The sequence below is a fragment of the Dyella flagellata genome, from assembly GCF_030160275.1.
In the GTDB taxonomy this organism is placed as follows: domain Bacteria; phylum Pseudomonadota; class Gammaproteobacteria; order Xanthomonadales; family Rhodanobacteraceae; genus Dyella_B; species Dyella_B flagellata.
The window spans coordinates 1-89690 of record NZ_BSOA01000029.1; the positions used below are offsets into that span (position 1 = coordinate 1).

The 89690-nt window shown below is 59.8% G+C and carries 87 protein-coding genes and 1 riboswitch; of the genes, 48 read left to right on the forward strand and 39 right to left on the reverse strand.

The window, feature by feature from the left end:
* Positions 1 to 392 precede the first annotated feature (392 nt).
* Both QQJ96_RS13585 and QQJ96_RS13590 read right to left on the reverse strand, forming a co-directional pair.
* Positions 393 to 560, reverse strand: coding sequence for a hypothetical protein (locus tag QQJ96_RS13585; protein ID WP_284332549.1), 168 nt, complete (start codon positions 558 to 560; stop codon positions 393 to 395).
* Positions 561 to 663: 103 nt separating this feature from the next.
* Positions 664 to 858 carry a rubredoxin gene (locus QQJ96_RS13590; RefSeq protein ID WP_284332550.1) on the reverse strand — a complete coding sequence of 65 codons (195 nt, stop codon included), beginning with the start codon at positions 856 to 858 and terminating at the stop codon, positions 664 to 666.
* Between the two features lie 212 nt (positions 859 to 1070).
* On the opposite strand from QQJ96_RS13590, the gene hemL reads away from it, so the two are divergent.
* Positions 1071 to 2354: a glutamate-1-semialdehyde 2,1-aminomutase gene (gene hemL / locus QQJ96_RS13595; protein WP_284332551.1), complete on the forward strand. Its 1284-nt coding sequence runs from the start codon at positions 1071 to 1073 to the stop codon at positions 2352 to 2354.
* 69 nt (positions 2355 to 2423) lie between these two features.
* Here the strand turns inward: hemL and QQJ96_RS13600 are convergent, their stop codons facing one another.
* Together QQJ96_RS13600 and QQJ96_RS13605 are read right to left on the reverse strand one after the other, a co-directional pair.
* Positions 2424 to 2843 carry a VOC family protein gene (locus QQJ96_RS13600; protein WP_284332552.1) on the reverse strand — a complete coding sequence of 140 codons (420 nt, stop codon included), beginning with the start codon at positions 2841 to 2843 and terminating at the stop codon, positions 2424 to 2426.
* An 11-nt stretch (positions 2844 to 2854) separates the two neighbouring features.
* A complete protein-coding gene (locus QQJ96_RS13605; protein WP_404649089.1) occupies positions 2855 to 4087 on the reverse strand; it encodes an acetylornithine transaminase in 1233 nt (410 codons plus the stop codon).
* 348 nt (positions 4088 to 4435) lie between these two features.
* On the opposite strand from QQJ96_RS13605, the gene QQJ96_RS13610 reads away from it, so the two are divergent.
* From QQJ96_RS13610 to QQJ96_RS13635, 6 genes are all read left to right on the forward strand, one after another.
* Positions 4436 to 4972, forward strand: coding sequence for a hypothetical protein (locus QQJ96_RS13610; RefSeq protein ID WP_284332554.1), 537 nt, complete (start codon positions 4436 to 4438; stop codon positions 4970 to 4972).
* A gap of 9 nt (positions 4973 to 4981) precedes the next feature.
* Positions 4982 to 5635: a hypothetical protein gene (locus QQJ96_RS13615; protein ID WP_284332555.1), complete on the forward strand. Its 654-nt coding sequence runs from the start codon at positions 4982 to 4984 to the stop codon at positions 5633 to 5635.
* Between the two features lie 34 nt (positions 5636 to 5669).
* Positions 5670 to 6509 carry a serine-rich family protein gene (locus QQJ96_RS13620; RefSeq protein WP_284332556.1) on the forward strand — a complete coding sequence of 280 codons (840 nt, stop codon included), beginning with the start codon at positions 5670 to 5672 and terminating at the stop codon, positions 6507 to 6509.
* A 162-nt stretch (positions 6510 to 6671) separates the two neighbouring features.
* Positions 6672 to 7364 (forward strand): C39 family peptidase, encoded by a 693-nt coding sequence (locus tag QQJ96_RS13625; RefSeq protein WP_284332634.1) that lies wholly within the window; start codon positions 6672 to 6674, stop codon positions 7362 to 7364.
* Positions 7365 to 7374: 10 nt separating this feature from the next.
* Positions 7375 to 8232: a hypothetical protein gene (locus QQJ96_RS13630; protein ID WP_284332557.1), complete on the forward strand. Its 858-nt coding sequence runs from the start codon at positions 7375 to 7377 to the stop codon at positions 8230 to 8232.
* Between the two features lie 47 nt (positions 8233 to 8279).
* Positions 8280 to 9605, forward strand: coding sequence for a hypothetical protein (locus tag QQJ96_RS13635; protein WP_284332558.1), 1326 nt, complete (start codon positions 8280 to 8282; stop codon positions 9603 to 9605).
* 89 nt (positions 9606 to 9694) lie between these two features.
* Here QQJ96_RS13635 and QQJ96_RS13640 read toward each other — a convergent pair whose 3' ends face one another.
* The 3 genes from QQJ96_RS13640 to QQJ96_RS13650 form a co-directional block, all read right to left on the reverse strand.
* Positions 9695 to 11038, reverse strand: a complete 1344-nt coding sequence (locus QQJ96_RS13640) for a sigma-54 dependent transcriptional regulator (RefSeq protein WP_284332559.1) — start codon at positions 11036 to 11038, stop codon at positions 9695 to 9697.
* A 250-nt stretch (positions 11039 to 11288) separates the two neighbouring features.
* The gene (locus tag QQJ96_RS13645) at positions 11289 to 12107 is read right to left on the reverse strand and encodes an SDR family oxidoreductase (protein ID WP_284332560.1); all 819 of its coding nucleotides are present in this window, start codon (positions 12105 to 12107) and stop codon (positions 11289 to 11291) included.
* Positions 12108 to 12114: 7 nt separating this feature from the next.
* Positions 12115 to 12717: an LON peptidase substrate-binding domain-containing protein gene (locus QQJ96_RS13650; protein ID WP_284332561.1), complete on the reverse strand. Its 603-nt coding sequence runs from the start codon at positions 12715 to 12717 to the stop codon at positions 12115 to 12117.
* 78 nt (positions 12718 to 12795) lie between these two features.
* On the opposite strand from QQJ96_RS13650, the gene QQJ96_RS13655 reads away from it, so the two are divergent.
* Positions 12796 to 13725, forward strand: coding sequence for an ABC transporter ATP-binding protein (locus QQJ96_RS13655; RefSeq protein WP_284332562.1), 930 nt, complete (start codon positions 12796 to 12798; stop codon positions 13723 to 13725).
* The gene (locus QQJ96_RS13660; RefSeq protein ID WP_284332563.1) at positions 13722 to 15137 is read left to right on the forward strand and encodes a hypothetical protein; all 1416 of its coding nucleotides are present in this window, start codon (positions 13722 to 13724) and stop codon (positions 15135 to 15137) included. Before QQJ96_RS13655 ends, QQJ96_RS13660 begins: the two co-directional genes overlap by 4 nt.
* Before the next feature lie 206 nt (positions 15138 to 15343).
* On the opposite strand, the gene QQJ96_RS13665 is transcribed toward QQJ96_RS13660, so the two are convergent.
* From QQJ96_RS13665 to QQJ96_RS13700, 8 genes are all read right to left on the reverse strand, one after another.
* Complete coding sequence (locus QQJ96_RS13665) at positions 15344 to 15991, reverse strand: DUF6624 domain-containing protein (RefSeq protein ID WP_284332564.1); 648 nt, start codon at positions 15989 to 15991, stop codon at positions 15344 to 15346.
* Between the two features lie 4 nt (positions 15992 to 15995).
* Positions 15996 to 17093: an ATP-grasp domain-containing protein gene (locus QQJ96_RS13670; RefSeq protein ID WP_284332565.1), complete on the reverse strand. Its 1098-nt coding sequence runs from the start codon at positions 17091 to 17093 to the stop codon at positions 15996 to 15998.
* An 83-nt stretch (positions 17094 to 17176) separates the two neighbouring features.
* Positions 17177 to 17344, reverse strand: coding sequence for a hypothetical protein (locus QQJ96_RS13675; protein WP_284332566.1), 168 nt, complete (start codon positions 17342 to 17344; stop codon positions 17177 to 17179).
* Positions 17345 to 17415: 71 nt separating this feature from the next.
* Positions 17416 to 19506, reverse strand: a complete 2091-nt coding sequence (locus QQJ96_RS13680) for a peptidase domain-containing ABC transporter (RefSeq protein ID WP_284332567.1) — start codon at positions 19504 to 19506, stop codon at positions 17416 to 17418.
* Entirely contained in the window at positions 19503 to 20795 is a 1293-nt protein-coding gene (locus QQJ96_RS13685; protein ID WP_284332568.1) for an HlyD family secretion protein, read from the reverse strand. Before QQJ96_RS13685 ends, QQJ96_RS13680 begins: the two co-directional genes overlap by 4 nt.
* A gap of 16 nt (positions 20796 to 20811) precedes the next feature.
* Positions 20812 to 21324 carry a hypothetical protein gene (locus QQJ96_RS13690; RefSeq protein WP_284332569.1) on the reverse strand — a complete coding sequence of 171 codons (513 nt, stop codon included), beginning with the start codon at positions 21322 to 21324 and terminating at the stop codon, positions 20812 to 20814.
* Between the two features lie 295 nt (positions 21325 to 21619).
* Positions 21620 to 22975 carry a UDP-N-acetylmuramate:L-alanyl-gamma-D-glutamyl-meso-diaminopimelate ligase gene (gene mpl, locus QQJ96_RS13695; protein WP_284332570.1) on the reverse strand — a complete coding sequence of 452 codons (1356 nt, stop codon included), beginning with the start codon at positions 22973 to 22975 and terminating at the stop codon, positions 21620 to 21622.
* Between the two features lie 142 nt (positions 22976 to 23117).
* Entirely contained in the window at positions 23118 to 23702 is a 585-nt protein-coding gene (locus QQJ96_RS13700) for an adenylate kinase (protein ID WP_284332571.1), read from the reverse strand.
* A 196-nt stretch (positions 23703 to 23898) separates the two neighbouring features.
* Here QQJ96_RS13700 and QQJ96_RS13705 point away from each other — a divergent pair, with 196 nt between their 5' ends.
* From QQJ96_RS13705 to QQJ96_RS13715, 3 genes are all read left to right on the forward strand, one after another.
* Positions 23899 to 25170, forward strand: coding sequence for a 6-phosphofructokinase (locus QQJ96_RS13705; protein WP_284332572.1), 1272 nt, complete (start codon positions 23899 to 23901; stop codon positions 25168 to 25170).
* 209 nt (positions 25171 to 25379) lie between these two features.
* The gene (locus QQJ96_RS13710) at positions 25380 to 27404 is read left to right on the forward strand and encodes a sodium-translocating pyrophosphatase (RefSeq protein ID WP_284332573.1); all 2025 of its coding nucleotides are present in this window, start codon (positions 25380 to 25382) and stop codon (positions 27402 to 27404) included.
* An 83-nt stretch (positions 27405 to 27487) separates the two neighbouring features.
* A complete protein-coding gene (locus tag QQJ96_RS13715) occupies positions 27488 to 28117 on the forward strand; it encodes a YdeI/OmpD-associated family protein (protein ID WP_284332574.1) in 630 nt (209 codons plus the stop codon).
* 471 nt (positions 28118 to 28588) lie between these two features.
* On the opposite strand, the gene QQJ96_RS13720 is transcribed toward QQJ96_RS13715, so the two are convergent.
* The 6 genes from QQJ96_RS13720 to QQJ96_RS13745 all read right to left on the reverse strand — a co-directional run bounded on the left by QQJ96_RS13720 (position 28589) and on the right by QQJ96_RS13745 (position 31638).
* Positions 28589 to 28825, reverse strand: coding sequence for a hypothetical protein (locus QQJ96_RS13720; RefSeq protein ID WP_284332575.1), 237 nt, complete (start codon positions 28823 to 28825; stop codon positions 28589 to 28591).
* 98 nt (positions 28826 to 28923) lie between these two features.
* On the reverse strand, positions 28924 to 29280 hold the full coding sequence (locus QQJ96_RS13725; RefSeq protein ID WP_284332576.1) for a DUF6188 family protein: 357 nt from the start codon (positions 29278 to 29280) through the stop codon (positions 28924 to 28926).
* Positions 29281 to 29344: 64 nt separating this feature from the next.
* On the reverse strand, positions 29345 to 29623 hold the full coding sequence (locus QQJ96_RS13730) for a hypothetical protein (RefSeq protein ID WP_284332577.1): 279 nt from the start codon (positions 29621 to 29623) through the stop codon (positions 29345 to 29347).
* Complete coding sequence (locus tag QQJ96_RS13735) at positions 29620 to 30120, reverse strand: hypothetical protein (RefSeq protein WP_284332578.1); 501 nt, start codon at positions 30118 to 30120, stop codon at positions 29620 to 29622. Before QQJ96_RS13735 ends, QQJ96_RS13730 begins: the two co-directional genes overlap by 4 nt.
* 308 nt (positions 30121 to 30428) lie before the next feature.
* The gene (locus QQJ96_RS13740; RefSeq protein WP_284332579.1) at positions 30429 to 30629 is read right to left on the reverse strand and encodes a hypothetical protein; all 201 of its coding nucleotides are present in this window, start codon (positions 30627 to 30629) and stop codon (positions 30429 to 30431) included.
* Positions 30630 to 30858: 229 nt separating this feature from the next.
* Positions 30859 to 31638: an alpha/beta fold hydrolase gene (locus tag QQJ96_RS13745; protein WP_284332580.1), complete on the reverse strand. Its 780-nt coding sequence runs from the start codon at positions 31636 to 31638 to the stop codon at positions 30859 to 30861.
* Positions 31639 to 31788: 150 nt separating this feature from the next.
* Here QQJ96_RS13745 and QQJ96_RS13750 point away from each other — a divergent pair, with 150 nt between their 5' ends.
* Both QQJ96_RS13750 and QQJ96_RS13755 read left to right on the forward strand, forming a co-directional pair.
* The gene (locus QQJ96_RS13750) at positions 31789 to 32676 is read left to right on the forward strand and encodes a LysR family transcriptional regulator (protein ID WP_284332581.1); all 888 of its coding nucleotides are present in this window, start codon (positions 31789 to 31791) and stop codon (positions 32674 to 32676) included.
* Positions 32677 to 32808: 132 nt separating this feature from the next.
* Positions 32809 to 33438, forward strand: a complete 630-nt coding sequence (locus tag QQJ96_RS13755) for a TetR/AcrR family transcriptional regulator (RefSeq protein ID WP_284332582.1) — start codon at positions 32809 to 32811, stop codon at positions 33436 to 33438.
* A gap of 94 nt (positions 33439 to 33532) precedes the next feature.
* Here the strand turns inward: QQJ96_RS13755 and QQJ96_RS13760 are convergent, their stop codons facing one another.
* From QQJ96_RS13760 to QQJ96_RS13780, 5 genes are all read right to left on the reverse strand, one after another.
* The gene (locus QQJ96_RS13760) at positions 33533 to 34531 is read right to left on the reverse strand and encodes an RES family NAD+ phosphorylase (RefSeq protein ID WP_284332583.1); all 999 of its coding nucleotides are present in this window, start codon (positions 34529 to 34531) and stop codon (positions 33533 to 33535) included.
* Positions 34528 to 34929, reverse strand: a complete 402-nt coding sequence (locus QQJ96_RS13765; protein ID WP_284332584.1) for a hypothetical protein — start codon at positions 34927 to 34929, stop codon at positions 34528 to 34530. Before QQJ96_RS13765 ends, QQJ96_RS13760 begins: the two co-directional genes overlap by 4 nt.
* 811 nt (positions 34930 to 35740) lie before the next feature.
* On the reverse strand, positions 35741 to 36769 hold the full coding sequence (locus QQJ96_RS13770; RefSeq protein ID WP_284332585.1) for an alpha/beta hydrolase: 1029 nt from the start codon (positions 36767 to 36769) through the stop codon (positions 35741 to 35743).
* A 220-nt stretch (positions 36770 to 36989) separates the two neighbouring features.
* Positions 36990 to 37427, reverse strand: coding sequence for a GDSL-type esterase/lipase family protein (locus tag QQJ96_RS13775; protein ID WP_284332586.1), 438 nt, complete (start codon positions 37425 to 37427; stop codon positions 36990 to 36992).
* Complete coding sequence (locus QQJ96_RS13780) at positions 37394 to 37822, reverse strand: hypothetical protein (RefSeq protein WP_284332587.1); 429 nt, start codon at positions 37820 to 37822, stop codon at positions 37394 to 37396. Before QQJ96_RS13780 ends, QQJ96_RS13775 begins: the two co-directional genes overlap by 34 nt.
* Before the next feature lie 453 nt (positions 37823 to 38275).
* On the opposite strand from QQJ96_RS13780, the gene QQJ96_RS13785 reads away from it, so the two are divergent.
* Together QQJ96_RS13785 and QQJ96_RS13790 are read left to right on the forward strand one after the other, a co-directional pair.
* Positions 38276 to 39199 (forward strand): type IV toxin-antitoxin system AbiEi family antitoxin domain-containing protein, encoded by a 924-nt coding sequence (locus QQJ96_RS13785; RefSeq protein WP_284332588.1) that lies wholly within the window; start codon positions 38276 to 38278, stop codon positions 39197 to 39199.
* Positions 39192 to 40055, forward strand: coding sequence for a nucleotidyl transferase AbiEii/AbiGii toxin family protein (locus QQJ96_RS13790; protein ID WP_284332589.1), 864 nt, complete (start codon positions 39192 to 39194; stop codon positions 40053 to 40055). The genes QQJ96_RS13785 and QQJ96_RS13790 overlap by 8 nt, the downstream gene beginning before the upstream one ends.
* Before the next feature lie 169 nt (positions 40056 to 40224).
* Here the strand turns inward: QQJ96_RS13790 and QQJ96_RS13795 are convergent, their stop codons facing one another.
* Positions 40225 to 40695, reverse strand: coding sequence for an OsmC family protein (locus QQJ96_RS13795; RefSeq protein WP_284332590.1), 471 nt, complete (start codon positions 40693 to 40695; stop codon positions 40225 to 40227).
* 74 nt (positions 40696 to 40769) lie between these two features.
* On the opposite strand from QQJ96_RS13795, the gene QQJ96_RS13800 reads away from it, so the two are divergent.
* Positions 40770 to 41399, forward strand: coding sequence for a GntR family transcriptional regulator (locus QQJ96_RS13800; RefSeq protein ID WP_284332591.1), 630 nt, complete (start codon positions 40770 to 40772; stop codon positions 41397 to 41399).
* Between the two features lie 525 nt (positions 41400 to 41924).
* On the opposite strand, the gene QQJ96_RS13805 is transcribed toward QQJ96_RS13800, so the two are convergent.
* The 4 genes from QQJ96_RS13805 to QQJ96_RS13820 form a co-directional block, all read right to left on the reverse strand.
* Entirely contained in the window at positions 41925 to 42515 is a 591-nt protein-coding gene (locus QQJ96_RS13805; protein ID WP_284332592.1) for a hypothetical protein, read from the reverse strand.
* A gap of 435 nt (positions 42516 to 42950) precedes the next feature.
* Positions 42951 to 46607, reverse strand: a complete 3657-nt coding sequence (locus tag QQJ96_RS13810; RefSeq protein ID WP_284332593.1) for an SIR2 family NAD-dependent protein deacylase — start codon at positions 46605 to 46607, stop codon at positions 42951 to 42953.
* A gap of 206 nt (positions 46608 to 46813) precedes the next feature.
* On the reverse strand, positions 46814 to 47818 hold the full coding sequence (locus QQJ96_RS13815; RefSeq protein ID WP_284332594.1) for a DUF3800 domain-containing protein: 1005 nt from the start codon (positions 47816 to 47818) through the stop codon (positions 46814 to 46816).
* 202 nt (positions 47819 to 48020) lie between these two features.
* Positions 48021 to 48317, reverse strand: coding sequence for a helix-turn-helix domain-containing protein (locus QQJ96_RS13820; RefSeq protein ID WP_284332595.1), 297 nt, complete (start codon positions 48315 to 48317; stop codon positions 48021 to 48023).
* A gap of 247 nt (positions 48318 to 48564) precedes the next feature.
* Between QQJ96_RS13820 and QQJ96_RS13825 the strand changes: the two genes are divergently transcribed.
* The 13 genes from QQJ96_RS13825 (at position 48565) to QQJ96_RS13885 (ending at position 62418) form a co-directional block, all read left to right on the forward strand.
* Positions 48565 to 48939, forward strand: coding sequence for a hypothetical protein (locus QQJ96_RS13825; protein ID WP_284332596.1), 375 nt, complete (start codon positions 48565 to 48567; stop codon positions 48937 to 48939).
* A 50-nt stretch (positions 48940 to 48989) separates the two neighbouring features.
* Positions 48990 to 49805: an Hpt domain-containing protein gene (locus QQJ96_RS13830; RefSeq protein WP_284332597.1), complete on the forward strand. Its 816-nt coding sequence runs from the start codon at positions 48990 to 48992 to the stop codon at positions 49803 to 49805.
* A gap of 14 nt (positions 49806 to 49819) precedes the next feature.
* Complete coding sequence (locus tag QQJ96_RS13835; protein ID WP_284332598.1) at positions 49820 to 50500, forward strand: response regulator transcription factor; 681 nt, start codon at positions 49820 to 49822, stop codon at positions 50498 to 50500.
* 760 nt (positions 50501 to 51260) lie between these two features.
* Complete coding sequence (locus tag QQJ96_RS13840) at positions 51261 to 51692, forward strand: hypothetical protein (protein ID WP_284332599.1); 432 nt, start codon at positions 51261 to 51263, stop codon at positions 51690 to 51692.
* 190 nt (positions 51693 to 51882) lie between these two features.
* Positions 51883 to 52275 carry a LuxR C-terminal-related transcriptional regulator gene (locus QQJ96_RS13845; RefSeq protein WP_284332600.1) on the forward strand — a complete coding sequence of 131 codons (393 nt, stop codon included), beginning with the start codon at positions 51883 to 51885 and terminating at the stop codon, positions 52273 to 52275.
* Between the two features lie 326 nt (positions 52276 to 52601).
* The gene (locus QQJ96_RS13850; RefSeq protein ID WP_284332601.1) at positions 52602 to 52910 is read left to right on the forward strand and encodes a hypothetical protein; all 309 of its coding nucleotides are present in this window, start codon (positions 52602 to 52604) and stop codon (positions 52908 to 52910) included.
* 82 nt (positions 52911 to 52992) lie between these two features.
* Positions 52993 to 54258, forward strand: coding sequence for a hypothetical protein (locus QQJ96_RS13855; protein ID WP_284332602.1), 1266 nt, complete (start codon positions 52993 to 52995; stop codon positions 54256 to 54258).
* Positions 54255 to 55112: a hypothetical protein gene (locus tag QQJ96_RS13860; RefSeq protein WP_284332603.1), complete on the forward strand. Its 858-nt coding sequence runs from the start codon at positions 54255 to 54257 to the stop codon at positions 55110 to 55112. The genes QQJ96_RS13855 and QQJ96_RS13860 overlap by 4 nt, the downstream gene beginning before the upstream one ends.
* Complete coding sequence (locus QQJ96_RS13865; protein WP_284332604.1) at positions 55105 to 55932, forward strand: O-methyltransferase; 828 nt, start codon at positions 55105 to 55107, stop codon at positions 55930 to 55932. The genes QQJ96_RS13860 and QQJ96_RS13865 overlap by 8 nt, the downstream gene beginning before the upstream one ends.
* A gap of 24 nt (positions 55933 to 55956) precedes the next feature.
* Positions 55957 to 57261: an ABC transporter permease gene (locus QQJ96_RS13870; protein WP_284332605.1), complete on the forward strand. Its 1305-nt coding sequence runs from the start codon at positions 55957 to 55959 to the stop codon at positions 57259 to 57261.
* The gene (locus QQJ96_RS13875; protein ID WP_284332606.1) at positions 57258 to 58499 is read left to right on the forward strand and encodes an ABC transporter permease; all 1242 of its coding nucleotides are present in this window, start codon (positions 57258 to 57260) and stop codon (positions 58497 to 58499) included. Before QQJ96_RS13870 ends, QQJ96_RS13875 begins: the two co-directional genes overlap by 4 nt.
* A gap of 690 nt (positions 58500 to 59189) precedes the next feature.
* Positions 59190 to 60974 (forward strand): DUF1800 domain-containing protein, encoded by a 1785-nt coding sequence (locus QQJ96_RS13880; protein WP_284332607.1) that lies wholly within the window; start codon positions 59190 to 59192, stop codon positions 60972 to 60974.
* Between the two features lie 10 nt (positions 60975 to 60984).
* Positions 60985 to 62418, forward strand: coding sequence for a DUF1501 domain-containing protein (locus QQJ96_RS13885; RefSeq protein ID WP_284332608.1), 1434 nt, complete (start codon positions 60985 to 60987; stop codon positions 62416 to 62418).
* A 244-nt stretch (positions 62419 to 62662) separates the two neighbouring features.
* On the opposite strand, the gene QQJ96_RS13890 is transcribed toward QQJ96_RS13885, so the two are convergent.
* Positions 62663 to 63841: a hypothetical protein gene (locus QQJ96_RS13890; RefSeq protein WP_284332609.1), complete on the reverse strand. Its 1179-nt coding sequence runs from the start codon at positions 63839 to 63841 to the stop codon at positions 62663 to 62665.
* A gap of 128 nt (positions 63842 to 63969) precedes the next feature.
* Between QQJ96_RS13890 and pdxR (QQJ96_RS13895) the strand changes: the two genes are divergently transcribed.
* From pdxR (QQJ96_RS13895) to QQJ96_RS13905, 3 genes are all read left to right on the forward strand, one after another.
* The gene (gene pdxR / locus QQJ96_RS13895) at positions 63970 to 65502 is read left to right on the forward strand and encodes a MocR-like pyridoxine biosynthesis transcription factor PdxR (RefSeq protein ID WP_284332610.1); all 1533 of its coding nucleotides are present in this window, start codon (positions 63970 to 63972) and stop codon (positions 65500 to 65502) included.
* A 231-nt stretch (positions 65503 to 65733) separates the two neighbouring features.
* Positions 65734 to 67860: a prolyl oligopeptidase family serine peptidase gene (locus QQJ96_RS13900; RefSeq protein WP_284332611.1), complete on the forward strand. Its 2127-nt coding sequence runs from the start codon at positions 65734 to 65736 to the stop codon at positions 67858 to 67860.
* A gap of 96 nt (positions 67861 to 67956) precedes the next feature.
* Complete coding sequence (locus QQJ96_RS13905; RefSeq protein WP_284332612.1) at positions 67957 to 68817, forward strand: 2OG-Fe(II) oxygenase; 861 nt, start codon at positions 67957 to 67959, stop codon at positions 68815 to 68817.
* A gap of 52 nt (positions 68818 to 68869) precedes the next feature.
* Here QQJ96_RS13905 and QQJ96_RS13910 read toward each other — a convergent pair whose 3' ends face one another.
* On the reverse strand, positions 68870 to 69358 hold the full coding sequence (locus QQJ96_RS13910; protein ID WP_284332613.1) for a hypothetical protein: 489 nt from the start codon (positions 69356 to 69358) through the stop codon (positions 68870 to 68872).
* Between the two features lie 245 nt (positions 69359 to 69603).
* Here QQJ96_RS13910 and pdxR (QQJ96_RS13915) point away from each other — a divergent pair, with 245 nt between their 5' ends.
* The gene (pdxR, locus tag QQJ96_RS13915; protein ID WP_284332614.1) at positions 69604 to 71037 is read left to right on the forward strand and encodes a MocR-like pyridoxine biosynthesis transcription factor PdxR; all 1434 of its coding nucleotides are present in this window, start codon (positions 69604 to 69606) and stop codon (positions 71035 to 71037) included.
* Between the two features lie 244 nt (positions 71038 to 71281).
* Entirely contained in the window at positions 71282 to 71815 is a 534-nt protein-coding gene (gene ppa, locus QQJ96_RS13920) for an inorganic diphosphatase (protein ID WP_284332615.1), read from the forward strand.
* A gap of 70 nt (positions 71816 to 71885) precedes the next feature.
* Here ppa and QQJ96_RS13925 read toward each other — a convergent pair whose 3' ends face one another.
* The gene (locus tag QQJ96_RS13925; RefSeq protein ID WP_284332616.1) at positions 71886 to 72803 is read right to left on the reverse strand and encodes a LysR family transcriptional regulator; all 918 of its coding nucleotides are present in this window, start codon (positions 72801 to 72803) and stop codon (positions 71886 to 71888) included.
* Positions 72804 to 72927: 124 nt separating this feature from the next.
* On the opposite strand from QQJ96_RS13925, the gene QQJ96_RS13930 reads away from it, so the two are divergent.
* From QQJ96_RS13930 to QQJ96_RS13940, 3 genes are read left to right on the forward strand one after another with little or no spacing between them, the layout of a single operon-like run.
* Positions 72928 to 74115: an MFS transporter gene (locus tag QQJ96_RS13930; RefSeq protein ID WP_284332635.1), complete on the forward strand. Its 1188-nt coding sequence runs from the start codon at positions 72928 to 72930 to the stop codon at positions 74113 to 74115.
* A gap of 31 nt (positions 74116 to 74146) precedes the next feature.
* Positions 74147 to 75187, forward strand: a complete 1041-nt coding sequence (locus QQJ96_RS13935; protein WP_284332617.1) for an aldo/keto reductase — start codon at positions 74147 to 74149, stop codon at positions 75185 to 75187.
* Positions 75188 to 75210: 23 nt separating this feature from the next.
* Positions 75211 to 76227, forward strand: a complete 1017-nt coding sequence (locus tag QQJ96_RS13940; protein ID WP_284332618.1) for a zinc-binding alcohol dehydrogenase family protein — start codon at positions 75211 to 75213, stop codon at positions 76225 to 76227.
* Between the two features lie 102 nt (positions 76228 to 76329).
* Here QQJ96_RS13940 and QQJ96_RS13945 read toward each other — a convergent pair whose 3' ends face one another.
* Positions 76330 to 76902 carry a ferritin-like domain-containing protein gene (locus QQJ96_RS13945; protein WP_284332619.1) on the reverse strand — a complete coding sequence of 191 codons (573 nt, stop codon included), beginning with the start codon at positions 76900 to 76902 and terminating at the stop codon, positions 76330 to 76332.
* Between the two features lie 179 nt (positions 76903 to 77081).
* Positions 77082 to 77471 carry a DUF3224 domain-containing protein gene (locus QQJ96_RS13950; RefSeq protein WP_284332620.1) on the reverse strand — a complete coding sequence of 130 codons (390 nt, stop codon included), beginning with the start codon at positions 77469 to 77471 and terminating at the stop codon, positions 77082 to 77084.
* A 49-nt stretch (positions 77472 to 77520) separates the two neighbouring features.
* Here QQJ96_RS13950 and QQJ96_RS13955 point away from each other — a divergent pair, with 49 nt between their 5' ends.
* The 4 genes from QQJ96_RS13955 to QQJ96_RS13970 all read left to right on the forward strand — a co-directional run bounded on the left by QQJ96_RS13955 (position 77521) and on the right by QQJ96_RS13970 (position 79669).
* On the forward strand, positions 77521 to 78345 hold the full coding sequence (locus QQJ96_RS13955; protein WP_284332621.1) for a helix-turn-helix domain-containing protein: 825 nt from the start codon (positions 77521 to 77523) through the stop codon (positions 78343 to 78345).
* Between the two features lie 59 nt (positions 78346 to 78404).
* Positions 78405 to 78782: an ArsR/SmtB family transcription factor gene (locus QQJ96_RS13960; protein WP_284332622.1), complete on the forward strand. Its 378-nt coding sequence runs from the start codon at positions 78405 to 78407 to the stop codon at positions 78780 to 78782.
* A gap of 40 nt (positions 78783 to 78822) precedes the next feature.
* Positions 78823 to 79368 (forward strand): SRPBCC family protein, encoded by a 546-nt coding sequence (locus tag QQJ96_RS13965; RefSeq protein ID WP_284332623.1) that lies wholly within the window; start codon positions 78823 to 78825, stop codon positions 79366 to 79368.
* A gap of 88 nt (positions 79369 to 79456) precedes the next feature.
* A complete protein-coding gene (locus QQJ96_RS13970; RefSeq protein WP_284332624.1) occupies positions 79457 to 79669 on the forward strand; it encodes a hypothetical protein in 213 nt (70 codons plus the stop codon).
* A 55-nt stretch (positions 79670 to 79724) separates the two neighbouring features.
* Here the strand turns inward: QQJ96_RS13970 and thiC are convergent, their stop codons facing one another.
* The gene (thiC, locus tag QQJ96_RS13975) at positions 79725 to 81602 is read right to left on the reverse strand and encodes a phosphomethylpyrimidine synthase ThiC (RefSeq protein WP_284332625.1); all 1878 of its coding nucleotides are present in this window, start codon (positions 81600 to 81602) and stop codon (positions 79725 to 79727) included.
* 88 nt (positions 81603 to 81690) lie between these two features.
* Positions 81691 to 81786, reverse strand: a riboswitch (TPP riboswitch).
* Positions 81787 to 81828: 42 nt separating this feature from the next.
* Complete coding sequence (locus QQJ96_RS13980) at positions 81829 to 82482, reverse strand: TetR/AcrR family transcriptional regulator (protein ID WP_284332626.1); 654 nt, start codon at positions 82480 to 82482, stop codon at positions 81829 to 81831.
* Positions 82483 to 82545: 63 nt separating this feature from the next.
* Between QQJ96_RS13980 and QQJ96_RS13985 the strand changes: the two genes are divergently transcribed.
* From QQJ96_RS13985 to QQJ96_RS13995, 3 genes are all read left to right on the forward strand, one after another.
* Positions 82546 to 82899: a hypothetical protein gene (locus tag QQJ96_RS13985; RefSeq protein WP_284332627.1), complete on the forward strand. Its 354-nt coding sequence runs from the start codon at positions 82546 to 82548 to the stop codon at positions 82897 to 82899.
* Positions 82900 to 83063: 164 nt separating this feature from the next.
* Complete coding sequence (locus QQJ96_RS13990; RefSeq protein ID WP_284332628.1) at positions 83064 to 83723, forward strand: protein-L-isoaspartate O-methyltransferase family protein; 660 nt, start codon at positions 83064 to 83066, stop codon at positions 83721 to 83723.
* 31 nt (positions 83724 to 83754) lie between these two features.
* The gene (locus QQJ96_RS13995; RefSeq protein WP_284332629.1) at positions 83755 to 85110 is read left to right on the forward strand and encodes a TolC family outer membrane protein; all 1356 of its coding nucleotides are present in this window, start codon (positions 83755 to 83757) and stop codon (positions 85108 to 85110) included.
* A gap of 52 nt (positions 85111 to 85162) precedes the next feature.
* Here the strand turns inward: QQJ96_RS13995 and waaA are convergent, their stop codons facing one another.
* Positions 85163 to 86428: a lipid IV(A) 3-deoxy-D-manno-octulosonic acid transferase gene (gene waaA / locus QQJ96_RS14000; protein ID WP_284332630.1), complete on the reverse strand. Its 1266-nt coding sequence runs from the start codon at positions 86426 to 86428 to the stop codon at positions 85163 to 85165.
* Positions 86429 to 86526: 98 nt separating this feature from the next.
* Between waaA and lpxL the strand changes: the two genes are divergently transcribed.
* From lpxL to QQJ96_RS14015, 3 genes are all read left to right on the forward strand, one after another.
* Positions 86527 to 87462 (forward strand): LpxL/LpxP family Kdo(2)-lipid IV(A) lauroyl/palmitoleoyl acyltransferase, encoded by a 936-nt coding sequence (gene lpxL, locus QQJ96_RS14005; RefSeq protein WP_284332631.1) that lies wholly within the window; start codon positions 86527 to 86529, stop codon positions 87460 to 87462.
* 144 nt (positions 87463 to 87606) lie between these two features.
* Entirely contained in the window at positions 87607 to 88329 is a 723-nt protein-coding gene (locus QQJ96_RS14010; protein WP_284332632.1) for a polysaccharide deacetylase family protein, read from the forward strand.
* The gene (locus QQJ96_RS14015) at positions 88326 to 89402 is read left to right on the forward strand and encodes a glycosyltransferase family 4 protein (RefSeq protein WP_284332633.1); all 1077 of its coding nucleotides are present in this window, start codon (positions 88326 to 88328) and stop codon (positions 89400 to 89402) included. Before QQJ96_RS14010 ends, QQJ96_RS14015 begins: the two co-directional genes overlap by 4 nt.
* Positions 89403 to 89690: the final 288 nt, after the last annotated feature.

The following is an 89690-nucleotide window of genomic DNA, read 5'->3' on the forward strand; positions in this document are numbered from 1 at the left end:
GGACAGTCATCCATCTACCGCAAGGCGCCCACACAATTCACCTGCGCACACTGTCAAAGATCAATCACTTGCGAGCTTCTTTTGAAGTTCGCCCCGAAGCATTTCGTCCCGGGTGAGCCGCCCATTCTACATCTCTCCAAGCTTCCGTCAACACCCAAATTCAAAAATGTTTTCGGAGGTTTTCAGGGAACCTTCGCGACGGGCTGTGTCGTCGAAGGGGGTGAAATCATAGCGCCGCTTTACAGTTCTGTGAAGGGGGCGCCAGCGCGATCTGGGAAAAAATTTCGCGCGCTACAGGCGGCACCCGGTGAGAGCCGCCGGAGAGACGGCAAAACCGGGGGCTGATAGCCCCCGGCCTGCCTGGTTTCCACGATATATAGAGTCAGCGAAGGCTACTTCGCGGTGCCCGGCAAACAGGCGGGCGCCTTGCCAGCTGCATTCCCTTGAGCCGGCCCGGCCTCATGCACAGGCACCAGGCCGACGCGATAAGGTATCAATGCTTCAGGATGCATCTTTTCCAGCGCATCCCAGTCATCTTCGAAGGGAATGAATTGCTGCATGGCCGTGCCTCGGGGGTGGGGTTTTGCACGAGGACCATTGCAGCAGAAGGAAAAGCCAGGGCGCTGGCGAAATCGGGCGATTTGCGGGCAGCGCGCGGCCGATTCAGTCGATCTCGACCATTTCGAAATCGCTCTTGGTCGCGCCGCAATCCGGGCACGTCCAGGTGTCGGGCACGTCTTCCCAGCGCGTACCCGGGTCGATGCCCTCATCCGGCAGCCCCTCTGCCTCGTCATAGATGAAGCCGCAGACCACGCACATCCATTTGCGCAGGGTGGTTTCGGTGGACGTCTGGTTCATGGAGACTCGCTTAGATCAGAGTGAATAGCGCATTCTCGCAACTCCTCCGGCGATGCGAAAGCGGTCGTAGCGGCCTGCGCAAGGCCGTTTCGGACATAGCGTCACACCTGGCGCCCAAGGCTGGCGGCCAGCGGACATCGCCCGGAAAATGACGCACCCCGGCCGTGCTCCCGCAGTCACGGACCGCCCCTTACCCGAATCGAGCCCTTGCCATGACCAACCATGAATTGTTCCAGCGCGCCCTGAAGCTGCTGCCCGGCGGGGTGAATTCCCCGGTGCGTGCCTTCAAATCCGTCGGTGGAGAGCCGTTTTTCACCGCGCGCGCGGACGGCCCCTATCTGTGGGACGTGGAAGGCAAGCGCTATATCGACTATGTCGGCTCGTGGGGGCCGATGATCGTGGGGCACAACCATCCGAAAGTGCGTGAGGCGGTCGAGCGCGCAGTGCGCGATGGCCTCTCGTTCGGAACTCCCTGCCCGGCCGAAGTGGTGATGGCTGAGACCATTACGCGCCTGCTGCCTTCGGTAGAGATGGTGCGCATGGTCAATTCCGGCACGGAGGCGACGATGTCCGCCATCCGCCTGGCGCGCGGAGCCACCGGCCGCAGCAAGATCGTGAAGTTCGAGGGCTGTTACCACGGCCATGGCGACAGCTTTCTGGTGAAGGCCGGCTCGGGCGCGCTGACTTTCGGCGTACCCACGTCGCCAGGCGTCCCGGCGGCCAATGCCGACCTTACGCTGACGCTACCCTACAACGATCTGCCGGCTGCCCAGGCGCTGTTTGCCGAGCACGGCCGCGAAATCGCCGGCCTGATCATCGAGCCGGTGGCGGGCAACATGAACTGCATTCCTCCGCGGGACGGCTACCTGCAAGGACTGAGGGAACTGTGCACCCGCCACGGCGCGCTGCTCATTTTCGACGAAGTGATGACCGGCTTCCGCGTTGCCCTCGGCGGCGCACAAGCGCACTACGGCATCCAGCCCGACCTCAGCACATTCGGCAAGATCATCGGCGGCGGCATGCCGGTAGGCGCTTATGGCGGGCGCCGCGACCTCATGGAGCAGATCGCACCGGCCGGCCCGATCTACCAGGCCGGCACCTTGAGCGGCAATCCCGTGGCCATGGCCGCCGGCCTGGCCATGTTGGAACTGGTGCAGGAACCGGGCTTCTACGACACCCTGGCCGCGCGCACACGCACGCTGGTCGAGGGCATGCAGGCAGTGGCCGATGGCGAAGGCGTTCCATTCAGCACCAACCAGGTGGGCGGCATGTTCGGCCTGTTCTTCACGCACGAGAAGGTCAGCAGCTACGCACAGGCCACAGCCGCCGACACGGCGATGTTCAACCGCTTCTTCCAGGGCATGCTCGAACACGGCGTATTCCTTGCGCCCAGTGCCTTCGAGGCCGGTTTTCTTTCTTCCGCGCATAGCGAGGAAGACATCGCGGCCACACTCGATTGCGCACGCGTCGCCATGCGGCAGGCACGGTCGGGCTAAAACCTGGCATATCGGGATGCCATGCGGAAAGCTGGGATTGTCATCCCAGCCTACGCTTGCCCCTCGTCCTTACCAACTGCCTACGTTCGGCATCGACGACCAAGGCTCGCGCGGCGGCAGATGGCCGTCCTGTAGCAACTCGATCGAAACAAGATCCGGCGAACGCACGAACGCCATGTGGCCATCGCGCGGCGGCCGGCTGATGGTGTAGCCCATCGACTGCAGATGCTCGCAGGTCGCGTAAATATCTTTGACCTGGAACGCGAGGTGGCCGAAGTTGCGGGCTGAGCCGTAATCCTCTTCCGAGCCCCAGTTGTAGGTCAGCTCGACTTCTGCCTCGGGATTTTCCGGGACACCGAGGTATACCAGCGTGTATTTGCCTTGCGGCACCTCCATGCGGCGCACTTCCTTCAAACCCAGACCCTTGCAGTAGAAACGCAGTGAGGCATCCAGGTCGCGTACTCGAACCATGCTGTGCAGGTACTTCATGTTGATCCTTCCTAAGCTTGACTAGCCGCGGACCGCGCCACGAACGACTGCAAGGCGTGGCGCAAACGCGACAAACCATCGGACAAGTCTTCATCGCTGATGTTCAACGGCGGCACGAAGCGCAACACATCCGGACCCGCCTGCAGCACCAGCAAGCCATGCGCCGCCGCCACGTCGAGCACTTCGCCCGCCTTGCCACGATAGGCTTCTGCCAGCACCGCTCCCAGCATCAGGCCGCGCCCACGTACTTCGGAAAACACGCCAAGCTCGCTGCCCATCGACATCAGTGCCTCGCGCAACTTGCCGGACTGCTGTTGCACGTTTGCGAGCAGTTCCGGCGACGACAGCTTGCGCAACGCAACGCGCGCCACGGCGGCGGCCATGGGATTGCCGCCGAAGGTGGTGCCATGCGCGCCGTACTGCATCACTTGCGCCACCTTCGGGCCGGCGAGCATCGCGCCGATCGGGAAACCGCAGCCCAAGGCCTTGGCCAGCGTCACGATGTCCGGCGTCACGCCATCCTGCACGTGTGCAAACAGCGTTCCGGTGCGACCCATGCCGCATTGGATTTCATCCAGCACCAGCAGCGCGCCGTGCGCATCGCACAGCTCACGCAGGCGCTTGAGAAAACCGGGCGCCGCCGGCAGCACGCCACCTTCGCCTTGCACCGGCTCCAGCATGACGGCCGCAACGTCGCCTGCGGCAAAGGCTGCTTCCAACGCGGCGACGTCGTTGAAATCGAGGTAACGGAAACCACCGGGCAGCGGTTCATAGCCTTCCTGGTATTTCGGCTGCGCGGTAGCGGTGACTGTCGCCAGCGTGCGGCCGTGGAAAGAGCCGCGGAAGGTGATGATCACGCGCTGCTCCGAGCCCCTGCCCTGCATCGCCGCCCATTTGCGTACCAGCTTGATCGCCGCTTCGTTCGCCTCGGCCCCGGAGTTGCACAGAAACACGCGCTCGGCAAAACCGGATGCTTCGACCAATTCTTGCGCCAGATGCAGCGGTGGCTCGGTGTAGAACACATTGCTGCTATGCCAGAGCTTGTGCGCTTGCGCTGTCAGCGCGGCAATCAAATCCGGGTCCTGATGCCCCAGGGCATTGACCGCGATGCCCGCGCCGAAATCGACATAGTCGCGCTGCTCGGTATCCCACACGCGCGCACCCTTGCCTCGATCGAGCACCAGCTCTCGCGGCCTGTAGACGGGTAACCAATAGCGCTTGCCAAGATCGACGAGGGACGACACCGCTGACTCCTGTGTATCGAGGGAATACATGACCTTTGGCCAGGCCGCAGCCACGCCAGAGGATGGAAACGAAAGGGGAGAAAGCATCCTAGCAGCAAGCATTTCCCGCCGACATACGCTGGCGTTGTCAACCACGACGCGACCTGTATCAAAACTGTTACACCCTCTGAAAATCGCCATATAAAGCCATTCATCGCGATCCAGCTTGCCCTTCGACTGTAACAGCCGTGCACACCCCAGGCGTTGCCCGATCCGGCCCATTCACACGCTAACCCTTCATTTTCCGAGGTTTTTCGCCGCTGGCATGGGACTTGCCCTCTCCCTAGGGACACAGGAAGGGGAACGCCCATGGACTCACGCCAACATGCATATCGCCACACCGAGACCCGGGCAACGCTGGTGTGCGTGGGATTGCTTGGCATGCTCCCCGCACTGGGCTTCGCTGACGGCGCCCGGCTTGGACAGAAAGCCAAGCCCGGCGAAATCGTGGTGATCCGCAACGTGGCGGCGCGTCCTGCCGATCGTCCAGCCACCGCGCCTGGCATGGCACTGCTGGTCAGCGCCTCGCCCAATCCCCAACTGCTCGATGCCACGGCCGGAAGCAACGGTCCCGGCGAAATCACCGATTCGGAAATCGCCGACCTCAACGCCGGGCCGGCGGCGAGCGGCGTGTCCATCCGCAACGACGTACAGCACTCACTCCGCACGGCGCTCGGCACCAACACCAGCGGCAGCAGCTCCGGCGCTGTGAGTAGCAATGGCGTAAGCAATGCGCTGAGTGCTCCAACTGCCGGCGCCAGCGCCGTAGCAGACAGCACGCGCAACATCGGCGAGCAGGTCACCAGTGCCGTATCGCAGATTCCTTCGCTGAGCATGGGGCATTGAGGGAACGCCATGATGCGCACCTCCTACCTCATGGTGTACGCAATCGGCTTCGGCCTGATCGCAGCTGTCCAGGCTCCGGCTTTCGCGCAGACGAACGATGACGGCTACGTCGCGATCCTCAGCTACCTGGACTCCAACACCATCAGCGGAAACGTAGCTCGCGGTTCGCAAGGCATAAGCTCGGTAAACACCGCAGCGGGCGATGCCAATCAGCAGGCGAACCTGCACGCGTTCACGCTAGGTGGCCATGCCATGGCGCTGCTCCAAGCGCGGCAGGCCACGCACCGCAATGCGGCAGCTGATGCGCCGCTGGATGCCAGCGCCACCATCGGCGGACATGCCTATGCCAATGGGCAAGGCATCGCATCCATCAATCAGGTCAGTGGTAACGGCAACACCCAGTTGAACGGGGTGGCCGCACGGCTGGCCAATCAAGGCATACACGAGGCGACGGACGGCTCCCTGTCGGCCACCGTCTCGGCGTCGGCAGGAGGGCAAACATCGTCGAACCCACATGCACAGGCTGGCGGCACACGGAGCGTGGCAGTCGATCCGTCGGCAATGGAAGGGTTCAACGGCGTGCTGCAACTCAATCAGGTCGCGGGATCCGGGAATGCATCCGACAACTTGGTTCTGCTGTCCGCACCGGCTTCCCCGCATTGACAACTCGTCATACAGCCATTTCAGAGAGGACATCATGAAAGCAGATTTGAGAAGGACTTTGATCGCACTCACCATTGTGGGCGCCTTCGGCGCTTCGCAGGCCTACGCGCAGAGCACCAGCGGCACGCAGGTAACGGTGACCAAGAATGTTGCACTGAACTCGGACATCAGCCTCAGCGGCGACCCGGACGTAGACGGGCACATCAACCTCAGCGCTGCAGCCGTCGCCTTGTCGAACGGCACGCAGGCATCGTCGAACAACGCCGACGTCAATGGCAGCAACGTGTCCAATAGCGCCAACATCGCCGGCAACGTAGGCTCCGGCGCGTCAGGCAACGTGGGCGTAAACCAGGCGTCCGGTGATTTCAACGCACAGGGCAACCAGGCCGCGATCGCCGCTTCGTCCGACGCCGGCTTCACCTTCGACTGCGACCATTGCAAGGATCACTCCGGCAGCATGGCCGATGCGGAAACGATCGCCACCCAGTCGAGCATGTCCAACCTGACCTTGAACGCCGGCACGACCAACAAGGCCAACATCGGCGGCAACGCTTTCAGCAACGCGTCGGGCAATGTGGGTGTGAATCAGGCCGTCGGCAACGGCAACGAGCAACTCAACCAGCTCTCCGCCGCCACGGCTGCGAATGTCGCCTATGCGGTGGCAACCTCGTCGCTCGATCAGGAGTGGTCAGGCAATGGCGTCGGCAACGATTTCGGCGTGCTTGGTTGTGGTTATCCGCAGGCAACGTCCAACACGACCAATCTGGCTGGCAATGCCTTCTCCGGCGCCAGCGGCAATATCGGCCTGAACCAGGCAGCTGGGACAGGCAACATGCAGAGCAACAGCCTCGCCATGGGTGTCTCCAACCCGTAGTGGCGTGGTGGAAAGAACGCGCCGTCGCAAGACGGCAATGTGGGCGGTAACCCGGCGACATGCCGCCGGGCACCATGTGGAAGCCCCCGGCTCGTCCCCTGCGGGCCGGGGGTCTTCCCTTCCTAAGGATTGAGGGCTTGACACGTGCGTTCTGCATCTTCGATGTGGGTAGCCATACTTGCGTTCATCGCAGCCAGCCTTGGCGCGCGTGCGCATGCGGGCGAGGTGAGCTTCGCCGGCGTGCTGCCTAATGGTGCTCAATACACCACGCAGGTGAGCAGCATGCAGGAGCTGCGCTTCGCCAATATCGTGCGCCAGCACACCGATTACAGCTGTGGTGCTGCGGCGCTCGCGACGATCCTGCGCTACGGCTATCACCTGGACGTGGACGAAAATGTCGTCATCGACGGCATGCTGGGAATGGCCGACCAGGCGCAAGTCAAGCAACGCGGCTTCTCGATGCTCGACATCAAGCACTACGTAGAAGCGCTGGGCATGCACGGACGCGGCTATCGCGTCGATACCGCACGCCTGCGCACACTACGCGTTCCCGTCATCGTATTGATGGAGGTACGCGGCTATCGGCATTTCGTGGTGCTCAAGCAGGTGCATGAGGACCATGTCGAGCTTGCCGACCCCATACTCGGCAACCGCAGCATGCTGCTGGACGCCTTCATGAAGTCGTGGCCCTCGCACGTGCTGTTCGTGGTGATCGGCAGCGACTTCGACCGCCATACCGTATTGCTTCAACCCGTCAGCAAGCCCAGCGCGCGCAATCTATTCGCGCGCCAGGGCGGCGCCATCACCGATACCGAACTACTCGATTTCGGCTTTACGCATGCCGATCTATTTTAAGGCCCCAGCCATGGAAAAACGCTCGATCCTATTTGCCGCACTGCTACTGCCCATGGCCTGCCGCTGTGTTCCCGCGCTCGCCGGCGAAAGTGGCGAACATCCGGTTGCGCCAGGCATCCATGAGGTGGGTGACGATCAACTCGCCGGCATGCGCGGCCGCTACATCGTGGGCGACAACACCGTGCTGTGGTTCGGTGTGGAAATGGTATCCACCTGGCAAACCAACAACGGGCAGACACTGCAAAGCACGCTGACGCTGGGCCTGGATTTCAGCAAGAACCCGAACCAGCCGCAGGTGACCTTCGTGCCGACGGTCACCATCACGACCGTCAGCAACGCACCGCCCGTACCGGCTGCCTCAAGCGTAAGCCGCAGCGTGCAAAGTGCCGGAATCGCCAATGTCAGCGGCATGACGCAAAGCGTGCAGATCGCCGGTGACAACAATGCGGCGGTCAACGTCACCAGCCTGAATATCCAAAACGGCAGCAGTGCACCGCCTTCATCTCCAAGCGGCAGCGCCCCATCGAGCAATGCCACGGCCTTGACGTCAACGGGTACCACGCCTGTGGCTACGACAGACACCGGCACCAGGACGCCTGACGGTCGTGTCGCGAGCGCGAGTGACGCGTCCGCCTCTGCAACGCATACGCACGACAGCGCACAGGTGAACCTGTCCGTGGATGGACTCGGTTCGGCATCGCAATGGATCCGGCCCGGCAGCCTGGGCCAGACCATCGCGCTGACGGCCGACAACCAGGTCGTAACCAACCAGATGATCGTGAGCATGGTGACGCAATCGACCAACGCGACCACCTCACAGCTCGCGCACAACCTGGCGCAATCGCTCCATATGGACCGCAACCGCTGAGCGCGTCCTAGCCCAACGCACTCTGCCACCAACAGGGGAAAGCCGACATGCGCAAGACCATTATCGCCACTGCGGTGGCATGCAGCCTTGTTTGTCTTTTCATAAGCGCTGACGCATTGGGTCAGCAAACCACTTCCGGCGTCGCCCAAGCCAACGCTAACGCGCAGGACCAGGCGAACGTGCAGGAACTCGTCCGCCAATTGCAGATGCTGAAAGTGGACTACGCGCAGGAGGTGCGCAAGCTGCGTGCACTGGATATGCAAGTACAAGCACTGCAGGCGCGCCTGACCGGCAAGACCACGCCCAACCCGATTCCAGCGCAGGTCGCCAGCGCCGAAGCCAGTTCGGGCGCCGTGGAAAACACGCAAGCGGCTTCGACCACCCAAAGCGCACAGGCCAGCACATCCGCTCAGACACGCAGCGTGCAGGACGTGCTGGAGCAACAGCAAAATGCCGTATTCAATCGCAAATTCACCTTCGAAAATGACCTTGCGTACAACCATTACGATCGTGCCGAGCTGACCCTCAACGGCTTCCTCGCCTTGAACTCGATCTTCCTCGGCAATATCGCGATCGATCGCGTGAACTCCAATTCGCTCACTTACGACATGATTGGGCGCTATGCCATCACGCCGCGGTTGAGCGTAAATCTCGACGTCCCTTATGTCGGGCGCAACACCGACTACCAGCAGGGTGGCGCCGGCGGCTCCGCGGCCGCGATCGACGAACACAGCTCGACCGGCAAAGGCCTGGGCGACGTCAACTTGTCGGTCAACTACAAAATCCTGACCGAGACCCCCAGCCGGCCAGACACCGTGCTCACCCTGGGGGTGACGGCGCCAACCGGGCGCGCGCCCTATGGCATCAAATGGGTCAACGTGGCACCGAACTCGCAATACGAACAGTTTGCCGTGCCGACCCGGCAACCCACCGGCAACGGCCTATGGCAGGGCACGTTGGGCGCTTCCTTCGTCAAGACGATGGACCCGGCGATCGTCTTCGGCAACATCGGCTACATCCACTCCTTGTCGCGCAGCTTCAAGGACATCAATACCGACCCGCAAATCGTCACGCCAGGCAGCGTTCGCCTTGCCGATGTTTACTATTACGGCGCCGGCCTTGCCTTCGCGTTCAACGAACGCAGCAGCCTGAGCCTGTCCTTCAGCGATCGCCTCAACGGCAAGGACTCACTGCGCCAGAGTGGCGGCCCGTGGACCAAGATCATCGGCAGCCAGGCGAACGCGGCCAGTTTGAATTTCGGCTTCACCTACGCGTTGAACACGCATACCACGTTTGTGACAGTGCTCGGCATGGGCATGACGCCGGATGCGCCAAATTTCACCCTGACGTTCAAGGTGCCCTACATGTTCTGATGCCAACGCCTGCGTAGGCTGGGATGCCAATCCCCGCATCGTGATGCCTGCTCGCGTGGCGATGCTGGGATTGGCATCCCAGCCTACGATCAATGCGTATCTTCAAGCACCAGTTGGTGCTTCTTGCACAGCCGATAGATCGTCACCCGCGACACCTTCAAGCGCCGCGCGCATTCGCTGATATTGAAGCGCGACTCGCGCAGGCACGCCATGATCGCGTCACGCTCGGCCGACGTGCGCATCAAGCCCAGGCTGGAATGCCCTCCTTTCGGCGCGACGACATCTTCCAGGTCGAGATCGGCCACGCTGATCTGGGCGCCCTCCGCCACCACCGCCGCACGCTGCACGCGGTTAAGCAGTTCGCGCACGTTGCCCGGCCAGGAAAAATCGCGTAGCGCCTTGCGTGCCAACGCACTGAAGGTGCGCGCGTGACAAGCGTGTTGCTTGCGGAAGCTGTCCAGGAAAATCTGCGCCAGTTGCAGCACGTCATCGGCGCGCTCGCGCAGCGCCGGCATGCGCAGGCGCAACACGTTGAGCCGGTAGTACAGATCTTCGCGGAAACGGCCTTGCGCGACTGCTTTCTCAAGGTCCACGTGAGTGGCGGCGAGCACACGCACGTCGAGCTTGATCGACTGCGTGGAACCCACGCGCTCCAGGGTGCCTTCCTGCAGCAGGCGCAGCAGGCTGATTTGCGCATCGGGTGGCAGGTCGCCCACTTCATCCAGGAACACCGTGCCGCCAGCGGCCGCTTCAAAATGGCCGACGCGGCGGGCATTGGCACCGGTAAAGGCGCCACGCTCATGGCCAAACAGCTCCGACTGCACCAGGTTGGCCGGCAATGCACCGCAGTTGATCGCGGCAAATGGCCGATCGCGGCGTTGCGACAATTTGTGCAGGGCGCGCGCTGCCACTTCCTTGCCGGTGCCTGTTTCACCGGTAATCAGTACCGGCAAATCCACCGGCGCGTATTTGCGCAAGCTCGCCACCACCGCCATCATCGCCGGGCTGTTGCCGGTAATGCCCGGCACATCGGCATGCGCCGAGACCTGCGGCGGCGCATCACCCGCCAGCTTGCCCAGCGTCTCGATCAAGCGATGCATATCGACGGGGGCGGTGAAGAAATCGATGCTGGCGCGAAGCACGCGCTCCACCTCAGGCGACTGCACGGAAGTGTCGGCCGATAACAAAGCAATCCACGGAATGCGCGGATGATCGGCCATCAGCTTGGCCATGCTGCGCAAAGTCTCGGTACCGGCCTGGCGCAGATCCGCCATCGCCACCACTGTGTCCCCTCGCCGGATGCCTACCCCGCCTCCCTGGGCGCTGGCATCTCCTACACGTGTGTGCCAGCCAGCCTGTGCCAAACGTGCCCGTTCAATACTAGTCGGCTCCCCGAACCACACCAGACAGCGGATCGACATATCGTTATTCATAGCAACGCCTCCCTCCAAAACCGCTGACCACGGTGCCCGTTACATCCCTTAACAAGCCTTCGCCCCCGCGTCCGTAGCCAGCATGCGCCCCATAAACCTGGCGCTGTTCACGGAATATACACCCGAAAAACTCGGTTGATCACTGATTACGCAAACAAAATACGTGCCATCCCTCCCTCGGGATGGCATTAGGTGCCTATCCTACGCACCAGACAGCGGCGGTCTGATGACAGCCTGCTTTTTGAACGTACTAGTTCAGGAACAGATCGGGCAGTAACGGCGCGTCGACTTTATACGCGTAGTTGTCGAAATCACGTATCCCCGACTCTCTCAGCACATCCTCGTCGATCGCGAAGCGCCCTGTGCATTGGCGGGCGGGCTGGGTCAACAGTGCATGGGCCGCATCGGCGACGATCTCGGGGCGGCGGCAATTTTCGGGTTTCACGCCGTCGATCATGGCGATAGCTGCCGTGGCAATAACTGTACGCGGCCATAAAGCATTCACGGCGATGCCCAGGGGCGCCAATTCGGCGCTCATGCCCAGAACGCAAAGGCTCATCCCATACTTGGCGATGGTGTAGGCCGTATGCGGTGCGAACCATTTGGGATCGAGATTCGGCGGCGGCGCGAGCATCAGCACATGCGGATTGCTCGCCTTCTTCAAATGCGGCAGACAAGCTTGCGTCACCATGAAGGTACCGCGCGTGTTCACCTGATGCATGAGGTCAAAGCGCTTCATCGGCGTGGCTTCGGTACCGGCCAGCCAGATCGCGCTGGCATTGTTGACCACGATATCGATGCCGCCGAAGCGCTCCACTGTTTGCTCGACCGCCGTATGCACCTCGTCTTCCTCGCGGATGTCGACTTTCAACGCCAGCGCCTTGCCGCCGGCGGCTTCCACTTCGGCGGCCGCGGTATGAATGGTCCCGGGCAGCTTGGGATTGGGCACGCCGCTCTTGGCGGCGATCACGACGTTGGCGCCGTCACGCGCAGCGCGCAGCGCGATGGCAAGACCAATGCCGCGCGAAGCGCCAGTGATGAACAAGGTTTTTCCGGCCAGGTTGCTCATGGGATCCTCAAGCTTTCTGAAAGCGCGGCAGGATATCGCGCAACGCAGCCAAGCGCTGCAATGAATCGGTCATTTCCAATAGCTGCTGTTGTTCCTCGCGCGCCAGCGGCAACAATTCCGCCAAACGAAAGCCAAGCCAGCCGGCTTCGTCGTAAGCCGAGCGTGGCGCATTGCGCCAATGCGGCCCCATGGTTTCGATCAAGCGCTCAAGGATGGTTTGCAGCAGGGCGAATTCCACCGGCACCTGTTGCGGCTCGTCGTCCGGCCACAATTGCACGTCGCCGCGCAACAAGCCGTCCGAGCGGGCACGCGTTCGCAATACGCGAAAGCGGCTGCCTCCTTCGGCAGAAATACCGAGCAGCCCGTCCTCGCGATGGCTGAAATCCACGATACGCGCCAGCGTGCCGATCGCGGCCGGCTGGGCCGGTGCGCCCACCTCGGCACCTTCCAGGATCAGGCAGACGCCGAAAGCCGCGCCGGTACTCGTGCATTCGCGCACCAGGTCCAGGTAACGCGGCTCGAAGATGCGCAATTGCAGTTGCCCGCCCGGATACAGCACCGTACCGAGCGGAAACAGAGGGATGTCGATGGAGGAAAGCTGGGCAGGCATGCCGCGCATCTTAACCACTGGACGAGCTTTACAGAGCAAGGCACAGTGCGCCCATCGATACCAGGGAATCGTGCACGGATGTCCGCCACCCCGCTTGCCACCACCGCAGCTCATCCCATGTCGGCCTCGCAATCCCTGCCTGCGGTCTTGCAAGTCCGGGGCCTGGAGAAATCCTTCAAGCAGCGCCACGTGCTCAAGTCGCTGGACTGGAGCGTGCCGAGCGGGCGCGTGATCGGCCTGCTGGGTCGCAACGGAGCCGGCAAAACCACCCTGTTGCGCTGCTTGCTGGGCTTGTCGCCGATCGACGGCGGCAGCATCGAGCTGTTCGGCGAGCCAATGCTGGAGCCCGGCGGGGAACGCATGCACCGCATCGGCTTCGTGCCACAGACCTTCGACCTGTTTCCGTGGATGAGGGTGCGTGCCTATCTCGACTTCACCGCCGCCTTCTATGCGCGCTGGGACCACGAACGGGTACAACGCCTGCTGGCGAACTGGGAGCTGGACGTCAAGCAGAAAATCGGCGAACTCTCGCAAGGCCAACGCCAGAAACTGGCGATCGTGCGCGCGATCGCGCCCGATCCGGATCTGCTGGTGCTGGATGAACCCGTGGCCAGCCTCGATCCCCAGGCGCGCCGCGCCTTCATGAGCGAGCTGCTTACGCTGATGCGTGCGCCAGGCAAGACGGTGATCTTTTCCACCCATATCACCGCCGACCTGGAACGCGCCGATGCCGACATTGCCCTGCTGCGTGACGGCCGCATCCAGTTCACCCGGCCGCTGGCCGAATTGCGCGAGCGATTCAAACGCGTGGTACTGGCGCGCCCGGAAGGGTGGACGCAGGCGCCCATAGTGGCCGGCAGCCTGAAGTCGCACCTGCAGGACAGCCAGGCGATCCTGCTGGTTGAAGACCCCAGCCTGGACAGCCTGCATGCACTTGCCGCGCGCGAAAACGCCAGCTTGCACGTCGAGACGCCCACGCTGGAAGACCTGTTCGTGGAGCTGGCATGAACGCAGCGTGGCAGCTCTGGCTGCAACTGTTCCGGCGCACGCCGCTACTGGTCGTGCTGGCCAATCTGCTACGTGCCGCCGCGCTGTATTTCGCTGTTCGATGGCTGCTCGGCAGCGATGAATTCCTGGTCGTCGCCGCCTCCCTGTATGGCGTAGCGACCTGGATGTGGCACACCGGCCAGGGGTACAACTTGCGCGGCGTGTGCACGGCGGAAAGCTTTCTGCTGCCGAATTTTCGCCGACGCTTGCTGGAATACGCAGCGATCGATCTCGCCATGTGGGTGCTATTGCCGCTGGTCGTAGCCGCCGTGGGACGTGTACCGCACCTTCTGCTGGTTGGCGGCGGGTTGCTGCTGATCGCCGCGACCGGCCTGATGATGGGCAGCAACCCACGCAGCAGCGCGTTCATCTGGCCCATCTTCGTTGTCCTCGGCTGGATGCCTTCATTCATGGCCGACTTGCTCAAGGACGCCCTCCATTCGCCATTCACGCCGTGGCTGCTGCTGGCGATCGTGGCATTGCTGTTGAGATTCAGCGTTGCGCCGCTGTTGCGGATCGTAGATCGGGAAGCAGACGCATCGCCGCTGGAAAGCACCAGCCTGGGGCGCATGCAAACCCGTGGCGCACCCGGCGAGCCGCGGCGCATGGGCGCATTTGGCAAGCGCATCACCGCGCTGTATGAGCAGCTTGCGGAACGAGCGATGCGCCGCGCGCTTACCACCTACCGGCGCAACCCCAGCTTTCAGCAGCGCATGATCCTGGTGCGGCGATTGCTGCTGCCGAACGACAACCCGGAAGCAATCGGACTGCGCATTGTGCTGGTTTCGGCAATCGTCTGCTTCTACTTCGTCGCGATCATGCACCGCCAGCATTTCAACCCAGTGGTGATTGGCGCCTACGCCATCATGCTCAGCATCTCGCGCTTCCCACAATTGAACGTCGGCATGACGCGCATGCGGCCGAACATGGCCGACCTGTACCTCACGCTCGCACCGGAAACCCGCACCGAATACCAGCAGACCATCTCGGACGCGCTGCTCGTGCTGGTGCCGATCAGTCTGCTCACCGCCTTGGTGTACACCGCCCTCGGCGCCTGGCTGGTGCACGTTCCAGATCCCTTGCGCATGCTGTTCGTGGCGACGATCGTTTCGCTGGCGGCCAGCCTGGCCGCACTCGCGTTGCACCTTATCGGCCCGGAGGGCACCACCGGCCGCACCATCGTCAATCTGGTCGTGCTGTTCGGCACCATGGCCGTGTATTGGGGTGGCTATTGGCTGGTGGGCGCCCTGGGCTATGGATGGGGCGGCGGCCTGCTTGCACTGCTAGCGCTTGGCTTCGGTGCGGGCGTGTGGTTCGCAGCTCAGCGTGAATATGTCTCGCGCTCTCCGCGCTTCGATGCACCCATTACATGAAGCGCATCGAAGATGGCCTGCCAATGACATGATGCTCGACCATGTTCGTGGACGTGGCTGATTCAGCAAGCGCATTTTTACATTCGCCACGCTGGCCAATCTGCGAAAGCCGCGATCGGGTCAAGTTGAGTGCCGGCGGGTGTCACAATATGCCGTGCGCCATGAGTCTCGCACGAAACACTCGGCTTACCTGTGAGGTCATAACGTCAGCGCTCATTATAGGTAGCACGAAGCACACATTCGTAATCGACAATTGGCATCAGGCCCATACTCTTGCGTCGGGCCGCGAGCTCACTGGAATCCCGAATCGGGTCGGGCGCGAATTTGCCGCCCTCACGATGGAACTGCGTTCCATAAGTCTGCGGTTCGCCTCGATTGATCTGCACCCTGTCTATTAGCAGCGCTATCTCGTTCAACGGCAGTCCCCTAGAGTCAGAGAACAACGCAGTGAGCACCTTTTGCTGAAGCAATGGATCGTGATCGGCATGCTGCACCAACATCCAGAACGCCTCCATCCCCTTGTCGCCGATCATGTGGGGAGTTGGAATGCCGTGATCCTTCACGATTTGCCGCAACTTTGCGAGATTTCCAGCGTCAACCTTGTTGACCTCCTCAAGTGCAGCAGAGCCTTCACTCGCTAGCACTTTCGGCGAGATGTTTCGGACCGCCTGATCATCCTCAGCCATCTTCATTATCTCGCCCCGTAAGGTAGGCGCTGTGATGGTCGATGGATCCACTGTTGGCAGGTGGTCATGAATGCGATTGCGCTCCCAGGCCACCACACCAGGGCAGGCTTCTCGTACGCGATCGTGCTGAGCATTTGCGTCGTCGGCGATTGCGAAGCTCCCCAACATCAAGCTACCCAATGTAAGTAATGAAATGATCGTCGTCCTTGCGCGCATATACCTGCTCCCATTCATAGAAGTCGTCGGAACGCTCGAACGCACGCATCGTCAACTTGGACCGCCACGTGTCATTCAGCGCAAAGTCTCGCCGCCCCTGCGCCAGCAGACTGCAGAAGGCATGCAAAATGGGATACTCGGGAATCAGATCCTCAATGAAGAGGAACTGACCTCCTGGATTGACTTCCAAGAAATAGATCTCGTCGAGCTTTGATACTGCGAGGTCAATGCATCCATATTCAAGGTTCAGGCGGCGCATGAGGCGCAATGCGCTTTGCTCTACTTGTGGACCAAGCTTACATGGCGCAACTTTGCAATGGGCCTTGCCAAGTTCGGATCGCCAGTCCAGGAACGCATCACCATCATCCGAAAAAATTTTCGCCGGAAATAGCTTGTCTCCAACAACCGTCAATCTGACCTCGTACGATTTGTCGACACGCTCCTGATAAATGGCGGGCGCAATTTCAACCGATCGCGGATCGATGTCCATCAGTTCGCCAACCTCGCTGGTACCGACTACTCGCAACTGGCTATGGTCGCGCCTCATGAAATAGTGCGGAGCGAAATGCTTTACTATGCTGCGAGTTCCTGTGACAAATGATCGCACCGCATCAAATTGATTGGTGATGAGTGTTTTCGGAACGCGGAATCCTACGTCTCTTGCGACCTGAAGCTGATGGACCTTGCTCAGCGCTACTTTCGATGGCGATCCACATACAGTGAATTTGGATATCTTCTCCAAGAATGCGCAAAGCACGCGATCAGCCTCGTAAAGTTCCCGCTTGAGGAACTTATGCGCCTCCGGGGTCACATTCGCAAACTCCTTGTAAGGAATCTGTCGGCGAAACCACAGGGAGTGAAGCGTTTCGACCTGATGCCCATTAAGTGCCAGGCTCGAGCGACCCCCATCAATGGCTAAGTGCATGTGCCCGTCATCGATGGACAGGCCGTCCCAAAGCAAAGGACTACGGCCTAGTTGTTTTAGCGCCCACATGACGGCGATGGCATGGTAGTCGGTCTTCGTCCCTACGATCAGATCGGTCACGGGCGACATAGCATGCATCCTCGCTGCCAGAGACATGAAAGGCCATTCAAGAGGGCCCAAGACGATCGTGCCTTGGGCCCCTATTCAGTCACTTACCACTGGATGTCGTACTCGACATCAGCATCTGGCTTGCCGGCCGTGTAGGTGCCTTTGGCGTGAAAGGTCTGCGTACCGCCGCCTACTTGGTTCAGGTCTTTCATGCTTAATTCGCGCGCATGATTCAGGCCGATGGGAGAGATGACAGAATCGTTGACGTCCATAGTATTTCGCCTTTGCTTGAGTGCCCGGTAGTCCGACCAAGCGCGGTCCGCCCGCGTCATGCGGGAAGAACTTATTCCTTCTCAACCAGGCAGACCACGCGGTCGGCACTGGCAATCGTTTCGAGACGATGCGCCAGGATGATGCGAGTAATGCGTAGGGCCTTGATGTTAGCGTTGATGCGTGCCTCCTTGACTGCGTCCAGATGACTTGTCGCTTCGTCCAGCACCAAAATCTTGGGATCGCTGAATAGAGCCCTGGCTAGAAGAATCCTTTGCTTCTGACCACCAGAGAGCGCGGAGCCCATATCGCCGACAAACGTCTCGTACCCCATGGGCATGGCCATGATTTCGTCGTGTATCTCGGCTACCATCGCTGCTCGTATGATTTGATCGATGGTGGAGGATTGATTGAAATAGGCGATATTGTCGGCGACTGAGCCGGCAAAGAGTGTATCGTCCTGCATGACGGCCGCGACCATTTCTCTATAGCGACGGCACCCGTAAGTCATAAGGTCAACGCCGCCAATCACAACACCTCCCTCAGTCGGCGGTACGAGGCCAAGCAAAACCTTGGCGAGCGTACTTTTGCCACACCCACTGGGGCCCACGATGGCGACCGACTCCCCCTCGTCGATCGATAGCGACAGGCCACGAAAAACCCACTTTTCGCCCTGTGCATAGCGGAATCCGACCTGCTTAAGATCAATGCAAGGGGCTGGCGTATCGCCGCTGAACCCGGCCTCTCCCTCAGGCTCGGGATCAGCGAATGCGATGTCTGCGATGCGTTCGGCATGAACACGCAATAATTGAAAGTCCGCCAGCTTGTCGACGAGTCCGCCCACCTTGATAACGAATTGGTCGGCATACGCCATGATCGCAATGACCATGCCAGCGGACAGCTTTCCTTCAAGCGCAAAGCGGGCACCCAGGGCTAAAAGCAGGACGCGCGCGAGACTGAACAGCCATTGGTTCGAGGCCGACACAGTCAAAGCAATGCGTTGCGAACGCATCACCCGCGAGGAGGCTTCGACCGTCGCATTGGCCAAACGCGCACGTCTGACCCATTGCTTATTTGCCAACTTGATTGCCTGTATACCTCTCACAGATTCCATGAGTTCCGATTGTTGGCGGGCACCAAACACGAGGCTTTCTTCATTGGCGTTACGTAACGTCCGATAGGTGACAAAACGTATTGATGCATAAATGCACGCGGTGCCAACGACCATGCCGGCCAGAGGCAAGCTATATGCGCATAGGACAAAGATCGTCAAAAGACCGGTTATGCCATCCAGCACGACCTCGATGAAATTTCCCGTAAAAGTGTTCTGGATCGTCTGGACGGATGAAAATCGAGAGACAATGTCACCCATATGGCGCTTCTCAAAGAAGTCCAGGGGAAGATTGAGCAGGTGCGTGAATAGATTGGTTGTCCACTGCGCGTTGATGGTTGCTCCCAGCCAGCTGATCAACCACGCCCTAGCCACGGTGAGGGCAAACAGCACGGTTGCCAGCGTACAAAAGGCCATCGCCATGATCCATAAGAGGTTTGAGTCTCCTGCTGGCAAGACGTCATCCATGATCCACTTCAGCTGAAATGGGAGGATAAGTGCCAAAAGCTCAATGGAGAGAGCCAACCCGCTGATTTGAATGACTGCACGAGGGAGGCCGATAATCTTTCCTGCCAGATGGCGGAACGCCACCAAATCCCTTTCCTTCGCTGCCTTGAAATCGGGGCGAGGGCATAGCTCCAAGACAACGCCGGTGAAGCATTTGCTTGCCTCTTCCAGGGTGACCCAGTATCGACCGCGCGCCGGGTCGTAGATCTCCAACCCCTTGGAGGAGACACGATTTAGCACCACAAAATGATTGAGGTTCCAATGGAGGATGCACGGAAGTACTATCTCGTGAAGATGTTCCGGCTCGGTGCGCAAGCCACGCCCATCGAGTCCTAGCGATCTGGCGATCTCAATCGTTCTTGCCAGCGTGATGCCTTTAAGTGACGTGCCGTAGCGCCGCCTTAAGGACGCCAGATCAAAGTCACTTCCGTAATAGCCCGCCACCATCGCGAGGCACGCCAATCCGCATTCTGCGGCCTCCGTTTGCGTAAGAAGCGGTAAGCGGCGCCGAGCAGGAAACATTGAGATGGCAGCACCATTAGTCATGAGCCAAGCTCCCCCGAGGCGGCTTGGAGGTCGACATCGCGCCTGAAACCGCGCACAGGGTCAAACATCCACTCAATTAGGCGCCGGCGTTCCACGAATATGTCCGCGGTCACCGCGAGCCCTGACTTTAGGCGCTCGTCACCTCCTTCGGTTCGAAAGTTCTGGCTGGGGAGCAGGACCGTAACCTTCACGACTGCGTCTTTGAAATTGCCCCCCAGGAAGCGACTAGCCACCTGAGGGGGTATGGCATCCCGGGAAATCGCCTCAATTTCACCAAACTGTTGACCGTATTTTTCGTAGGGGTAAGCGGCATACCGAAGCACCACTCGGCCACCCTTGTGGATGGCTCCGATGTCTGTTGAAGGAATCCACAGTTCGGCTACGAGCCTTGTGTTTCCTGGAACGATCGTTGCGATGGGACGTTCCGTCGACACTTCTTGTCCCACATGCACAAGTAGGTTGGATAGCAAGCCGCCAGCGGGCGATCGCAGAATGGCGGCTCGCCGTACATCGTTGGTCGCGATGGACTGATTGACGTCTGCCAACGTTCTCTCGAGTTCGCTGATCTTGCCGTACTTATTGATCGGTAATTCGGCCAGTTGGCCGCGAATAAGTGCGACTTGCTGTTTGAGTTGGTAGTTTTCACCCGATAGCTCATGAAGCTGCGATTTGATTTGAAGGACGAAGTCTCGTTGCTGAAGTACCTGGAGCTTGCTAACTAATCCGATGACCTGAAGGCCTGACCATTGCTTGTAGAGGCTCTCGGCGCTGTCAGCCCTGCTCTTCTGGATCGCAATCTGCGCGTCCAACTCGCCGATCTGGCTCTCAAGTAAGGAAAGCCTGCCTTTCATATCGGCTGTTCGTAGCTCGAACAAATGATCTTGCTCCGCGATATCTCCTCGCAAGCGCTTGCGCTTGTAGTTAAGCTGCTCGGCGATCGAAGCCTGCGTATCTCCGCTAGACGCACTGGTCTCTTCGTTGGAAATCTCTAGAAGGGGTTGGCCCTTATTGACGGCCGCCGTTTCGCTCACGAAGATGCGAGTCACCACGCCCTGTGAAGGCGGTGTAATCGTCAGAAGGCCATTTTCCGGGACCAGAAAGCCATTGACCTGTACGTGACGGGTATATTTCCCCACCGCTAACAGAAGGAGCAGCAAAGCCGCCGAGCACACCCCAACGCAAAAAAATACCCAGCCCAAATGGGGGGCTCCTACGCGGATCGCGCCGTGCAGGCTGTTGTGGCGAGCGGCAAGGACCTCGCGCCTAAATAGCTCGGTCGACATCGACATCCCCGACCATCCTTGATCAAAGGATAAGCTTCTTGTGGAGGGTGCAAGATGCGTGCGCACCAGTACACTGATGCTTAATCGGATTCGCCATGATCATTCTGTCGGTATCATCGACCACTCGAGCCCCTTTCATGAGGGGTACCGTCCGCTGAATACCAAAGAGGCTCAATAGTTCATATATCTGAGAAGGGGTCAATTCCGCCTCGAGATCGGCATAGCTGAACGATGTTATTCCTTTCTCGTTGAATTGAAGACTCGATAGAAAACGATTCTTTGCCGCAGGGCTCAAGAGGTTAAGTAGCGAATCTGCAGCAGAAGTTCGTGCCATATAGGCGGTTAGGTCCTTAATGGACTTGATGGGTGCCAGCCTTGCTGCAATTTCATCTGCGTGCGTGACCTGATTTACCGCACGTGACTCCACTTCTGAAAGCGAAGGCTTGACTTCGCTTTGCGCATAAGTAGGAAAACTTGAACCCCATGCGACCAATGCAGCCACCTGCAGCGCATTTCTCATCCAGGATGCTTTCATGTCCGTCTCCCTATCGGTAGGAAAATGCATCTCAATCGAGATTGAGTTCAACCCGCACGAAGGATCACCGCGCGACCGGCGGAGACGATCACAAACTACCTTCACCGCCTTGCAGCACCATGCTCCAGTGCCTGGAAGAAGGAAATAGAACTACTCCGAAATTCGTGTCGGCGAAGTCTCGACCAATCAGGGAATAGCGGCTTGCGTTTATGTACGCAAAAAAGGCGGCGGCCTAGGCTGGGATGGCAATCCCAGCTTTCTTGCGGCTTCACAATGCTGGGATTGGCATCCCAGCCTACGAGTGCAGCGCCTCGACGAAACGGCGTGGTGCGTTTTCAAAGCCGCCGTTGGACATGAACACCACGTGGTCGCCTGCGCGGGTTTGTGATTTGAGCGCAGCAAGCAAGTCATCGACGCTGGGCGCCGTGCTGGCACGGCCATGCAAGGCATCCGTAACGCGCCTGGCATCCCATGGCAGTTCCGGGCGATGCAGGAACACTACGGCATCCGCATCGGCCAGTGAGGGCGCCAAGGCTTCGGCATGCGCACCCAACCGCATGGAATTGGAGCGCGGCTCCAGCGCAACGAGAATGCGCGCCTTGCCCACCTTCGCGCGCAAACCGGCAAGCGTGGTGGCGATGGCCGTCGGGTGATGGGCGAAATCGTCGTAGACTCGCACGCCATCGACTTCGCCGACCACTTCCATGCGCCGCTTTACGCTCTGGAAGCTAGCGAAGGCCGGCAGCAAGGCCCGTGGATCGGCGCCGGCTGCCGTGGCGGCTGCGAGTGCCGCCAGCGCGTTCATCACGCTGTGATCGCCAAGCAGCGGCCACTGCACTTCACCGATAAGCTCGCCCTTGTATCGCACCGAAAAGTGGGAGCCATCGGCCGCGACCAGCGTCGCCTGCCAATCGCCCTTGCCGATGCCGAAGGTTTCCACCGGCGTCCAGCAGCCCATCGCCAGCACTTCGTCCAGGTATTTGTCGTGCGCGTTGACGATCAACTTGCCGTTGCCCGGCACCGTGCGCACCAAGTGATGGAACTGGCGCTGGATTGCTGCGACGTCAGGGAAGATATCCGCGTGGTCGTATTCGAGGTTGTTGAGGATGGCGATGCGCGGGCGGTAGTGCACGAACTTGGAGCGCTTGTCGAAGAACGCGCTGTCGTACTCGTCCGCCTCGATGACGAATGGCTTGCCCTGCCCCAGCCGCGCGGAGATGCCGAAGTTGCCGGGCACGCCGCCGATCAGGAAACCGGGCGCCAGCCCCGCACTATCGAGTAGATGTGCGAGCAAGCTGGTGGTGGTGGTTTTGCCGTGCGTACCGGCCACTGCCAGCACTTCGCGGTCTACCAACAAACGCTCGCCCAGCCATTGCGGGCCGGACACGTAGCGCAGCCGTTGGTCCAGCATGTATTCCACCGCGGCATTGCCGCGCACCATGGCGTTGCCGACGATGACCAGGTCGGGCGCCGGTTGCAGGTATTCGGCCCGATAGCCCTGCATCAGGGCGATGCCGAGCGCTTCGAGCTGGGTGCTCATCGGCGGATAGACGTTGGCGTCGGAGCCTTCGACGGTTTCGCCGAGTTCGCGTGCCAAGGCGGCAACGCCGCCCATGAAGGTGCCGCAGATACCGAGGATGTGCAGACGCATGCGGTTCAAATGTCGTTTGGAGCGGTCGTAAGGCCCGGTCTTTCCTGGACGTCATTCCCGCGAAAGCGGGAATCCATCTTCATCCTCGCACCGGAGCCAACTGGATCCCCGCTTTCGCGGGAATGACGGCGGGTAGGCCGAATCAGCCGTTTGCCGCCGCGGCCTCGTTCGCCAGCGCACGCTTCACGCGCGCCGTCACTTCGTCCAGCTCGCCCACGCCGTCCACTACCTGCAGCTTGCCGCGGCGCGAGTAGAAATCGGCCACCGGCGCGGTCTGTTCGGCGTAGACCTTCAGGCGATCGCGCACCACCACCGGATCGTCGTCCTTGCGGTGTTCCGCGGCAAAGCGGATTTCGCAACGCTTGATGATCGCTTCGTTCGGTACTTCCAGCTTCACCACGGCATCGAGCGGCTGGCCGATCTTGGTGAGCAGGTGATCGAGCGCGTCGGCCTGCGCGAGGTTGCGCGGATAGCCGTCGAGGATGAAGCCTGGCTGGGTGTCGGACTCCGCCAGGCGCTCTTCCAGCATGCCCAGCAGGATGTCGTCGGAAACCAGCTGACCGGCATCCATCACGGCCTTGGCCTTCATACCCAGCGGGGTGCCCGCTTTCACTGCGGCGCGCAGCATGTCCCCGGTCGAGATGTGAGGCACGCCAAGGTCGGCCTTCAGCCGTGCTGCCTGGGTACCCTTGCCCGAGCCGGGCGCGCCAAGAAGGACAAGTCGCATAAATCTCCACAAGATCCCGCGTTCTGTCGCACACTGCGCCAGTTTCCCTGGGATTCTTTAGATGAATGCCGATCAAGGTAGCGTCTGCAGGGGGTGGCGTCAAACCGCGGCCGCCACGATTTCACGCCAAGTCGCTGATATATATGCGATCCGTGTTTGACGTCTCATTGTCATATGCCTTCGGAGAACTCCCCCCATGAAGTCGAAGAAAGCCCGTTCCGCCACCGGCCGCCTGCTGTACGCCCAATCCGGCGGTGTAACCGCCGTGATCAATGCCACCGCCGCCGGCGTCATCCAGACGGCGCGCTCCCACCGTGTGCCGGTGTACGCGGCGCATAACGGCATACTCGGCGCGCTGCGCGAGGAACTGATCGACACCACCAAGGAGACGGCGGCCGCCATCGCCGCGCTCAGGCACACCCCGGGCGGGGCGTTCGGCTCCTGCCGCTACAAGCTGAAGTCGCTGGACGCCAACCGCGCCGAGTACGAGCGCCTGATCGAGATTTTCCGCGCGCACGACATCCGCTGGTTTCTCTATAACGGCGGCAACGATTCGGCCGACACGGCCCTGAAAATCTCGCAGCTCGGCCAGGCCATGGACTATGACATCCGCTGCATCGGCGTCCCCAAGACGGTGGACAACGACCTGATGATCACCGACTGCTGCCCGGGTTTCGGCTCGGTGGCCAAGTACACCGCCGTCTCCACGCTGGAAGCGAGCCTGGACGTTGCCTCCATGGCCGACACCTCGACCAAGGTATTCATCGTGGAGGTGATGGGCCGCCACGCCGGCTGGATCGCCGCCGCCGCCGGCCTCGCCGGTGAAGGACCCGACGCGGCTCCGCACATCATCCTGTTCCCCGAGCGGGTATTCGACGAGGCCGCCTTCCTGGCCAAGGTAAAGGCCACGGTGGAGCGCGTGGGCTGGTGCACGGTGGTGACCTCCGAAGGCATACGTGGCGCTGACGGGCAGTTCCTCTCCGCTGGCTCAGTCGATGCGTTCGGCCACGCCCAACTGGGCGGCGCGGCGCCGGTGCTGGCCGCACTGGTGAAGGAGAAGCTCGGCTACAAATATCACTGGGCCCTGCCCGACTACCTGCAGCGTTCAGCGCGGCACCTGGCCTCCAAGACCGACGCCGACCAGGCGTATGCCGTGGGCAAGGCCGCGGTGGACTACGCGCTGGCTGGCATGAATGCCGTGATGCCGGTGATCGTGCGTACTTCCGACGCACCGTATCGCTGGAAGCTGGAAGCTGCGCCGCTGGACAAGATCGCCAACCATGAAAAGAAGATGCCGGACAAATTCATCACCCGCGATGGCTTTGGCATCACGGCTGCGGCACGGCGCTATCTGTCGCCGCTGATCCGCGGCGAAACGCCGCCGCCCTATGGGCGAGAGGGTCTGCCCAAGTACGTGCAGCTGAAGAATGTGGCCGTTGCGAAGAAGTTGCCGGCGTTCAACCACTAGCCAGCGTAGGCTGGGATGACAATCCCAGCACCAAAACTCGCACAGGAAGCTGGGATTGCGATCCCAGCCTCCACCGCTATGGCGGCATCTTGCGCAATGGAAAATCGCATTCGCTGCGGCAGCGCACAACAATTCATCACACAAGCTCTGCCTATACTCGACCTGAACCGCTCCACTGTGGACGGTCGGCACAAACGAGGGAGGCACCGATGCTGCAGCAGTATGGCTTGTGGATCGCGTTGGCTTGCGCGGTCGTGGCGATTTTGTACGGGGCATTATCCGTACGCTGGGTCCTGGCCAAATCGCCAGGCAACGCGCGTATGCAGGAAATTGCTTCGGCTATCCAGGAAGGCGCGCGCGCCTACCTCAACCGCCAGTACCGCACGATCGCGCTTGTAGGCGTGGTGCTGCTGGTCATCATCGGCTTCGCCCTGGACTGGGGTACGGCTATTGGCTTCCTGATCGGCGCGGTGCTCTCCGGCGCCACCGGCTATATCGGCATGAACGTGTCGGTACGCGCCAACGTACGTACCGCCGAAGCGGCACGAGGCGGGCTGGCTTCAGCCTTGAACGTGGCGTTCCGCGGCGGCGCGATCACCGGCATGCTGGTGGTAGGGCTGGCCCTGCTTGGCGTGGCCGGCTATTTCGCCGTGCTCAAGCATGTGGGCTACGACGATGACACCGCCCTGCATGCCATGGTCGGCCTGGCGTTCGGCTCGTCGCTGATCTCGATCTTCGCACGCCTGGGTGGCGGCATCTTCACCAAGGGTGCCGACGTGGGCGCGGACCTGGTCGGCAAAGTGGAAGCCGGCATTCCGGAAGACGATCCGCGCAACCCCGCCGTGATCGCCGACAACGTGGGCGACAATGTAGGCGATTGCGCCGGCATGGCCGCCGACCTGTTCGAAACCTACGCGGTAACGCTGATCGCCAGCATGCTGCTCGGTGGCGTAGTCGGTGAACAGGCCGGTGTGAACGCAGTGCTGTATCCGTTGCTGCTCGGCGGCGCGTCGATCATCGCTTCGGTGATCGGCACTTTCTTCGTGCGCGCACGCGGCCCAAAGATCATGAATGCGCTGTACATGGGCGTGGTGGTCTCCGCGGTGCTGGCGGCCATAGCGTTCTGGCCCATCACCAAGTCACTGATGGCTGATGCCACCTTGGGCGTCACGCGCCTATACGGCAGTGCGCTTATCGGGCTAGTGCTCACGGGCGTGATCGTGGTGATCACCGAGTACTACACCGCGACCGAGTACGCGCCGGTACGCCACGTGGCGAAGTCTTCCACCACCGGCCACGCCACCAACATCATTGCAGGCCTGGGCGTATCGATGAAATCGACCGCGCTGCCGGTGCTGGCGGTGTGCGCCGCGATCTGGGGCGCGTATGCGCTGGCGGGCTTGTACGGCATTGCCGTTGCCGCCACTGCCATGCTGTCGATGACCGGTATGGTTGTGGCACTGGACGCCTACGGCCCGATCACCGACAACGCCGGCGGCATTGCCGAAATGGCCGAGCTGCCACCGGACGTGCGTGGCGTGACCGATCCGCTCGACGCGGTAGGCAATACCACCAAGGCCGTCACCAAGGGCTACGCGATCGGCTCCGCCGGCCTGGCCGCGCTGGTGTTGTTCGCCGACTACACCCATCGCCTGTCGCTAAAGCATGCCGGCACGGTGTTTGCCTTCGACCTTTCCGATCACCGCGTGATCGTGGGCCTGCTGATCGGCGGCCTGATCCCGTACCTGTTCGGCGCGATGGCGATGGAAGCGGTAGGTCGTGCTGCCGGTGCGGTGGTGGAAGAAGTGCGCCGCCAGTTCCGCGAAATCACCGGCATCATGGAAGGCACCACCAAGCCCGATTACTCGCGCGCGGTGGACCTGCTGACCAAGTCGGCGATCAACGAAATGCTGATCCCCTCGCTGCTGCCGGTGCTGGTGCCGATCATCGTCGGCTTTGCGCTCGGCCCGGTCGCACTAGGCGGCATGCTGATCGGCACCATCGTCACCGGCCTGTTCGTGGCCATCTCGATGACCACCGGTGGTGGTGCGTGGGACAACGCCAAGAAATACATCGAGGATGGCAACCACGGCGGCAAAGGTTCGGATGCGCATAAAGCCGCGGTTACTGGCGATACGGTAGGCGATCCGTACAAGGACACCGCTGGTCCAGCGGTGAATCCGCTGATCAAGATCATCAACATCGTCGCGCTGTTGCTGATTCCGCTGCTGTAAGCAACCTCGGCTGCGAGATAGTCAACTCCCTCCCCTGCTTGCAGGGGAGGGTTGGGGTGGGGTTGTACGAGCTTGCTGCACCGTTGAAGTTCATCGCGAGGTTGCTGCGACCGATCGTGAACTCAGCCACTCGGGTCATTGCCATGACGGAACCGCATCTAAGCTTTGCTACCCAGAAAGATTGGGAAAACTGGTTGGCAAAAAACGAAGGCACTTCAACCGGAACATGGCTGCGCCTGGCGAAGAAGAGCGCCAAACAACCGACCCTGACTTACGCACAAGCGCTGGAAAGCGCTCTGTGCTACGGCTGGATTGATGGCCAGAAGCAGGCCGAGAGCGAGGAATACTGGTTACAGCGCTTCACCCGACGGTCCGCGAAAAGCATCTGGTCCAAGATCAACAAAGACAAGGCCGAAGCACTGATCGCCGCCGGCAGAATGCGTCCGCCGGGCATGCAGGAAATCGACAAGGCCAAGCAAGACGGTCGCTGGGAAATGGCTTATACCTCAGCCAGCAACTCGACAGTACCGGACGACCTGCAGGTCGCCCTGGACGCCAATCCCGTAGCCAGCAAGTTTTTTGCAACACTGAACAGCCGCAACCGCTACGCCATCCTGTTTCGCATCCAGAATGCTAAAAAGCCCGCAACAAGGGCACGAAAGATCGAGGAATTCGTCGACATGCTGAAGCGTGGCGAAACCTTTCATCCCTAGGGAGGCGACCGTCGTGCACCAAAGCTGACCGAAGGGAGATTCGCTGTGCAGCGAATATGGCATTTATGCCGAATGTTCGAGGCAATCGGGGATGGTAGACGATCCGAAGAGCAACCGCGGAGCGAAGCAGTATGTGGATCCCACTACTTTGTCTCATCATCGTCTTAGTGATGGCCGCAATCAATGTTGCCGCCCTGAGATCCGGCGAAGATCGAACTACGATGCTTCACAATTTGGCCAGTCTTTCCGGAGGCTTGGGCATCTTCTTTATGCTGTGCATTCCGATTTCACTGCTCTACGCCATCACCAACTACATGTTTGGACCGGCGCAAGACACCAGCATTTTTTTAAATGGGGCGTTGATAGGGTCTTGTACAAGCACGCTTACCTCATTGGTGCTTAGCATCAGCATCTGGTACCGCGATATCAGGCAAGACATGTGAGGAGCTGCAATTGGGGTCGCGAGAATGGTTATCCGCGAAGGTTGTTGGACACAGCAATGGCAGCCCACAGGGTTACAAGTACAGCCATCCCTGCCAGTTGGATTCGCCCTGGGGATTGCGCGCAATCCCTGCGGGTCGGATACCGACCTAACGTAACTGTGAGCATCACGGCGCGCCCCACATGGAAAAGCACGAAGTTCCAGATGATCGTTTCGAAAACGAATCTGATGATTGCTTTTACGGCGTCCAGGATGGTTTCGCGCATCCATTCCCTCTTATCGGCTCATTCCGGTGAAGTATCATCCCGATGTCTTTGCTGTGTCATGTCCGTTTTGTCGAAAGCGGACCTTTCCCCGCTATCAATTAGACAACTATCAGCACATCACCATTTCCAATGGTGAAGCACTCGTATTGATCGTTATCGCTAAAAATCTCCAGTGCGGCACCTGAGTTGAAGTCCAGCCTTAGTCCGCCTTCGGGAGTTGCATGGGCTTTCTTGATGCTGTCTCCAAGTAGTGGAAATAATGCAGCCGCGTCTTCCACCACCCCTTCAAACCGCACGCTTGGCTGTTTGGGCGTGCTGATCGCAAAACCCCCAAATATCTTGATCGATACGCGGCCCTCTCCGTTGATGGTAGATCCCCCTGCGCTTACGCAAATCTGCTCAACGCATATCCCGGCGAGAAACGATAAGTCTATGGCGTCATCAAGTCTGTGCATGTAACGGTTCCAAACTAGACGTCAGTGAACGGATGAGCGAAAAGCGGGACGGCGGTAGTTAATCTCACTTAACCACTTCCATCCCGTTTTCGACGGACTCGCCTTCACCCATAGCCTGGCCAACCAGGCTCAGGTTATCCGTCTCATCCGGCTGCTGAATCTGAAACGTAATCTGACCAATTCCACCCGTACCGACAAAGTCGCTAGTGGCATGGAAGTGTTGATCAGGGTTCGCCTTAATCATTTGAAGCAAAGCAATGAGTCGGTCAATGTCTGAGGCAGACAGGCTCACCTCGACCTCAATCCAACCATTGTTCCAATCTTCCAATGACGCGCGCATCATCGCTTCCTCGAAGCGACATCTTTCTGGACGAATTGGCGCTGTTTTAGGGCCCCGCTCGATTTGAGACCGATAGCGATACCAGCAGCGATTACCATTAATGACACTTCCCAAAGGTGATAAGGAACTTTGAGGTCATTGTAGAAGTAGTCAAAAGAGGGATTCTTGTCCGCTATATGGAGCATGTCTGCGGACAGATCGACATACGAATCACCTCCGTCCAAATACATGAGCGGGATAGCCAAGAACAAGAGAAATGCGCTCACCTTTGGATTTCCCTTGAAGAGGATAGCGGATACCCACAAGAGGGCACAGAGGACGATATACAGGGCCCTGTTAACAACGATGCAAGAGTCGAGCGACATGATGGGTGGGCCATTCCACATGAACATGTGCACCTGAACGAGCCCACCGCGCTCGAATCCGAACACCGTTGCAGCAGAGTAGATGCTCGCCAGCAGCGCTATGAGTAGAGACAAGAGAATTCGAAGTTTCGACATGACGGAGCTACCTACCTGATAGACGGGGATACAATTAAAGAGGTCAGAACACTTTTCCAGGTCTTCCGCGTGATCGAATCACTCCCTATTCCCGAAGCCAGGTTCGTGCCCGACTCAGTTCAGTAAGGTCTGCCTTGGGAAGCAGACATTCTTGCGTCAGACAACCTCAACCGATCATGGACCCCAAAATGCGCTCTGGCCACTCTGACCCCGGTTTCCGATGCCTACGCCGATGAGAATGATCGCCAGGATCATTCGATGTCCGCTTTGGGTCGAAAGCCGACATAGGCCTACTCACCCTTTTACGTCTACCGCAGCTGCCTAACTGCCAACGCAATGAGCCTCGCCCGGCAGGAAGCTGCAAGCCCCTCATGATTAAAATGGAGGTCGTAGTCGCGACCATTGGACTTATATCCAATGATCTCGCCATCCATGAAGTAATCATCGACGGTCAGCCCGGCGCCAAACAAGTAAGCATCGATCTCTTGCTCAGTTTGAGGGACATCCACTTCTTTCTCCCCCTTTACATGTCCGTTTTGGGTCGGAAGAAGACATTCTACCAGCGTCAGATAACCTCAATCGGTCATGGGCCCCAAAGTGCACTCGTCAAGCGTCAGCGATGACAAAGAGCCGCCTGAATCAGGCGGCTCCTTCTTTGCCTTGAATTTACACGCTGCCGTCGTAGGAGCATTCGCGATCAAGTCACCGCTTTCCGCCGACACCCAGCAACCGTGCGAATTACTTTGACGTGTCAGCTACGGCCGAAAGGATCACTTGGGCAACCTCAGCGGGGTGCGACAATTGCGGAGTGTGCCCGGAGGACAGCGTCACGACGTGAGCCGAAATCTTCTTGGCCATCGCCTCTTCGAGCGCAGGCTGAATCATGTGGTCCTGCGTGGTGACCACGTACCACGACGGCTTGGTTCTCCAAGGGGCGACGGTGACCTTTTCCTCGAACATCTTGCCTTGTGTGTGACCTTGCGTGGCTTCAATCAGCCGGGTTTCTTCCGCCGGCAGATCTTGGGCAAGATGGTTTGAAACACCTTCGAGGCTTAGCGTCAAGAACCCATCTTTGTCTGCAATGATGTGATCAAAACCGGAAGGAGTGGGATAGCCGTTGGTTAGATCCGCGACTGACTGGCCTTCGGACGGTGCGAATGCGGAGACATAGACCAGTGACTTGACGCGCTCGTGCTGGCCGGCTTCTGTGATGACCACACCGCCCCAAGAATGCCCCACAAGCACGACCGGGCCAGTCTGCATGTCGAGTACCCGTCGGGTGGCCGCCACGTCGTCGCCCAGCGAAGTCAACGGGTTCTGGACCGCGACGACCTTTAGCCCCTTTGCCTGAAGCAGAGGAATGACCTTGCTCCACGCCGAACCGTCGGCAAAGGCGCCATGCACGAGCACTACGGTAGGTTTGTGCTTGTCAGCCGTGCCAGTGGGAGTCTCGGCCGAAGCGAGTGCAGCGCTACCCAAACTGGCTGCTAGCACGATGTTCTTGGTGATGGACCCCATGTGATTTCTCCGGGTTTGATAGTTGATCGGTTCCGACAGGACATCTGCCGGTTAGGTGGCGCCCACTGTAAATAGAAAACAAAACGTGATAAATCGTCTTTCAAGTTCAATACTTGAAACGAAATATTTCAAATGGATCGACTGGGATGCATGCAGATTTTCGTAAGAGCCGTCGAACTCGGCTCGATCTCCGCTGCGGCCAACGAACTCAATTTGTCGTCGCAGCTGGCAGGCAAACACGTGCGGGCTCTAGAGCAAGGCTTGGGAATCAAGCTGCTCAACCGTACGACTCGTCGCCAGAGCTTGACGGACGTTGGTCGAGTCTTCTACGAGCGAGCAAAGAACGTTCTGGCTGAGATGGAAGCGGCAGAGGCGTTGATAGCCGAAACCCGAGCGATACCGCGAGGCCAACTTCGGATCAGTGCTCCCATCACCTTCGGAAGCCGCGCACTTGCACCTGAGATTGCGGATTACATGAAGCAATATCCGGAGGTGTCCGTGGATCTCTGTCTCACAAATCGAACCGTTGATCTTGTCGATGAGGGTTTCGATGTCGCGTTCCGAACCGGAGAGCTTCCAGACAGCGGGCTTCTGGCGAGACGCTTGGCGCCTCTTCGTTTGGTGCTATGCGCGTCTCCCAGCTATCTCAAGTCAGCGAAAAAGCTACGCGAACCCAAAGATCTGGCGGGTCATGAGTGCCTGGTGTTTTCGCATACGTCGCTTCGCACGAAATGGTCCTTTGACGGTCCACTAGGCCGAGTGTCGGTGCCAATCACGGGAAGGTTTTCTACCGATAGTGGTGAGGCGCTTCGCGCAGCCGCCTTAGCAGGCGCGGGCATACTTCTGCAGCCACATGCGCTCGTGAGTGAAGAAATTGAGAGTGGGCGCCTAGTGAGGCTATTGCAGAAGTACGAGCCTGCCGCACGGCCATTGCATTTGCTGTATGCCCCGGATAGAAGAATGACTCCAAAGTTGCGGACTTTTTTGGATTTTGCTGTTCAAAGGTTTGGCGAAGCGAAGCCGAGTAGCCATAGATAGACGCGGTAAAATTGCTGGGCGACAGCGGGTCTGACACGTCTGCCTTCGAAACCCGGCGCCGACATTTGACCTTCTCGATACGACATGCTCAGCTGGCACGGGGAATGACTTGGCGGCGGACGGCAGGGCTCCATGAAAATCGATGAAAGATCGCTCGCGCGCCGCGAGCCCAAGCAGGAACGCGCCAGGCACTCGGTGGAAGCGATTCTTGAGGCGGTTCCGCGGGTGGTGAGCCGGCATGGCGCCAAAGCCATCACCACCAACCGTATTGCCGAAGCCGCGGGCGTCAGCATCGGCTCGCTCTACCAATATTTCCCGGATAAGCAAGCCATCTTCGCAGCCTTGCATAACCGCCATGTTGACAACGTAAGGGGCGTGATGACGCGCGTCATGGCCGACTGCGCTACAGCGTCATTCCAGGACTTTACTCGCGAGCTGGTCGAAGGGCTTGCGGACGTTCATGCGAAAGATGCCGACTTGCATGAGATTGTCGCGGCGGCGGTGCCGGAAGGAACGCATGGCTTTAAAAGCGCACTGCAGACCACGTTAGGTAGGGTGATTTCGCTCTCCGGGCAGGAGCGCTATACCCCCGAGACGACGCAGCGAATGCTCTTCGTCCTGCCGCATTTGGTGGAAGCGCTGGTGCATGGAGCCGCTGACCGGAGGCAGTCAGCCATCTCTCGGCATGACGCGAAGGGCGAGGCCATCCGAACCGTCCTCGCCTATGTGAACTCGTGTGAGAGTAGCCGCCTCGGCTTCTAGCTACACCCGGCACGAAACGTCCTGAAAGAGAGGCTAGTGAGAAAAGGCTCGCTGACAATGAGCACGCCCTCGCAGCCTAATCACGCAATACCACCTATGACTCACCGTCGCTCTCGGCACGCGGACGCAGCCGCGGATGTAGCAACTCCCAACCGCAAAGTTGGTCGGCATTCTCCATGGAAATCGATCGGTGCTTGATCTCTTGTGGGGCCGAGTCATGCAGTTCAAGGTGCGTGAGTTCGCTCACAATCCGGTCGGGGAATAGCGCAATGCAGTAACCGCTTCCCTTGGTGGACGGATATCGAATGCCCTCAAAGCCTGCGTCACGCACCATGCTGGCGAATATTTGGCTTGTGGCCGGAAGACCGTACTGCGCTGGCGCAATGCGCCAGTTGTTAATGAGGACATCTTGGACCAAGCGGCCAGGTTCGCGGACCATGTAGGCGTGATTTGCCGGCAAGCCGAGGCGTTTCTGAATCTGGCTCACTTCAACGGGTAGTTTCATCTTGCGCAATACCGCGCAAAGCTTTTCGAGGTTCGCCGGCTCTCCAAGGTCGAAAATACGCGCAATATGGCCGTCGAGCTGCACGCTTGAAAAGCTACTTAGCGGCGCAAGTGCGAATTCTTCTGCGCGCAAACCATCGCTCGTCGCTCCCATGGCGATCTGAAATTTTTCGCGGAACGCCGTCTCGAAGTCCTCCGCGATGTACAACGCCGGCCACGGGTTCTGCATGGCCTTTTCGACATCCCGGCCAATGTTGAAACGACCACCGAAGTCCGTGAGCGAACCTGCAGCCGAGAGCGGGTTGAGGGAAAAGCGGTATGTGACGAGGCGTGTCCAGCCGCATATATCGACCGGCAACGCAGGCACGGATTCTAGTGCGGCGCGGATATCGTCCTTGAAGCGTTGACGCTGTGGTTCTATGCCGAAGTAGAGGACATCGTTGTACTCGTCCAGGTCCGCAGAAAGGCGCTTCCAGCGATCCAAGTCGACGGAAGAGAAGCGATCGAGTTCGAGAATGCCGCGGACGCCCGACGTCTCGTTGATCGGCGGGTGCTGCGGCGGTGGTTGTTTACCCCGACGCCGCGTCACTCAGCCGCGACTCTCGGGGCCGCCCGTTCGCTCATTGCGTTGATGATGAACTTGCGGAGCCGATCAAACCTTCCAAGCCGGACCATATCTCTTGGCGAGACATCTCCAAGCAGGGGGTTTCGCGCCTTAAACCACATGGCCGTCTTCACGACATCGCCATCAAATGCCTGGGCCACGAGATTACATGTCATTGCAATCTCTTCGAGGCGATCACGCATCGCAACCGGAATCTCTTCGTCGTAGCGCACGGAATTGGGCGACACATCAGCGACCCGAGAGACATCCGTCTTTCGGAGATCTAACCACTCGGTGACGCGCCGGGGCTGGAATTGGGGGCCCAATCCAAATCCCAGGAGGTCTTGCTGTGGAATATTGCTGAAGAGAGCTGCGCTAGACATAAAAAACCTCTGAAGTCTAAAACCCTAACACTGTCATAAGATTAGGATCAACAGACCCACGCTTTACCCACGTTCTACACACTACTGAGGCACAATGCAACGCGGACTTTGTTCGGCCGGTGTAGGCATTGGCCAAGAGCCCACCCAGCAACGATCTACGGCGCCCGCCTGTCTCAACAATTGGCGAGATTCGAGGCTTGCTGGGGGAATTCCTCGATCCAGGCTCTTTTTTGGCCTGCGTTCTCGAAGATCGTTGACACCACCCCCGGCTTTCCGCCGACTCCGGAAGTGTCCGCTTTGGGTCGAAAGCGGACCTTACCGTCATCAGACCTTTGGAGCCTGATCCTGGTTAGTGTCGACAGGTGGTTGCGGTGATCGAGGTGGACGAATGCCCCAACCAAGAACGCTGCCGCACATACCGATAGCGAAACCCACCCATCCAACCTGCGGGGTCACGATATGAAACCAGCTCAGCACAATCAGGACGGTCCCCACCGCCCACAACCACCACGCCAACTGCTTCTTGCGCATTGCATCCCCTTGATGGTCTGCCCATCTCATGACCTAACCCACATGTCCGCCCTTGGTAGCGAAAGCGAAGCTAATCACCTTGCTGACTTCAGAACGCTGGCAAATGCACGCGAAGTCTAGCGGCGGCTACTATCCATCGCGCAAGCCTTCGTTTGACTTTATTTGCTTTGGATCGCAACGGGACGTCGCCACAAGAAGCGTGCTGGGCCGTCCCGATATACACGCTACTTGTTCACGGCGCCTGGATTTGCGGCCAATGGTGCATGGCCTCGGCTGGGCATTAGTACTTAGATGTGTGTTGCGCCATCCCCGCGGCCTGCATGACCGCCTTGACCACCGCATCCGGCTGATCTATCTGGATGTCATGCGAGGTATCCGGAACATGCACTAGCGTGCCGCGGGAGGAGGTGGCGACGATCTGTGCCTGCGTGCGGGCTCGGGCTTCTTCCAGCCCTTTGCGGTCACGCGGCAGCGCATCGGCATAGGTGTTGGCAGCAGACAGCACGATCAGGGGCGTCGAGCCGTGCGTCTCCTGCTTTGACACAGGCTGCTTGAACACCTCGACATTGTTTTGGAGTACCGACAGCACAGTGCGCCAATACGCAGGCTTCGACATGAGGGCCAGATTCACCGCGTTGAGCTTGGCGCTGGCGAGCGGATCGGCCTGACCAAGACACTGGCTCAGCTCCGGATCGGTGGACGGCAGTTTGTGTTTTTCGGCGGCAGCCTCGCACTGGCGAAGAAACGCGAACCGCTGTACCGAGAGGGAGTCCTCATCCTTCTGCCAGCCGGGGGCAAACTGGCCGATGTTCTGCGCGGGCGGATCAAGCAGGACCATCGCGCTCACGTCCGCCGGATAGCGGCTCGCATACTGCCGAACGATGTTGCTGCCCAGCGAATGCCCCACCATCACCAGCGGGGTCGTAAGGCCGGCGTGCTGAATCAGTGCGTGTAGATCCGACACGTCGGCGTCGAGATCTCGCGGCAACGCCCCCTCGCTACTAAAGCCGAACCCGGCCCGGTCGTACGCGCAGACGCGCGCGTGGCCTGCAATGAGTGGCTGCACCTTGAACCATGTGGAGGAATCGGCGACCGCGCCGGCCTCCAGCACAACCGTCTGCGGTCCGCTGCCCGAACAGCGCAGATTGAGGTAGTGGCCGTGGCCAAGGTCGATCAGCTTCGCCGCGTGCGCATAGCTGTCCGACATGCGCTGCGGCGTGGTGGCGTGGCTGGCCTCGGTGGCTGTGGCCTGGCCAACTATCACGGCCAACAGAAAGGCACCGCCCGCTTTCAGGTAGATCCTGTTCAAGGTGTGTCTCCCGTTGGTGGCCCGAGCATGGCGCCGGGCAGGCCGCTTCATAGACTTGAAGCGGCGCAAGAAGTTCAGGGCGCTCGGGTCACTTGAGCAAAACGGGGGAGGGCTCACTAATGAATACGCGAAACCGGAGTCACGCGAATACCGGATCAGCGTTGGGCCCACTGAGTGACGCGGGTTCCGATGTTCCCGGTGGCACCGACGATCAGATACTTCATGCGAGGATGCTCCAGCCCTTGATGACCTCAAGCGCCAACTGCTTTTGCCCTGCCATCGTGAGGTGCAGGCCATCTCCCATCAGGAACTCGCAGCGGGGCGGCGTGCCCAAATGGGAGAAAGCGTCAATCGCCTGGCCGTCGAAATCGCGGACGATCCCGGCGACACGCGCAAGGTTCTGGTTGCGGAAACCCACCCCAAACCGGGCCAGCCCCCAATGCCCTGCGACCTGCTGCTCATCGACGGCGGGCGGTGTGATCCAGATGCAACGCGCCTTGGTCTCACGCGACAAGCGTTGCCGCAGCTCAGTGATGTTGCGCATCGTCTCTTCATGATGGACGAGGGTTTTCGTCGGGTCCGGGCCTTGGGTTCGGGCGTCGTTGGTGCCGAGGAGGATGAATATCAAATCGGGTTGCTGGCCGATGACTTCGCCCACCCGGACCAACCCATGCGTGGTCTCTCGCCGGCGCCCGCGATGATCGAGAAGGAAACCTCGTCAGCGCCCCGCTTGGCCATGAGCAGCTCATGCAGGATGACAGCCCAAGACTGCGGATCTGACGTCAGGCTGTCGCCGAAGGCAACGACCTTGGCGCCCTTTGGCAAGGGGAGTCGATCTACCAACGAGGCACAGGATGGGTCGGCCAGCAGCTCGTCCGCCGCTTCTTTCGCCTCTTGCTTCATCAAGTTTAGTTCGGCGACATAGACCTCCGGTGGCAACCCAAGCAGCGCTGCATGAATGTCTGGGGAGATGCCGGCGCCCCCGGGCAGCGAGGCCAAGCTTCGCTCGGGTTGCATGACTTTCAAAAGCCAGCGTAGCTGATCGGTCGACATGGGGTTGCGGTTCCGTCTGGTTGAAGGAACGGAAGGATTACAAGCCAGGTCGTGGGCCTCAACTCGCGTTTCCAAATCCGTAAGCCACTGAAATGGCGACGAATCTTTGGCGACTTCTGGTGAACCCCTCAGAAAATCGGAGTCTTTGCGTTCGGGTATGCGGTTGAGGGCAGATACCCTGGGCGAGCGCCGTTAGTAATACGAGTGGGTACTGGAGTTGATCTACTCCATCCGGTTTTCGACAGAGTGGAAAGAAAGCGTTACCGTTCACTACAATCCACGTCCTTAGGACGTGGATTGTAGTGATACAGAGTGGGCCTCGCAAGCGGCCCCGAAAATCTTAAGAAAAACCGTGAGGTACGCGGCAGGTATTGAATTCGAGTCACCGTGGCGTATACTGTGCGTCCTTAGGACGCACAGTATACGCCACGAAACCTCCAAATTTTCTAGCGCATGCCTCCAGCAGCCCCGTTATCACAACAAATTGCCCTGCCTAATGCGGTCGAGCTGCTTGTCCGCGCTGAGGTCACCGCCCCCGTTCTCTCGGAATATGACTTAGCCCGATTGGTGTTTGGGGTCGTTACCACTGGCTTAGTGGAAGGGCGCGAATTAAAGATGACGAGGCGCGAACCGCGGCGATCCGATTTCACCTATGTGCGCCGCGTCTTGATTGGCCGTGGAGTGCTAAACGAAGACCGATCCCTTCCACGATCGGTATTGCGGACTTTGGCCGCAGCCCGCCCGGACCCCGAAGTAATCCTTTGCTCAATCGACCCCTTTGGCTATATCTCTCATCTCAGCGCCATGGTCTATCACGGGCTGAGCAATCGACTTCCGAAACTCATCTTCTTTACCAGTCCTGCGGCCAAACAGTGGCGAGAACTAGCCGATGGACGCATGAAGCGAGATCTCGGCGAGGCGCTAAGCCAGTACCAAGATGCTGACCTCCCGCGACTAGTCAGACACAAGATCACAAAAATTCAAGGACTCACCTTAAGCGTGAATCAAATCGCCGAACTTGGTGGCGGTTTCAGAATTGCCCAAGATGGGCTATTGCGCGTGAGCACCCTTGGTCGCACTTATCTAGACATGCTACGCCGCCCGGATCTATGCGGAGGCATGTCTCACGTCATTGAAATTTTCGAGGAGAGTGCAAGTAGAAACTTGACGCTCATTGTCAGCGAGCTGGAAAAGCACGGCTCGAAAATTGATCGTGTGCGTGCCGGATACATCATCGAAGAACGATGCGGGCTAAGTGACTCTCGCATAGACGCATGGGTTAAGGACGCGCAAAGAGGGGGCTCAAGGCGACTTGACCCAGAGCGCGAATACATGCCCACATTTTCAGAGCGATGGATGCTTTCAATCAATGTCTGACATAGAGCTGCGCGAATGGGTCAGTGGCGCACAAACTACCCGCGACCTTCATTTTCGGCAGGCCATACATACGATCGTGACTGCAATGACGCTGGATGCTGAACTCGCTGAAATGAGCTACATGAAAGGCGGCATCTTGCTCGCCATTCGATATCACAGCCCACGCTACACAACCGACATCGACTTCTCAACGCCAACTGGTTATTCCCAAGAGGAGCAAGAAAAGCTCCTTGGTCGACTGAGCAAAGGCCTGGCATTGGCATCGGAACGATTAGAATATGACATTGAATGTCGCATCCAGTCAGCCAAGCCGGAACCAAGGCCAAAGCCTGAATTTCGAGTTCTGTGGATCAACCTCAAAGTTGGAATTGGATATGCCCTACGCGGCACCAAAGACCACATCAAGCTGATGAGCGGCCAATGTACAACCGCCATCCAAATGGATTACAGCTTCGACGAGCGCGTCCCGACCAATGACATATTTGAGCTGGATAGCGACCAATGTCTTCGGGTGTATGCCCTCACTACCCTCGTTGCTGAAAAGTATAGGGCGCTACTTCAACAGGTCATTCGCCGAAGGGCTCGCCGACAGGACATCTACGATCTAAACTTTCTTCTACGATCGTTTAATCTAACTTCACGGGAGTGTAGGACCGAAATCCTGAGCGCACTGCGAATTAAAGCGGAAGATAGAGAGGTTGAGATTTCGCGAGACGCTATGGCAAGTCAGGAAGTCCGAGAGCGAGCCGCGCAAGAATACGAGCACCTCGCGGACGAGCTGTCAGAGGGTGAATTGCCCGATTTCGATGAAAGTTTTGACAACGTTCGGGCTTATTTTGAGAGTTTACCGTGGTAGCCAATCCTTTACGCCCTGCCCTAGCAAAAAACGGAACGGAGGTGGCTAATCTTACTTAACCACCTCCGTCCCGTTTTCGGGCGCTGGACGTTGCCGATGAACAATCGCCGGTTTAGTCGGCGCTACTGGGAAGTGTTTGCGGTCGTCCTGATCCAGGTCCTTCTACTTATCAATCTTCGATATACGTCGCCTCATAGCTGACTGGAAAGTTCACCGACCTTGCAATAAAGCAGAAGTGATGGACGTCGTGATGCAGCGAATCGGCCTTTGCGAGGTCCGCGCCTCGTTCCACGGTGATCTTGGGTCGAAGCACGGCCCGGATAAAACGTCCCTCGCCCCGCGCGCCGGTTTCACCCACGCCAAAAGGGGCGTCTTCATAGTGCTTCACGACGATCCCCGCGCTGCTCGCCAGGTGCAGATACCAGAGCATGTGACAGGCGGAGAGGCTCGCCAGCAGTAGATCCTCCGGATTGGGTTTGGAGGGATCGCCGCCAAGCATCGGGTCATTCGAGCACTCGATCGGCGCCTTGCCGGGCGTCGTGATGCGCCAGGTGCGGTCGTAGCCGCGATAGGTCTTGGTTCCCTCGCCGCGGTTGCCCGTCCAGACGATCTCCGCCGTGAAGTCGTGGTGCTTGGTCATCGGTGGTCCTTGAGGCAAAGTGTATACATGTATACACTTTGACTTCAGCGTAGACAAGGGTGAGGAGCGCCACGATGACGCCGGAAACGATAGCCAGCCAATTGCGGAGCGAACTGATGGCGGGCGTACTGCGACCTGGCACTGATCTTTCCCAGGTCGAGCTAGCCCAGCGCTTCGGTGTCAGCCGAATTCCCATTCGGGATGCCTTGCGCATCCTGGCTGGCGAGGGGCTGGTGGAGATCGAGGCCCATCGTGGCGCCAAAACCATCAGCCTGACACCCGAAGAGGTTCGCGAGATATACGACCTGCGCATCCTGTTGGAGTGCGACTGCCTTCAACGAGCGGCAGCAGTACTGACGCCGGCGGACCTGAAAGAGATCGATCGCGTGCGCCTCAAGTCCAACCTGGACGCTGGCGGCCCCGATTGGGCAGACGGCGACTGGGCGTTTCACCGCACGATTTACGCGCTTGCAGGCCGACAGCGGCAGCTTGTCATGATCGAAGCTCTACGCCGGACGTGCGTACTGTTTGTCAGCGCCTACGCCACCATGCCGACAAAGAAGCCGCGTTGGTTGAGCGAACACGACGCCATCGTGAAGCATCTGCGTCGAGGCGAAACAGAGCAGGCCGTCCTTGCGCTTAAAGAACACCTGGAAGGTGCAGCCTCACACCTGATTGCACACATAATGGCGCTGCCGGGCTAAGCCTGTGGCCCAAAGCACCAAGGGCTTCCCTGCGCAAAAATTAGAAAACGGGAAGGCGGTGGTTAATCTCACTTAACGACCCCCGTCCCGTTTTCGTGCCCTTGATTGCGTGGCAAGTGCGTGCGCTTTTCGATCTCCCTTGCGCACGAAAGGCAGTCTGATGCACCGGTTTGGTCGCCTTCGGCTACTGCCCAAGGCGCCCTACGAACGCCACCCCAGCCTGCCACGCCTCATCCTCAGATGCATAGCCTTGCGAACTATCACCTATCGCCCGCGTGAATTTGCCGGAAGGCGTCCGTGTGCGGACTTCATACGCAATTCCGCGGTTGCCCGGCATGGACGGATGGGTGACTTCGATCAGGGAAAGTTGGTGTTTACCGAACATCTCCTGCCGCAAAAGGCTCTTCATTGCCCGATTCCAGTTTCCATAGAACGTGAGCCCAACACTACTCGGGAGATCAGCAGGCGTCTACTGAAGTTTCCCTACACTCCGCAGGCAGCATAAGCGAAACAAATTGCCCAACCCTATGACTGCTTGAGAACAAGCAGCGCGTCGACCGCATTACGGGCAGCAGGAATGGCTGTCAGGCATTCGGTGGTCAAGCGGAGCACCTTGTCAAAATCAACACCATCAGATCGTTCCGCTGCAATTGCCAGTGCCCAGCCGGTCATCACAGTTCGCATTTCTTTGAATTCTTGCGCGGCAATAAAGGACCTTTGCACTGCTTTCGCAGCGTTATCAAATTCCCTCAAATTTCCCGCGAGAACGCGGAGCGACTCCGGCGGCTGGAAAAGGTACTCATCGCCCTGGACAAGTTGGAGCATGTTGAGTGCACCAGCTTGACCTTGCTCCGCGATCTTTTTCAAGTGCCGCGTTTTTTCGTCCCAAGCTCGGAAGGCGCGAACATGGACCATAGCCACATCTCGTGCTATCTCCGCACGCTCGCGTTCACGTCGCGCGGCGTCTGTACGAGTTTGTCTATTCGCAATGATCACCGCTGCCCAGATCGCCGCGCCGCTAATCACAGCCTGCGCGCACGCCGCGGCCACTTGCCACCATGCCGCCTTCGCCTGCGTTTGAGCGGCCACCAATCCAAGATCCGGGCTAACGATCATGCGTGAACTCCCCATCCTGTTCTCTGCCCCCATGGTGAGGGCGATCCTGGGCAGTAGCAAGACGCAGACGCGGCGCGTAGTACAAATAGGTGACGGAGGTAGTTAAGTGGCGCCATTTAACCACTTCCGTCCCTTATTGCTGGTTCGTGCTGCTGTGGACATTGACCTATCCATATTGCCTAGCTAAACGTAAGAACTACGCGCTTGGAAGCCTTCTTGGCGTGGGAATAGTCATTACCCTGTTGTCTATGGCAGCGCCTATGTCATGGAGGCCACCATCGCCGAGCAGCAGGACAAGATACACGCAACACTGATCCAAATAGGCCAGTGAAGCACCGACCATGCCCCGAAAACTACTCCCTTTCACTCGGCTTATTGGGACTCGATGGAGCACCGGACAGAGAAAGCTTTCGTGGAAAGCTCGCCCTCTCGACTTCAGGAAGGCATAGCTATGCGGATACCAAGCCGCCTTCCTGCTTGCTGGGCGATACTTGCAACCGCGTTATAGCCCTTCTTACTTTGCACTGCTAACGGGAAGAGTTCGTCACGAATGAAGGCTTCATCGGCAACCAGTCCAAACACATGCGGGAACACCTCGTTTCCGCCCTGGCCTCGTAATACCAGCGACTTGAGTACGTCGAGCGCTTGAGGCGAGAAGTCAGAGATCAAGAGTCCTTCCATATGGTGCAGGACCATCGTGGCGATAACCCGTTGTTGCGCTGGGGCGCCTTGATCAAGCAGCCTGAGCAACTGCGCTTTGTTGTCTTGGGCGCTTGATCGAGCGATCAAAACTGCGAGCTGCATGGCAACCCACCCGGCCCCGTCGGCGGCTGACTGATCTTCAGTCAGCTGAATCAGCCAGTTTAACCAGGGGCCGACCTCTCCAAGATCAATACTTTCCAAGCCAGCGAAGGATGGCGGGCTCGACCCGCCGAGTACCAGTCGCGCGACTTCAAGATTATGGAGCGCGAGTGCAGCGATCAGCAGATCGTGGCGTCCGCTCCAATCGAGATCTGGAAAGTCAATCAGCCGCAGAAACCTCAGTTCCTCCTCGGCGCCCCCTTGCAACAATGACTCAAGCCCTGCGAAGAGCGAGATCGTACCCCGAGTCGCGCAATACTCAAATATGGATCTTCGAGCACCCGAACTCTTCTCTGCTTCAGCGAGCACACGGCCGCGGACGACGTCTTCCTCTGCGCAAGCGTCAAGGAGATCGACCGACCAGCGGTCGCCATGATCAATATAGTTAAGAATCGTGTCGAACAGCGAATCGTCGAGCGCATTGGAGAACATATGGCGCAGGTCTGATTCGAAACGAACAATTAGATAAACGGCAAATAGATTCTTCGGAAGCCGCAATCGAGCGACCTCGATCACCATCGCCAATCCTTCAGCTGACTTATTTCCTTCAAAAATCTCGCAGATCAGAGCGGCGACAATACGCTTTCCGCCGGCATCGAACATATTTAATCGCGCAAGCGTCTCTCGCCTTATCTCTTCCGTGGTAAAATTTCTTACCGCTGTCGCTACCGCGGCTACTTGGTAATGCGTGATCCCTTGATCATCATCGAGTGATGCAGGATCTGCGCATGCCAGGCGTTCGACGAGCATCGATAAGTCTCCGACCTCGACGAGATGCGCGAGCGCCCTACCTATTCCCCGAGTGATCCAGAACCCGCCTTCTTTAAATAGACAATCGATGATCTCCTGCTTCACTGAGCGCCCAAGTGCTTTTGCGAGACCTCCGAAAGCCTCTCCACGTAGCGCCGGCAGCAGCAAGATTCTCCGCAATGCCTGTTCATGCGACGGCGCAAACGGAAGTCGATCGAACGCAAACTTCGTATGATGATCGAGTGCATAGTGGGGAAGTTTGGCGACTATCTCCAGAATCTGGCCAACTAGCGCTTCGCCGCCGTGCTGTACATAACGCACGGCATTCAGCGCGAAGCCGGCGTCGCGTGCGACAATTTCGTTAAGGAGGGTGACCGCTAGCGCCTCATCTAGCATACCGAGCGTTAGGAATATCGCGTTGTCCCATCTCCGCAAATTGATCAGTTCGCCAACATTACCCGACTGCTTCTCAAGCTTGATCTTAAGTTCGCACGCAGCAAGAAATTCGGTTATCGACTGATGGACGAAGGCTGCTCGCTTCCCTTGCATAGGAATGATGACTTCCTCCGATGCAAGCCAATTGGCAATCTGCTCAATCTGCGCCCCAGTATGCCGTGGTGCGACAGTTGCAATTGCCGCTTCCAGGTCGCTGACGTCGAACGCCTCGCTGCCACGCTCAAGTGTTGCATAAGCGTGCCGCTGCATTGCCGCTATTATATTGATTCTGTTGCCGAACGCTTCGGCAAATCTCTTTGCAACGCTGCTACTGAACTGCGCATACAGATCATTAGGCGTATGAACCTTTTCGAGCGACATTACTGCGCGATTGAGCAGGCGGAAGTAAAATGGCCGTTGTAGGATGCGAATGATGTCTTCCCGATAAGTTGTCCGGAGCATTGACTGACTCGCTGACAGTCTGTGCTCGACCTCTTCCAGAGATATCTCTGACAACCGGTAAACTGGAAGACCAAGTCGCTCGAGACCATCGCCTGTGCGCGAACCGATTACAAGCCCAAGTCCCGACCTGGCTTCAAGAAGTGCATCGAGCTGACGGTCGAAGCTGCCATCTTCCCGGAACGAACGTGGCACTTCGTTATAGCCGTCTAGGTAAAGTATGATCGGGAATGAGACATGCAGTAGGTCGAGCGAAAGCCCCAGAGGAAATTTGCCGCTAATCAGGCCTTCCAAATCGCCGTTGTAGAGTTTGAGATCGATGGCGATGGGAATCCGCATTGCAACGTGGACTTTTCCACACAGACACGCATCCTGAAGATCTGTCGCGAGCGTATTTACCGCCTCGCGCATCGCAAAGCTTTTCCCGGAGCCAGGTTCGCCTAATAGGATGAACTGTTTGGGGCCTTCACGAAGGAGCCGCTGGACTGGCCAATGGTCATAAGCATTCGGCCACTTGCCAGCGCTATGAGTGGTGTCGACTCTGCTCACCCGAATGACGAAGGGCTCAGAATCGCTTGGCAACAGGCTGCTAGCCGCGTAGCGTGCGAGGGACAGAATCCCCGCCGGGTCTTCGATATCAAAGGTGGGGCGGAGGGCGTGAGGCGCCGGCATGGTACGGAGTTGCTCGAGCAAAGCAAGCAGACCGCTATGATCGCGACCATGATCGGCGGTGGCATAGCCGATGAGATGAATGCCGTAATGCGCCCGCCAATAATCTTGTTGATCGCGCACGGGGTCGGAAACGATTGCGTAGTGATCACGCATTCCGCCACGATAAATATTGGCGAGCAAATCGCGTAGATGTAGAAAGTCAGGATCACGCAAACCGAAGCCAACAAACAGCACAGGGCGCGACTGGAGCAGCGTTTTAAAAGTATTGAGCGTTGCACTGAGCGACCCTTCAGGCAGCAGCATGCGATATTGTTCGCGTGTCAATATGATTGAATCAGCGTTTCGCGCATCGCCATGAGGCTTGAAGATAAATTGGCGCGCTTGCGCGTGGATGATCTCAGCCTGCTCAAAGAGCTGCGTGTTGAGCACAATACGCAGCTCAGATGGTGCCGGACGATGCTGGCGATAAGCTTGCTCGAGCAGGTCGTCATAATTGGTCGTGATAAAGCAGCTTGGCCCAAGCATCATGATTGCTTGATGGATTTCGCCGGGGGCCGCGCTGCCGCTCCGGCAAGCGCTGCGCATGAACGCCGCGACTTGCGGCGGCGTCAGCTTTAAAAAGCCGTAGCTGGCTGCCTGCAACAGGTCACCAACCTCGGCTTCCTGGCGGACCAAGGCAGAATCGATGGAATTGTCATCCAGATAATCAGCGAGTTCGCCTACCAGCCCCTCCCAGCTCGGAAGGCCGCTCCAACGTGAAATACCCGAGCCTACAAAGATAATCGTGTCATCTTGTGCCAGTATGCGTTTTAGAGAATTTGACAAGTTTGCGGCCACCCGTTGTCGTTGATATCGAGTTTTTCGGCTTGCGGCGTGAGGGTCAACCAATCGTCTTGCTATAACAGCGTTATCCATGGCGACCATCAAGAGTCGGATGCAATTTCCAGCAACACAATCGAGGACATCCACCAAAAAGCTCACGAATTAAGGGCTTGCGTACGAACTCCGAACTGAGATCTGGCACTGGCGTCTAGTTACCCAGGGACCTTTTCTCGGATGTCCCGATTGCGCCCCCCAATTCAACCACCTCCGTCCCCTATTGCTCGTGGGTAAGAGCGGCGCTATGAAGCAAGCATGGGTCTAGCAGTACGCGCCAGCACTTTCACACGCCTGGACACATCGGGGCCAACATCAATATCCTCGCCCGGCGTAAGCCCGATGAGATGTATGCCTGGCTTCGACTTTTGCCGCTGAACCATGCAGGCACCTAACCGCAATGCGGCCTGGTCATTGTCGTGGAAACTCCCACGGAGGAGCGCTCTTAAACCCGAAGCCAGGAAATCGGCTAGCTGGACACCCGGACTGCCTTTCGAATCTGCAAACTCGAGGTGCTCCCTCCAGATGAGACCAACATTCCAGGCCGGCGCTTTCCTTCCATTTGACTCTCTTTTCGGAAGCCAAGGCGCCTCACCCTTGAACTCAAAGCGAGCCATTTTTGAATAGTCTGCCCAGTCCATCATCCCGAACGGCTCATGCAAGGTTTTGGATTGCAGGAGCGGACCGACCATCAGTTGCAGCATCGTTTCGAAGGGGTTTTGACTTGTATCCTTCCCGTCAAAAGACCAGCGAAAGTTGGACAGAGTCCCGGGAAGTCGTTGCGCGTAGTAGTTAATTGCAAGCTGCAGAACATCGTAGACCAATTGAACGCGGCAGACCAACTCGACGTAGTTCTGCTCGGACAACCCCCTCAGGTCCTTCGCAAGGTCTAACAACATCTGCCGACCTTCCGGATAGACCATGTTGGGGGCGTACTTTTCGATTTTGAGTGCTTGCTGCTCTTGGTGCTCCTCTGCGCCGCCGTTCAGGCTGGCGTCCGTGGCAACAGCCACTCCGATCCCATCTATCTTCGACAGGTCGCTTAGCAGCTCGAAGTAGCGCAATTCATCGATGTCTTTTCGCTTGATTTCGACGTCATACTTGACGCCACATTTCATCTTGAGGCCTCGAAGGACCTCCTTTGCTTTGGCATAGGGCGCTTCTGGAATGGCGTACGCCGCGACCACGCACCAAGAGCCTCGGCTCTTTGACTTGGCAAAAGTCCCCGATTCATCGACAAAAATATGCATCCGCGATTCCCTCATGGCGCTACTTTAGACGCTTATATCCTGAGCGACGGCCGGCGTGTGGCAATTTGGGCCATTCACCGAAAGGCCGTGAAGCAAGTGCTTACTTGCGAGCTTTGGATCGTGATCTGACTTTGGCGTCTAGTTAGCCAGGGACCAATTCTTGAATGCCCCTAATTGCGCCCCCTTCCCTCAGGCGTAGTGCTTACCGTGGCCTACGCCGACCATCAGGCTCTCTCGGCTTTTGGTACCGAGGATCAGCCAGACGCTTCTGGAATTCTTTGCTGATCTGAACGAGGTCGGTTCCGCATGCCAGGCACCAGTCGCGTACCTGGACGGTATCCAGCCTCCGCCTGCCCCGCTCCGCCTCACTAACAAATGCCTGATCGGCATCCAACGTCGTCGCCAGTTGCTCCTGCGTGAGTTCCGCTTGCATTCGCACGTCGCGGAGTAGCTCCGCGAAGATTCGATGCTCTGGCCTGTAGATGCTTTTCCGTGCCACCGCGCAATCCTCCGAGTGGCATGAAAAGCTATATGTGATGCCTGTTTATGCGAGCTTCATATATGTGTTCTTCGAATATGCTTGAATGCAAAACGTCGAGGTGGACAGCGTTTTTAATGAGCCAGACAACCATACAAGTTGCCCCCTGATCAGACCATCCAGCAACCCGTGCTGAGCCAGAGGCGCTGCCACGAGTCATCTGACACGAGAAAGATGACAGAACACATCCCAAAGGATCCGGGCTGCCATGACACAAATCACGCATATAGATTCTCCCTCGGCCAGGGTAACCAAAGCCGTGGACGAGTGGGAGGGCCAACACGACGGCTCATTTCGTTTTCTAAGCCGCGCAGCACTCACGTCCAAACTCACTTTGCTCGCGTCGGCCGCGATCCTCATTGGCCTCACTGCGCCGATCCTCACGCTGGATTACTTCCTCATCAACATTGGCGACTACTTGGCAGCCATAGTCACGACCTCCATGGCGGCCGCCACGGCCTGGCTATGCCTTTGCAGTCTGCATAGCGGCCGCCACGCTGAAATTCGTCAGTGGGTTCCACGCCCCCAGCAACAGCACCGGTCCCGTCGCCCCGCTGCACCCAACGTTCAATCCACCCACTAGCTGGACACGCCGCGCACTGCGTACGGCGCGTCCACCTTGGAGCACTCGTGATGAACGCATCGCCCAACCTCGTCGCTTACGCCTCCCGCACAGCGGAGCGGTTCAAGCCTTTTGCAGTGAGAGAGCCCACTGCGGTGTACAACGCGCGGCCCCACGCGGCGCGCATCCTGGTGGTGGCAAATGATCCTGAAACGCGTCGCGTTTTGATCAGCGAACTCAGGGCGCTTGGCTTGAACCCGGTCCCCGTGCCTGACAGCCAGGCGGCCTTGAATGCCATTGATCGTGAGGCGCCTGACGTGATCCTCATGGCCTTGGAAGGTCCGGACGCAACCGTCTACCAAGCCCTGCTGCGTTTGGCGGTGGCCAAGCTTGCAAAGCGCACTCGCATTCCCCTCGTCGCCATCGTGGAGCAAGGCAGCGAGAACGGGCGTCGCGCCTTGGATAGCCGGCTGGATGGTGTCTTGCACCAGCCCCTGCGCCCCGAGGCGCTATATGCCACGCTTTCTCGATGGCTCGACCTGCCGCCTCCCGCCGGTCAAGCGCCGGATGAACCCCTTCCACCCCCGTGGCACCGAGCTTGCATCGACGTGGACGTCCAGGAGTATGAGCGAGCCCTAGCAAGGCAGGACATCTCCAAGATGGTGCACTTTGCGCATCGCGCGAAGGGCGCGGCGCTTGTGCTGCATGCGAATCGGGCGGCCGCGTTGGCAGATCGGCTGGAGCTTGCGGCAAGAGGCGATGTACCGCTTCCGCCGGATGACATACAGCGCACGCTCGCCGCGTTGAAAGTCGCTATCGCCCGCCACTTTGACCAAGCAGGCGATGCGGGCGGCGAGAAAGGAAAAGGAAACGCCAGACTCATCTGAAAAGGAAGTAGGCCATGTCCGACACCCTGTCGCCGCGCTTGCGCGTGATGTTGCTCGAAGACCACATCCTGGTACGCCGTGGCATGGAGCTGGTGCTCAAGCATGACTACGGCCTGGACGTGGCAGGCAGCTTTTGCACGCCTCGGCAGCTCTTCGAAGCGTTGAAGCAAGACCAACCCGACGTGATCGTGACGGACTACGCCCTAGGTGCAACGGAGACCGATGGCGCCAAGTTGCTACGCTCCTTGCATCTGCATCATCCGCGTGTTCCGGTCTTGGTGGTGTCGTCCCACTGCAACGCCGCGACGATGGCTGTGGCACGGAGGGCCGGCGCCCACGGTTTCATTGGCAAGACGGAGCACGAGTCCGAACTAATCCTGGCCATCCGAGCAGTGGCCGCGGGCCGGACCTATTTCAGCCGGCACCTGACCGACCTTGCCGGGTCTATCAACCCCATCGATCGGAGTGACGAGCCCGGCAAGGATCTCGGCGACGAATTGCTGGACACCGCCAAGCTATCCGCACGGGAGCATGAGGTGCTGCGCTGCATACTCGATGGCATGTCCATCAAGGCCATCGCCCAAAAGTTCTCCCGCTCGATCACCACGATCAGTGCGCAGAAGCATTCGGCCTTCCGCAAGCTGGGGCTATGTAATGACCACGAGTTGTTCAAGGTGCGGTATCAGCGCGGGTGAGCAGGCTCAACGCGTAGGCTGGGATGATAATCCCAGCTTTCCACGCGAGATCCTGGTGCTGGGATTGCCATTCCAGCCTACGCACTGGACGCGCAGAAGTCGGCCGACCGGGTCGATCGGCTGGAACAGGCCGCTAGAGGCGACATACGGTTGGAACCGATGCAGGTGCAGGCCACTCTTCAGGCCTTGAAGGGAGCTGTTGCCAAGTACTTGGGGCCTATCCGCCGAACTCATTGATTGTTGCCGGGTCGGGTGCCGATTAAAGCCGCCCGTCGAGGCTACCCATGATTGAGTCGTTGGCTGGACAGCCCGCTGACGCTCCGGCGGGCACTTTGAGTTGGGCCAAGCTCGAAGTCAATCCAGCGCATCACTTTGCCAAGCCATATCAATGGCTTGGCCACCGGAAGCTTTTCAGAAGAACTCTCTGCCCGGACCTGTGCATAAATCTCCTTCGACAGCTCGCATCTGGAAGCGCCGCAAGGCGAGGTGCAAGCCGATGACAGACCCCACAGCGCATCCGCGAAGTCAGTGAATGCCCGATTGGAGTATCGGAGTACGTCAGGACGCAGTTTGACCCCTGAGGCAGGGCCATCGCCGGGATGCGAATTAGGGATGTCTCCAGTTGTTCATGGATGTTCTCACTTGTTCCTTCATTGATTCATACCGTCCACAGGTCGCGTGGAACTGGCTATCGGACCGTATCCATGGCCGACAGTCAGAGCATTCAACGTGACGCCAACCTTTTAGAAGGAGAGCTGCAATGATTCTTTATCACATCACGATGGGCAACGGTAATGCCTTGGCAATCGACGGAAACAACACCGGGGCCGGGTCGCAACTTATACTCGCCGCCCCCAACAAGTCAGATCCCAAACAACAATGGTGCTGGGTTTATGCACCGGGCGTGCAGGCGTCCGTTCTTTACAACCCCAATGCGAACTTCTACGCGATACCGCAGAGTATCCAGAAAAACGCCCCGATCGTGCTGGCCCCGGCGACGCAATCTTTCACTGCGAGCAACACTTTTCAGGTTCTCGGAGCAACCTCGGCTGCGGTTCGGCCGCCGGCCAATACGGACCTCAATATGAACGCACTAGGCGACGACTGGGGTCCCGGCACGAAGGTTGGGCTCTGGTCGTGGGATCACGGTCAACCGAATGAGGTCTGGACCACGACTGCCATTCAAGTATGAGCGTAAATAGGTGAAATCCACCGAACTGGCTGGCCATCAGCCAGTTCGGACTCGAACCCGCCATGCTGAAATCCTCGGAAACTCTTCGGGGCGTTAAAGCATGACCGACCCGACGTGATCGTTACGAACTACGCCCTGGGTGCGACGGATACCGATGGCGCCAAGTTGCTGCGCTCCTTACGTCTGCGTCATGCGCGTGTACCGGTCTTGGTGGTGTCATCCCACGGGCCGGACCTATTTCAGCCGGCAGCTGACCGACCTTGCCGCCCCTATCAACTCCGTCCATCAGAGTGACGAATCCGGCAAGGATCTCGGCAATGACTTGCTGGACACCGTCAAGCTATCCGCACGGGAGCATGAGGTGCTGCGCTGCATCCTCGATGGCATGTCCATCAAGGCCATCGCCCAAAAATTCTCCCGCTCGATCACCGCGATCAGTACGCAGACGCATTCGGCTTTCCGCAAGCCGGGGCTATGTAACGACTATGAGTTGTTCAAGGTGCGGTATCAGCGGGGGTGCGCGGGCTCAGCGCCCTTCGCCTCATCATTGGCCTTGATTCAAGCGAAGTGCCCACACCAATAGGGCTCACATCAAGCAATCCATTCACGACTATTGCGCGGCGCAATACCATCGCCAAGCCGCTTGTTTAGCATAGATTTGTCGATCTTCCGCAACGACCCGTCTCAGTCAAAGGTTTAGGACACATGCAGTGGTCCCGATCGTAGGACTTTTCCTATTAAAAAGTAGGGGAGATAGAAATGGAGCACACGAAAACTGCAATGTGAGACTTTTCCACTTGCGGCACAAATCTACCTTTTTAAATTGGAGAGGCACTCCGTCCAAATTAAGGAGTGCTTTTTTGCACCAACCATCGACAGCGTTTTGGTCTTCAATAGGGAGTTCGAAACATGATTCGTAAAAGAACTGTCACTCAAGCCCTTTCAGCGCTCACCCTCATCATCACCGGCACTACTGGCACCGCCGTCGCCGGTGAAGCGTCGACCAATGGGAACCAAGCGACCGCGATGCTCAGCGAGGCGACGGCCATCCACGCATTGGCTGGCCTCGACCTTGAGGAATTCGGTGCTCCGCAGGACAAGCTGAAGGCTTCAGCAGCAAGCACGCCCCACCATGATGACGACTCATTCGGCCAGCACCATCATCACGACATGGGGCAGACGCCACCGGTAGCACAGATGGGTGAGTTCAACGTCTAAAGACGCTCGTTTCGCCTTCCGCAGGGTGACGGCTGCCCTGCGGAACCTACCAAATGAATTACCAATGGCTGGGGAGCATTCCATGAATTCATTGGTCGAAGACGTCAATGCCATCGACCCGACTGACGTCATGCACTTACTCGAACTTGCCGATGCCAGTCCGAGATCTGTTGATATCATCGACAAACTGCTCTGGTTCCGCCTACTTAGTATGCGCCGCCGCCTTTCCGAGGCGCTGAGTATGCGCGAGACTGATTCCGCTCTCGGCGCTACTTATCGTATCTACAACGCACTGTCGCCCACGCATCAAGCCCGCATCCTCGTCAGTTCCGAGCTGTGTGAGTCGCTCATATACCTGAGCACTTCCTACGCACACCGGCTTACCACCATCAATAAGGACGAAGTGGAAAATGACATCGCACTCATCCACGCGAAATTGCTCGATATAGTTTGCCGTGAGCAAGCCATCGTCGATATCGAAAACGGCCGCCACAATTACTTCCTATCCTCCCACAAGACCCGCACTTTCTTCAGCCCCCTCGGCGACAAACGCGCCGTAGCCAACGCTACGGGTGTCTGGTCGGTCCAAAAGATGCCAAGCATTGGCGGAATAGTCTCCATCGATTTCGACAGCCCCCTTGCCGTGGCGCATGAGCCGAGGAGCGGCGTACTCAGCCAACGTTGCCTTCCGTTGAGCGATGACGAGAAAGCGGCGGTTGTTACTAAGCTCCAATCCGCCCTTGAAAACATTGATGCCACCGTGCCGACTTATGGGCTCATAGTACGTAATTTCGTGCGCAGAATCATTGTGCGCAAATCCTACGACGTGTCCGAAGGCGAATCCGGCGCTGAACGCAGCCGTTTCGGTTCCGAGCATGTTCCAAGGCAACCTGGTTCCATCCGATTGCTCAACACACACCTCGAGTCAATGAGCGTGGAATCCTGCATGGAGACTCTCATGCACGAGAGCACTCACAATTATCTCGCGGCATGGGAGTTCTCAAACGATATGTTTGTGCTCAACGACCCCCGCAACAGGGTCACATCACCCTGGTCAGGAAACCAAATTCCTAACTCCTCGTTCATTCATGCCATCTTCGTTTACTACATCTGCCACCGACTATTGCGAGCGTACATGGAGAACTTAGAAGATGACGGAGAGCGCGCGAGAAAGCATCTGCAGGAACGCCTGGCTAATTTCATGTCGGGTTTCCTGATTCGCCAGGATCTACCAGAACTTATCCTTACGGAACATGAAATAGACCCGACTCTGTCATTTGTTCTCCGTCAGATGCAGACATCAATGAAGCAGATCCACAATCGCGATATCTACGAGGCCGTCGCATGACCGTCGTCCTCTACAGTCAGTGCAATGACCCGCTTGTCGCGGCAATAAAAGCGAGCGGAAAAAAGTGGCTGTTCCTGCATGTTGACGAACTTCTCGATGGCTTAAGTATTAAGCCATGGCCTGTGCTTCTTGACCTCACGGTGCCAAGCGCCTGGAAGGAACAGATCGTGGATGCGTCCGTGGTCAATAGGTTATTTTCGTTCGAAGGCACGACTTGCATGGCCAGACTTTCGGAGGCACGGATTAACGAGCGGTGGCTTCATGCGCGCCTTGATACATTGCTTGCTACTGCCTCTGTGCTCAGCCATGACACGGGAGTGAGAGGAGTGTCTCGGAGCCTACTACCGCTGAACGCCCAGTGGTTTCACATGCGCACGGGGCAAAGCGCGGTTTCCACCCCCCGCTTCAGTTACGCGACAGGCTTCGAGGAGCCTGACAACGGGGAGCTTGATGACCCCATGCAAAAATCCGTCTGGTCTTTGTTTGACTGGAAGTCTGAACGCCATCTCCCATCTACTGAGGCGCGTCGTCACCGTTTTTTTGTTGATCGCCCAACCGGAACCCCTCTCGTGTGCTTCTTTGCGGGTGAACAGGCGCCTGCCTGGTTTTTTCCAAAGCAAGAAGCGGAATTCGACGATGAGGCGCTGACAATTTCCGCACGCACTGCGCAACGCGTGTTCTTGAGTGACATCGGCGAGATGCTTCTCTATGTCAATGCGGATGGCAGCCTCGTCTTTCATGCCTTTTCTCCCTACTTGCAGAGTGCGATCAGGAGTCCTGAGTTTTCCGAATATCTCAACAGGTGGGAGGGGCCGCGTCGCCAAGTCTTTCGAGACGAAAGTCGATATGAATGAGACTGCGGTCATGGGGCACACAGGATGGAAGATCGCCGACAATATGCCTTACCTCCTCGCCCTGCGCGAGAAGATGGGGTGGGTGTATGGAAGCGAGGATTTGTGCATCCTTCTTTACAGCCTGGTCAAGCGGCAACGGCCGAGGCTCGTTGTCGAACTCGGCACCGGACTTGGTGTATCGACAGTATGGATGGCTGCTGCCATGCGAGAAAATTCTATTGGTCATCTACATACGTTCGACAACGGCAGCCATTTTTCTCGTCCCGCGATGTCGGCCCTTTTTGACATGCAGGAAGGACTGCTCGGTCCGCTTGCGGGCTTTGCCGATGCAGACCGGGATATTGGCAGATTCATGGAGGCGGTTTTGCTCAGTGCCGACGTACAGGAATACGTGACCTTTCATAGTGGCAACATCAACCTATTCGAGCTTGCATCGCATCCAGCCTACGCAGATGGCATCGATATGCTCTTTTCAGACTTCGACCATGGTCCAGAGATGGTCACGGAATTGCTGGCCCGGTTCCTTCCGCTGCTGAGCCCAGCGGGATCCATTTTTATCGACAGCGCTTCCACCCACCGCATGAGCTATCTCCTCATTGAGCAGATGGTTGCTGCATTGAACCACCGAAAAATCCCAGCCAGCCTTGCCTGTTTTCTTAGCGATGCCGAAATAGACAGCCTAGACCGGCGGCTTCGTTCGAGTAGATTGGGGCTCACGCACCTGGTTGAGCGTCACGATCGACCGCAGAACAGCACTACGTGGATTCAGTTCGAGCCCCTCGATATGGGCCCAGGGCTTGCGACAAACATGCACGGGTGAGTCGACTAAGGAAGGGAATTTATCGTGTTCGCGTACTACATGGAAATTGCCGTATCGAGCCTGTGGCGAAACCGCCTCCTCAGTAGCCTGGTGATAGCGGTCATGGCGTTGGGAATCGGCGGAAGCATGACCATGCTGTCGGTCGTCCATGTCCTGTCAGGCGACCCGCTACCTGGGCGAAGCAAAGACCTGTTCACGCCTTATCTGAATCCGCTTCCTTTGTCCTACCGCAATGACAGGCGGATGAATCCGAGTGACAACCTCACCTGGCCGGACGCCTGGGCGCTTCTTTCTTCTAGAAGGGCCGATTTGCAGGCGGCGATGGCTGGCGCTCATCTGCTGGTGACTCCTGGGTCATCTGCCCAGCCGTTCTATGCCGAGGGCAGGTTTGTCACCGCTGACTTCTTTGAAATGTTCGCGTTGCCGTTTTTTGCGGGTCATAGCTGGGGCCGAGCCGAGGACGATGCACATGCGCGCGTGGTTGTTCTATCGCAACGCTTGGCCATGCGCCTTTTCAACGGCCCGGCCATTGGCCACTCAATCCGGCTCGGCGGCGTGGCTTTCGACATAGTGGGTGTAGCCGATCACTTTGACCCGCAACCGAAGTTCTACGGGGATATTGCCAGTCATCCGTTTGGCGAACAGGACGATTTTTTCCTTCCGTTGACCACCGCCATAGACCGCAAGCTTGAAGCCACAAGTAGCTTTGCCTCCTGGGGGAGCAAGGGTGCCGGCAACGAAATGGAAAGCCCCGGCGTGACTTGGCTACAGTTCTGGATTCGTCTTGATAGTCCCCAGAAGGCTTCTTCATACAAGGCGTACCTTGACCACTACTGGGCGCGGCAGCATACGGACGGCCGGTTTGAACGCGCGCCAGATGCGAAACTTTACGGCTTGAACGAGTGGCTTGCCAGAAAGAAAGTGATCCCTCGGGATTTGACTCTTCAGATGGCGCTCGCTTTTGCTTTTCTGCTGGTCTGCATGGCCAATATGACCGGCTTGCTGTTTGCCAAATTTTCCCGGAAGAGTGGCGAGGTGGCTGTCCGGCGCGCACTGGGGGCAAAACGGGCCGACATCGTCTGGCAATTCTCAGCGGAGGCCGTTGTCATCGGACTCGTCGGTGGCGCCATCGGCCTAGCATTGGCTCAGCTTGGGCTATGGACTATACGCCGGCAGCCCGACGAGTACGCTCACCTTGTCACTATGGATGGCTGGATGCTACTTGCTACGTTTGTTCTCGGCATCGTGGCCAGCGCCCTTGCCGCGCTTGTTCCCGCCGTCCGTGCATCCATGGTCGAGCCAGCCCTGCAGGTGAAGGTGGCCGAATGACCTCTTTATTCCAGATGCCTATGCTGCGGGCACTCAGCCGGCACCGCATCCTCAGTGCCCTGCTCTTTATCCAGGTTGCTTTGACGTGCGCCGTGGTGACCAACGTGTTGTTTCTCGTCATTAGCCGGACACACCTTCTCCATCAATCCTCCGGCATCGACGAAAAACATCTCGCGGTGATTGAAAGCGAGCGCGTGATGGCTCCCGGCACCGCCATGGCACCCGCGATCGCAAGTGATCTGGAGGCGCTTCGCCATGTTGCGGGCGTGACAGCGGTGGCCGTCGTCGATGCGCTGCCCTTTGGCCACAATGATTGGGTCAATGGCTTCACCAGCGATGTTGTCCAGCAGGGCAACACTCGGCTTCCCATCGAAGTCGAACCGAGCTTGTTCAACGGCTCGCCTGGCGCTTTTGATGTCCTTGGCTTGCACCTGGTCCGTGGCGCCCCTTTTGCTCCGGAGGATTTCCAGCCCCTTGAGGCTGCCCATGATTATGCAGGCCTGAAGAAAGTCCGCGCCGCCATCGTGACCGAAGCCTTCGCACGTCGGATGTTTCCGGCGAGCGACACGCTTGGGCGCACCATCTACCTTGATGGCCGCTCACCTATCCGGATTGTTGGGGTTGTCGACCATCTAGCCCGTCCCAACCTCACGGTTTCGGACGACAACGAGCTTTCTGTGCTTTTGCCCCTCATTCCGGACACGGCGAAGGTGCTGTACCTATTGAAAACGGCGGCTGAGCCCGATGATGTGGTGGCACCGGCCAAGGCTGCACTTCTCGGCGTGTCCAGCCAACGCATCTTCCATCGGGCAGAGTCATTCCCGTCCTTGAGAACAGAGTATTTCCGGCGCGACTCATCGGTGATTGCCATCCTCGCTGTAACGGCAGCGGCGCTGGTTTTCGTAAACCTCGTGGGCGTCATGGGACTGGTCAGCTTCTGGGTGGGACGACGCACTCGGCAAACCGGTATCCGTCGGGCGCTTGGAGCAACGCGAGGGACCATCCTGGCCTATTTCCTGCTGGAGAATTTCGTCGTGGTTGGCGCCGGTGCGTTGGTTGGGGCGGGTTGCGCGTTGGCCGTTAACCGGACGCTGATGACTTGGTTTGAGGTACCTCACCTGCCTTGGTTATATCTGCCGGCAGGCTGGCTCACGATGATACTCATTGGGCAGCTTGCGGCTCTTGTTCCAGCGACGATGGGGGCATCGGTAGCTCCATCCGTGGCTATCAGAGGATAAGCGTAGGCTGGAATGATAGTGCCAGCTTTCCACGCAAGATCCCGATGCTGGGATTGCCATCCCAGCCTACGCGCTCAACAGGGCTTACGAAGTCGACACTAAAACCATTCATTGGCTTTTCGTCCTGGCAACGAAAAAAGGATGCGGGTAGCTATGAGGTGTCATTTAACCACCTCCTTGCGGCACGTAGGCTGGGATGAGCATCCCAGCTTTCCGCCCGACATCTCGATGCTGGGATTGCCATCCCAGCCTACGCGCTACGCGTTGGAAGTTTGGTCAGCGCAACCCGTGATGCAAGAGAGGCATTAGGGCGCGTTTTCGACCCGATCTTTTCCTACCTCCAAATCAGCCAAAAGACGACGCCAGCTAGCGCGCATGAGGCTGCCTCGATCAACATGGAGTGAACACGAGACGAAGAGGGCGTTCGATACAAGTAGCCGATCCCTGCCCTCACGAAAAGTCCAACCGGTGCAATGGTCCACCACCGCATCAGATTGCACTTTGTCAATAACCAATAGAAACGAATTCCATCAAGACAACCTCATGTGACTTCTGCAAACCCTAGGTATTCCATAAACGAGTAATACATCACAACGACAATATCGGCCTTCGATAATTCTTGCGCCTTCAAGCAATGCCACTCATCGAACAGACGGACAGTGACCTTTGGTATGCAGGAGGGGGATACGCATGAAGGTTTTTAGCTCGAATTGGCTCCGCGTCGCGGTGCTCGCTTTATTTCTGTGGCCCGCGTTCTGCCTGGCTCAGGTAGCTGGTCCATACACTGATGCCGAAGCGGCGCGCTTTCTCGCACAAGCGACGTTTGGTCCCACCACGGCGGACATCGCGCACTTGCGGCAAGTCGGTTATCAGGGGTGGTTGAACGAACAGTTCGCCGCACCGGTGTCAACCGAAAAACCTTATCTTGACTGGGTAGCAGGCTTGCCCAACACGCCGGACGGCAATAACACCGTCAACGACGACACCCGAATGGAAGCCTGGTGGATCAATGCCTTAGGCACACCCGATCCCAGTCGCGGCATGCGTATGCCGACCGATCAATTACGGCAGCGCGTCGCCCTTGCGCTGTCCGAGATCTTTGTCGTCTCCAATGCAAATGGCACGCTCGCCTACGAACCGTATGCGCTGGCGAGCTGGCACGACATGCTCGCCGCCGATGCGTTCGGTAATTACCGCACCCTGCTTGAAGACGTGACCAAGAGCCCGGCGATGGCCACGTATCTGAGCATGCTCGCCAATCAGAAGGCTGATCCGACGCAAAACATTCATCCCGACGAGAACTATGCGCGCGAGGTCATGCAGCTGTTTTCGATCGGGCTGGTGCAGCTCAATACCGATGGCACCCCCAAGCTGGACGCCAACAACCAGCCGATTCCGACCTACGACCAGACCGTCGTGCGCGGCATGGCGGCGGTGTTCACGGGCTGGAACTGGAACAACGCAACTTGTACCACCGGCTCATGGCCGTGCTGCACGGCGGACACCTATACCAATTGCGGCCCGAGCGACACCAACTCTCCCGCATGGTGGAGTCCGCTGCAGCCCATTGCCGACTTCCACGACAGCACCTCGGACAAGCAGTTGCTTAACTATCCAGGTGTGGCATTGAGCAACGGGATACTTATCCACGGCGGTGATGCGCAAACCGAGATGACCGCCGCGCTCGACAATATTTTCCATCACCCCAATGTCGGTCCGTTCATCGCGCGACGCCTGATCCAACGCCTGGTGACGAGTAACCCGACGCCAGGCTATGTCAGCCACATTGCACAGGTGTTCAACGACGACGGCAGTAGTGCGCATGTGCGCGGCAACCTGCAAGCGGTGGTGCAGGCGATCCTGCTCGATCCGGAGGCGGTGGTAGGTGCGTCGTATGTGCCCAATCCGGATGCTTACGGCAAGTTGCGCGAACCCTTGCTTAAGCTCACTCATCTATGGAGAGCGATGGGGGCCGAAACGCCAAACGGCCGGGTGGATACGCCTTATCCAGAATGGGAAAGCACCTACGGCCAGGCACCGCTGCGTTCGCCTAGCGTCTTCAATTTCTTCAAGCCGGATTTCCAGCAACCGGGTGAGCTGAGTCAGCGCGGGCTGTTCGGCCCGGAATTCCAGGTCTATACGGCAACGACAGCGGTAACCATACCCAACGATATCTTTCATCGCATTTTTTGCGACTACACCACCAGCACAAACTGCTATTCGTCGGGTGGTCCGAACACGATGTCTATCAATGCGGATCGCGACGCCGTGCTGGCACTCAACAACCCCTCCGGATTGATCGATCTCTACAATTTGCTGTTCATGTCAGGCCAGATGTCTTCTTTCATGCATGACACGCTGCTGACGCGGCTCAATGCCATGACCGACAACTCCGACGGCACTCTCGGTCGCCAGCGCGTGCAGCATGCGCTCTACCTGATCATCAATTCACCCGAATATTCCGTGCAGAAATGAGGATGCCGAGATGCCTTTAAGCCGTCGTGACTTTCTGCGCCGTAGCATGTATGCCACCCTGGGCGGGGTCGGCCTGTATTCGGGGTTCGGCAACCTTCGCCTGCTCCAGGCTGCCGCCTTGCAAAGCAACTATGCCTTCAACGACTACAAGGCATTGGTATGCGTCTATCTGTATGGTGGTAACGATAGTTTCAACACCATCGTGCCTTACGACAGCGCAACCTATGCCACCTATGCGAGTTCGCGTGCCGGCCTCGCCTTGGCGCAAGCCGATATCCAGGCGAATAACCTGACTCCCGCCGCGTTCGTGCAAGGCTTGCCCGGTGGACCGCCAAGCGATGGCGGCGCCTATGGCCTGCATCCGGCCATGCCGGAATTGCGCGGTCTGTTCAATGCGGGACACGCTGCCGTCGTCGCCAATGTCGGCTCCCTGCTCTACCCGATCACGCAAGCGCAGTTTCGGCAGGGCCTGGTTCCGCCACCACCGCAGCTGTTTTCGCACGACGACCAGACCACGCAATGGCAGACCTCGCGCCCGGACGACGCCAATGCCAATGGCTGGGGCGGCAGGATGGCGGATGTGTTGTCGTCCGGCAATGCCAATCCGCAATTCTCGATGAGCATGACCTTGTCCGGCACCAATCTCTTTCAGCGCGGAGCGACGGTGAACCAATACGCCGTCGACCCAGGCGGGGTTGAGGCCATGAGCTATCTCGGTAATGGTCCCGAATCCTGGGTGGCCGGCGGCACGACGGCCGATACGAATGCCTACAACGCATTGATTCGAGGCCCCGCGCCGAGCAACGCGCTGGAGCGCGCATACGCCGCATCAACCAGCAGCGCCATCGACTCTTACACCGTGCTTCTCAATGCCCTCGGTCAGGCACCGGCACTTGCCACGACATTCCCAGATTCAGAGCTTGGCAATCAACTCAAAATGGTGGCGCAGCTGTTGCAAGTGCGATCCGCGCTTGGCGCGAACCGTCAGATATTCTTCGTTTCCGCTGGTGGCTACGATACCCACACCGACCAATTGGCGCAGCAGCAGGCCAATCTCACGCAACTCTCGCAAGCGCTGTCCGCGTTCTATAGCGCAACGGTAGCGCTAGGCCTGGATCAGAGCGTAACAGCCTTCACCGCCTCCGACTTCGGCCGCTCTCTCTCGGTCAACAGCGGCGGCACCGACCATGGCTGGGGCGGCCATCACTTCGTGGTCGGCGGCGCGGTTCGCGGTCAGCGTTTTTACGGCACGATGCCTAGCTTACTGACCACAGCTGCAGGCAATCCGGACGATACCGGTTACGGTCAGATCATTCCGACCACCGCGGTGGATCAATACGCGGCGACGCTGGCGAACTGGCTGGGTGTAAACGGGAGCGATATCGCCAGCATCTTCCCGAATCTCGGCCGTTTCAATGCGCCGAATTTGCGTATTTTTGGGTGAGTTGAGCAACAAATAGCGCGTAGGCTGGGATGATAATCCCAGCTTTCCACGCGAGATGCTGGTGCTGGGATTGCCATCCCAGCCTACGCCCTAACGTCCAAAGAACCGTGCCGTCATTCCCGCGAAAGCGGGAATCCATCTTCGCTTTTTGCGTCAGAGCAAATGGATTCCCGCTTTCGCGGGAATGACGGCATTTGGGGCACCCCAGCCCTCCCCTACTACACGTAGGGGAGGGCGATGAAGATCAAAGACCATCCGGCACCGCGACGAAGGTGGAGTAAACCTTTGTTACTGGATTCAACAACTGCCCGGTGATTACCCCGGCATCATTGATGTCGTTGGCAGACCACAACTGACCGCTAACGCCGCTGGTCACTTGGGGCGAGTTCAGATCAACGATGCGGCCATTACGCCACATGACAGCATGGCAGGCACCCAGCGAATCGCAGGATTGTCCCACGATGGTGCCTTGACCATTGATACCCAACGCCTGGCTGGTGGCATCTTTTGGCAGCGTGCCCAGGTCACGCATACCACCGGCGGGCGTCCAAACGAAGGCATGCGTATATAAAGCCGCCGCGCCTCCTGGATTCGCTACATCCGCAAAACCTACAACGACGCCACGCTCGTTGATCGCCATGGGCGTGTTCCAGGCCGGCACGCCGAGATTGCCAAGGTCGGTCGCCTTGCCGTCTTGCCATAGCACCGCGTGGATCGCCGTATAGCGACCGATGGCCTGGTCGCACAAACCCGAAATACCCACGATCTGCCCACGATTGTTGATGGCGGTCGCCGCACCGGAAGTATCGGTGCCGATCAACGGCAAGGCGTGGATGTCGTCATCCCCCGGCCCATAGACCACGGGTTTAAACTGCAGCACTTGGTGGGAGACTGGATCGCAGGTCGAGTCGTGCACCGTGTTTTCCGCCCAGCCTACGGCTAGACCGAAATCGTTGGCGCCCGTCGCAAAACCATTGTTGCCGCCCAGCGTAGGCAAGGCTTGCATATGGCCCCAACGCCATACGAAACCGCGGCAGATGTGGCCGGAGGGATTGCCGGTCGCAAAGAAGATGTAGCAGCTCCAGTTCTCGCCCAAGGGATCCATCTGTGCGGTTTCGGCAATGCCGACCAGTACGCCATAGTCGTTTTTCACCGGCCAGGCGATGGCGCTATTGGGCCCGCCCAGCGTGCCCAGGTCGAACGCCGAGCCGCTCAGCCAGAGTGCGGCATGCTGAGTCTGGTCGCCCGGCAAATTGGAATTGCCGCTGACCAGTCCAAATCGATTGATGCTGCTGCCCGAGCTGGACGTCCCGCCCAGCGAACCGAGCGTGCGGACCTGGTAATGGTCGGCCGCCGCCGTCATAGGCAGTTCGGCTAGCAGACCTGCCATGCAAACAGCTGCCGTCAGCATGATGCGACTCATGGGATGCTCCTTATCTTCACGTGGTGGGGCTGGAATCAGCCGTGGGTTCTAGCGTGGTCGCAGGGGTAGCTCGCCAAAAGCGCCACTTTGGCGATGCCGGCTAGTCCGGTCCGCGCTATAGTCCGGCCATGCGCCGCTGGGCTTTGACCATTGCGCTGGATCCCCAACGCGAGCTGCCGATGTTTCTGCAGCTGGCGCGTGGAATTGCCGACGATATTCGTGACGGTCGCCTGCGTGCCGGCGAGCCGCTGCCCGGCACTCGCGAATTGGCTGAACAGCTGGGTGTGAATCGCAACACCATCGTGGCCGGCTATGAAGAACTGGCTGCGGAAGGGCTGGTGCGAACGCGCGTCGGCGGCGGCACTTTCGTTGCCTCCCCGCTACCGACAGCCGCTCACACAGCCGCGCGTGCGAAAGACGCGCCGGCAGACGTCCCCAGCTACGCCCTCGCCGACTCCATCCACGCCATGCCTGCCGTCAAGCCGCCGCCACCGGGCAGCCTGATGATTGCGCATAGCTTGCCGGACACACGGCTGTTTCCCGCCGAAGCGCTGACGCGCGCTTTCAGGCGCGCAATCCTGCAACGCGGCCGCTCGTTGATCGGCTATGCGGACCCTTGTGGCCATCATCGCCTGCGCGAAGAACTGGCCAGCATGTTGCGCAGTACGCGCGCCCTGCCCGCCGTGGCCGACGGCCTGATGGTGACCCGCAGCCTGGAACAGGGCATCGATCTGGTGGCGCGCATGCTGCTCAAGCCTGGCGACGTCGTGGCGGTGGAAGCTTTCGGCTATCCACCCGCGTGGAGCGTGCTGCGCCTGGCTGGCGCGCAATTGATGCCCTTGCCCTTAGACGGCGATGGACTGGATGTGGCCGCGCTGGAAGATGCACTGAAGCATCAACGCATTCGTGCCGTTTTCCTCACACCCCATCATCAATTTCCCACCACTTGCGTGATGTCGCCGACGCGCCGGGAGCGGCTTGCCGCGCTGGCTTCGACGCATCAATTCGCCATCATCGAAGACGACTACGACCACGAATTCCATTACGCCGGCAAGCCCATTTTGCCGATTGCCGCAGGAAGGGATCGTGCCAATGTGATCTATATCGGCTCGCTTTCGAACCTGTTCGCACCTGGCATCAGCACTGGCTTCATTCATGCGCCGCCGGCGGTCTTCGAACGTCTTGCGCATCTGCGCTCAGCCAGCGATCCGCGTACCGATGTCGCGATGGAGTGCGCCATCGCCGAACTGTTTGAAGATGGCGAGCTGTTGCGTCATATGCGCCGCATGCGGCGTACCTATGCAGCACGTCGCGACGCACTGGCTGATTCCCTGCGGCGTCACTTAGGCAGCGCCTTGCGTTTTCGGGTTCCCGAAGGGGGCATGGGGTTATGGGCACAGGTGGACGACTCCATCGCCATCGATCGCTGGAGCGAACAGGGCGAACGTGCTGGCGTGCAGTTCTTCAGCGCCAAGCGTTATGACTTTCATCAGCGGGAGCAATCGCATTTACGGCTGGCCTTCAGTTACCTCGATGAGGCCGAGCTTGATGAAGCGGCGCAGCGCATGGCTCGTGCGCTGGCGGAGCTGGGTAAGCGGCCAAGCAAGCCATCCCGCAAGGCGGTGTCGCCCGACATCATCGCGCAATCGCCGCACACATAGAGGGTGCGTAGGCTGGGATGGCAATCCCAGCACCGGGGTGGCGTGTGGAAGCTGGGATTACCATCCCAGCCTACGCGCCGCATCAGCGTTGTGCTGATTTATGCGGGAATGACGGCAAAAAATCATGGGGTGCCGGGTAGAAGCGCTTTTGCCACTGGCGTTTTCCGTCCAGGCATGCATGCTTTGCGTTCCGCGCGAGGATCTTCCTCGTGCCCACCACGGAGCGGAAGCATGAGCCTGAAAGCATCGATGCGGTTGGCGCTGGCACTCACCGTCATAATGGGCGGCATGAGCCAAGCCCACGAAAACACTCCGGTGCCCAGCACCGCTGCAAGTACCGACGATCCCTATCTCTGGTTGGAGGACATCCACGGCACGCGCGCGATGGACTGGGTGAAAACCCAGAACACGGTCACGCAAAAGCAGTTCGCCGACAATCCCGCCTTCACGCAGACGCGCGACCGCATCCTGGAAGTGCTCGATTCGGATGCGCGCATTCCGTATGTGGCACGCCGCGGCGACCATCTGTTCAACTTCTGGCAGGACAAGGCGAATCCGCGTGGCCTGTGGCGCCGCACCACGCTGGAGGAATACCGCAAGGCCGAGCCCAAGTGGGAAGTGCTGCTGGATCTCGACGCGCTGAACAAGGCCGAGGGCAAGCGCTGGGTCTTCAAGGGCAGCGATTGCCTGAAGCCCGATTACCGCCGCTGCCTGGTCCAGTTGTCGCCCGATGGCGGCGACGCGGTGGAAGTGCGCGAGTTCGACATCGCCAGCAAGTCGTTCGTGAAGGATGGCTTCCACTTGCCGGCAGCCAAATCCCAGGTGGGTTGGATCGACGACAACCATATCTACGTCGGCACCGATTTCGGCCCGGGCTCGATGACCACGTCCAGCTATCCGCGCATTGCGAAGATATGGCAACGCGGCACACCGCTCAGCGCCGCCAAGACGGTGTACGAAGGCAAGATGGAAGATTTGTCGGTAAGCGCTTCCCACGATCGCACGCCCGGTTTTGAACGCGATTTCGTCAGCGTTGCGCACGACTTCTTCCACAGTGACACGTACCAGCTCAAGGATGGCAAGCTGATCCATCTGGATGTGCCGGTGGATGCTGCCAACGTGGATGCGCATCGCGAATGGTTACTGGTGCAACTGCGCTCGGCATGGACGGTCGGCGGCAATACTTATCCTTCCGGCGCGCTGATCGCCACCAAGTTCGACGATTTCCTGGCCGGCAAGCGCCAGTTCACCACGCTGTTCGTGCCCGACGAGCACACCGCGCTCTCAAGCTATTCCTGGACGCGCAATCACCTGATCCTCGACCTGATGGATGACGTGAAGACTCGCCTCGATGTGCTTACACCAAAGGCCGAAGGCAACTGGGCGCGCGAAGAGATGCCCGGTGCGCCGAAATTCAGCACGGTGATGGTCAACACAGACCCCGACCGCAGCGACGAATACTGGCTGATCGTCACCGGCTTCCTCACGCCTACCTCGCTGGAACGTGGCGTACTGGGTGAAGGCAAGGCACAGACGCTCAAGCAAAGCCCGGCGTTCTTCGACGCCTCGAAGTTCGAGGTAAGCCAGCACTTCGTCGCTTCCAAGGATGGCACGCAGGTGCCGTACTTCGAGATTGCGCCGAAGGACATCAAGCTCGACGGCAGCCATCGCACTCTGCTGTATGGCTATGGCGGCTTCGAGATTGCGCTGCAGCCGTTCTACAGCGGCAGTGTCGGCCGTGCATGGCTGGAACGTGGCGGCGTTTACGTGATCGCCAATATCCGTGGCGGTGGCGAATACGGCCCACGCTGGCACCAGGCCGCCCTGCAGGCCAATCGCCTGCGTGCGTATGAAGATTTTTCCGCGGTGGCCAACGACCTGATCAAGCGCGGCGTGACCTCGCCCGAGCATCTGGGCGCCGAAGGCGGCAGTAACGGCGGCCTGCTGATGGGCAATATGCTTACCCTGTATCCGCAGCTGTTCGGTGCGATCGCCTGCGAAGTGCCGTTGCTGGACATGAAGCGCTACGTGCATCTTTCCGCCGGTGCCTCATGGATCGCCGAATACGGCAACCCGGACGACCCCAAGCAATGGGACTTCATCAAGACGTTCTCGCCTTATCAGAACGTCAAATCCGGCGAAAACTATCCTTCTGTGCTGTTCTACACCGCCACTAGCGACGATCGCGTAGGGCCGGTGCAGGCGCGCAAGATGGCGGCCAAGATGGAAGGCATGGGCCACCGCAACGTCTGGTTCTACGAGAACACCGAGGGCGGCCACGGCGCGAGCGCCGACAACAAGCAGACGGCATATATGCATGCGCTGGCTTATGAATTCTTGTGGGACAAGCTGAAGTAATGCCGCATTGGCACCCTCCCCTACGTGTAGTCGGGGAGGGAGCTGGCTTAGGCGAGGTTGAAACACTGCGCCGGCGCAAGGGCTAAAATCGCCCGCATGAAATCGCATCTCCCGATACGCCCCGAACTGCGCGAATGGATCCTCACCACCACAAGTGCCGGCCACAGCGTCGACACTGTGCTGAAGATGATGCAGGACACCGGCTACGACCTGCGGCAAAGCCGCAGCATTCTCGCCACCGTGTTGAACATGCCGATCTCGGCACTGGACGCGCACACGCAGGCACCCCCCGCACCGAAAAGCCAGGGCCGCCGCACGCGGCATCCGGAAGCGCCGCAGATGGTGGTCAATGGCCACACCGTCCATGTGGGGCTGAGCATGGAGTCGCCTGCGCTGCGCGTGCTCAACGATTTTCTTTCCGCCGAGGAATGCAACGCCTTGATCGAACAGGCCAGGCCGCGCCTGCAACGGGCCCGGACGGTCGACAGTTCAGGCAAGCAGCAGATCGATGCGCGCCGTACCAGCGAAGGCATGTTTTTCGTGACCGGCGAAACGCCGCTGATCCAGCGCATCGAGCAACGCATCGCCAGCATGCTGAGCATTCCGGTGGATCATGGCGAGGGCCTGCAGGTGCTGCACTATCTTCCCGGCCAGCAGTACGAACCCCACTACGACTGGTTCAATCCCGACCAGCCCGGCTTCGCCGCCATCACCGCCAAAGGCGGCCAGCGCATCGCCAGCCTGGTGATGTACTTGAATACGCCCGAGGCCGGCGGCGGCACGGCGTTTCCGCAAGTGGGAGTGACGGTGACGGCGCTATGCGGCTCGGCTGTCTATTTCGCTTATGACACCGGCGACGAGGCGTCGCTGCACGCAGGCCTGCCGGTGCAGAAGGGCGAAAAATGGATCGCCACCAAGTGGCTGCGCGAACGGCCGTTCCAAAAAGCCGCACGCTGAATTGTAGGCTGGGATGACAATCCCAGCATTGCCGTTCGCGGTGCTGGGATTGTCATCCCAGCCTACGGCGCCCTCGCGCGCTCAGGGCGATCATCAAACCGATGACCAGGTGCACCACGATGCTGCTGGCGATCCAGCTCGGCACCGGTGGGGTCTTCGGCGCCGCCGATAGCGGTACGACGATTAGGTTCATCACGACAAATAGCGCCGCACCATACAGGCTGCCATACAACCAGGGCCGCTCGATCAACGCGGCGGCGCGCCGGCTGGCCAGGTAATACGTGCTCACCATCACTCCCATCATGAGGTAGTGCAGCAGGCAGCCAAGCGCCGCCATGCTGGCACCGCCGAGAAATGCGCGCTTGCCCAGCAGGCCTGCCGCAATGCCTTGCATGAGGCGCATCGGCGGCACGCCATACAGCTCGTGCCAGAACGTGCATGCAAAGATCAGGTCGGCCGTGGCCAGCGCCAGCGTGATGATTACGGCAAATAGCGCCATGCGCTGCGCTCGCAGGTCGCCAGAATCTACAGATACCGACATAGCTATCACTCGATGATAGGAAGGGCGCCCACCCAAAAAGATCCCGCGGAGCGGCTTGTTAGGGACAAGCCGAACCGCGGGTGTGGGAAGCGAGGGAGACGTCGTCACGATCAGGTTCGCCGGCCTGGGGAGGGGCGGTAATGTTTTGTTAGCGAGCCTTGCGACCCAGTCAGACTAGGCAGGTCGGCACATTCCCTCCATAGCCAATTGCTCGTATTTTCTTAGAGCCAATGGGAGGGCACGGTGTGTATCTAGAACTTGATGGCAGCGGTCCGCTTTACGATCAGTTGACGCGTGCGTTGAAGGCTTCCATTCTCGACGGCCGCATCGTGGCGGGCACGCAATTGCCGCCCACCCGCGAGCTGGCGCAGGAGCTGGAGATTTCACGTACCACGGTGCTCGCCGCCTACGAACAGTTGCGCGCGGAAGGCTTTATCGACGGCCGGGTCGGCTCGGGCAGTTTCGTCAGCCAGCTGAAAGCCAAGCCACTGGCGCATCCCGTCAGCACCGACATTCCACCACCTTCCCGTTACGTGCAGCGCGTACGCGCGGTGTGCAATTGGGACATCCCGCGCCTGCACCGCGGCCTGCGCTACAACCTGGATTATGGCTATCCGATGGTCAACCCCGCGATCAATAGCGCGTGGGGCCGTGAACTCGCCCGAGCCGCGGTGTATACGCACCTCAACGCCATGGATGCTGCCGGGCTGAACGCGTTGCGCAAACAGACCTGCGATTACCTGGCTCGCCGCCGTGGCGTGCAGGCGCAGCCGGACGATGTATTGATCGTCAATGGCACGCAACAGGCGATCAACCTGACCGCGCGCATACTGCTGAACGAAGGCGATCGCGTGGTGCTGGAAGAGCCGCACTATTTCCTGGCCCACCAGGCGCTGGCCGCGCACGGCGCCGAACTCGTCGCGGTGCGCACGGATGAGCATGGCCTGGTTTGCGACGAGCTGCCCACGGCCTCGCCGCGCCTGATTTATGTGACCCCCTCGCATCATTTTCCTTCCGGCGCCGTGCTCTCCATGCAGCGTCGGCTCGATCTGCTGCATTACGCCGAACAGCACCAATGCTGGATTATCGAAGACGACTACGACGGCGAATTCCGCTACGACGCCCATCCGCTGGCGGCGTTGCGCTCGCTCGACGAACAGGATCGCGTGATTTATGTAGGTACTTTTTCCAAGGTGATGTTCGGCGGCTTGCGCCTCGCCTACATGGTGATACCCGCGGCGCTGCGCGCGGATTTTGTCAGTGCGAAATACCTGGGCGACATGGCCTGCCCGGTGATCGAACAGGCCGCCTTGGCCCGGTTCATGGAAAGCGGCGGCTTCGAGCGGCATCTGCGCATGTCGCGCAAGGAGCTGAAAGCACGCCGCGATGCGCTGATCGCCGGCTTGCGGACGCATGCTCGCGACCGTGTCGAGATCGCCGATACGCCCGCCGGCATGCATCTGGTGACATGGCTGCGCGGCTACGATGCGCCACGACGCATGGAGTTGGTCGAGTACGCTCATCAACATGGCCTGGGCCTTCATCCCATCAGCCCGCTGTATCTCCATGCACCGGAGCGCCAGGGCCTAGTGATGGGTTACAGCGGCCTGTCGGTGAACGAGCTGCGGGAGGCGATGCAGCTGTTCGGGCAGTGCCTGGATCACATGGAAGGCAAGTGAGCCCTCCTTAAGCTCCCTCCCCTGCTTGCAGGGGAGGGTTGGGGTGGGGTTGCACGAGCTTGCCGCACTGCTGAAGTTCGCCGCGAGGTTGCTTCACCCCACCCCAGCCCTCCCCTACTACACGTAGGGAAGGGAGCAAGTGCTGAAAAGGCATTGCCATAGTCCATACCGTTGGTGCACCGCCACAAGCTTTGCCTTATCCTGAGCGGCTTTCCCGTTTGGCTTTGGATTTGAGGAGTGCCCCATGGGCCTGGATATGGTTAGCGCCGGCCGCGACGTGCCGAACGAAATCAACGTCGTCATCGAGATTCCCAAGGATGCCGAACCGGTTAAATACGAGGTGGACAAGGAAAGCGGCGCGATCTTCGTGGATCGCATCCTCTCCACCCCCATGCGCTATCCCTGCAACTACGGCTACGTACCGGGCACCCTCGGCGGTGACGGCGACCCGCTGGACGCGCTGGTGATCCTGCCGCTGCCGCTGGTGCCGGGCTCGGTGATCCGCTGCCATCCGGTCGGCATGCTGAAGATGACCGACGAGGCCGGCGCCGACGAGAAGCTGGTGGTGATCCCGTCGAAGAAGATCTTCCCTGGCTACGCGCACATCGAGGACATCAAGAGCGTGTCCGGCCACTGGCTGGAGCGCATCGGCCACTTCTTCGAGCACTACAAGGACCTTGAGAAGGGTAAGTGGGTGAAGGTCGAGGGCTGGGTCGGCGCGGCAGAGGCCAAGGCCGAAATCCTCGCCGGCGTAGAGCGCGCCAAGACCAAGAGCTGAGCCCACGGGCAGAGGCGTAGGCTGGGATGGCAATCCCAGCATCCGGATACCGTACGGAAAGCTGGGATTGTCATCCCAGCCTACGGTCCCATGGCGGCACATCCCCAAACTGTTCCGCCAGGAAGTCCACGAATGCCCGCACCCGCAACGGCACCAGCCGGCGCTGCGGCGTAACCGCATAAATGCCGGTCTCGGCAATCGAATATTCCGGCAGCACCACTTGCAAGCGGCCGCTACGCAGGTCGTCGCATACATGCCAGGTGGAATGCTGCGCGATGCCCAGCCCCGCCAGCGCCGAATCGCGCAACAGCTCGCCCAGGGTCGATTCCAGGCGGCCGCTCACCCTCACCGTGTGTAGCTGGCCTTGTGCGTCGTGCAGGCGCCAGATGTCCTGGCGCCCCTCAGTGCCCACCAGCATCAGACACTCGTGCCCGGTAAGCTCCTCCGGCGTTTTCGGCATGCCGAAACGGCGCAGGTAGTCCGGCGAAGCGCACAGCACCCTGCGATTTGCCGCCAGCTTGCGCGCCACCAGGCGCGAGTCGCTCAGGGCACCGATACGCAGGGCCAGATCGAAGCCGGCGCTGATCAGATCCTGCAGCTCGTCACTGAAGTGCATGCTCAGGCGCACGCGCGGGAAGCGCGCCATGAATGCAGGCAGCAGCGGCGAGACGTATTGGCGCCCGAACGACGTTGACGCGGTAAGCCGCAAGGTGCCGCCCACATCCGCTGCGCCCTGGCGCAGTCCCGAAGTCAGTGCTTCCAGATCTTCCACCAGGGTGCGCCCCTGTTCGGCCAGGGCCAGGCCCTCCGGCGTGGGGTGCAGGCGCCGTGTGGTCCGGTGCAATAGCCGCACGCCCAGGTCCTGCTCCAGCCGCTTCAGGCGCTGGCTGGCCACGGCAACGGAAAGGTCCAGACTGCGCGCGGCGGCGCTGATCGAGCCCTGATCCAGCACGCGCATAAACAGGATGAGGTCGCCAACCCGGTCCATTTTCAATATTTTATTGAAAGTGATTCGTCATCATGCTTGTTTTTGCTGAAGATGCAAGCCACTACGCTGCGCGCCATCGCTTTTTGTAGGAGTCCATCGCGTGGCCAGCTCAACTTCCCGTCCCATGCCATTGGCGCTGTACGCACTCGCCGCCGGCGCCTTCGGCATCGGCACCACCGAGTTCGTGATCATGGGCCTGTTGATCCAGGTAGCGGCCGATCTGAAGGTGGGCATCGCCACCGCGGGGCTGCTGATTTCCGGCTATGCGCTGGGCGTGTTCGTCGGCGCGCCGATACTGACCGTCGCCACCAGCCGCCTGCCGCGCAAGGCGGTGCTACTCGGGCTGATGGCGATCTTCACGCTGGGCAATCTGTGTTGCGCGATCGCACCCAGTTACACGGTGTTGCTGCTGGCACGCGTGGTCACTTCGCTCGCGCACGGCACCTTCTTCGGCGTGGGCTCGGTGGTGGCGACCAGCCTGGTGGCAGCCGATCGACGCGCCTCGGCCATCTCGATCATGTTTACCGGCCTCACCATCGCCACCCTGTTGGGTGTGCCGGCCGGAGCATGGCTGGGGCTGCACTTCGGTTGGCGCTCCACGTTCTGGGCGGTGGCGGCGATCGGTGTGGTCGCCATGCTGGTGATCGCTGCCTTGGTGCCGGCTGGCCACGAGCATGGCGAGCGCATTGCGGTACGCGACGAATTGCGCGCCATCGGCAATCCTTCGGTGCTGCTCGGCCTGCTGATGACGGTGCTCGGCTTTGCCGGCGTGTTCACCGTGTTCACCTATATCCAGCCGATTCTCACCGAGTTGACCGGTTTTGCGCAGGGCGCGGTGTCTCCCATCCTGCTGATGTTCGGCGGCGGGCTGATTGCCGGTAATTTGCTGGGCGGCAAGCTGGCCGATCGTGATCTGGCGCGTGCGTTGCTGCTGACCCTGGTGGCGTTGGCTGTAGTGCTGGGCGTGATGACATTTACGCTGCATAGCAAAGTGCTAGCGGTGTTGTTCATCGGGCTGCTCGGCATTACCGGGTTCGCCACCGTGCCGCCGCTGCAATTGTGGGTGCTGCACAAAGCGAAAGACGCGAAAAGCCTGGCATCCAGCCTCAACATCGGCGCCTTCAATCTCGGCAACGCACTCGGCGCATGGCTGGGCGGCGTAGTGGTGGCACACGGCCCAGGCCTGAGTGCGCTGACCTGGGTAGCGGCCGCGATCACTTTGCTGGGGCTACTGGTTGCCATTTACTCGCGGCAACGCGACACGGGCCTGCAACGCCTGCCGGCCGGTGCCTGTCCGAGCGCCAACACCTGACCCCCAATAATCAGCACCAAGAGGAACGACGATGGAGTATCGCTGGCTGGGTTCATCCGGTTTCAAAGTGCCTGCACTCGGCTTTGGCGCCGGCACCTTCGGCGGCAAAGGCCCGCTGTTCAGCGCCTGGGGCAATGCCGATGCGAACGAGGCGCGCCGCCTGCTCGATATCTGCCTGGAAAGCGGCGTGAATCTGTTCGATACGGCCGACGTCTATTTCGATGGCGCATCGGAAAGTGTGCTCGGCGAAGCACTGAAGGGCCGCCGCGACAAGGCGATCATCTCCACCAAGCTCACGCTGCGCGCGGGCGATGGTCCGAATGATGTGGGCGCCTCACGGCATCATTTGATCACCGGTGTCGAACGCGCGCTCAAGCGCTTGAATACCGATTACATCGATCTGCTGCAATTGCATCACTTCGATGCGATGACGCCGGTGGAAAGCGTGATGCGCACGCTCGATGACCTGGTGCGCGAGGGCAAGCTGCGTTATCTGGGCGCGTCCAATTTCTCCGGCTGGCAGCTGATGAAATCGCAAGCCGTGGCGGATCGTTATGGCTATACGCGCTTTGTCGCCAATCAGACTTACTATTCGTTGATCGGCCGCGATTACGAGTGGGAACTGATGCCGTTTGGACTGGACCAGGGCGTGGGTGCGGTGGTGTGGAGCCCACTGGGCTGGGGCCGGCTGACCGGCAAAATTCGCCGAGGCCAGCCACTGCCCGCAGGCAGCCGGCTGCACGAAACGGCGGGCTTTGCGCCGCCGGTGAATGAAGAGCGGCTCTATCGCGTCGTCGATGCGCTGGATGAAATCGCCGCGGAAACCGGCAAGAGCGTGCCCCAGATCGCGCTGAACTGGCTGCTGCAGCGTCCTACCGTGTCGACCATCCTGATCGGCGCACGCAACGAAGAACAGTTGCGCCAGAACCTGGGGGCGATCGGCTGGAATCTGACACGCGAACAAATCACGCGATTGGATGCAGCCAGCGCCGTCACGCCACCCTATCCCTACTACCCGTACTGGAACGGACAATTCGCCGAGCGCACCCCGCCTGCGATCCAGACGGCCTGAATCGAACCTAAGGAGTATCGATCATGAAAGCCATTGCTCTCACCCGTTACCTGCCGATCGACGATCCGCAAGCACTGGTGGAGGTTGAACTGGCCAAACCGGCGCTCGGTGCGCATGACCTGCTGGTGCGCGTCGAAGCGGTATCCGTCAATCCGGTGGATACGAAACTGCGTGCCCCCAAGCCGCAAGTGGAAGCGCAGCCGCGCGTGCTCGGTTTTGATGCCGCAGGAACGGTTGAAGAGGTCGGCATCGAGGTCAGCGGTTTCAAGCCAGGTGACGAGGTGTACTACGCCGGCGATGTCACGCGAGCGGGCAGCAACGCGCAATACCAGGCGGTGGATGCGCGGCTGGTTGCGCATCGTCCGCGCCGGCTCGACGCGGCAGCCGCCGCGGCCTTGCCACTCGTCGCGATCACAGCTTGGGAATTGCTGTTCCAGCGCATGCCTTACGCACCGGAGCATGGTGGCGACGGTAAAACGCTATTGGTGATCGCGGGCGCGGGCGGCGTGGGTTCGATCGCGATCCAGCTGGCGCGCCGCGCGGGCTTTACCGTGATCGCTACCGCCTCGCGTCCGGAAACCCAGGCATGGTGCCGGGCGATGGGCGCCCAGCACGTGATCGATCATCGCCAATCGTTGACGGCACAGTTGAATGCACTGGGCTTCAAGGAAATCGATGCGGCGGTCAACTTTGCCGACACGGCACAGTACTGGACCGAACTGGGCGAACTGCTTGCAGCGCAGGCTCACGTAGGCTTGCTGGTGGAGCCAACGTCACCGGTGCAGCTTGGCGATCCCTACAAGGCCAAGTGCATCGGCATCCACTGGGAAATGATGTTTGCACGGTCGCGCTTCAAGACCGCCGACATGGCCGAGCAAGGACGCATCCTGGCGCGTGTGGCGGCCTTGATCGACGCAGGCGAATTGCGCGGCATCCAGCGCGAGAGCCTGAGCCCGATCAATGCGCAGAACTTGCGCGAGGCGCATCGACGCCTGGAGTCGGGGCGCACGATCGGCAAGTTGGTGGTGGCGGGCTGGTGAGCCTGGCCCAATGGAAGCTGGTGGGTAGGCTGGGATGATTAATCCCAGCATCGCGATGGTGCATGCATGGCAATGCTGGGATTGCCATCCCAGCCTACGCGGCTAGTGATGCACCTTGGGCTTGGCCGGCTCACCTTTCTTGCCTAGTTCTTCGAGCAAGGTCGACAGGTCCTCGGCGTGTTCTTCCTCCTTGGCCAGGATTTCCTCCATGACACGGCGCGAAGTCGGGTCATCGTTGCCAAGGTATTGCGCGATGTCGCGATAGCTGTCGATCGCAATGCGCTCGGCGACCAGGTCCTCCTTGATCATGTCGACCAGGTCGCCGCCCTCGACGTAATCGGAATGGCTGCGCGTCAGCAAGCCGTCCGGATTGAAATTAGGCTCGCCATCCAGCTGGGTGATGCGACGGGCCAGCATGTCCGCATGTAGCTCTTCTTCCCGCGCGTGCTCCAGAAATTCCGCCGCCACGCTCTTGGCATGGATGCCAGAGGCCATGTAGTAGTGCCGCTTGTAACGCAAGGTGCATACCAGTTCGGTGGCCAGCGCCTCGTTGAGCAATTTGATCACGGTGTCGCGATCGGCCTTGTAGCCGGCGGTGATCGCGCCTTTGTCGATATGTTCGCGCGCGCGTTTGCGGATGGTCTGGACATCGGTCAGGAAGGGCTTTGCCGCCATGACTATCTCCTCGCAGCGAGTGACTGGTCCTCCCATCCTGTCTTCACTGCCGCAAAGCACCGGTGAAATTGAGGTCGTCGGCGCGTTCCTCCAGCGCAACTCATCGCGTAGGCTGGGATGACAATCCCAGCATCGGGATGTCGCGCGGAAAGCTGGGATTAGCATCCCAGCCTACGAACTCAGGGCAGCGTGTAGTCGAAGACGTAGGAATGCCTGCCCTGCTCGATCAGGATCTGCATGGAGCCGCTCAAGCCGCTCAACTCATCCGTCCCCGAATCCGGCACCACCATGACCGACAACTGCGGCGCATTGCGATTCATGATGCCGTGATGCTGCAGCACGAAGCTGCCTTGCCTGCCTTGCAATGTGCCGGTCACACGCTCGATCGCCACATACCCGGCCGAGCCTTCCACCTGGCCCATCGCCGAGAGCATTTCGCCCAGGCTGGTGGCATCCAGGTCGCCCTGGAATTGCTTGTCGATGGTCATCCGCCCCAGCTTCGCAGGCTCGATGCCGGGAGCGGAAGGCTGCGGCGCGAGTTTCACCGCGAATTCCCCTTTGGCTTGCATGTCATGCTCCGATTCGCTTTCCAGTCGCAACGTTAGTACAACTGTAGCCATGACGATTGGAAAAACGCGACAAATCGAGATGGGCAAGCCACGCGGCGTGTTGCATCAACGTCTGGCACAAGGCGAGTTCGAGCATGCCCGCCGGGCACCATCGCCTGACCTTGCAACGCTGGTCGAACACTATTGGTACGTCGCCTGGGATTTGCGTGGCCTCCCGGCGCAACAGCAGGAAACCCTGCCGCATCCGAATGTGCAATTCGTGGTCGAGCCAGGATGCACGGCCATTTATGGCGTGCATACCGGGCGCTTCACGCGCCAGCTGGAAGGACAGGGCCAGGTCTTCGGCATCAAGTTCAAGGCCGGTGGCTTTTATCCCTTTTACCAGGCCGCGGTTTCCGAGCTGCAGGATCGGTCGCTCGATCCGATGCGGATTTTCGGCGCCGATGCGGCGAGCTTCGAATCGAACATCCTTGCCGCCGCAGACTTCGACGCGATGGCGGAAATGGCCGAGCGCTTGCTGCTTACCTACTTGCCTGCGATGGACCCAAACGTCGAACGTGTAAGCGAACTTGTGGCAAGTATTGCCAACGAGCGCAGCCTGACCTCGGTCGAAACACTGGTTCAACGAACCGGGCTCACCAAGCGCGCCTTGCAGCGCCTGTTCAATCAGTACGTGGGCATCGGTCCCAAATGGGTGATCAATCGCTACCGGCTCCACGAAGCCATCGCACAACTGCAGGCGGGCGCGCCGGTGGTGTGGACGGAACTCGCGCTCGAACTCGGCTATTTCGACCAGGCGCATTTCATCCGCGATTTCCGCAAGCTGGTCGGTCGCCGCCCTGCCGAGTACTTGCGCGCGCAAACCCGGCCCTAGCCGAAAATATTCAACCAAAAGGTTGACAAAGGCGATCGCGCGGGAATAAATTCAACCTTATGGTTAAATATTCATCGACCGCGCTCGACAACGTGTTCCTGGCATTGGCCGATCCCACGCGACGCGCCATGCTGGGCAACCTGGCCAAACAAAGCCTCAGCGTGGGCGAACTGGCCGCGCCGTACGAGATGTCGCTAGCGGCGGCATCCAAGCACATCAAGTTACTGGAGCGTGCCGGCCTGATCGAGCGGACCGTACAGGGCCGCACTCATTTGTGCCGCTTGAATGCCATGCCGATGCACGCCGGCATGGAATGGATACGCCACTACGAACAGTTCTGGACAGCACGACTGGATGCGCTCGCCGCACTGCTGTGCGCCGAGGACGAAGCTGCCGCAAAAGCCGCCCGTAAAAAGCCACGCCGCAAGGGCCAGTAGCCCGCGACGCGATCTTCATCGACCCAAGCAGGTGATCCTCATGAACGACTACGGCGTTGTCACCGAACCCACTTCGATCCGTTTCGAACGGTTGCTTCCGGGACCCATCGAACGCGTGTGGAGCTATCTCACCGACTCGGACAAACGCGGGCAGTGGTTTTCTTCCGGGCTGATCGAGCCAAGGGTCGGCGGCAAAACCGAACACGTGTTCAACAACAGCCGACTTACCCATGACAACACCCCGCCACCGGAAAAATATGCACAGCACGCTGGTGAAATACGCATGTACGGACGCGTACTGGCCTACGAACCGCCGCGTTTGCTGGCTTACACCTTTGGCAGCGAAGCAGATGGCGATGCCGGCTCCGAAGTGCGTTTCGAACTCACGCCACGCGGCGACCAGGTTCTGCTCGTGCTCACGCATACACGGCTGGCTTCCTACGATGCGCTGATTGGCGTCGCCGGCGGTTGGCATACGCATCTGGGCATCCTGGCCGATCGTCTCAGCGGGCGCGAACCGCAGCCGTTCTGGGCGACGCATGCACGCATGGAAAGCGAGTATCAGGGGCGCATTCCGCGGGCCTGAACCGCTTCGCGGATTCTTTATGTGATTTATACGGCCGGGCACTCCTGCGTTGCCGCAACTTTACGCTGAGCGTCTGAGAATGCCGTCCATGAAGATTCCAACCGCACGCGCAGCGCACGCCGCCAAGACGCGGCGAGGTTACTACCAGATCACGCTAGCCTTGCTGTTTTTGGTAGCCGTTTTTCAGCTCACGCATTTACCCGCCACAGCCGTCCATCACTTGGTGATCGACTTGTGGCGGGCATTGGCGGTGGTAGCGCTGTTCCTGTTCTTCTGCGTGCCGGGTTCGAATCGGCGTTGACGCTCATTCTTAAGCTGTCGTCGCCCCGGCGCAGGCCGGGACGACGAACCCAACATCAGGCCTTGTGATAAACCTCCGCGCCTTGTGCGCGGAATTCCGCGGCCTTCTCGGCCATGCCTTCGTCCAGTGCCGCGGTTTCATCCACGCCGTGTTCGGCGGCGTAGTCACGCACATCCTGGGTGATTTTCATCGAGCAGAACTTCGGACCGCACATCGAACAGAAGTGGGCCGACTTGTGCGCATCCTTGGGCAAGGTTTCGTCGTGGAATTCGCGCGCCTTGTCAGGGTCAAGGCCAAGGTTGAACTGGTCATCCCAACGGAATTCGAAGCGTGCCTTGCTGAGCGCGTTGTCACGCACCTGCGCTCCGGGATGACCCTTGGCGAGATCGGCGGCATGCGCGGCGATCTTGTAGGCGATGATGCCGTCGCGCACATCCTGCTTGTTCGGCAGGCCCAGATGCTCCTTCGGCGTGACATAGCAGAGCATGGCGGTGCCGAACCAGCCGATCATCGCTGCGCCGATGGCGCTGGTGATGTGGTCGTAGCCAGGCGCGATGTCGGTGGTCAGCGGCCCCAGCGTGTAGAACGGCGCTTCGTGGCACTTCTCCAGCTGCCGCTCCATGTTTTCCTTGATCAGCTGCATCGGCACATGGCCGGGGCCTTCGATCATCACCTGCACGTCGTGCTTCCAGGCGATCTGGGTGAGTTCGCCCAGCGTGTCCAGTTCACCGAACTGCGCGGCGTCGTTCGCATCCGCCACGCAACCGGGGCGCAGGCCGTCGCCGAGGCTGAAAGACACGTCATACGCTTTCATGATTTCGCAAATTTCCTCGAAGTGCGTATAGAGGAAATTCTCCCGGTGATGCGCCAGGCACCACTTGGCCATGATCGATCCGCCGCGCGAGACGATACCGGTGACGCGCTTGGCAGTGAGCGGCACGAAGCGCAACAGCACTCCGGCATGAATGGTGAAGTAGTCCACGCCCTGTTCGGCCTGCTCGACCAGCGTATCGCGGAACAGCTCCCAGGTAAGCTCTTCGGCGACGCCGCCGACCTTCTCCAGCGCCTGGTAGATCGGTACGGTGCCGATCGGCACGGGCGAGTTGCGAATGATCCATTCGCGCGTTTCATGGATGTTCTTGCCGGTGGAAAGATCCATCACGTTGTCGGCGCCCCAGCGGATCGCCCACACCAGTTTCTCCACTTCCTCGGCAATGCCCGAACTCACCGCCGAATTGCCGATGTTGGCGTTGATCTTGGTGAGGAAGTTGCGACCGATGATCATCGGTTCGCTTTCCGGGTGGTTGATGTTGGCCGGAATGATGGCGCGGCCGCGCGCCACTTCGTCGCGCACGAATTCCGGCGTGATCAGCTTGGGCAGCGCCGCGCCGAAGGATTCGCCCGGATGCTGCTTACGCAACAGGCCGTCCTTGAGTGCTTCGATGCGCTGGTTCTCGCGGATGGCAATGTATTCCATCTCCGGCGTGATGATCCCGCGACGCGCGTAATGTATCTGGGTAACGTTGGCGCCCGGCTTGGCACGCAGTGGTGCGCGCGTATGGCCGAAACGAATGGCGTCCAGCTTCGCATCCCCTGCGCGCTCCCGACCGAAGGCGGAAGTAAGCCCCGGTAGTTGTTCCACGTCGCCGCGCTCCATGATCCATGCCGCACGCAGCGCGGGCAGGCCGGCGACCAGGTCGACGGTGTAGCCCGGATCGGTATACGGACCGGACGTGTCGTAGACGGTAATGGCCGGATTGGCCTCGCCGCCGAACAAGGTCGGTGTCTGCGCCTGCGTGACCTCGCGCATCGGCACCTTCAGGTCAGGGCGGCTGCCCTGCACGTGAATCTTGCGCGAGCCCGGGATGGGGCGGGTAACGGCTTCGGACAGCTCTTGCGCGGCGCGCACGAGTTCGGAGGGCAAGGCATTCATCGGCGTTCGTCCTTCTGGATCCGCGCCACGGCGCGGGGGCGTGCGGACATCCGCACAGGATCGAAGCGACGGCGCCAACGCACGGTGATGGCCGTGCGGCGAAGCTCCCTACACCGGTGCTAACCGGATCAGGTTCGAAGGGACTCTCTCAGCCGACAGGTGGTCGGCACCCCCGCTTCCTAACAACAACCCCGCTATTTGACCACGAAGCGGGATGAGAAACGAGTCAGTGCCTTGGTGCGTAGGCGCGCAGGAACATGGCCACGCCCGCACGGGCGTTTTCCTCCACTTCCTTCGCATACGCCTGCGCACAGTCGGCGCAGCCGAACATGCGGCGCATCATCATGTCGCCCTTGATCAGGGAGATGAACTGGACGCCGGCGCGCGGCACGTCGTCGATGTCGAGCTTGCCGGCATCCACCGCCCGCTGCAGCAGGCGCTCCATCAGCGCACGGGTGCGCATGGGGCCTTCTTCCCACATCAGCTTGCCGAAGCGCGGATTGCCCTGGCGGCAGTCGCTGAGGATGGCGCGGAACGTGCCGACGTTTTCCGGATCGCAATCCAGGTGCGCGTGGATCAGGGCGATGCGGTTGAGGGTGTCGCCAATGTCGGCGCTGGGGTCGAACTTATAGGTCTCTTCGGGGAGCAAATCCTGGATGCGCGAGCGGATGACCTCGCGAAACAGGTTGTCCTTGTCGCCGAAATGGCTATAGACGGTCAGCTTGGATACGCCCGCCTCCGCGGCAATCGCATCCATGCTGGTACCGGCGAAGGCATTGCGTATGAACAGAGCCTTGGCGGCGTCGAGGATGGCCGCGCGCTTTTCCATGTCCTTAGGGCGCCCTGGCCCATGCGGCTTGGTCAGCGGGATCGAGTTCATGGATGCACCTTCACAAATCAGAAAACCCAATTTATTATACGGTTCGGTTTACTTATTTTCTGAATGATACCGAATATTCGGCCGATGTGCTCGACCACTACCCCCGAAATGGCGCTCAGCGCCCCGTATCGCAAGATCCAGCGCCTGCTCTCGGGGTGGCTTGAGGACAGCCGGACAGCGCGCAGACAGGTTTTCGCGATCCGTGCCGTGCTACCGGTCCTGGATGCTATCGACAAGCATCGTTTGTGCCGCTGGCTGGCCTGGTGGTGCGTCGCGGCCGGGTCGCGTGGCGAGAGGCTGCTCGGCCGGATCGGGCGATTGGACCCCGCGCTGGGCGCAGGCATCGAGGCGGCGCTGCTGCAACTGCCCAGCGGGGTGGGTCTGCGTGCGCCTCTGCAACCCCGAAAAAGCGCGTAAATGTCCGCGGACACAAGACATTGCATGACTTACGTCAGGTCACCGCGATGACTTCCGGCACTTCGAACAAAGCGGGTTGGAACGCAACCTTACCATTGTCGAAACAGGGTCTAAACGCTTATCCTTTTTAACCTTTTTTCGATCTTTTTATAGGCTTGTTTCCCATGGCGATGAACTTCGATCAGGCGCGTCAAAACATGGTTGAGAACCAGGTGCGCCCCTGGGAGGTGCTGGATGGTCGCGTGCTTGACGTGCTGCGTCAGGTCCGGCGCGAAGATTTTGTCCCGCCCGCCCATCGCCAGCTGGCCTTCGCCGACCTGAACCTGCCGCTGGGCCACGGCGAAGTGATGATGAAACCGGTCATCGAGGGCCGCGTGCTGCAAGCGCTGGAACTGAAGCCCGAAGACAGCGTGCTGGAAATCGGCACCGGCTCCGGCTTCCTCACCGCTTGCCTGGCCAGCCTCGCCGGCCACGTGACCAGCGTGGACATGCATGCGGATTTGACCGCCACCGCCGGCGAACGCCTGAAGGCCGCGGGCATCGGCAACGTGCAGTTGATCACCGCCGAGGCCGTCAGTGGCTGGCAGCCGCAGGGCACGTTCGATGCCCTGATTGTCACCGGCGCCGTCTACCGTATTCCCGACCGTTTCCTTGGCTGGCTCAAGCCTGGCGGCCGCTTGCTCGCCGTCCGCGGCGAGTCGCCGGTGCAGCAGGTAGTTGTGCTGACGCATGAAGGCAACGGCCGTTACCGCGAAGAAAGCCTGTTCGAGACGGACCTGCCCTATCTCGCGCACGCCCAACCGCCCCGCCCATTCGTTTTCTGACCCGATCGACCCGACCCCTACGAGGCGAACCATGCGCTTGAAGCTTCTGACCCTTGCCCTGTCCCTGGCCGCAGTCTCGCTGCCCAGCCATGGCGAGGATTTGCTGGATGCATACCGTCAGGCGCGTGCGAACGACCCTGTGCTGGCCAAGGCCGACGCCACCCGCCTGGACATCCACGAAGGCGTTCCGCAGGCGCGCGCGCTATTGCTGCCGCAAATCAACGCCAAATGGAGCTTGGAGCAGGATAGCCTCAACGGCAGTAGTGGCGCTGGCAGCGGCAGTTCGGGCGCCAGTGTCCCGAATGTAACCCATACCCGTACGCGCACGCTCTCGGGCGAAGTGGATCAGACCATCCTGGACCTGTCCAAGATCGCGACCCTGCAGGCCGCCCATTCGACCGCGGACGCGGGGGAAAAAACCTATGAGGCAGCCTCGCAGGACTTGTTCTTTCGCGTAGCCGCGGCCTACTTCACCGTGTTGAACGACCAGGAACAGCTGGCCGTTGCCCAGTCCAACGAAGAAGCCTTGCGCATTACCTACGACCAGGCCGAGCAGCAATACAAGGTGGGCATCTCGGCCGTCACCAGCGTCTATCAGGCCAAGTCGCAATACGATCTGGCCAAGGCAACTACCGTCGGCGCACAAAACACGCTTGCCAACGACCGTCAGCTGTTGGGCGTGATCACCGGCAAGCCGGTTGGCGACCTGAAGAAACTGCGCCCCGACCTGCCCATGGACCCGCCCTCGCCGGCCGACCCGCAAGCCTGGGTGGACAACGCGATCAAGAACAACCCTTCGCTGGCCTCCGCACAACTGGCGGTCGATGCTGCCGAGCACAACGTCAACGCGGCCCGCGCCGGTCACTTGCCGACGATCAACGCCGTCCTCAGTCGTGGCAAGTCCTCCACCTGGCTGGAAAACGGCAGCTACAACGAGCTGCGCCCAGGTGTGAACGATCGCTGGGGCAACACCATCGGTGTCACCTTGTCGGTGCCGATCTTCTCCGGTGGCCTCACTCAGTCGAAGGTGCGCCAGAACATCTATAGGCGCGACGAAGCTCAAGATGACCTGGAACTGGCACGTCGCCAAACCATCCAGGGCACCATCAACGGCTACAACACCGTGCTCACCGACATCAGCAGGGTGGAGTCGGGCAAGGCGGCGGTGGAAGCCGGCCAGAAATCGGTTGACGCCACCAAGGCAGGCTTTCAGGTGGGCACGCAGATCATGCTGGACGTGCTGAACTCCATCCAGATTCTTACCACGGCGCAAAGTACCTACGCAGCCTCGCGTCACCAACTGGTACTCGATCGCTTGTCGCTGAAACTGCAGGCGGGCACCATCAGCTACGACGACTTGCAAGCCGCCAATTCGCTGTTGCAGTAAGCCAGGCGACTTAGCCGCAACAAAAAAGGCCGGGACTACTCCCGGCTTTTTTTCATTCCTGCAGCATGTGGTCGATTAGATGCATCACGCGCCTGACGGCACCGCGCTCGCTGTCGAACACCACCCGCGCCTGCTTGCCCATCTGCTTGCAACGTGCCCCATCCTGCAACAGTTCCAGCACCTCGCCCCCTAGTGCCTCGCTCTCCAGTACCCGCTTGGCGCCACCGCCACGGACCAGCGCCAGGGTGATTTCCTCGAAATTGAAGGTATGCGGCCCGACCAGCACGGGCCGGGACAACGCCGCCGGCTCAAGCACATTGTGGCCGCCGATCGGCACCAGGCTGCCGCCTACGAAAGCCACGTCGGCAGCCGCGAAGAACGACATCAGCTCGCCCATCGTATCGATCAGGAAAACCTGGTGCGATTCGCCCGGCAAGTGATCGGCGCTGCGCATGGCCATGCTGAAGCCCAGGCTGCGCACCGAATGCTCCACCAGCCGGAAGCGCTCCGGGTGGCGCGGCGCGATCAGCAGCAACGCATCCGGCAACCGCTTGAGTACTTCCAGGTGCGCCTCCAGCACGGCCAGCTCCTCGCCTTCGTGCGTGCTGGCGGCAATCCACACCGGGCGCAGGCGACCCCACTGCTGACGGAACGCTTCGCCGGTTTCCCGCGCACCGTCCGGCACGGGCATGTCGAACTTCAGGTTGCCGCTGACCGTGACCACGGCCGGATCGGCGCCCAGCAGTCGGTAGCGCGCCGCATCCGAACGTGACTGGGCCGCGATCTGCCGTACGCAACGCAGGGCCGAGCGCAACAGGGCACGCATGGGCGCGTAGCCGCGTAGCGAGCGGCCCGACAGGCGCGCATTGACGATCATCAGCGGAATGCCGCGCCGGTAGCAGCCGAAATACAGGTTCGGCCAGATCTCCGTCTCCACGATCAGCGCCAGCCGCGGCCGCACCTGCTTGAGGAAACGGTGCACGGAAAAGGGCAAATCGTACGGCAGGTAGACGTGAAACACGCTATCGCCAAACAGCTGCTGCACGCGCGCCGAGCCGGTCGGCGTGACGGTGGTGACGACCAGCGGTGCGTTGGGATAGTCCTGGCGCAGCGCCTTGATCAAAGGCTCCGCCGCGTTTACCTCACCCACCGACACCGCATGCACCCAGATGCTGCCGCGCAAGTCCGGCGCCTTGAAGATGCCGAAGCGCTCCGGCCAGCGCTGGTGATAGTTGCCATAGCGCATGCCGCGCGTCAGCAAGCGCAGCACGATCAACGGAGTGGCGAGGTACATCAGCAGGGTATAGAGATAGCGCAACGTCGCGTCGGCTCGAAGTCTTCGGACGCGGCAGTATACGGGGCCGCCCGCCCGACGCCCGTCCCAGGGCGAGAGGAAAGGCCCGGTGTACCGTTACAATGGTCCGAATGCCTGGAACACCCCGCCCTCCTTTCACCCGCGCCCTGCTTGCACCACGCCTCTGGCCGGCGTGGCTGGGCGTGGGCGTCATGAAGTTGATCGCGATGCTGCCGTTCCCGCTGTTGATGGGAATCGGGCGTGCACTGGGCTGGATCGTCGAGCACGTCCCGTCGCCCAGGCGCAAGGTGGCCGCCACCAATGTAGCGTTGTGCTTCCCGGAACTGGATGCCAAGGCGCAAGCGGCGCTGGTGGACGCGCACCTGCGCGACATCGGCATGATGCTGATCGAGTTCGCGCTCGGCTGGATGGGCTCCGATCGCGCCATCGGCAAGATCCCGCTCCGTATCGAGGGGTTGGAGCACCTGGAAAGCGCGCACGCGCAGGGGCAAGGTGTATTGCTGGTCGGCGGACACTTCTCGCATCTGGAACTGTGCGCACGGCTGGTCTCGCAGCGCATCCGCATCGCCGGCATGTATCGGCGCATGGACAACCCGGTGTTCGAGTGGACCGTGCTGCGCGCACGCCTGGGTTACGCGCGCGCGATGTTCGACAAGGACGACATCCGCGGCACGGTGAAATACCTGCGCAACGGCGGCACGCTCTGGTACGCGCCCGACCAGGACATGCGCAGCAAGGACAACGCCTTCGTGCCCTTCTTCGGCGTGATTGCCGCCACCATAACCGGCACGCATCACCTGGCCCGCCTGTCCCGCTCGGTGGTCGTGCCGTTCTTCCATCGCCGCCTGCCGGGCAGCGAGGGCTATGCATTGCGCCTGGGGGCGCCGCTGGAAAACATGCCCGGCGCCGATGCCGAGGCCGATACCGCACGCGTCAATCACTGCATAGAGGACATGGTGCGCGAGGCGCCGGAGCAGTATCTGTGGGTTCACAAGCGCTTCAAGACGCGGCCGGAAGGCGATCCGCCGATTTATTGACCGGTAGGCTGGGATGACAATCCCAGCATCGCGCGGCTGCGTGCATGGCAATGCTGGGATTGTCATCCCAGCCTACGCCCCCCGGGCATCCCTGGCGGCCCATCCAATGCGACAATACCCGCAGCCGAAGCTTGCCGGGGCCTAATGTCCGCTTATCCGATTTTCATGTACCACAACATCGCGCAGGCACCGCGTGGCCTCAAGCGCTGGCGCAGCCTGTACGTGAGTCCGGGCGCCTTGGCGCGGCAGATGTGGTTGCTCCAACGGTTCGGCTATACCGGCCTTTCGATGTCCGATGCGATGCCCTACCTGCGTGGCGAAAAGCAGGGCCGCATCGCAGTGATCACGCTGGACGACGGCTACGTCGACAATCTCCAATTCGCACTGCCGGTGCTCAAGCGCTACGGCTTTACCGCAACCTGCTACGTAGTCAGCGGCAGCATCGGCCGCTACAACAACTGGGACGCGGAAAAACTCGGCATCCAGAAGCCCTTGATGACCGTCGCGCAAATGCGCGCCTGGCAGGAAGGCGGCATGGAAATCGGCGCACATACGCGCTCACATCCACGCTTGAGCCAATGCAGCCCGGCGCAGCTGCAAGACGAAATCGCCGGCAGCAAGGCCGACCTGGAAGACGTGCTGGGAGCGCCGATCACGCAGTTCTGCTACCCCTATGGGGACCTGGACGATCGCGTGGCCGAGACCACCCGCACCGCAGGTTATGCCGCCGCCACCACCACCCGGCGCGGCCGGGCGAGCATCGGTACCGACCTTTGGCGCCTGCCGCGGGTGCAGGTCGCACGCCATCACTTGTTGCCGCAATTCGCCATGCGCGCATTCACCGACTACGAGAACAAACGCGCATGAAATTTCTTTTCGTCGGCACCAATCCCGAAAACACCGGTGCGGCCACGCACTTCGTGGCGCTGGGCGAGGCCTTGGTGGAAGCCGGGCACCAGGTCAGCGCCGTGGTGTATCCGGATGGACTGATCGCCAACGCCCTGGGCAGGGCGGGCGTGAAACTCTATCCGGCGAAGTTCCGCAATATTTTCGACCTGCGCGGCTATCGCGCCACTTTCAAGGCCGCGCGCGAACTGAAGCCCGATTGGCTGGTGGGCAACTTCGGCAAGGAATACTGGCCGCTGATCCTGGTGAGCCGCCTGCTCGGCGTGCCGGTCGCGCTGTTCCGCCATCGCACGCCGCCGATGGGGCGCCTTTCGGGTTATCTGGTGCCGCGCCTCGCGCAGCGCTTCTTTGCCGTCTCCGCGCACGCGCGGCAGGCTTATCTCGAACGCGGCGTGCCGCCGCAACTGGTGCGGGTGCTGTACAACCCGGTGAACATGACAGCGTGCAAGCCCGACCCTGAGCGCCGCAACGCGATCCTGCACCAGCTTGGCATTCCTGAGGACGCCATCGTGCTCGGCTACTTCGGGCGCATCCATCACAGCAAGGGCATCCTCACCCTGCTTGAAGCCCTCGATGGCGCCATGGCGCAAGAATCTCGCCTGCATTGCATCTGGCTGGGCCACGGCCCGGACGTGCAGCAACTGGGCGAACGCATCGACGCCGGGACGTTCGCGCACCGCCATCACATGCTTGGCTGGATCGACGACGTGCATCCTTACTACAGCGCGATCTCCATGCTGGCGTTTCCCTCCACCGCCACGGAAACCTTCGGCCGCGTGTCGGTGGAAGCGCAGGCGGCCGGTGCGCCAGTGCTTGGCAGCAATATCGGCGGCGTACCGGAAACACTCTCGCCCAACGTCACCGGACTGCTGCTGCCGCCGGGCAACGCAGCCGCATGGCGCAACGCGATCCTCAAGATGTGCGAAGCGGAGATGCGCGAGCCGATGGGTGTAGCCGCGCGTGATTTCGTGGACCGGCATTTCAGTACGCGGGTGATCGCGGACGAGTTTGCGCGCGTCTTGGGCGACGGCTAACACTCCCTCCCCTGCTTGCACCTGATTATCGTTATGTCTCAGCTTCGCGATATGTAACTCCCTCCCCTGCTTGGCACCTGATTAGCGTCATGTCTCAGCTGCGCGATATGCAACTCCCTCCCCTGCCTGCAGGGGAGGGCTGGGGTGGGGTTGTACGAGCTTGCCGCACCGTTGAAGTTCACCGCGAGGTTGCTTCACCCCACCCCAGCCCTCCCCTACTACACGTACCTGATTAGCGTCGAGTCTCAGCTGGTGATTTAGACAGGGGAGATCCTGGCGGCGTTCTCT

Bases quoted from the DNA above. Each gene is read 5' to 3' on its own strand.
- QQJ96_RS13585 (WP_284332549.1), bottom strand. From the start codon at position 560: ATGCAGCAATTCATTCCCTTCGAAGATGACTGGGATGCGCTGGAAAAG.
- QQJ96_RS13590 (WP_284332550.1), bottom strand. From the start codon at position 858: ATGAACCAGACGTCCACCGAAACCACCCTGCGCAAATGGATGTGCGTG.
- hemL (WP_284332551.1), top strand. From the start codon at position 1,071: ATGACCAACCATGAATTGTTCCAGCGCGCCCTGAAGCTGCTGCCCGGC.
- QQJ96_RS13600 (WP_284332552.1), bottom strand. From the start codon at position 2,843: ATGAAGTACCTGCACAGCATGGTTCGAGTACGCGACCTGGATGCCTCA.
- QQJ96_RS13610 (WP_284332554.1), top strand. From the start codon at position 4,436: ATGGACTCACGCCAACATGCATATCGCCACACCGAGACCCGGGCAACG.
- QQJ96_RS13615 (WP_284332555.1), top strand. From the start codon at position 4,982: ATGATGCGCACCTCCTACCTCATGGTGTACGCAATCGGCTTCGGCCTG.
- QQJ96_RS13620 (WP_284332556.1), top strand. From the start codon at position 5,670: ATGAAAGCAGATTTGAGAAGGACTTTGATCGCACTCACCATTGTGGGC.
- QQJ96_RS13625 (WP_284332634.1), top strand. From the start codon at position 6,672: ATGTGGGTAGCCATACTTGCGTTCATCGCAGCCAGCCTTGGCGCGCGT.
- QQJ96_RS13630 (WP_284332557.1), top strand. From the start codon at position 7,375: ATGGAAAAACGCTCGATCCTATTTGCCGCACTGCTACTGCCCATGGCC.
- QQJ96_RS13635 (WP_284332558.1), top strand. From the start codon at position 8,280: ATGCGCAAGACCATTATCGCCACTGCGGTGGCATGCAGCCTTGTTTGT.
- QQJ96_RS13640 (WP_284332559.1), bottom strand. From the start codon at position 11,038: ATGAATAACGATATGTCGATCCGCTGTCTGGTGTGGTTCGGGGAGCCG.
- QQJ96_RS13645 (WP_284332560.1), bottom strand. From the start codon at position 12,107: ATGAGCAACCTGGCCGGAAAAACCTTGTTCATCACTGGCGCTTCGCGC.
- QQJ96_RS13650 (WP_284332561.1), bottom strand. From the start codon at position 12,717: ATGCCTGCCCAGCTTTCCTCCATCGACATCCCTCTGTTTCCGCTCGGT.
- QQJ96_RS13655 (WP_284332562.1), top strand. From the start codon at position 12,796: ATGTCCGCCACCCCGCTTGCCACCACCGCAGCTCATCCCATGTCGGCC.
- QQJ96_RS13660 (WP_284332563.1), top strand. From the start codon at position 13,722: ATGAACGCAGCGTGGCAGCTCTGGCTGCAACTGTTCCGGCGCACGCCG.
- QQJ96_RS13665 (WP_284332564.1), bottom strand. From the start codon at position 15,991: ATGTTGGGGAGCTTCGCAATCGCCGACGACGCAAATGCTCAGCACGAT.
- QQJ96_RS13670 (WP_284332565.1), bottom strand. From the start codon at position 17,093: ATGTCGCCCGTGACCGATCTGATCGTAGGGACGAAGACCGACTACCAT.
- QQJ96_RS13675 (WP_284332566.1), bottom strand. From the start codon at position 17,344: ATGGACGTCAACGATTCTGTCATCTCTCCCATCGGCCTGAATCATGCG.
- QQJ96_RS13680 (WP_284332567.1), bottom strand. From the start codon at position 19,506: ATGACTAATGGTGCTGCCATCTCAATGTTTCCTGCTCGGCGCCGCTTA.
- QQJ96_RS13685 (WP_284332568.1), bottom strand. From the start codon at position 20,795: ATGTCGATGTCGACCGAGCTATTTAGGCGCGAGGTCCTTGCCGCTCGC.
- QQJ96_RS13690 (WP_284332569.1), bottom strand. From the start codon at position 21,324: ATGAAAGCATCCTGGATGAGAAATGCGCTGCAGGTGGCTGCATTGGTC.
- mpl (WP_284332570.1), bottom strand. From the start codon at position 22,975: ATGCGTCTGCACATCCTCGGTATCTGCGGCACCTTCATGGGCGGCGTT.
- QQJ96_RS13700 (WP_284332571.1), bottom strand. From the start codon at position 23,702: ATGCGACTTGTCCTTCTTGGCGCGCCCGGCTCGGGCAAGGGTACCCAG.
- QQJ96_RS13705 (WP_284332572.1), top strand. From the start codon at position 23,899: ATGAAGTCGAAGAAAGCCCGTTCCGCCACCGGCCGCCTGCTGTACGCC.
- QQJ96_RS13710 (WP_284332573.1), top strand. From the start codon at position 25,380: ATGCTGCAGCAGTATGGCTTGTGGATCGCGTTGGCTTGCGCGGTCGTG.
- QQJ96_RS13720 (WP_284332575.1), bottom strand. From the start codon at position 28,825: ATGCGCGAAACCATCCTGGACGCCGTAAAAGCAATCATCAGATTCGTT.
- QQJ96_RS13725 (WP_284332576.1), bottom strand. From the start codon at position 29,280: ATGCACAGACTTGATGACGCCATAGACTTATCGTTTCTCGCCGGGATA.
- QQJ96_RS13730 (WP_284332577.1), bottom strand. From the start codon at position 29,623: ATGATGCGCGCGTCATTGGAAGATTGGAACAATGGTTGGATTGAGGTC.
- QQJ96_RS13735 (WP_284332578.1), bottom strand. From the start codon at position 30,120: ATGTCGAAACTTCGAATTCTCTTGTCTCTACTCATAGCGCTGCTGGCG.
- QQJ96_RS13745 (WP_284332580.1), bottom strand. From the start codon at position 31,638: ATGGGGTCCATCACCAAGAACATCGTGCTAGCAGCCAGTTTGGGTAGC.
- QQJ96_RS13750 (WP_284332581.1), top strand. From the start codon at position 31,789: ATGCAGATTTTCGTAAGAGCCGTCGAACTCGGCTCGATCTCCGCTGCG.
- QQJ96_RS13755 (WP_284332582.1), top strand. From the start codon at position 32,809: ATGAAAATCGATGAAAGATCGCTCGCGCGCCGCGAGCCCAAGCAGGAA.
- QQJ96_RS13765 (WP_284332584.1), bottom strand. From the start codon at position 34,929: ATGTCTAGCGCAGCTCTCTTCAGCAATATTCCACAGCAAGACCTCCTG.
- QQJ96_RS13780 (WP_284332587.1), bottom strand. From the start codon at position 37,822: ATGTCGACCGATCAGCTACGCTGGCTTTTGAAAGTCATGCAACCCGAG.
- QQJ96_RS13785 (WP_284332588.1), top strand. From the start codon at position 38,276: ATGCCTCCAGCAGCCCCGTTATCACAACAAATTGCCCTGCCTAATGCG.
- QQJ96_RS13790 (WP_284332589.1), top strand. From the start codon at position 39,192: ATGTCTGACATAGAGCTGCGCGAATGGGTCAGTGGCGCACAAACTACC.
- QQJ96_RS13795 (WP_284332590.1), bottom strand. From the start codon at position 40,695: ATGACCAAGCACCACGACTTCACGGCGGAGATCGTCTGGACGGGCAAC.
- QQJ96_RS13800 (WP_284332591.1), top strand. From the start codon at position 40,770: ATGACGCCGGAAACGATAGCCAGCCAATTGCGGAGCGAACTGATGGCG.
- QQJ96_RS13805 (WP_284332592.1), bottom strand. From the start codon at position 42,515: ATGATCGTTAGCCCGGATCTTGGATTGGTGGCCGCTCAAACGCAGGCG.
- QQJ96_RS13810 (WP_284332593.1), bottom strand. From the start codon at position 46,607: ATGGATAACGCTGTTATAGCAAGACGATTGGTTGACCCTCACGCCGCA.
- QQJ96_RS13815 (WP_284332594.1), bottom strand. From the start codon at position 47,818: ATGCATATTTTTGTCGATGAATCGGGGACTTTTGCCAAGTCAAAGAGC.
- QQJ96_RS13825 (WP_284332596.1), top strand. From the start codon at position 48,565: ATGACACAAATCACGCATATAGATTCTCCCTCGGCCAGGGTAACCAAA.
- QQJ96_RS13830 (WP_284332597.1), top strand. From the start codon at position 48,990: ATGAACGCATCGCCCAACCTCGTCGCTTACGCCTCCCGCACAGCGGAG.
- QQJ96_RS13835 (WP_284332598.1), top strand. From the start codon at position 49,820: ATGTCCGACACCCTGTCGCCGCGCTTGCGCGTGATGTTGCTCGAAGAC.
- QQJ96_RS13840 (WP_284332599.1), top strand. From the start codon at position 51,261: ATGATTCTTTATCACATCACGATGGGCAACGGTAATGCCTTGGCAATC.
- QQJ96_RS13845 (WP_284332600.1), top strand. From the start codon at position 51,883: ATGCGCGTGTACCGGTCTTGGTGGTGTCATCCCACGGGCCGGACCTAT.
- QQJ96_RS13850 (WP_284332601.1), top strand. From the start codon at position 52,602: ATGATTCGTAAAAGAACTGTCACTCAAGCCCTTTCAGCGCTCACCCTC.
- QQJ96_RS13855 (WP_284332602.1), top strand. From the start codon at position 52,993: ATGAATTCATTGGTCGAAGACGTCAATGCCATCGACCCGACTGACGTC.
- QQJ96_RS13860 (WP_284332603.1), top strand. From the start codon at position 54,255: ATGACCGTCGTCCTCTACAGTCAGTGCAATGACCCGCTTGTCGCGGCA.
- QQJ96_RS13865 (WP_284332604.1), top strand. From the start codon at position 55,105: ATGAATGAGACTGCGGTCATGGGGCACACAGGATGGAAGATCGCCGAC.
- QQJ96_RS13875 (WP_284332606.1), top strand. From the start codon at position 57,258: ATGACCTCTTTATTCCAGATGCCTATGCTGCGGGCACTCAGCCGGCAC.
- QQJ96_RS13880 (WP_284332607.1), top strand. From the start codon at position 59,190: ATGAAGGTTTTTAGCTCGAATTGGCTCCGCGTCGCGGTGCTCGCTTTA.
- QQJ96_RS13885 (WP_284332608.1), top strand. From the start codon at position 60,985: ATGCCTTTAAGCCGTCGTGACTTTCTGCGCCGTAGCATGTATGCCACC.
- QQJ96_RS13890 (WP_284332609.1), bottom strand. From the start codon at position 63,841: ATGAGTCGCATCATGCTGACGGCAGCTGTTTGCATGGCAGGTCTGCTA.
- pdxR (WP_284332610.1), top strand. From the start codon at position 63,970: ATGCGCCGCTGGGCTTTGACCATTGCGCTGGATCCCCAACGCGAGCTG.
- QQJ96_RS13900 (WP_284332611.1), top strand. From the start codon at position 65,734: ATGAGCCTGAAAGCATCGATGCGGTTGGCGCTGGCACTCACCGTCATA.
- QQJ96_RS13905 (WP_284332612.1), top strand. From the start codon at position 67,957: ATGAAATCGCATCTCCCGATACGCCCCGAACTGCGCGAATGGATCCTC.
- QQJ96_RS13910 (WP_284332613.1), bottom strand. From the start codon at position 69,358: ATGTCGGTATCTGTAGATTCTGGCGACCTGCGAGCGCAGCGCATGGCG.
- ppa (WP_284332615.1), top strand. From the start codon at position 71,282: ATGGGCCTGGATATGGTTAGCGCCGGCCGCGACGTGCCGAACGAAATC.
- QQJ96_RS13925 (WP_284332616.1), bottom strand. From the start codon at position 72,803: ATGGACCGGGTTGGCGACCTCATCCTGTTTATGCGCGTGCTGGATCAG.
- QQJ96_RS13930 (WP_284332635.1), top strand. From the start codon at position 72,928: ATGCCATTGGCGCTGTACGCACTCGCCGCCGGCGCCTTCGGCATCGGC.
- QQJ96_RS13935 (WP_284332617.1), top strand. From the start codon at position 74,147: ATGGAGTATCGCTGGCTGGGTTCATCCGGTTTCAAAGTGCCTGCACTC.
- QQJ96_RS13940 (WP_284332618.1), top strand. From the start codon at position 75,211: ATGAAAGCCATTGCTCTCACCCGTTACCTGCCGATCGACGATCCGCAA.
- QQJ96_RS13945 (WP_284332619.1), bottom strand. From the start codon at position 76,902: ATGGCGGCAAAGCCCTTCCTGACCGATGTCCAGACCATCCGCAAACGC.
- QQJ96_RS13950 (WP_284332620.1), bottom strand. From the start codon at position 77,471: ATGCAAGCCAAAGGGGAATTCGCGGTGAAACTCGCGCCGCAGCCTTCC.
- QQJ96_RS13955 (WP_284332621.1), top strand. From the start codon at position 77,521: ATGACGATTGGAAAAACGCGACAAATCGAGATGGGCAAGCCACGCGGC.
- QQJ96_RS13960 (WP_284332622.1), top strand. From the start codon at position 78,405: ATGGTTAAATATTCATCGACCGCGCTCGACAACGTGTTCCTGGCATTG.
- QQJ96_RS13965 (WP_284332623.1), top strand. From the start codon at position 78,823: ATGAACGACTACGGCGTTGTCACCGAACCCACTTCGATCCGTTTCGAA.
- QQJ96_RS13970 (WP_284332624.1), top strand. From the start codon at position 79,457: ATGAAGATTCCAACCGCACGCGCAGCGCACGCCGCCAAGACGCGGCGA.
- thiC (WP_284332625.1), bottom strand. From the start codon at position 81,602: ATGAATGCCTTGCCCTCCGAACTCGTGCGCGCCGCGCAAGAGCTGTCC.
- QQJ96_RS13980 (WP_284332626.1), bottom strand. From the start codon at position 82,482: ATGAACTCGATCCCGCTGACCAAGCCGCATGGGCCAGGGCGCCCTAAG.
- QQJ96_RS13985 (WP_284332627.1), top strand. From the start codon at position 82,546: ATGATACCGAATATTCGGCCGATGTGCTCGACCACTACCCCCGAAATG.
- QQJ96_RS13990 (WP_284332628.1), top strand. From the start codon at position 83,064: ATGGCGATGAACTTCGATCAGGCGCGTCAAAACATGGTTGAGAACCAG.
- QQJ96_RS13995 (WP_284332629.1), top strand. From the start codon at position 83,755: ATGCGCTTGAAGCTTCTGACCCTTGCCCTGTCCCTGGCCGCAGTCTCG.
- lpxL (WP_284332631.1), top strand. From the start codon at position 86,527: ATGGTCCGAATGCCTGGAACACCCCGCCCTCCTTTCACCCGCGCCCTG.
- QQJ96_RS14010 (WP_284332632.1), top strand. From the start codon at position 87,607: ATGTCCGCTTATCCGATTTTCATGTACCACAACATCGCGCAGGCACCG.
- QQJ96_RS14015 (WP_284332633.1), top strand. From the start codon at position 88,326: ATGAAATTTCTTTTCGTCGGCACCAATCCCGAAAACACCGGTGCGGCC.